Raw genomic sequence first — 115343 nt, forward strand, 5'->3', positions numbered from 1 at the left:
GCATCGCAGACCGACACGCATGGCGTGTGGGTGTGGAGGGCATCGACCGGAGGGCAGGACACACGAACCACACGAGCACGAAAGCACGACAGCAAGGCAGCAAGTCAGCAGGTGATCGAGCACGCTCGCGAGCGAGTGCGCGTGTGGGTGGTGTGGTGTCGCACCGCGGTCGGGCCTGTAGTGCCTGGACCGTTCAAGACAGCACATCCGGCCACCAGCGCAAGTGCAAGCGCGAGGGCGAGGGCGAGTTCGATCGGCGGGCACTACGGTGTCCTGCAACGCGAAGCGAAGCGAAGTGGACCGAGCACGGCGAAGCACCACGAAACGCCGGGCGAGGAAACCGAAGCGAAGCGAAGCAGAGCAGAGCAGGGCGGGGCAGGCGAAGCGAACTGGATCGGAGCGGGTACGGCGAAGCGGCACACCGTGGAGCAGTGCGGTCTTCACCGGGTGAGGCGAGGCAAGAAGCTTGCCGAGCAGGTTGAGGGCGGTATGCCGAAGTGGCACAGCGCGAAGCAGTGCGGCTTTCACCGGGTGAGGCGGGGTAAGAAGGTAGCCGAGCGGGGCGGGGGCAGCATAGCGAAGCGGAGCGGCTTCACTCAACGCGAGGTTGCGGATCGGCATTCGCCAGGCGAGGCAGGCGAGATGATGCCGAGCCAGGCGGGCGTCAAAGCGGCGCGAAGCTGGGCGCCGTGGCCTTCATTGGGCGCGGCGGATCGCAGCGGTTGTCGAGATGCGGGGCGAAGCGCGTTGACGCCAAGCGAGGCAGGCGAAGCCAATCTGGGGAGGCGGATCGGTCCTCACCATGCGCACCGGGGCGAGGCTGGACCAGGCTACGCGGTGCGCGACGGTGTGAAGCGGCGCAGGGCGAACAGGAAGGGGGAGCGACAACCAGTCCAGCGGCAAGACCAACCCCGGCCGCCCCGGACCGGGACAACCCGGCCACACGAACGCTCCGACACCAACCACCCAGCCCCTCGTCGCTGCCCGCTTTGAGGCCGGGCGAAACCGACCCGGCCCCGCGATCCGACCGCACGAACCACCCAGCTCATTGTCGCTGCCCGCCTTGACCTCGGGCTCCGGCCACCAGCCAAGCCGCTCACCGCGCGGCACGGCGCCCATACGCCACCCGTTGCAGCCCAACGGGTAAGGCGAAGACCAAGCCCGAGGCAGCACAGCCAGTCCAGCGGCAAGACGAACGCCCGCCGCCCCGGACTGAGACGGCCCGGCCACGAACACGCTCCGACACCGACCACCCAGCCCTTTGTCGCCGCCCGCTTTGAGGCCGGGCGAAACCGACCCGGCCCCGGCACTACGGCCGCACGAACCACCCAGCTCATTGTCGCTGCCCGCCTTAACCTCGGGTTCCGGCCACCAGACCCCGCCGCCACTGGCCCACCAGCCGAATCACCCGGAGCAAGACCGGCCCCAGGGCGTGGCCCGTTGTGGACCCGTTGGCAAGCCGAAAACCGGGCCGAAGCGGTGCAGCCAGCCCGGCAGCGAGATGAACCTCCCGCCGCCCCGGACCGAGGTGGCCCGGTCACCAGAGCGCTCCGGCGCAGGTCACTCGTGCTGATCGGGGGCAGGGCAGGCGGGCCCGGCAGGGGTGTTCACCGGTGCGGGGTCCCGGCCCGCCGGGGCCTCAGGCCTGGTGCTGGGGGAGCACCGAGACGAGGCGGGCGAGTTCGCTCTTGTTCACGCCGAACACGCTCACCTTCTTCTGCTGACCGCCCGGCAGCGCCCGCATGATCTTGCCCTGCGCCGGGTCGAAGTAGATCCGCTCGCCCTTGGGGGCGCCGTACGAGCGCACCTGGAAGCCCAGCGGCGAGTACAGGCCGAGCGCACCGGAGGCGGTGTCATAGGTGCAGTAAGGCCGCGAGAGGGAGAGAAGGCCCATCGCCAGGAACAGCGGGCCGAGGACGATCGGGATGTTGACGTCCCCCGTTAGCAGCTGGACGATGGCGAGCAGCAAGAAGAGCGCTCCGAGGACGATATAGAGCACGGAGAGGCCGGTGCCGATCTTGACGGTGACGACGTTGGGGTTCTGTTGTGCGGTCATGTTGTGGTCCTTGCCATCGGAATCTGGGCGGATGAGGACGCCAGGGTAGCCCGGGATCGCAACCGCCCCGGTTCGACCGGACGGGGGCTCACGGCGCGGGACGGTCCAGGAAGTCCAGGAGTTCACGGTGGAGGGTCGCGCCGGTGAGCATCGCGACATGCCCGCCAGGGCAGCGCTTGACCCGCGCGGGTCGACGCAGCCGGTCGAGGAGCGCGAGGCTCGCTTCGGGCGGCACGATGTGGTCGGTCGCGGCGACAGCGAGCATGATCGGGACGTTCAGGGCGTCGAACCGCGCCGGTCGCCCGAGCAGGTGCCGGTCGCCGCTGTTGCCGCCTCTCGCGTTGTCGACCAGGTCGAACAGCAGCGCGCCGGGAATGGGCGTCTGCTCCCAGACCCAACGGGAGAGCGGGCCCGCGACCGCCCGCCAGGTCGGTTTGCGCCGGCGCCGCCAGGTCTGGCGGGCCGCGCGGATCGCGACCGGTTGCAGCCAGTGGAAGCTCTCGCGCACGATCGGCGCGGGCACCAGGCCCCGATGGTCGAGCGCGAGCACCGGCGGCAGGCGAGGCGACCGAAGGACCCCGCTCATGCCGCCGGGGACCTCGGCGTCGACCGAGGGCGCGATCACGGTCAACGAGGCCAGTCCGGAGTCGCCAAGGGCCGCATGGGCGTTCAATGCGAGTGTGCCTCCGAGACAGTAGCCGACCACATGGATTTTTGATCGGCCGGTACGCTCACGGACCGCCCGCTCGGCCTCCATGAGAGTCTCGGCATAGGCGTCGAGCCCGCGCCCCGCCTCGGCCGGGCCGGGCACGCCCCAGTCGAGTAGGTACACCTCTCGGCCCGCATCACGAAGGGCCGCAACGAGGCTGCGGCCCAGCGCGAGGTCGAGCACCCAGGGGCGGGTGACCAGCGAGTGGACGATGAGGACAGGCAGGTCGGGGGAGAGGGGATAATCGCCTGCGCCTGCGCCTGCGCCTGCGCCTGCGCCTGCGCCTGCGCCTGCGCCTGCGCCTGCGCTGTTCGGGCCGCCGTAGCGCCGGAGCATGGCGGGGCCGGAGCGCCAGACCACCGTTGAGGGCGTCGCGGGAACGGCCGACCGGTGGAGACCGGCGGCGAGTTCCACAACATGGGGCCAGGCGAGCGCTGCGGCCAGCAGCCGCGCGCCGCCCGCCCGGAGCCACCGGCCCGAGCGGGCGACCGGGCCCGCGTCGAGGAGCTTCCGGTCGGTCGAGGTCAAGCGCCGCAGGGCGATCCGCGTCAGAGGGGTCAACGTGGCTCCATCGTGGGGGTCGGCGTTCAGGGTAATCGGCGCCGGTCCTGGATGGGAACATCGTTCCCACGAAAAGCCTTCTCTGGAGCACCGCCCCGGACCGATCTACCTTCGTGGCATGACCAAATCAGAAACCACCACCGCAGCCTCCACCGCAGTTCCCGCCGAGGCCGACACCGCTTCCGTCAGCGCTGCCATCACTGCTTCCGCCGCCGCATCCGCGAACCTCGGCCATGCCACCGTCAACCGGATCGGCTACGGGGCGATGCAGCTCGCCGGGCCCGGCGTCTTCGGGCCGCCCGCCGACCCCGAGAACGCCAAGGCCGTGCTGCGGCACGCCGTCGACTCCGGGGTCGACCACATCGACACTGCGCAGATCTACGGTCCCGACGTCGTCAACGACCTCATTCGCGAAGCGCTCCACCCGTACCCCGAAGGGTTGATCCTCGCCACGAAGGTCGGCGGTGCCCGCGACGCGAACGGCGGCTGGCTGCCCGCCGGGGACCCGGCCGACCTGAAACTCCAGGTGGAGGAGAATCTGCGCTCGCTGCGGGTCGAACGGCTCGGCCTCGTGAACCTGCGCCGGTTCGAGCGCGACCACGGCGCTTCGGACCAGCCGTCGGTCGAAGACCAGCTCGGGGCCCTCATCGAGCTCCGCGACGAAGGCAAGATCGACATGATCGGCATCTCCAACGCCCACTTGGCGAGTGTGCGGATCGCGATCGAGGCCGGGGCGGTCGGCGTCCAGAACGCCTACAGCCTCGTCAACCGCGCCGACGACGACATCGTGGAGCTGTGCCGGGAGCACGGGGCCGCGTTCGTGCCGTTCTTCCCGCTCGGTTCGGCCTTCGGCGGAGGCGGCCCGAAGCACCTCGCCGCCGACGCGCAGGTGAGCGCGGTCGCCCGGAAGCACGGCGCCACCGCCTCGCAGATCGCGCTGGCGTGGCTGCTCGCCCGGTACGAGAAGATGCTCCTCATCCCCGGGACCGCCTCGACCGCGCACCTTGACGAGAACCTCGCGGTCGGCGCGATCACGCTCGACGCCGAGGACCTGGACCGGCTCGACAAGGTCCAACCGTTCGCGCTCGGAGGCTGACCCCGGGCAAGCGGTGAGTGCGGCGCCGGGTGCGGCAGGGCAGAGGCCCGGCCGTTCGGGGGCGTGAGCCGTGCCCGGCGGTCCGCTCAGTCGGTCCTGTCGGTTCGGTTCGCCCTGGCGCGCAGGGCGTCGAGCTTGTCCGAGTCGGGGGTGCCCGGCGCGGCCGAGCAGAGGATGAGCCGGACGTTCGAGTCGGCGAATTTGAGCAGGTCGCAGTCGATGACCAGGTCTCCGACCACGGAGTTGTGGACGGTCTTGACCATGCTCATGTGCGGCGCCGCGCGGCCCTCGTCCCAGTAGGCGGCGAAGCGGGGGCTCTTGGCGCGCACCGTGGTCACGAGGTCCTGGAAGGTGGGGTCCTCGCCGAGCTCGGTCGCCGAGAGCCGCAGGTCGGCGACCAGCGCCCGTTCGAACATCTCGTCGCCCCCGGCGGGCGTGGCGATCTGCGCGGAGACCTCGTGCACGAAGGTGCGCACCACGAGGTTCTCGCCGATCGCCTCGGCCAGCGGCGGGAGGTCGAAGAGGTCGCAGAGGAGCCGGTTGGCGTGCAGGAGCGTCCAGTCGGCGGTGAAGACCGCCAGCGGATGGTCCGGCATTCGGGCGACGAGCCGCCGCGCGGCGGGGGAGACCCGGGCGTCGATCGTGGTCTGGCCCGGCGGCAGGTGGTTCGCGGCACGGAACAGCAGCTCGGTCTCGCTGTCCGACAACCGGAGCGCGCGGGCGAGCGCGGACACGACCTGCGCCGACGGCGTGCGGAACCGCCCCTGTTCGAGCCGCACCACATAGTCGGCGCTCACGCCCGCGAGCCCGGCGAGCTCCTCGCGGCGGAGCCCCTTGGTGCGGCGCCGGCCGCCCCCGGCGAGCCCGACCTCGCGCGGGTCGACCCGTTCGCGCCAGGTGCGGAGGAGACTGCCGAGCGTCTGGATCTCAGAGGGCATGGGGCGATGGTAGTCCGAGCCGGGCGCCCTGCGGTCAGGTCGGCGGGAGCGGAGTCGCTTCCCGCTTCGGCGTCGCCCGCTCAGGCGGCCGGGCTTCGATGGGTCGCCGACCGGCGCCTTGCTCGACGGGTGCGGTCGTCCGGGCCGGTCAGTAGTTCTTCCACTCCGATTCGACGCGGTCGAGGATGACCGGGTGCATGAGCGTCGAGGGCTCCATGTCCATCTCGTCGCGGTCGGGCGGGAAGACCTGCGCCGCTTCCAGCAGCTCGGGCGTGAGGGACTGGAACGGGCCGATCGAGGTGTCCAGGCTCAGAACCGGCGCCTCGCCGTCGGCCTGGACGAGGTGGAAGCCCCAGTCGCCGAAGCTCGGCACGCTCACCCAGTACGGGGTCGGCTCGTAGCCGGAGGCCTCCAGTGTGGAGTGAATGGTCCAGAACGTCTTGGGCGCGAAGTAAGGCGAGCCGCTCTGCACGACCATCCGGCCGGTCTCGTTCAGGTGGTCGGTGGCGAGGCCGTAGAACTCGACCGAGTACAGCTTCGCGGTCTCGGTCGCGTCCGGGTCGGGCATGTCGACGATGATCGTGTCCCAGGTGCCGGTCTGCTGCCGCAGCCAGGTGAACGCGTCCTCGTTGACGACCTCGACCTTCGGGTCGTTCATCGAGCCCTCGTTGAGGTCCACGAGGTCGCCGAACCCCTGCGCGAGGTCGGTGACCGCGCCGTCGAGGTCCACGAGGGTGACCGTCTCGACGTCCTCGTAGCGCAGGATCTCGCGGACCGCGAGGCCGTCGCCGCCGCCGAGGACCAGGACGTTCGCGTGCGGGCCGCTCATCGCCGGGTGCACGAGCGCCTCGTGGTACCGGTACTCGTCCACGGAGGAGAACTGGAGGTCGCCGTTGAGGTACAGCCGCAGGTCCCGCTCGCCGAACGGCGAGGCCGACTCGGTCATGACGATCTGCTGGTAGACGCTGTCCTCGGAGTAGACGATCGGCGCCGCGTACAGGGCCTGGCGCGCGTTCGTCTCGAACCGGTCGGTGTAGGCGAACGCCGCGATGAGCAGCACCGCCGTCCCGGCCGCCACGAGCGTGAGGAGCTGCTTCGCGAGCTTGGAGAGGTCCTCGCGGAACAGCACGTAGATGAGCGCCACGCCCGCGACCGCGTTCACCGCCCCGACCAGGAGCGCGCCCTGGATCTGCCCGAAGAACGGCAGCAGCACGAACGGGAACGCGAGACCCCCGATGAGGCCCCCGAGGTAGTCGGCGGCGTTGAGGTCGGCGACCGCCGCGCCCGCCGCCTGCTCGCGGATGCGTTGCAGCAGTTCCATGAGCAGGGGTATCTCGGCGCCGATGAGCAGGCCGATCGCGGCCGCGACGAGGACCAGCGGCAGCGAGTACAGGTCCGTCCACGCGAACGCCGCGTAGAGGAGCATGACGCTGAAGCCGCCGAGCAGCGCCAGCGCCAGCTCGACGACCGCGAACGACAGCGCGGGCCAGCGGCGCAGCGGCTTCGCCGCCAGCGCCCCCAGGCCCATCGCGAACACCATGACCGCCAAGACGATCGAGGCCTGCTTGGCGGTGTTCCCGACCAGGTAGGCGCCCAAGGTGATGAGCGCGAGTTCGTAGACGAGCCCGCACGCCGAGACCGCGAAGGCCGTGGCGAGCAGGCCGAAGCGCGAGAGGCGGACCCGCCGCGGCGAGAGCGTGGCTTGAGGGGCGCTCTCGGCGGTCAAGACAGCGCCATCGCGATGACCCCGCCCAAGGCGAGGTGCATCGCGGCGCTGACCCACACGGCCGGCTGGGTCCCCTCGGCGACGACGATCGCGCCGAGCTTGCCGGGGGTGAGCCAGTCGAGGACGAGGAACGCCAGGGACATGGCGCCGAGGCCGATGACGCCGTACACGAACGTCGAGACGACGCCGACGAGGACGTTGCCCTCGGAGGCCCAGATCGCGCCGACGACGATGAGGCCGACGCCGAGGACGTTGGAGGCGAGCAGGATCGCGGCGTTCATGTTGCGCTCGGTCCAGATCAGCTCGCCGAGCTTGCCGGGGGTGAGCCAGTCGGTCACGAGGTAGCCGAGCACCATGAGGACGATGCCCACGGCGCTGTAGGCGACGGCGCCGACGAGCGCGCCGAGCACGTCGTCCGACAGGAGGCCGCCGAGCGGGCCGTCGCCGGCCGCGAGGTCTTGGAACATTGGAGGCTGTGCCTTTCGAATCGCGGGTCTGGACCTATTTGCCGGAGCCGGGGCCGCCGCCCCGGAAGGGCGAGGGCGGCGAGGAGGACCATCCCCACAGGATGAACACCGAGGAGTAGTGGTTGTAGCCGCTGCGGTAGTCGTGCAGGAGGATCTTGGAGCCGCCGTTGTAGGGGGAGATGGCGACGATGTGCTTGGAGTACTGGAGGTAGTAGGTGCCTCCGGAGGAGCGTTCCTCCATGGCGTCGGCGTCGTCGTCGATCTGGTCGGCGACGGTCGCGGGGGACGAGCTGGAGGTGTAGGCCGTCCCGCCGCCCTCGTCGAGGTTCGCGGCCCGCGTGTAGTGGTCGCGGATGGTCCCGGTGGGGTTCGAGAAGTTCGAGTTCATCAGGAACACGCCGCCGCAGCACAGCGCGATCACGACGACGATCGCCGTCCAGTGCTTCCAGTTCATGCCGCGCGACGCCGGCGCGGCGGGGGACTGCTCGTGACTCATGGTGTCCTCGGTCGTCTGTCGGGGGGATCGGTCCAGCTTACGGTCGCGGTGCCGTTAGACGGGTACGACGGTGCCGGTGGTCGTGACGACCTCGCCGTACTGGGGATAGGTGTGCACGGTCCGCCAGGTCAGCGGGGCGGTGCCGGTGACCTCCAGGGCCGTCAGGGCGTCGGGGTCCTCGCCGAAGACGCCCACGAGCAGGTCGGGGGCGTCGCTGCGCATGAGCGCGCGGTCGCGCAGGGCCCGCACGCGCGAGCGCAGCTCGGGGACGGTGAGGCTCTCGACGGTGCACTCGTAGCGGTGCCGCCAGGAGCCGACGCGCTGGCTGAACGCCTCGGGCAGGTCGGGCGCGAAGTCTGACCGGTAGGCGAGGGTCTCGGCGATGAGGCCGTCGGGGGTTGCGACGACGGCCTGGTGGCTGGCGCCCAGGAGGCGCAGGGACAGCCGGAGGGGTCCGGCGTCGCGTTCCATGCGGTCGAGCACCGGCATCGACGGGGCGTCGGGCCGGAAGGTGAGCGAGGCGGCCGAGACGTCGATGAACGGCACCTCGATATGGGCTATCAGCGTGGGCTCCGGGGGATCGTCGTCGGTCAGGCGCCGTCGTCGGCGCCGCTCTGGTGGTAGATGGTGATCTGGTTGCGGTCCAAGGTGAGTCCCTTGGCGAGCTCCCAGCGGGCGCCGTCGCCGAACGCCTCGAAGGAGAGCTTCTGCCCGTCGGGGCCCGCGTAGTCGTGGTAGCGGACGGTGCCCCGCTCGGCGAGACCGGTGGTGGCCTCGCTCACGTACTTGGCGGTGCCCTTCTCGTCGGAGCGGTACGACACGCCGTCGTGGCTGAGCTCACGCGGACCGGGCTGGAGGTCGGCGTCGGTGATCTCCTCCCACATGACGACCTCGAGGTCGGGGTCGGCCTCGACCGAGAGCCAGCGCTTGACGCCGGTCCCGGTGTCCAGGAAGTGCTCCGACCATGCGTAGTCGCCCTCGGTCAGGCGCAGGGTGCCGCGCACGGCGAGGGTCTTGCCGTACAGCTCGACGAGGTCGGAGGCGCGCAGGCGGCGGGGGTCGCCGCGCAGGACGTCGGTGTCGGCGTCGGCGAACGGGTCGACGGGCCGGTGGGCGGGGGCCGCTTCGCTCTCGCTGCGGTTGCGGCGCCACAGCCACCAGCCGATGAGGGCGGCGGCTACGAGGAGGAGGAGGATCCAGATCATGGCGTTGCCTTCGCTTCGGGAGGTGAGGTGCTCGTACGGGACGGGTCCCTGCGACTCACTGTACCGCCGGGCCGCGGGCCGCGGTGTCACCCGTGCGACCCCTGTGAAACATAGGATCTAGCCTGGAGACGGCTCACGACGAGGTGAGCCGAAGCGATTCGGACTGGAGATCGAGACGTGTTGGCGTTCATCGGCGACGAAGAGTTCCGCGAGACCCTCCCCGACCGGGAGGAACTGCTGACCGAAGCGGCCGAACTGGCCGGATCCGACGAATCCCTGGCCCGGCTGGTCGACCTCTACTGGAGCCTGGTGTCCGACGACGATCTCGTCGGCCGCAGCGCCCAGCAGCTCCTGGAGACCACCGCGCACCACCGCCGCATGGCCGAGGTGCGCCGCCCGGGCGAGGTGCGTCTGGAGGTGGACTGCCCCGAGGACGCCGAGGGCCCCGACGCGGGCGCGTTCACCCGCGTGGACCTCGTCTGCGACGACTCCCCGTTCCTCGTGGACTCCCTCACCGGGCTGTTCAACCAGCACGGCATCGACATCACCGTGTTCGTCCACCCCATCGTCCCGGTCCGCCGCGATGATGAGGGGAATCTCACCGAGGCGCCCGCCGAGGCCGGCCGCGCCGAATCGTGGATGCACATCGAGACGCAGCGCGTCGCCGACCCCGGCGTCCTCGCGCTCCTCGAAGCCGAGATCCGCACCGTCCTGGCCGACGTGGGCGCCTGCGTCGCCGACTGGCAGGCCATGCGCGCCAAGGCCCTCGCGATCGCCGAGGACCTCGACGCCCGCGCCTCCGGCGCGAAGGGCCCCGGACTTCCCGTGCCGCCCAAGGACATCGACGACACCGTCGAGCTGCTGCGCTGGCTCGCCGACGACAAGTTCACGTTCCTGGGCTTCCGGCAGTACCGCCTCACCGGCGACGGCGCCGACCAGGCCCTCACCCCGCTCGCCGACACCGGCCTGGGGCTGCTGCGCCGCGCCCCGGCCCGCCCGCGGCCCATCAACTCGTTCAACGCCGACGCCCGCTCCCAGATCGGCACCAGGCGGCTCCTGGTCATCACCAAGTCGAACGCGCGCTCGACCGTCCACCGCACGTCCTTCATGGACTACATCGGCGTGAAGACCTTCGACGCCAACGGCGAACCCGACGGCGAACTGCGCTTCCTCGGCCTGTTCACCTCCGCGGCCTACCTCTCCAGCGTCACCGAACTGCCCGTGGTCAAGCGGAAGGTGCAGGACGTGCTCGCCCGCTCCGGCGTCACCCTCTCCTCCCACTCCGGCAAAGACCTCGTCACCGCCCTGGAGACCTACCCGCGCGACGAGCTGTTCCAGGCCCGCACCGACGACCTCTACTCGACCGCGATGGGCGTCCTGCGCCTCGCCGGACGCCGCCGCCTGCGCCTGTTCGCCCGCCGCGACGTCTACGGCCGCTTCTACTCCTGCCTCGTCTACCTGCCCCGCGACCGCTACAACACCGAGAACCGGCTCAAGATCCAGGAGATCCTGCGCCGCCGCCTCGGCGGCGAGGCCGTCGACTACGACGCGCGCGTCACCGAATCGGTGCTCGCCCGCCTCCACTTCGTCGTCCGCATCGACCCCTACGCCCCCGCCGGGCCCGTCGACGTCGAGTCCATCCAGGCCGAACTCGCCGACGCCACCCGATCCTGGGACGCCGACCTCGCCCTCCAGCTCGACCACCACATCGGCGAAGGCCAGGCCCGCACCCTCGCCAAGGCCTACGCGCACGCCTACCCGCCCGCGTACAAGGCCGAGCACTCGCCCATCGACGCCGCCAAGGACATCGCCAAACTGGAGATGCTCCGCGAGGCCGGCGACATGGAGCTCCAGCTGTTCCGCCGCGGCGGCGACGACGCCGACGTCCACTTCAAGGTCTACGCCTACGGCCGCCCCGTCGGCCTCTCCGAAGCGCTCCCCGTGCTCAAGAACCTCGGAGTGCGCGTCGCCGAGGAACGCCCCTACCACATCAAACGCCCCGACGCGACGATCCACTTGAGCGACTTCGGGATCGAACTGCCCGGCGAGGCCGCCGAATCGGTCCCGCAGCTGCGCATCCGCTTCGAGAACGCCTTCCGCGCCGCCTGGGCCGGCGAAGCCGAGTCCGACCGCTTCGACGAGCTCGTCATCACCGCCGAACTCACCTGGCGCCAGGTCGTCGTCCTGCGCGCCCTCGCCAAATACCTGCGCCAGTGCGGTTTCGTGTTCTCCCAGGAGTTCATCGCCGCCACCCTCGGCGCCCACCCCGACATCGCCGCCGACCTCGTGCACCTCTTCGAAGCCCGCTTCGACCCGCGCGTGGGCGCCGACCGCGACGCCGCCGTCGCCCGCATCGACCAGACCCTCGCCGAAGGCCTCGCCGCCGTCCCCAGCCTCGACGCCGACCGCATCCTGCGCGCCTTCCTCACCCTCATCCGCTCCACCCTGCGCACCTCCTACTTCCAGCGCGGCAACGCCGGGCGCCCCAAGGAGTACGTCGCCTTCAAATTCGACGCCAGGGCCATCGACTTCCTGCCCAAGCCCCGGCCGGTGTACGAAGTGTTCGTGTACTCCCCGCACTTCGAAGGCGTCCACATGCGCTACGGCAAGGTCGCCCGCGGCGGCCTGCGCTGGTCCGACCGCCGCGAGGACTTCCGCACCGAGATCCTCGGCCTCGTCAAAGCCCAAGAGGTCAAGAACACCGTCATCACGCCCGTCGGCGCCAAAGGCGGCTTCGTCCTCAAACGCGACGACCTCACCGACCGCGCCGCACTCCAGGCCGAAGGCGTCGCCCGCTACCGCGAGTTCATCTCCGCCCTCCTCGACATCACCGACAACCGCGACGCCGACAACAACGTCGTGCCCCCGCCGAACGTCGTCCGCCACGACGGCGACGACCCCTACCTCGTCGTCGCCGCCGACAAGGGCACCGCGACCTTCTCCGACATCGCCAACGGCGTCGCCGCCGAATACGGCTTCTGGCTCGGCGACGCCTTCGCCTCCGGCGGCTCGGTCGGCTACGACCACAAGAAGATGGGCATCACCGCCCGCGGCGCCTGGGAGTCCGTCAAACGTCACTTCAGAGCCGAAGGCCTCAACACGCAGGCGCAGGACTTCACCGCCGTCGGCATCGGCGACATGGCCGGCGACGTCTTCGGCAACGGCATGCTCCTGTCCGAGCACATCCGGCTCGTGGCCGCCTTCAACCACATGCACATCTTCATCGACCCCAACCCCGTCGCCGCCGCGTCCTTCGCCGAACGCCGCCGCCTGTTCGACCTGCCCCGCTCCACGTGGGCCGACTACGACCCGACCCTCATCTCCGCGGGCGGCGGCGTATGGGAACGCACCGCCAAATCCATCCCCGTCTCCGACGAGGTCCGCACCGCACTCGGCATCGACGCCGACGTCAAGGACATCACCCCGCCCGAACTCATCCGCGCGATCCTCACCGCGCCGGTCGACCTGCTGTGGAACGGCGGCATCGGCACCTACGTCAAATCCGCGACGCAGTCCCAGGCCGACGCGGGCGACAAGTCCAACGACGCCGTCCGCGTCGACGGCGCCGACCTGCGCTGCCGCGTCGTCGGCGAAGGCGGCAACCTCGGCTTCACCCAGCTCGGCCGCATCGAATACGCCCTGACCGGCGGCCCCGGCGCCGCGGGCGGGCGCATCAACACCGACTTCATCGACAACTCCGCGGGCGTCGACACCTCCGACCACGAGGTCAACATCAAGATCCTCCTGCGCTCGGCGACCCTCGGCGGCCGCATCGACCCCGCCAGCCGCGACAAGCTCTTCATGGACATGTCCGACGCCGTCGCCCACGCCGTCCTCGCCGACAACTACGGCCAGAACATGGCGCTGGCGAATGCCAGGAAGCTCAACGCGCGCCTCCTGCCCGTGCACGTGCGGCTCATGAAGCACCTGGAGAAGACCGTCGGCCTCGACCGCGAGATCGAGGGCCTGCCCAGCGACAAGCAGCTCAAGGAGCGCGCCGCCACCGGCGCCGCCCTCACCGAGCCCGAACTCGCCGTCCTCCTGTCGTACGTGAAGATCTGGGCCAAACGCGCCGTGCTCGACTCGGACCTGCCCGACGAGGAGTGGACCGCGCCGGTCCTGCGCGAGTACTTCCCGGCGCCGCTGCGCGAGACCTACGCCGACCTCATGGCCGACCACCCGCTGCGCCGCGAGATCGTGACCACCGCCGTCGTCGGCGAGGCCGTCAACCGCTGCGGCACCACGTTCCTGTTCCGCATCGCCGACGAGACCGGCGCGGCCGTCGCCGACGTCATCCGCGCCTTCGTCATCATCCGCGACTCATTCGGCCTGCCCGACCTGTGGCGGCGCATCGAAGCGCTCGACAACGAGGTCCCGCAGGAAGCCCAGGTCGCCTCCATGCTCGTCATCCGGCGGCTCCTCGACCGGGGCGTGCGCTGGCTCGTGCAGCACCGGCGCGGGACTCTCGACGTGGCCGCCGAGATCGGGCGCCTGCACCCGGGCCTGGCCGTGCTCCAGCCGCGCCTGCCGGAACTGCTCACCGACTCCGAGGCGGTCGGGTTCGAGCGGTTCTGCGACCAGCTGGAGGAGCAGGGGATGCCCGACGACGTCGCCCGCGAGGCCTCGGCCCCGATCTTCGGGTTCGGACTCGTGGACGTGGTCGAGTGCGCCCGCCTGCTGGAGACCGACCTCGACACGACCGCCGAGGTCTACTACGGCATCGCCGCCCGCGTGCACCTCGACGAGATCCTCAACCAGATCTCGGCCCTGCCGCGCACCAACCGCTGGCAGACCCTCGCCCGCTCGGCCCTGCGGTACGACCTGTACGGGGCGATGGCCGGTCTCACCTCCGGTGTGCTGCAAGCGAAGCCGGGCACCGACCCGGCCGAGGCGGTGGGCTCGTGGGCCGACCGCAACGCCGCCGAGATCGAACGCATCCACGAGGCCACGGCCGAGGCCGAGCGCTCGGACGAGAAGCTCGCCGTCCTCTCGGTCGCGCTGCGCCAGATCCGCAGCATGGACACCGACACCGACGAGTAACGCTCGCCGTACGACGTACGGTGTACGACGTGAAGGGCGGGGCGGTCGCAGGACCGCCCCGCCCCGCTGTGCCCGGCGACCGGCTCGCAGGCGTCCTCCGCCGCTTCCTCCGCGGGCCTTCCCGCACGCCTGCGCCGGCCTCGATCGCCGGTGGAAGCGTTCGCCTCGCGGGCCCGTGGATAATGTGTGCTCGGAGGAGAAGGAAGAGCCAATGCCGAAGAGCCATACCCCCGGGGTGCCCAAGCTGCTGCGCGTCCTCAACGACCAGGCCGCGCTGAAGCTCCTGCTTGAGGACGGCCCCCAGACCCGCGCGCAGCTCGCCGAGCGCACCTCGATGTCCAAGGTGACCGCCTCCCAGATGATGGAGCGCCTCCAAGGGCGCGGCCTGGTCGAGGTCGTCGGCTCCAAGTCCGGCGGGCGCGGCCCCAACGCCTCCCTGTACGCGGCCGTCCCGACCTTCACCTACGTCGTCGGCGTCGAAGTCGGGCCCGTGACCACCAAAGGCGCCTGCGCCGACTTCACCGGCCGCATCGTCGGCCGCGCCGAGATCGACGTGGAAGGCTCCACCGACCCCGTCGCCGTCGTCCGCCGCGTCGTCGCCGACGCCGTCGCCGACGCGGGCATCGAGATGTCCAAAGTGTCCCGCATCGTGCTCGGCACTCCCGGCGTCATCGACCCCGCCAGCGGCGAGATCGGCTTCTCCTGGAACCTCCCCGCCTGGCACCGCGGCCTGCGCACCGCCCTCAACCAGGAGTTCGCGCCCACCGTCGCCATCGAGAACGACGTCAACCTCGCCACCATCGCCGAACAGCGCTCCGGCGGCGCCGGCGGCGCCTCCGACTTCGTGTACGCCTGGTTCGGCGGCGGTCTCGGCCTCGGCGTCATCCTCGGCGGACGCCTCCACCGCGGCGCCAGCGGCGCCGCCGGTGAGATCGGCTTCCTGCCCGTCCCCGGCGGCGACCTGCCCACCGGCGGCGTCGTCACCCGCCTCTCCAAAGGCTCCTACCAGCGCGTCATCGGCGGCGACGCCGTCATCGACATCGGCGCCAAACACGGCGTCGAAGGCGCCGAACCCGAAGACGTCGTCGCCGCCGCGATCGCCGCCGGCCCCGACGGCACGGCCTGCCTCGAAGAGATCGCGCGCGGCATCGCCCTCGGCATCGTCGCCGTCTGCGTCCTCCTCGACCCCACCGTCGTCGTCCTCGGCGGCCCCGTCGGCTACGCCGGCGGCCTCGAACTCGCCGGGCGCGTCGCCGCCCAGACCGCCCAGCTCGCCCCCGTCAACCCCAGCGTCGTCGCCGGCGCCGTCGTCGACGAACCGGTCATGCGCGGCGCCATCCTCCACGCCCTCGACGGCGTGCGCGAAAGCCTCTTCGACTGACGCGAAACGCCGCCACCGCCGAAGCGGTGGCGGCGTTCTGCGACTCGGATCAGGCCACGTCCCGGCGCTGGAACGACCAGGTCGCCAGCACCGCGAACAGCAGCACCACCCCGCCGAGCAGCAGCCCCGCCTCAGACGAGGTGATCACCATGATGTCCGGCATCGAACTCGACGTCGTCGCCGACCAGTCGTACAGTTCGATCTTCCCGTTGATCCACGCCATCACCCACGTGTACAGCGAGAGCCGGTCGGGGAACGGGACCTTCAGCGCGCCGCCCGCGATCTGCACCAGCAGGTCGCCCACGACCAGGTAACCGGCGATGACGCCGCCCGCGATCGCCGTGTGCCGCCCCAGCATCGCCAGCGAAGCGCCCAGCACCGTCATGCCCAGCGTCAGCACCGCCGTGCGACCCAGGACCGCGAGGTTCTCGTCCCACCAGGGGCCGTCGAGCGTCCCGACCTCGCCGCGCACCGACGCCGTCAGGTACAGCAGGCCGAAGCCCACAGCCAGCAGGCCCACCACCGACGCCGCGCACACCAGCGACGCCGCCGCGAGCTTCGAGCCCCACACGCGCATCCGGTTCGGATGCCACACCAGCAGGTTCGACATGCCGCCGCTCGACCACTCGGCGCCGATCGCCGAAGAGGACAGCATCATCATGATCAGGCCCGCCACGATCGCGACCCCGATGAGCATGAACACGCCCTCCTCGGAGAAGTCGAAGGTGTACACCCACAGGAAGTCCGCGGCCGTGAACTGCTGGTTCCCGATGTACATGTCGCACAGTTCCGTGTGCGACATGTCCTCCGACATCGGGTCGTCGGTCACCCAGAGCCACTCGTCGGACTCGAAGAACTCCTCGTCCGCCAGGCAATCCTCGTACTGGCGGTTGAGCTCGTCGGCCTGCGCCTGCGCCTCGGCCAGATCGGACTCCGTGGGGCCCGTGCTGGAGTTGAACCACACCAGCGTGCACAGGACCAGCAGTCCCGCGACCGCCACGATCCCGAAGATCAGCGACAGGCGACGGCGCAGGATGCGCCGCAATTCCGCTTTGAACAGGTTCACCGCTCCGCACCTTCCGCCTCGCCGGACCCGGCCTCGACCGCCACCGGGGCGGGGGCGCCCACCGGCGCCGCCGCGGGCGGCACCACCGAACCGCCGATCTGGACGGTCTCGCCGGGCACCGGCGCCGTCCCCGTCAACTCCAGGAACACCATTTCCAGGTTCTTCGTCTCGGTCGTCAACTCCGACAGGTAGATGCCCGCGTCCGCCAGCGTCCGCGTGACCCACGCCGCCTCCGGCGCGCCCTGCACCACCAGGCGCTCGCGGTCGACCGCGGCCGTCACCGTCGCGTCCGCCGTCGTGAGCGCCTCCACGGCCTCCGGCAGCGAAGCCGCGTCCGGGAAGCGGACGCTCAGGCTCGTGCCCGAATGGCCCGCGATGATGTCCGCGACCTTCCCGTCCACGATCCGGCGGCCCCGCGAGACGATCGTCATCGCGTCGCACAACTGCTGCACCTCGGAGAGCAGGTGCGAACTGACCACCACGGTCACGCCCTGCGAATGCGCCAGCCACTGGAGGAGCTCGCGCATGTGGTGGATGCCGGCCGGGTCCAACCCGTTCGCCGGCTCGTCCAGGATCAGCAGGCGCGGCTGCTTCAGCAGCGCCTGCGCGACCGCGAGGCGCTGGCGCATCCCCAGCGAGTAGCCGCGGACGGCGCCCTTCGCGGCGTCGCGCAGGCCCACCTGCTCCAGGACCTCCTCGACCCGCGCCTTGGGGACCCCGGCGCTCTCGGCGAGCAGCTGGAGCGTCAGGCGCCCCGAATGGTGCTTGAAGAACTGCGGGGACTCCACGACCGCGCCGATCCGGCCGACGACCTGCGGCCGCTGCCGCGGCACCGTCTGGCCGAAGATCCGCATGGTGCCGCCGTCGACGCGGATGAGGCCCAGCAGGGCCCGCAGCGTCGTGGTCTTGCCCGAGCCGTTCGGGCCCAGGAAACCGTGCACCTGGCCTTCGGCGACCTCCAGGTCGAGGCCGTCCAATGCGTGGTGCGGCTGCCGGAAGGCCCTCGAATAGGTCTTCCGCAGCCCCGATATCTCGATGATGGGGGGCATGTGCTCAATCCAGGATCGCAGGAAGCGGACGGGGTCGCCCCGTCCGCGCGGGCATCGGCGCCGGCTGCGCTCCGAACCCACTGTTCAGACGCCGCGGGCGGCCGTTGCGTTGCTCCGGTCGGCGGGCGGGCCGCCGGACGGCGCGTTCGTGTGTCCTACCTTCCGTCGCCCGGGCCGCCCTCGTCCGAATGTCGCGGGCCCGTGGTTTCATTGACCCGTGGCTCAGTCTGAACGCGTCCTCGACCTGTCCGGCGTCACCGTGCGTCGCGGCGGCAACCAGCTCCTCGACGGCGTCGACTGGCACGTCGACGCCGACCAGCGCTGGGTCATCCTCGGCCCCAACGGCGCGGGCAAGACGACGCTGCTCAACCTAGCGGCCGCCCGCAACCACCCCACCTCCGGCGTGGTCGAGATCCTCGGCGAACGCCTCGGCCGCATCGACGTGTTCGAGCTGCGCCCCCGCATCGGCCTCTCCACCACCGCCGTCGCCGATTCGATCCCCAACGACGAGAAGGCCTTCGACGTCGTGCGCACCGCCGCCTGGGGCCGCATGGGCCGCTGGCGCGAGGAGTACGACCCGCAGGACGACGAGCGCGCCGCCTCGCTCCTGCGCTGGCTCGGCGTCGCCCAGCTCGCCGACCGCCTGTTCGGCACGCTCTCCGAAGGCGAGCGCAAGCGCGTCCTCATCGCCCGCGCGCTCATGACCGACCCCGAGCTCCTCCTCCTCGACGAGCCCGCCGCCGGCCTCGACCTCGGCGCCCGCGAAGCCCTCGTCGCGACCCTCGCCGGCCTCGCCCGCGACGCCGCCGCCCCCGCGCTCGTCCTCGTCACCCACCACGTCGAGGAGATCCCCCCGGGCTTCACCCACGCCCTCGTCCTCTCCGCAGGCGGCGTCATCGCCGCCGGCCCGATCGCCGAGGCCCTCACCTCCGAGACCCTCTCCAAAGCCTTCGGTCTCCCCCTCACCCTCACCGCCAACGGCAGCCGCTTCACCGCCACCGCCGCCTGAACGACCACCGCTCGGTCGCGGCGACCGCCGCCTGGTCTGGTGGCCCGCCCGACCGTCGCCCGGCGACCGCACGGCGTGAACCGCATCACGCCCGGTCCCGCATCGGCCCGGATCGTCGTACCCCCGCGTCAGGGTTTGCACCGGGGGACCGCGACACGAAGCCCGACGGCTCGGCCCCTGCCCGAAAACCGCCCGAATCCGGGCCGCGGGCCCGCATCGGCACGGCTTGTCGTACCCGCGCGTCACCCTCGGATCGGGGGCCCGTGAGACGGCTCCCTAAGGCTCGGCCCCTGCCCTCGTTCTCACCGGTCGGAGGCTGTGCTCACAGGTGCAGCGGTCGTCGGGTGCGGGGCGGCTCGGTTAGGCTGGGCCGGTGAGATTCCGGTGGTGGCGCGCGACGGTCCTGACGGCCGTCGGCGCATTGGCGCTCGTGTACCTCGCCGGCATCACTCGCATCGGCGGTGCCGAGGCCGAGCAGCTCCAAGACGTGCCCGCGCTCACCGCCGACCCCACCGCGGAGCTCGCCGCTATCCGCGACGGCGCGCCCGTCTCCGGCGCCGACCCCGCGACCGCGCTCGAAGCGGCCGCCGCCGACCCCGCCACCGCGGCCGCGCTCGCCGCCGCCGAGCCCAGCGCCGACACCGGCGAACTCGGCGCCGCGCTCGCCTCGCTCCAGTCCGCGGAAGGCGACCTCGACCCCGTCGAGGTCAACGCGTTCTTCACCGACCTCGGCGCCGAGCCGACCGCGTGGCTCGCCGTGCTCTACCCGTCGGTCGTCGCCGAGCTGCCCGGCGCGCCCTTCGACGCGCGCATCGCCGCGAACCGCCTCGTCCTCGAAGCGACCACCGCGGCCTCCACCGCCTACGCGAGCCCTGAGCGGCCCTGGACCGCCGACGCCGAGCGGCCCGCCCGCGCAGAGCTCACCGCGCTCATCGGCACCGACCGCCAGTTCCTCTACCTCGACCCGTACAACAACGCCGGGGACGGCTCCTGGATCGAGGTCGTGGGCGACCTCCACACCGCCGAGAACGTCGCCGTCCTCGTCCCCGGCGGGTCCGCCGTGCTCTCCAGCGAGAACTTCGAGCTGTACTACAACCGCGCGAAGTCGTTCGTCGACGCCGCCGACGGCGAGCTCGCGATCGTCGTGTGGGCCGCCGCCTCCTGGCCCTCGGGCTGGGTCGAGGAGTCCTGGGCGTCCTGGTCGCAGGTCGCCGCCGAGAGCCTCGCGTCCTTCACCTTCGACCTGCGCAACCAGATCGGCGAGGACACCCCGCTGACGCTCGCGGGCCACTCCTACGGCGGCGCGGTCATCGGCTACGCCGAGACCCACGAGGTCGAGGCCGACCAGATCCTCCACATCGCCTCGGCCGGGATGGGCAACGAGGTCTACAGCCCCGAGGACTACACCGAGCCATGCCGACCGCGCTACTCGATCACCGCGCCGGGCGACCCGATCTCCTACGTCCAGGGGATGCCGTACGTGCCGCTCCTGGGCCACGGCGCCGACCCCGACGACTTCCCCGGGGTGCAGAACCTCGCCACCGGGAAGCTCTCCGACGCGCCCGGCGCCGTCGACGACTACGGGCTCAGCCTCGCCGAACAGGGCCTCTCCGGCAAGACCGTCGAAGGCGTCCACTCGCACTCGGAGATCTTCTACCCCGAGTCCGACGCGTGGAACAACATCCTCAAGGTCCTCCTCAACGAGGCCCCCGGCCTCGCCGACGAGCAGCCCGAGGCCTACGCGCCCTGCGCGTGAGACGCGGAAGGGCCCGGCCGTCACCGGCCGGACCCGCGAAATCCTCTGAGACCCGCTAGTCGCGTTCGAGCAGCAGGCCCAGGTGCTTCTCGACCACCGGCAGGGCCTCCTCGACGGTGACCTCCCGGCCGAGCTCGCGCGACAGGCTCGTCACGTCGGCGTCGGTGATCGCGCACGGCGCGATCCGCTCCCAGTACGACATGTCGGGGTTGCAGTTGAGCGCGAAGCCGTGCATGGTCGTCGCCCACCGCACCCGCACCCCGATCGCGCAGATCTTGCGCTCGGGCCCCCGGTCGTCGGCGGGGAGCCACACGCCGGTGCGGTCGTGCATCCGCCCGCGCGCCGAGGTCACCCCGAACTCGTGGCACACCGCCGCGATCGCGTCCTCGACGCGCCGCACATAGCCGACGATGTCGGTCTTCTTGCGCAGCTTGATGATCGGGTAGCCGACGATCTGGCCGGGCCCGTGCCAGGTGATCTGACCGCCCCGGTCGACCGTGACGACCGGCGTGCCGTCCTGCGGCAGCGCCCACGTCTCGGTGCGCCGCCCCGCGGTGTACACGCTCGGATGCTGGAGCAGCAGCACGGTGTCGCCGATCTCGTCGTCGATCCGGCGCTGCTGGAGCTCCTTCTGGTAGTCCCAGGCCTCCTGGTAGTCCACCAGGCCCCGCCGCTCGACCGTTATCCCGTCGACCGGGACGGTGATGCTCCCTGCCGCGGTGTCCGCGGATTCCACTGGCGCAGTCATGCCTCGACACTAATCCCGCCGGGCCCTCCGCGGCCACCGGACGCCGCGCGCGTCACCCGTGTTCCGGGGAGGAGTCGTACCCGTTATGGGCGGGTCGTTCTTTATGGTGCCGTTACTTAATTGCAGACTAGTTGCGGCCCTCCAGCGCCCCAGTGACCGGGCGTGAGCTGTCACACTACTATGCCTAGGGTACTTAAAGCCCAATCCGCTCGCCCCGCGCCAGTCGAGGGTTGCACACGACCACAGGGATACGAATGGAATCAACGCCGAAGGCTCCGATGGTCACCATCTCCGGGGTCAACAAGCACTTCGGGGAGCTGCACGCGCTCAAGGACATCGAACTGTCCGTGGACGACGGCGAGGTCGTGGTCCTCATCGGACCGTCCGGCTCCGGCAAGTCCACGCTGTGCCGGACCATCAACCGCCTCGAGATCGTCGACTCCGGTTCGATCACCGTCAACGGCAGCCCCCTCCCCGCGGAGGGCCGCGCGCTCGCCAACCTGCGCGCCGACGTCGGCATGGTCTTCCAGCACTTCAACCTCTTCGCCCACCTGACGGTCCTCCAGAACATCACCCTGGGCCCGATCAAGGTGCGCCGCACCCCCCGCGCGCAGGCCAACGAGCGCGCCCGCCAGCTCCTGGAGCGCGTCGGCCTCGCCGACAAGGCCGACGCCTACCCCGCGCAGCTCTCCGGCGGCCAGCAGCAGCGCGTGGCCATCGCCCGCGGCCTGGCGATGGACCCCAAGCTCATGATGTTCGACGAGCCGACCTCCGCGCTCGACCCCGAGATGATCAACGAGGTCCTCGACGTCATGCAGGACCTCGCCCGCGAGGGCATGACGATGGTCGTGGTCACCCACGAGATGGGCTTCGCCCGCCGCGCGGCCAACCGGGTCGTGTTCATGGCCGACGGCCAGATCGTCGAGATCGCCCCGCCCGACGAGTTCTTCGACGACCCGAAGACCGCCCGGGCCCAGGACTTCCTCTCCAAGGTCATGTCCCACTGAGCATGACGCCCTGAACCAGAAGACCACCGCACCGTTCGCCCCATACGACTGTTCGCCCATAAGGAAAGGAAACAGCTATGCGCACTCTCAAGAAGGGCGCGGCCCGCAAGGCCGCGATCGCGGCCGTCGCCGCCGTGGCCATGTCCCTGGCCGCCTGCTCCGGCGAGGCAAGCCAGGAGCAGGAGAAGGACGACGAGCTTCAGGAGTCGGTCGGCGCCTACTCCCTCGAAGCCGCCGCCGAGCTTCCCGCGGGCCTCATCTCGGACATCAAGGAGCGCGGCGTCCTCGTCGTCGGCTCCAAGTTCGACCAGCCGCTCATCGGCCAGAAGGACACCGCGACCGGCAAGATCGAGGGCTTCGACGCCGAGATGGGCCGCCTCATCGCGCAGTACATCTTCGGCACCGTCGACGAGGAGGGCGACGACGCCAACCTCAAGTTCGTCGAGACCACCTCGCAGAACCGCGAGACGTACATCAACGACGGCACCGTCGACATGGTCATCGCCTCCTACTCGATGTACCCCGAGCGCCTGACCCAGTTCGAGTTCGGCGGCCCGTACTTCAACACCGGCCAGAACGTCATGGTCGCGGCCGACAACACCGACATCAACTCGGTGGCCGACCTCGCCGGCAAGGACGTCTGCATCGCCGAGGGCTCCGGCTCGATCGGGAACCTGGAGAAGGAGAACCCCGAGGCGAAGATCACGCCGCTGGTCGACTACGGCGCCTGCGCGCAGGCCCTCGAGAACGGCCAGACCGACGCGGTCAGCACCGACGAGACCATCCTCTACGGCTTCACCGTCGACAAGCCCGACGCGTTCCGCGTCCTCGACTCCGCCAACATCTTCACCGACGAGCCCTACGGCGTCGGCATGAAGCTCGGCGAGACCGACGCGCGCGAGTTCATCAACACCATGATCGACGAGATCACCGCCAACGGCGACTGGCAGAAGGCCTTCGACCTGACCTTCGGCGCCGCGGGCATGCCGACCCCGGCCGAGCTCCCGGTCCCGAACCGCTACTAGACCCGCGACCGTTCGGTAGGGCGGCGGCGGCCGATCGCCCGGCCGCCGCCGCCCGCCAAATGGAGGAGTCCGCTTGTTCGACAACTTCGATTCGATGTCCGAGGCCCTGCTCGAAGGCATGTGGACCACGGTGTGGGTCACCCTCGCCAGTTTCGTCATCGCCCTCGCCATCGGCATGGTCCTTCTGGTCATGCACGTCAGCCCCGCCCCTCCGGCCCGCTGGGCCGCCAACGCCTACACGCAGCTGTTCCGCAACGTGCCGCTCCTGGCGATCCTGATCATCATGTTCTTCGGCCTGCCGGCCATCGGGATCAGGGCCGACAACTGGGTCTGGGCCCTCGTCGGCCTCGGCATGTACACCGGCGCCCTCGTCGGCGAGACCCTGCGCTCGGGCATCAACTCGATCCCCCTGGGCCAGGCCGAGGCCGCCCGCTCGCTCGGGCTGACCTTCGGGCAGTCGCTCGGCTCGGTGATCCTGCCGCAGTCGATCCGCGTGGTCATCCCCCCGCTGGGCTCGCTCCTGATCGCGCTGGTCAAGAACAGCGCGCTCGTCTCGGCGATCGGCGTGGCGGAACTGACCGCCAGGTCGCGCCGCCTCATCGAGGACACCGAGAGCAGGTACGACCTGTGGGGCGTCATCATCGGCGTCACCGTCGGCTACCTGCTGATCGCCCTCGTCTTCAGCTACCTCGTGCGGATCGCTGAGAAGCGCACCGCGTTCGTCCGATGAAAGGGGCCGAGTCATGAGCAGACAAGGCGAGACCACGGTCCTGTTCGACGCGCTCGGTCCCAAGGGCCGACGCAACGCCAACATCGCCTCCGTCATCTCCGCGTTGGTCATCGTGGGCCTGCTCGCGCTGGCCGCCGTCGGGCTCGCCGGGCAGAACTTCTTCGAGGCCTCCCGCTGGATCAACCCGCTGGACGCGCTCGTCGTCGAGAACACCTGGGTCCCTTCGATCATCGCCACACTCCAGGCGTTCGCGCTCGGCTCGGTCCTGGCGCTGTTCCTCGGTGTGATCTTCGGGTTCGGCCGGATCTCCCAGTTCGGGCTGACCCGCTGGGTCTCCACCGGTTACGTGCAGTTCTTCCGCTCGCTGCCGCTGGTGCTCCTCATCTGGATCTCCTTCACCATCGACGGCCACTTCGGCTTCACGACCGGGACGCTCGGCTGGTCGGGGGAGGCGCGCCGCCTGACGTTCCTGGTGGTGGGCCTGGGCGTCTACAACGGCGCCGTCCTCGCCGAGATCCTCCGCGCGGGCGTGGCGGCGCTGCCGTCGGGCCAGGCGATGGCCGGGCACGCGATCGGCCTGCGCCACGGGCAGGTCCAGCGCCTGGTGGTGCTCCCGCAGGTGCTGCGGAACATGCTCCCGGCGGTGCTGGCGCAGCTGGTGATCCTCCTCAAGGACACCTCGCTGGGCTACGTGATCACCTACCCCGAGCTGCTGCACTCGGCCGACATCATCGGCAGCGACTACGGCAACTCCTATCTCCAGGCGCTCATCATCGCCGCGGCGATCTACTTCGTACTGGCCTACGCCCTGTCGAAGCTGGTGGTCCTCGCGGAGCGGCGCCTGCGCAAGAAGACCGCGGCGCCGCTGGCCCGCGTCAAGCAGATCGAGGCCTCCGCCGTCGCGGACTGACCTCGCCTCCGCAGAGGGGCCCCGCCGCATCGCGGCGGGGCCCCTCTGCGTCGTTCCCGGCCATGCGGCCCTTCGGGTATGAGGGACCGTCGCGACCGGGCCCTGCTACCCTCCTTTTGAAATCAACAACCATTTTCAATTGGTGGGGGAACGACGCGATGAAACTCGCCTTCGTCGGCAAGGGCGGCTCGGGCAAGACCACGATGGCCTCGCTGTTCGCCAGGCGCGCAGCGGCACTCGGGCATCCGGTCATGGCCGTGGACGCCGACATCAACCAGCACTTCGCGGCCGCGCTCGGCCTCGACGCCGAGGCCGCCGCCATGGGCCCCGTCCTCGGCGAGCACCTGGGGGACATCAAGGAGTACCTGCGGGGCGACAACCCCCTCATCCCCTCGGCCGACCTCATGCTCAAGACCACGCCGCCCGGGCCCGGCTCGCGCCTGCTCACCGTCGGCGAGTCCAACCCCGTCCTCGACCGACTCTTCACCCTCCACGAGGGCATCCGCTTCGCGGCCACCGGCGGCTTCGTGGACGACGACCTCGGCGTCTCCTGCTACCACTCCAAAGTGGGCGCCGTCGAGCTCCTCCTCAACCACCTCGTGGACGGGCCCGACGAGTTCGTCGTGGTCGACATGGTCGCGGGCGCCGAGGCGTTCGCCTCCGGGATGTTCACCCGCTTCGACCACACCTTCCTGGTGTGCGAGCCGACCCTGCGCAGCGTCGGCGTCTACAAGCAGTACCTCGGCTACGCCGAGGACTACGACGTCGACATCGCCGTGATCGGCAACAAGATCGACGACGAGGACGACGTGGCCTTCCTGCGCGAGCACGTCGGCGACGCACTCCTGGGCTGGTGCACCCGCTCCAAGTACGTCAAGGCCGCCGAGCGGGGCGCGGTGGGCCCCGTCGCCGACCTCGAACCCGAGAACCTCGCCGTGGTCGACGCCGCCCGCAGGCGGGCCGTCGCCGGCGGCAAGGACTGGCCCAAGTTCACCCGCCAGGCCCACGAGTTCCACCGCAGGGCCGCCCGCGCCTGGGGGAACGACCGCGCGGGCGTCGACCTGGCCGACCAGATCGTGCCCGGCTACGTCCTGGGGGAGCACCTGCTCCGCGCCCCGGCCGTCTGAGCCGTCCGCATCCGGGACGGGCGCGCCCAGCGCCGTGCGCGCCCGCCCCGGACCCGGCACCGCCCAACGGGACCCGTCTGCGTCGACTACCCGACAGCGGACGGTGACCGGACCGAGCACAATGAACCGATTCGAACCGAGAGGAGTACGCATGTCCCTTGACGTCTCTGAAGACCTGCTCGCCAAGGCCGAAACCGGGGAGGTCGGCGACGCCGACTTCATCGACTGCGTCAAGCAGTCGCTGCCGTTCGCCTGGGAGCTCATCGCGAAAGTCGTGAACGACCTGAAGAACGGGGTCGTCTCGTCGAGCGGCTCGACGCAGTTCGCCGACAACACCACGCCGCCGCCGGACGAGCAGTCGCGCGGGCAGCTGCTGCGGGTGCTCGCCTCCGACTCGATGCGCGGCGCCCTCGAACGCCACTACGGCGTCAAGCTCGCCTTCCAGAACTGCCACCGGATCGCGGCGTTCCCGGTCTCCGAGGTCGACTCGGACACCTACCGCAAGTTCATCTCGCCGCGCGGGCAGCTGCTCAACCAGTCGCCGGAACTGCGCGACTGCTGAGCCGGGCCTCCGCACGCGAAGGCCGGCGGGACCGGGCGGTCCCGCCGGCCTTCGGCGCGTTCAGGCCGGTCGGCGCGTGATGAGGAAGTCCCGCACCAGTTCCTCGCCCTGCTTCACCAGGGGCCGCAGTATCTTCAGCCGCGACAGGGCCACCACGCGGGCGGCCAGCGGCGCGGTGCGCCGAGCGAGCTCGCGTGACTTCTCCTGGTCGGGCGAGGCGTCGTAGACCCAGTACAGGACCACGACCATCTGGTGCAGCCACAGCATCTCGGGCAGGATGTCTGCCATGTCCTTGGGCACCTTGGTCTTCGAGCCCTCCAGGACCTCCCGGTAGAGCGCGATGTCCCGGTCGCGGCTCGCGGTCGAGTCCTCCGAGAACGGGCTCAGCGGGCTGGACGGGTCGGCCGCGTTGCGGAAGAACTGGCCCGCGAAGGCGTGGTAGGGCCCGGCGATGTCGAGCCAGGCCAGCAGCGCCGCCTCGATCCGCTCGGCGAGCGTCTCCTTGCCGGCGAGCAGTTCCGGCGTCAGTTCGGCGTGGCGGGTCGTGGCCTGCTCGTAGAAGCCCTGGATCAGGTGCTCCTTGGACTTGAAGTAGTAGTAGGCGTTGCCGACCGACACTCCGGCCTCGGCCGCGATCGCCCGCATCGTCGTCTTGTCGTAGCCGCGTTCGGCGAACATGTCGAGGGCGGTGTCGATGATGCGCTGCCGCGTCCGCTCGCCCTTCGACGAGGGGCGGGCGGACGCGGAGGCGTCTTCGGCGGCGCCGCCCTGAGCGGCGCCGCCTTCTGGATCCGGTGGTCTCGAAGCAGATGCGCTCACGCAGGCGATCCTACTTGGGTCAGGCCCCGTACGCCTGCGGCCGCTGCGGGGGACGGGGCGGTTCGAGCGTGGCGAGGGCGCGGGCGTCCACGTGGCCCCGCTTGCGGAAGCCGTTGAGCACGATGACGTTGAGGACGTGGAGGACCCCCAGCACCAGGAGCACGGCGCCGATCTTGACCGCGACGGTCTCGAACACGCCCCGGGCGTCGGCGATCGGGGCGGTGGTGCGCAGCCACAGCGCCACGAACCCGAAGTTGAGGAGGTAGAAGCCGACCTGGAGCAGTTTGTTGACCGCTTGCGCGAGCTGCTCGTCTCCGGCGAAGACGTCCTTGATGAAGTGGAACCCGTTGGCACCGAGGGTCCGGGCGACCCAGACGGTGAGCGGGATCGCGACCAGGAGGTAGGCGATGTAACCGACGACTGCCAAGTCCATGACAGTGCTCCGTTCTCTGCGGGGGCTCAATGAGTTGAACATGTTCAACTCCTGCTTCAAGCTATCCCATCGTCTTGAACATGTTCAAGTCCTCGCGGCGAAGTATCGCGCACGACACAGCCCCGGCGGTTTCTCAGAGCGCGAAACGAAGGCGTGCGCGGCGACCGGCGGCCTGTAGGCTGGCCGCGTGACTGTTGCGGTGCGTGTGATCCCCTGCCTGGACGTGGATGCCGGGCGGGTCGTCAAGGGCGTCAACTTCGAGAACCTGCGCGACGCCGGCGACCCCGTCGAACTGGCCGCCGCCTATGACGCGGCCGGGGCCGACGAGCTGACGTTCCTCGACGTGAGCGCCTCCTCGGGCGACCGGGCCACCATGTACGACGTGGTCGCGCGCACCGCGGAGCAGGTGTTCATCCCGCTCACCGTCGGCGGGGGCGTGCGGACGCCCGAGGACGTGGACCGGCTGCTGCGCGCCGGGGCCGACAAGGTCGGCATCAACACCGCCGCCATCGCCCGGCCCGAGGTCATCGCCGACATCGCCGAGCGGTTCGGGAACCAGGTGCTCGTGCTCTCCGCCGACGTGGCCGCCGGGCGCGACACCGCCTCGGGCTGGGAGGTCACCACCCACGGCGGGCAGAAGCGCCCGACCGGCCTCGACGCGGTCGAATGGTGCGCGCGGGCGGCCGAGCTCGGGGCGGGGGAGATCCTGCTCAACTCGATCGACTCCGACGGGATGCGCCAGGGCTTCGACCTCGACCTCATCGCCGCCGTGCGAGCGGTCGTGAACGTCCCGCTCATCGCCTCCGGCGGCGCGGGCGCCGCCGCGCACTTCCCGCCCGCGGTGGACGCGGGCGCCGACGCGGTCCTCGCCGCCTCGATCTTCCACTTCGGCGACGTCGCGATCAGCGAGGTCAAGCACGAACTGACCGCGGCGGGCCACCCCGTCCGCTGAAGCGCGCTTCAGACCGGGTCGCACCCGATCGGGTGACTCGGGCGCCGCGGGGCGCGGTTTTGTCGTACCCGCGCGCGAACCTGGGCGCTACGGTTTCCCCTCTGGGTGGGTGGGGGCTAGGGATGGTAGAAGCCGAACGCCGCGTTCACTATTGAGCATTCCCTGAGACCCACGGTCCCAGCGCCCCGGGAGGAACCGCGGCGCCGGGGAATGCCCGCGCTCCTCTCGCCGTTGCACCTTCGGCCAGCGCGATGCGGCCCTCCGGGTCCGGTGCCGCGGCGATCGGGAATGCGGTTGTCGTCTGTCGGGGGTCCGAGGCATCATTGCTAGCGGTTGCTTGCCGACCGGCTAGGAACCCGCCTGGCGCCACCCACCCGACCGGAGACCTGATGACGCTGCCCACCGGCGACGCCGCGACGACCGCAGAGGCACCCTCCACCGACACCCGCATCCTCCGCAGGGGACTGCGCAACATCGGCGACATGATCCGCCTCGAACCCCGCCCCTTCGCCGTCGGCGCGCTCGGGGCGATGGTCAACACCGCCATGACCCTGTTCCTCTCGTACATCGTCGGCTGGGTCGTCGCCGGGATCGCCGTGCCCGCCTACGAGAACGGCGAGGTCGCCCTCGGCACCGTCCTCCTCGGCGTGGCCGCGCTCCTGGGCACCTCGATCATCCGCTTCTCCTCGATGTGCGCGCGCCGCATCGGCGCGGGCGTCATGATGTTCGGCGTCCAGGCCCACTGGCGCCGCCGCATCACTCGCCGCTACCTCGCGCTCCCCGTCTCCTGGCACCAGAAGCACCCCACCGGCACCCTCCTGTCCAACGCGAACGCCGACGTCGAGGCCGCCACCCGCCCCCTCGCCCCGCTGCCCTTCGCCTGCGGCACCATCTTCATGGTCGCCATCGCGATGATCGCGTTCTTCTCCATCGACTGGGCCATCGCCCTGGTCGCTCTCGGCATGTTCCCGGCCCTGTTCGCGCTCAACGCGATCTTCGCCACCAAGATGGCCCCCCGCGCCAAGCGCGCCCAGGAACTGCGCGCCGAGGTCTCCGCGGTCGGCCACGAGTCCTTCGACGGCGCCCTCGTCGTCAAGGCCATGGGACGCGAAGCCGCCGAGACCGAGCGCTTCAGCGCCTCCGCCGACGAACTGCGGGACGCCATGATCGGCGTGGGCCGCCTCCGCGCCGCCTTCGAACCCGCCATCGCCGGACTCCCCGAGCTCGGCGTCCTCGTCGCGCTCCTCGTCGGCCTCGCCCGCTTCGAAGCCGGCGCGATCGACCTCGGCCAGCTCGTCACCGTCTCCTTCATGTTCTCCGTCCTCGCCTTCCCCGTCCGCGCCATCGGCTGGGTCCTCGGCGACCTCCCCGGTTCCGTCGTCGGCCGCGAGCGCGTCGACCACGTCCTCGCCGCCACCGGCGACATGGCCTACGGCGACAAGGAACTCCCCGAGACCCCCGCTCCGGCGACCCTCGCCTTCGACCGCGTCGCCTACGCCTACCCCGACGGCCACGAGGCTCTCGCCGAGGTCACCTTCACCGTCGAGCCCGGCACCACCGTCGCCCTCGTCGGCGCCACCGGCTCCGGCAAGTCCACCCTCGCCCACCTGGCCGCCCGCCTCATCGACCCCAGCGGCGGCGCCCTCCGCCTCGACGGCGAGGACCTGCGCGACCTCACCCACGCCTCCCTCGCCCGCAGCGCCGCGCTCGTCCAGCAGATCCCCTTCGTCTTCGACGACACCGTGCGCGCCAACATCTCCCTCGACCGCCCCGGCGTCGACGACGACCGCGTCTGGGACGCCCTCGTCGCCGCCGGCGCCGAGAAGTTCACCGCCTCCCTCGACAAGGGACTCGACACCGAGGTCGGCGAGCGCGGCACCACCCTCTCCGGCGGCCAGCGCCAGCGCCTCACCCTTGCCCGCGCCCTGGCCGGGCGCCCGCGGCTCCTCGTCCTCGACGACGCGACGAGCGCCGTCGACCCGAAGGTCGAGTCGCAGATCCTTGCGGGGCTCAAGGGCTCCTCGGAGTCCGCGAGCGTCCTCGTCGTCGCCTACCGGCGCGCCACCATCGCGCTCGCCGACCGGGTCGTGTTCCTCGAGAACGGCCGCATCACCGCCCAGGGCACCCATGTCGGGCTGCTCGAAACCCACCGCCCCTACGCCGAACTCGTCACCGCCTACGAGCGGGCCGAGGCCGAGCGCGAATTCGACGAGGAGAACGCGGCGTGAGCGATCAGCGCGACACCACCCGACCCGCGAAGACGAACGCCGAACCGGAAGCGGCCCAAACGGAATCGGCACTGTCTGAACCGGCACCGTCCCAACCCGCACCGTCCGAGCACGAGCAGCCCGGCCCCTGGCAGACGGTCAAGCGCGGCCTCCAGCTCTCCCCGGAGCTGCGCCGGGGCCTCGGCTTCACGGTGTTCCTCGCGGCCGTCACCGCCCTGGGCCGCCTCGTCGTGCCCATCGGCGCGCAGCAGATCCTCGACAAGGGGCTCCTAGGCGACGGCGGCCCCGACCTCGCCTACGTGATCGCGGTGGCCGCGATCGGCGTGGCCGTCCTCGTGCTCACCACCGGCGCGAACTACCTCATGAACCGGCGCCTGTTCGTCGTCTCCGAGCACGCACTGGCCTCGCTGCGGCGCAGGACGTTCCGGCACATCCACGACCTCTCGATGCTCCACCAGCAGTCGGAGCGGCGCGGGTCCCTGACGGCGCGGGTGACGACCGACATCGACCAGGTGAGCCAGTTCCTCCAGCAGGGCGGCATGGTCCTGGTGACCTCCACGGCGCAGATCATCGTCGCCACGGTCGTCATGGCGGTGTACTCCTGGCAGCTGGCGATCGCGGTGTGGATCGTGTTCATCCCGGTGACCTGGCTGATCAAATGGCTCCAAGGGCACCTGGCCTCGGCCTACACGCAGGTGCGCGGCAGCGTCTCGCGGATGCTCTCGGCCGTCGCCGAGTCGGTCGTGGGCGCGGGCACGGTCCGCGCCTACGGGGTCGGCTCGCGCACGAGCGAACGCCTGGACGCCTCGATCGACGAGCACCGCCGCGACCAGACCCGCGCGATCAGCCGCTCGGCGTTCTCCTTCGGCGCCGGAGAACTCGTCTACCTGGGCGTCAACGCGATCGTCGTGGTGCTCGGCGCGTTCCTGGTCGCCGACGGCTCGATGACCGTGGGCGCGCTGACCGCGTTCCTGTTCCTCGTCGTGCTGTTCACGCAGCCGATCGTGATCGGCACCGAGACGCTCAACGAGGCGCAGAACGCCGTCTCGGGCTGGCGGCGGGTGCTCGACATCATCGACACCGCCCCCGACGTGGCCGACCCGGCCGACGGCGTCGACCTGCCCGGCGGCCCGCTCGGCGTGCGCTTCGAAGGCGTCCGCTTCGCCTACCCGGGCGGCCCGGAGGTGCTGCACGGCATCGACGTCGAGATCCCCGCGCACGCGAAGGTCGCCGTCGTCGGCGAGACCGGCTCGGGCAAGACCACGTTCGCGAAGCTCCTGACCCGCCTGATGGACCCGACCTCCGGGCACGTGGTCCTCGGCGGCGTCCCGCTGACCGACGTGACCTTCGCGTCGCTGCGCGGACGCGTGACGATGGTGCCGCAGGAGGGCTTCCTGTTCAACGGCACGCTCGCCCGCAACGTCCGCTTCGCGCGCCCGGACCTGACGGAGGCCGAGATCTACGTGGCCTTCGCCGAACTCGGCCTCACCGACTGGGTCGACACGCTCCCCGCCGGGCTCGACACCGAGCTGGGCGAGGGCGGCGCGAACCTCTCGGTGGGGGAGCGCCAGCTCGTGTCGCTGGTGCGCGCGTACGTGGCCGACCCCGACCTGCTCGTCCTCGACGAGGCGACGAGCGCGGTCGACCCGGCGACGGAACTGCGGCTCTCCGCGGCGCTCGACGCCGTGACCCGCGGGCGCACCACCGTCATCATCGCCCACCGCCTGTCCACCGCGGAGACCTCGGACGAGGTCCTCGTCTTCGACGCGGGCGAACTGGTCCAGCAGGGCCCGCACGCGGTCCTCGCGGCCGAGTCCGGCTCGGTCTACGCGGGCCTGCACGGCTCCTGGGTCGAGCAGACCCGCTCGAACTGACGCGGTGGTGGAAGAGGCGATGGTGAAGAGGCGATAGCGGAGAGGCGGCGCGGCGCCGCCTCTCTCGCTCGCTCGCTCCGGAAGCGCGTCGCCGCCGAGAAGCCCTCGCGAACCGCCGTGATCAGCCGATCGCGGCGCGAACGCCTCGACCGTGCCGCCAAGCCCCTGAGAACCGCACCGATCAGTCGATCGTCGGCACGAACGCTCCAGCCAGGGCTCCGCCTCGAAGCCCCTGAAGACCGCTCCGGTCAGTCGATCGTCAGCACGATCTTCCCGGCCGTGCGGCCCACCTCCAGGAGCCGGTGCGCCTCGGCGGCCCGCTCCAGCGGGAGCGCCCGCGCGACCACCGGCGTCAGGCTTCCGTCCTCGACCAGCGCCGACAGGGCCCGCATCCCGGCCCCGTCCGGCGCGACGAGCATCGCCTCCGCGGTGATCCGCGTCCGCTCGGCCTCGGGCAGCTCCCCGCGCATGAGCGAGACGAGTGTCCCGCCGTCGCGCAGCACCGCCGCCGACCGCGCCTCGTAGTCCGGGCCGACCGTGTTGAAGGCGACGTCGAGACCGCTGAGGACCTCGGCGAAGTCCACCGACCGGTAGTCGAGGGCCTCGTCCACCCCGACCGCCTTCAAGAACATGTGCTTCTCGGCGCTGGCGGTCCCGATCACATACGCGCCCTTGGCTTTGGCGATCTGGACGGCGAGGTGGCCGACGCCGCCGGCCGCGGCGTGCACGAGCACACGCTGCCCCGCCCGAACGTCGGCGACGCCGACGAGCGCCTGGAGCGCGGTGAGCCCGGCGAGCGGCAGGGCCGCGGCCTCCTCGTGGCTGAGCCTGGCGGGCTTGGGTGCGAGTTCGCCTGCGGGCGCGGCGGCGTACTCGGCGTACGCGCCCCCGAAGCGCGGGAAGCGGGGCATCCCGTAGACCTCGTCGCCTTCGGCGAAGTCGCCGACGCCCTCGCCGAGTGCGGCGACGGTGCCCGAGAGGTCCCAGCCGAGGACGAACGGCGGCTCGCTGCCGTCCATCGAGCCGCGCTCGCGGGTCTTCCAGTCGACGGGGTTGGTCCCGGCGGCGCGCACCCGCACGAGGACCTCGCCGGGCCCGGGTTCGGGCCGCTCGGTCGCGGCGGTCTCCAGGACCTCGGGTCCGCCGAGCCGGTGCTGGATGACGGTGCGCATCGTCGCCATGTCGGTTCCTCTCCTCAGGTGCCCCGCCGCAGTCGCGGCCGCCTCCTCAGACGACTGTAGACCCGCGACGCAGGTGCGCCGAATCCGCTGGCGCGCAAGGCGTCTCGGTTAATCGCTGCGGCGTGCGCGGCGCGCCAGGGCGGCGCCCGCCGCGAGGGCGGCGGCCCCGGCGGCGAGGACGGCGGCCAGCGGCGCGCCGGTGACCGGCAGGCCCGGCCCCGCGGGACCGTCCGGGCCTTCGTTCGCGACCGGTGCGGCGGTGCCGTCGGCGGTGGGCTCCCCGGTGGCGGGGCCGCCGGTCGGCTCGCCGGTCGGGTCGTCCGTGGGCTCCTCGGTCGGGTCCTCGGTGGGGTCGGGGTCGGGGACTTCGAGTGTGGCGAACCAGGTCTGGTACACCGGGAGGCCGGCGAGGGCGCTGAAGGTGAACGTGAGGGTCGTGATCGGGACGGTGGGCCTGAACCAGCCGGTGCCGCCGGTCTCGTCGTTGCCGTCGCCCGCGAGCGTGGCCGTGGCCTCGGTCCAGGTGGGCTGGTGGAACACGGTCACGCCCGAGCACACGCCGGGCTTGGGCGAGGTGTCGCAGAAGTTGAAGGACCCTTGGTAGCCGAGCGCGGCGGGGGGCACGGGCTCGCCGTCGGCGCCGGTGGCCGAGACGGTGACGGTGTCGGCGTCGATGTCGCCCAGCGCGAAGCCCCACCCGCTCGCGGGCGTGGGGGCCGCGAAGGTGTAGGTCGTGGTCGAGGGGTTGCCGGGGGCGTCGGCGTAGGGCCTGATGAGGGCGTAGCCGAGGTCGCGGCTGGACCCGTAGACCTCCCCGAAGGGCGTGTTCGGTCCGAGCCAGGTGTTGGCGCCGGTCTGGACGCCCGAGGGCGCGCGGCCGTCCGAGGTGAAGTCCGCGGCGGGGAAGCCGCCGGGGAGCGTCATGGTGCCGGTGTAGTCGCGGCCCGTGCCCGCGATCGTCCACGCGCCGTATCCGGTGTCCTGGGCGTGCGCGGGGACGGCGACCGCCAGCGCCGCGCAGGCGGCGCCGACGACGCAGGCGGCTTTCGTGGCGAGGGTGCGGCGGTGCTCGTGGCTGTTCACGGTCGGAGTCCTCCTGCGGCGGTGCGGCGAATGCCTCCGCATCCTATGGCCGGCACCGCCTCGCACCGTGCATTTCGGACCCGGGCCCTGCTACGGGATGAGCAGGAGCTTTCCGGTGGTCTTGCGCGACTCCAGGAGCTGGTGGGCTTCGGGGGCCTCTTCGAGCCGGAAGGTCTCGCCGACGCGCACGAGGAGGTTGTCGTCCTCGATCATCTGGAACACGTCGTTCGCCCGCTGGAGGTACTCCTCGCGGGTGGCGGTGAAGTCGGCGAGGGTCGGGCGCGTCAGGATCAGCGACCCTCCCCTGTGGAGGTCTTGCGGGTCGACGGGCGGGACGGGCCCGCTCGCCTGGCCGAACAGGGCCATGACGCCGCGGCGGCGCAGCGCGCCGAGGCCCTCGGTGAAGGTGGTCTTGCCGACGCCGTCGTAGACGGCCGCGACCCCGGCGCCGCCGGTGAGCTCGCGGGCCTTCGCGCCGAAGCCCTCGTAGCGCATGACGTGGTCGGCGCCGTTCTGGCGGGCCAGCTCCGCCTTCGCGTCGGTGGAGACGGTGGCGATGACCTTGCCGCCCTTGTACTTCACCATCTGCGTCAGCAGCAGACCCATGCCGCCCGCGGCGGCGTGCACGATGACGGTGTCGCCCTCCTGCACGTCGTAGACGGTGTTGCACAGGTAGTGCGCGGTGAGCCCCTGGAGCATGACGGCCGCGGCGGTCTCGACGGCAACCTTCTCGGGGACGAGCACGAACTCGTCGGCGTCGCCGACGACGAGGTCCGCATAGGACCCGGGGACGCTCTTCCAGGCGACCTCGTCGCCGACCGCGAAGCCCTCGACGCCCTCGCCGAGGGCCGCGACGTACCCGCCGCCCTCAAGGCCCGGGGTGAACGGCAGCGGCAGCCCGTAGGCGCCGGTGCGGTGGTAGACGTCGATGAAGTTGACGCCCGCGGCGGCCACCCGGACCGAGATCTGGCCGGGCCGCGGACCGGGGTCCTCGCCCTCCAGCAGCCGCATGACGCCGGGTCCGCCGGTCGCCGAGACCACGATCGCCTTCATGAGGTTTCCTTCCGCCGCAGGTTCACCCCGTAATGTAGCGGTCCCCGTCCCTATTCCTCGCCGCCGGTCCGGCGCCCGCCGCCCACGCCCGGGCGCATCCGCCCCCGGCCCCACGGGTTCTTCGGCCCGCCGCGCGTCTGGAACTCCTCGCCCACGAGTTTGCGGATCGCCTCGCGGAAGCCCTTCTGCCGCATGTGGTGGCGCAGCGGGTTCGCGGCCGGGTCGGCCGTCAGCTCCTTCATGAGGGCCACGCACAGCGCGAGCATGACCACCACGAACGGCAGCGCCACGATGATCGTCGCGTTCTTGAGGCCCTCCAGGCCGCCCGAGAGCAGCAGCACCGCCGCGACCGCGCCGATCGTGACCCCCCAGAACACCACGAGGGGCTTCTTCGGCGCGAGCGAGCCGCGGCTCGACAGCGAGCCCAGCACCAGCGAGGCCGAGTCGGCGCCGGTCACGAAGTAGATCGCGACCAGGATCATCGACAGTCCCGACAGGAGACCGTACAGCGGCAGCGAGTCCAGCAGCGCGAACAGCGCGTACTCCTCGCCCTTGGCGAGCGAGTCGCCGTAGTCGGTCCCGTTGGACTGCTTCCACAGCGCCGTCCCGCCCAGGATCGCGAACCACAGCGTCGAGGCCGCCGAGGGGATGAGCAGGACGCCGACGATGAACTGGCGGATCGTGCGCCCGCGCGAGATCCGCGCGATGAAGGTGCCCACGAACGGCGCCCACGACAGCCACCACGCCCAGTAGAAGATCGTCCAGGCCGCCATCCAGTCGGCGCCGCCGAACGCGCCGGTCACGCTGGAGAGGTTCGTCAGCTGCGAGAGGTACCCGCCGACCGCGTTCGGCCAGGCGTCGAGGATGAACAGGGTCGGGCCCGCGAAGAACACGAAGACCACCAGGATCAGCGCCAGGACCACGTTCGTCGTCGACAGCCACTTGACGCCCCGGTGCACGCCCGAGAACGCCGAGGCCACGAACGCCGCCGTCAGAGCCGCGATGACGATGACCTCCAAGAGCTTCGAGTCGGACACGCCCACCACGATGTTGAGCCCGACCGCGACCTGGAGCGCGCCCAGACCCAGGCTCGCCGCCGTCCCGAAGACCGTCGCGAAGACCGCGAGCAGGTCGATCGTGCGGCCCGTCGCCGGGCCCCAGCGCTTCCCGGCCGTCAGCGGCTCGAACGCGTCGCTCATGTTGTTGCCCCGGCCTTTGCGGAACGTCGAGTAGCCCAGCGCCAGGCCCGCGACCGCGTAGATCGCCCACGGGTGCAGTCCCCAGTGGAAGTACGTGTAGACCAGCGCGCCCTCTTGGAGCTGGTCGGCGTAGTAGGGCGAGGCCGGGTTCAGCTGGAGCGGCGGCGGCGCGTCGAAGTAGTGCGAGAGCGGCTCGGCCACGCCGTAGAACATGAGGCCGATGCCCATGCCCGCGGCGAACATCATCGAGATCCACGGCAGGGTCGAGAACTCGGGCTCCTCGTCGGCCGAGGCCGCCAGCTTGATGTTCCCGTACCGGCTCGCCGCGATGTACACCGCCAGCACCAGGAAGATGTTCCCGGCGATGATGAACAGCCACCCGAAGTTCGCGATCACCCAGTCCAGGGCCGCCGTCGAGCCGCGCTCGAACTCGTCGGGGAACACCGCGCCGACGACGATCACCGCCACGATCACCACGGCGCTGATCCAGAACACCGGCCGGTCCACCGGCAGCGTCGCCTGCCGCTCCTCGTCCTCGATCGGCGGGATCTCCGGCACGCTGCCGACGTGCTCGGGCTCCGGTTCGGCGGGCGTCTCGGTCGTTGCCATCGGGCGGGCTCCGTTCCTCGGCAGTGGCGCTCCAGCCACCATAGGTGACGAAACGGTCGCCACCTGCCAGTTTTGGACAGAGCGGCCGGACAGTGCGGCCGGACCGTGCGCTTGAACAGCGCGGCCGGAACGCTCGGCCGAACCGCTCCGCGTCAGCGCACCGCGCGGCGCAGCGCCGCGGTTTGAGGGTGCGGTCCGGCCGCTCGGTCAGGAGTCACGGCCCGGCCGTTCTCACCCCCGCCGGTACACCAGCAGCGCCACCTCGCCGATCGCCCGCGCCTCCACGAGCCGCAGCGGCCGCCGCGGCGACTGCGGGAACGGCGCCTCGTACACGAACCGCGCCCCGCCGCGCTCGCCGAGCAGGAACGGCGCCACCGCCACATGCGCCTCGTCCACCAGGTCCGCCGAGAAGAACGCCGTGTGCACCACCCCGCCGCCCTCCACGAGCAGCCGTTCGACCCCCCGGCCCGCCAGGTCCGCCAGCGCCGCCGCCAAGTCCACCTCGCCGTCCCCGACCGCGACCGCCTCGGCGGCCTCCGGGCCCACCGGCAGCGCCCGCAGCCCCTCGGCGCTGGTGTACACCACCACCCGCTCGCCCAGGGACGGGTCGAACAGCCGCGCGCCCGGGTCGAGCTCCCCGGAGGGGGAGAACACCACCCGCAGCGGCGAGGCCGGCCTCCCGGCCGCGACCCGCGCCGCCCGCCGCTCCTCGGAACGCACCAGCAGCCGCGGGTCGTCGGCGCGCACGGTGCCCGCGCCGACCGCGATCGCGTCCACCGACGCGCGCACCGCGTCGACCCGGTCGAAATCGGCCGGGTTCGACAGGACCAGCCGTTCGGGCGTGTCGTCGTCGAGGAAGCCGTCGAGACTCATCGCGGCCGAAACGATCACATAAGGGCGCTCCATGACGCCGAGCATCCCACGATTCACCCCGGCCGGGCCCCGGTGGACGCGCCCCGCGAGCGGGCGACCACAATCGGTAGACGTGGAAGGCCAACAGAGCAGCGACGACGCCATCGCGAACCTGACGTTCAACGCCGACGGGCTCGTCCCGGCGATCGCGCAGCAGCACGACACGGGCGAGGTCCTCATGCTCGCGTGGATGGACGCCGAGGCGCTGCGCCGCACCATCGCCTCCAAGGAGGCCACGTACTGGTCGCGCAGCAGGGGCGAGTACTGGGTCAAGGGGGCGACCTCCGGGCACCGCCAGGCGGTCGTCGCGGTCGCCGTCGACTGCGACGGCGACACCGTCCTCCTCCAGGTCGACCAGACCGGCCCGGCCTGCCACACCGGCACCCGCACCTGCTTTACCGGAAGGCAGATCGCATGACGGCAGCCGCCGAGCACGGCCCCGCAGACGCCCCGCCCGCGCCCGACCGGCGCGGCGCCGAACGCACCCGCGTCCTCCTCGCCGGCGTCGCCGGCGCGGGCCTGGCCGCCCTCGCGGCCTCCCGCGAATGGACCGCCGCCACCGCGACCGGCCCCACCGGGCTCACCTCCGCGGCCGGGCAGACCGGGACCGACCTCGCCGCCTGGGCCGTCCCGTGCGCTCTCGCGGGCGGCGCGGCCTTCCTGGCGATGCTCGCCACCGGCCCGCGCGCGCGCCGCGCCCTCGGCGTCGTGGCCGCCCTCGCGGGCCTGGCCGCCGCGCTCGCCGGCGCCCTCCACCTCGACGCCGGTGCCTGGCCGTGGACGCTCGCCGCCGCCGGGCTCGTCCTGGCCGCCGCGGGCGCCGCGACCACCGTCCGGGCGGGCCGCTGGCCCTCCTCGGCCGACCGGTACGACAACGGGCCCGCGGACGCGGACGCCATAGCAGAGGACCCCGTGTCGCTGTGGAACGCCCTCGACTCGGGGCAGGACCCCTCGTCGCCTAATATCACGGCATCGGCGCAGGAGAAGGGACGATCTTAGGTGAACGTGCTGGAACAGATCATCACCGAAGTCCGCGCCGATCTCGAACGGCGCCAGGCCCTGATCCCCATCGAGCGCATCCGCGAGGCGGCCGCGGCCGCCCGGCCCGCGTTCGACGGCTACGCGGCCCTCTCCGGCGGCGGCGTGAGCGTCATCGCCGAGGTCAAGCGGGCCTCCCCGTCCAAGGGCGCCCTCGCCGACATTCCCGACCCCGCCGTCCTCGCCGCCGAGTACGCCTCCGGCGGCGCCAGCGTCATCTCGGTGCTCACCGAGGCGAACTACTTCAAGGGCAGCCTCGACGACCTCGACGCCGTCCGCGCCAAGGTCAACATCCCGGTGCTGCGCAAGGACTTCGTGGTCTCCCCCTACCAGGTGCTGGAGGCCCGCGCCCACGGCGCCGACCTCGTGCTCCTCATCGTCGCCGCGCTCGACCAGGACACCCTCGTGTCCCTGCACGAGCGCATCGAGGGCCTGGGCATGACCGCGCTGGTCGAGGTCCACACCGAGGGCGAGGCCGACCGGGCGCTGCGGGCCGGGGCGAAAGTCATTGGCGTCAACGCCCGCGACCTGACTACCCTCCAGGTGGACCGCTCGGTGTTCGAGCGGATCGCGCCGGGACTGCCCCGCGACGTCGTCAAGGTCGCCGAGTCCGGCGTCCGCGGCACCCGCGACCTCATCCGCTACGCCAGCGCCGGAGCCGACGCCGTGCTCGTCGGCGAGGGCGTCGTCAAGCACAAGAGCCCGCGCGAAGCGGTCGCCGAGCTGGTCACGGCCGGGTCCCACCCGGCCACGCCCCGGCCCATCTAGGGCCGGCGCCGGACCGACCGACTTCCAGCGGCAACGCCGTGACCGGTCCGCGGACCGGACGAGTCAGAGAAGGGAAGCGACAACCGTGCCCGATCCAGATCCCAGCGGCCACTGGGGCGAATTCGGGGGCCGGTTCGTCCCCGAGGCGCTCATCAGCGCGCTCGAAGAGCTCGAAGCCGCCCACGCCGAGTCCCAGGGCGACCCCGCGTTCCTGGCCGAGCTCGACCGGCTCGGCCGCGAGTACGGGAACCTGCCCTCGCCGCTGTACCTCGCCGAGCGCCTCTCCGAGGAGACCGGCGTGGAGGTCTGGCTCAAGCGCGAGGACCTCAACCACACCGGCGCGCACAAGATCCGCAACGTCCTGGGCCAGGCCCTGCTGACCAAGCGCATGGGCAAGACCCGGATCATCGCCGAGACCGGCGCGGGCCAGCACGGCGTCGCCTCGGCGACCGCCGCGGCGTACTTCGGGCTCGAATGCACCGTGTACATGGGCGAGGAGGACACGCGCCGCCAGGCGCTCAACGTCGCCCGGATGCGCCTCCTGGGCGCCGAGGTCGTCCCGGTGACCACCGGTTCGCGCACCCTCAAGGACGCGATGAACGAGGCCCTGCGCGAATGGGTCGCCTCGGTCGACCACACGCACTACCTCATCGGCTCGGTCGGCGGCCCGCACCCGTTCCCGATGCTCGTGCGCGACTACTGCCGCGGCATCGGCGACGAGGCCCGCGCGCAGTTCCTCGAACGCACGGGAACGCTCCCGGACGTCGTCGCCGCGTGCGTCGGCGGCGGCTCGAACGCGATGGGGATCTTCACCGCGTTCCTCGGCGACGAGGACGTCAGGCTGTACGGCTTCGAGGCCGGCGGCGACGGCTACGACACCGGCCGCCACGCCGCGACGATCACCGCCGGGCAGGTCGGCGTCCTCCACGGCGCCCGCACCTTCGTCCTCCAGGACGAGGACGGGCAGACGATCGAGTCGCACTCGATCTCGGCGGGCCTGGACTACCCGGGCGTCGGCCCCGAGCACGCCCACCTCGCGGCCACCGGCCGCGCCGCCTACGAGCCGGTCGACGACGCCGAGGCGATGGCCGCCTTGGAGAAGCTCGCCCGCACCGAGGGCATCATCTGCGCGATCGAGTCGGCGCACGGCCTCGCCGGGGCGCTGCGCCTCGCGAAGTCCCTGGAGCCCGGCTCGCGCGTCCTGGTCAACCTGTCGGGCCGCGGCGACAAGGACATGGGCAACGTCGTGGAGTACTTCGGCTTCGAGGGCGAGCCGAACGCGAAGGGGGAGGACGCATGAGGGTCGAGACGGCGTTCGCGCGCAGCAGGGCCGAGGACAGGGCCGCACTGGTCGGGTACCTCCCGGCCGGGTTCCCCACCCTCGCAGACTCGATCAAGGCCGTCGACATCATGATCGACCACGGCGCCGACGTCATCGAGCTGGGCCTGCCCTACTCCGACCCGGTCATGGACGGGCCCGCGATCCAGAAGGCCGCCGACCGGGCGCTCGCGGCCGGGTTCCGCACCCGGCAGGTCTTCGAGGTCACCGAGGCCGTCGCCGGCCGCGTCCCGATCCTCGTCATGACCTACTGGAACCTCGTGGAGCGCTACGGGGTCGACCGGTTCGCGCGCGACTTCGCCGCCGCCGGCGGGGCCGGGCTCATCACGCCCGACCTCATCCCCGACGAGGCCGGGGAGTGGATCGCCGCCTCCGACGCGCACGACCTCGACCGGGTCTTCCTCGTCGCCCCCTCCTCGACCGAGGAGCGGATCGCCTCCACCGTCGCGGCCTGCCGCGGCTTCGTGTACGCGCAGTCGGTCATGGGCGTCACCGGCGCCCGCGCAGCGACCTCCGCGGCCGCCCCCGAGCTTGTGCGGCGCACCCGCGCCCACACCGACCTGCCGATCGGCGTCGGACTGGGCGTCCGCAGCGGCGACCAGGCCGCCGAGATCGGCGCCTACGGCGACGCGGTCATCGTCGGCTCGGCCATCGTCAACTGCTACCTCGACACCGAGGACATCCCCTCGGGCCACCAGCGCCTCGCCGAACTCACCGCGGACCTCGCGGCGGGCGTGCGCCGCTGAGCGGCATTCCCGAACACCCCCTAACACAACGATTCGGCCCCGGTCCGCGCTCGCGCGCAGGCCGGGGCCGCGTGCCGTCCGCCCAACCGATAGGTTTACGCGTTGTGGACCTCGCATACATCCCGAGCCCGTCGGAGTCCGTCTGGCAGCTCGGCCCCATCCCGATCCGCGCGTACGCCCTGTGCCTCCTCGCCGGGATCGTCGTCGCCTGCTGGATCGCGGAGGCGCGCATGCGCCGCCGCGGCGCCCCGAAGTGGGCCGTGCTCGACCTCGCCGTCTGGGCGGTGCCGTTCGGCATCGTCGGCGGCCGCCTCTACCACGTGTTCACCAGCCCCGACGCGTACTTCGGAGCCGACGGCGACCCGTGGAAGATCATCGCGGTCTGGGAGGGCGGCCTGGGCATCCCCGGCGCGGTCCTCCTCGGCGCCCTCGGCGTGTGGTTCGGCTGCCGCCAGCTGAAGCTCCCCTTCGGCATGGTCGCCGACGCGATCGTCCCCGGCATCCCCGTCGCCCAGGCGATCGGGCGCCTCGGCAACTGGTTCAACCAGGAGCTGTACGGCAAGCCCCTCGACGCCTGGTGGGCCGTCGCCATCGACACCGAGCACCGCGTGGCCGGGTACCGCGAGTTCGAGGCGTTCCACCCGACGTTCGCGTACGAGGCGATCTGGAACCTCGGCGTCGCCCTCGTCGTGTGGCTCGCCGACCGCAAGTGGAAGTTCGGCGCCGGACGCGCCGTCGCCCTCTACGTCGCCCTCTACGGCATCGGCCGCTTCTGGATCGAGGGCCTGCGCATCGACCCGGCTGGCGACCTCGCCGGGCTGCGGCTCAACCAGTGGATGAGCATCATCGTCGTCATCGCCGCCGTCGCCTACCTGCTGCTGGCCCGCGGCCGGCGCCAGGTGCTCGTCCTCGACGGCGACGCCCTCGTGCCCGTCCCCTGGGACTCCGAGGCCGCCGCGAAGGCCGGCTACGTGAACGGCGCGCTCCCCAAGGGCGCCGAGCCGACCGCGAGCACGCCCGAGCCGGACGAGGACGCCGAGAGCGACGCCGAACCCGGTGACGGCGAGGCCGAAGCCGCCTCGGACAACGACGGCAGCGCCGAATCCACCGCCGACGAGGCCGTGGAAGACGGCGCCTCCGACAGCGAAGCCACCGAGGACGACGCCCCCGCCGCCGCCTCTGACGACAACGCTTCCGACGAGGACGGTCCGGCCGCGGACGACGCGGGCCGCGCCCGCGACGGCGCCTGACCGCCACCCCTCCCCCCGGGCAGGTGCAGATGCAGAACCGAAGAGCCGTGGTCGTCGGCGCCGGCGTCGCCGGACTGGCCAGCGCCATCGTCCTGTCCCGACTCGGGTGGCGCGTGGCGCTCCTGGAACGCCGCGAGCGCCTCAAGGGCGACGACCTCGGCATGCTCCTGTGGGCCTCGGGCGTGCGCGCACTGCGCGCGCTCGGGGTCGACGCCACCCTCGACGCCTCCGGCACCCCCGTGGACCGCTTCGAGATCCGCAACGAGGACCGGTTGTCGAGCTCGTTCCCGGGCGCGGCTCCCGGTGCGGCGGACGGCACGCCGTCCGTCATGGTCCACAACGCGATGCTCTACGAGGCGCTCGTCTCGCGCCTGGGCGACAGCGTCGAGGTCTTCCCGGCCACCCAGGTCGACCGGATCGACCTGGTCGACCTCGCCGCCGGGGACTCCTCGCGCCGCTGGGACGCCGACCTCGTGGTCGCCGCCGACGGCATCGACTCCCCGACCCGGCCGCTCCTCGCGCCCTCCTCGCCCACGACCGACGCGGGCGCCGTGGTCTTCCGCGGCATCATCCCCGCCCACCGCGCCCCCGAGCGCACCGCCGACGCCGTCGAGATCTACGGCCCCGACCGCCGCCGCTTCGGCTACGGCGACCTCGGCCACGCCGGGGCCTGCTGGTGGGCCACCGTCCCCGGCGGGATGCGCCCGGAGTCCCCGCAGATCCAGCACGAGCTCATCAACCGCTGGTTCGCCGACTGGCCCGCGCCCGTCGGGAAGTTCATCGCCGCCACGCGGCCCTCCGAACTCACCCAGCAGCCGGTCCGGTTCGTGTGGCCCCCGCCCGCCAAGCTCCACCAGACCGTCGGCAACGGCGGCGTCGTCCTCGCAGGGGACGCCGCCCACGGCGTCGCCCCGATCCTCGCGCAGGGCGCGAGCCTCGCGCTCGAAGACGCCGTCACCTTCGCCTGGGCGCTGCGCCGCAGCCCCGAATCGGTGCCCGACGCACTCGCCGCCTACGAGCGGGCCCGCGTGCCCCGCATCAAGCGCGTCGCCCGCCTCTCCCGGCGCGTCCACACCATCGCCTCCGGCGGCCGCGGCGTCACCCGCGGCCTCCTCCGCGCCGTCCCCGACTCGTGGATCCAAAACCAGGCCGCAGCCCTCGCCGACTGGCAGCCCCCGAACTGAACCACCCTCGGATTCCGCCCCTCGCAAGGAATGTCGCACCCCCAAGGCACCCTTGCAAACCGGGGGCCCAATACCCGAACCGCCGAGCCGCACGCCCCTGCCCGAAATCCGGCGGCTCTCCGCTCCCGACCTGAAACAGCCTCCGATTCCGCTCCCCACGCGGAATGTCGTACCCCGCAGGCACCCTTGCAGACCGGGGGCCCAACTCCCGGGCTCCCTCCTCGCACGCCCCTGCCCACGGCACGCCAGCCCTGCACCGCTCCGAACCGCGCCGACCGGTCCCGGCGGTCCCCGGCAGGACCCGCGCCCCACGACCACTGGCGTCACCGGCGGGCCTCCGTTACGATGTCGCCCCATGCAGATCCGTGACGCCCGCCCCGAGGACTGGCCCGCCATGTGGGCCTTCATGCGACCGATCATCCAGGCCGCCGAGACCTACCCGTGGCCGCCGGACACCACCGAGTCCTGGGCCCGCACCTACTGGATCGAACGGCCCGCCCCCGCCGCGGCGCTCGTCGCCGTCCTCGACGGGCGCGTCGCCGGGACCGTCGAGATCCACCCCAACCTCCCCGGCCAGGGCTCCCACGTCGCCAACGCCGGCTTCATGGTCGACCCCGCCTTCGGCCGCCGCGGCGTCGGCCGCGCGCTCGGCGAAGCCGCCCTCACCCGCGCCGCCGCCGACGGCTTCACCGCCATGCAGTTCAACGCCGTCGTCGCCACCAACACCGGCGCCGTCGCCCTCTGGCACTCCCTCGGCTTCGAGACCCTCGCGCTCCTGCCCGGCGCCTTCCGCCACCCCAAGGAAGGCCCCGTCGGGCTCCACGTGATGTTCCGCGAACTCGCCCCGGCTGTGTAACATCGCATCCGCTATGAACGAACTGCGCGATTCCATACTCTCCCTGGGCGTCGCCGACCCCGAGACGGCCGTCGCCATCCACGCCGCCCTCGGCGGCGACCCCGCCGACGTCTCACGCGCCGGCGCCCTGCCGCAGCGCCTCGACGACATGGACGAATGGGTCAAGGACAACTTCCTCAAACCCGACAGCCCCTTCTTCGAGGCCGCCGCCTCCGCCGTCGCCGACGCGCTCGGCGAGGCCCCCGACGACGCCGTCGACAAGATCCTCGCCGACGTCAACATCCGGCCCCGCACCGTCCACGACCTCCGCCTCTCCACCGGCCTCGCCGAAGCCGACCTCGACGCGATCCTCCCCGGCCTCGCCGAAGCCGGACTCCTCCGGGCCGAGACCAACCCCCTCGACCTCGACCATCCCTTCTGGACGATGAACAGCCGCCTCGCGCGCTTCTCCTACGCGATGATCGACGAGCACCTGCCGCGCTGGCGGCGCGGCTACATCACCGACACGCTGTGGCGCATGACCCGCGCCCGCTACGACCGGTACGTCAGCCGCCCCGAGTTCCAGCGGCTCGCCCGCGAATGGGCGCTCAACGACCCGGCCGCGATCGCGACCACGCGCATCACCGTCCCCGACCCGCGCTTCCGCCAGATGCGCACCCTCGAACTCGCCGTGTGGGGCGAGGAGGACCGCCTGCTGGCCCTCGGCACCGTCCGCTGGAAGTTCAAGATGGTCGAACGCCAGCTCAAACGGCTGCGCCACGTCCAGCGGCTGCTAGGCGACCCGCCCTCGCGGCTCTACTGCATCGCGCCGCGCTTCGAGGCGGCCATCGCCGGCGACCCCGACCCGCGACAGTTCGCGATCACCCCCGCGCAACTCCTGCGCGTCCCGAGACCGCGCCCCGAAACGGCCGCCGCGGAGGCCCCGGCGACCGCGCCGGACGGTGACTGACGCCCCATTTCCCGGCTGGTGGGCGCCGCGGACCGGCGGGTAGGCTGAGGCTCTTCCCCGTACCCGGAGCAAGAGGAGTGACGATGGCGGCAAGCGTGGACGCGGTAGTGGCCGGAGCCGGTGGATTCATCGGCGGGCACCTGGTGGCGAGCCTCCTCGCCGAGGGCAAGACCGTACGCGCCGTCGACGTCAAGCCCCTCGACGAGTGGTACCAGGTCCACGACGGGACCGAGAACCTCCAGCGGGACCTCGCCGACCTGGCCGCCTGCACCGAGGCCGTCGGGGACGGCGCGGGCGAGGTCTACAACCTCGCGTGCAACATGGGCGGCATGGGCTTCATCGAGAACAACAAGGCCCTGTGCATGCTCTCGGTCCTGCCCTCCACCCACATGCTCATGGCCGCCAAGGAATCCGAGGTCGGCCGCTTCTTCTACTCCTCCTCCGCGTGCGTCTACGCCGGTTACAAGCAGACCGAGGCCGACATCGCCCCGCTGAAGGAGGAGGACGCCTACCCGGCCGACGCCGAGGACGGCTACGGCTGGGAGAAGCTGTTCTCCGAGCGCATGTGCCGCCACTTCCGCGAGGACTTCGGCCTCCAGACGCGCATCGCCCGCTACCACAACATCTACGGGCCCGAGGGCACCTGGGACGGCGGCCGCGAGAAGGCCCCCGCCGCGACCTGCCGCAAGATCGCGCTCGCCGCGCTCACCGGCGAGAAGACCGTGGAGATCTGGGGCGACGGCGAGCAGACCCGCTCGTTCACCTACATCGACGACTGCGTCCAGGGCACCAAGATGTTCACCCGCGGCGACGTCACCGAGCCGCTCAACCTCGGCTCCTCCGAGCTGACGACGATCAACAACCTCTACTACCTCGTCGCCGACATCGCCGGGATCGAGATCGAGCTCAAGCACATCGAGGGCCCCCTGGGCGTGCGCGGACGCAACTCCGACAACACGCTCATCCAGAAGTACTACGGCTGGGAGCCGTCGATCAGCCTCCGCGAGGGCATGTCGAAGACCTACGAGTGGGTCTACGACCAGGTCAAGGCCAAGCACAGCCTGTAATGAGCGATTCGAAGCTCCGCCGCGTCGACGTCCTCGGCGTCGGCGTCTCCACCGTCAACCAGGCGATGGCGCTCGACGAGGTCACCCGCTGGGTCGACGACGCCGAGCGCCACTACGTGTGCGTCACCGGCGTTCACGGCGTCATGGAGTCGCAGCGCGACCCCGAACTGCTGGCCATCCACAACGCCTCGGGGCTCACCACGCCCGACGGCATGCCGATGGTGTGGGCCGGGCGCAAGGCCGGGGCCGAGTGGATGGACCGCGTCTACGGGCCCGACCTCATGCTCAACGTGCTCGGCCGTGCCGCCGAACGCGGCTGGTCCTCGTTCCTCTACGGCGGCAAGGACGGCGTGCCCGAGCTCCTCGCCGAGAAGCTCATCGCCCGCATCCCCGGCCTCAAGATCGCCGGCACCTACTCGCCGCCGTTCCGCCCCCTCACCGAGGACGAGGACGACGCGATCGTCAAGCGCATCAACGACTCCGGCGCCCAACTGGTGTGGGTCGGCCTCTCCACCCCCAAACAGGAACGATGGATGGCCGCCCACCGCGACCGCCTCACGGCCCCCGCCCTCTTCGGCGTCGGCGCCGCATTCGACTTCCACGCCGGCCTCGTTCCCCAGGCCCCGCCCTGGATGCAGCGCAACGGCCTCGAATGGTTCTACCGCCTCACCAAGGAACCCAAACGCCTCTGGCGCCGCTACCTCGTCAACAACCCGGCCTACCTCCGCCAGATCCGAACCCGCCCCCCCTTCCTCCGCGACTAGGACCTGTCAGACCATCCCCGGCAGTCGCCACCCGGCCCAACCGCACGGTCGACCTGCGAGCGAGCGGACGCGAACACTGCCTCGCCGCGGACCCCCGAACCCGCCCGGTCTCCGGTCTCCGAGGGCCCACCAGCATCCTCACTACATGGCCTCGCCGCCGGTGTTCGAACACCGGCGGCGAGGCCATGTCGCACCCGAGTGCCAGGGTTTGAACCGGGGGCCCATCGATGTCCGTTTCGCCCCGAACCCTCCGCTCACATCGCGCCCATTCCGGGCGCGTCGCCCCTGCGCGTAAGCCGCTCCTTCCCCTGCATCGAGGTCCTGCCCGCCCTCGTCACTCGCGGGCCCGAACGGCGCTAGGCTGTGGCGCATGGTCGACATTCCCAAAGCGAGCGCTCAGAAGACGCACCACCCTCGCATCGCCGTGGTGTGGTCGGTCCTGTCGGCCGAGATCGAGCGCTTCGCCGGGGGAACGGGGGCGACGCTCCGCATCCTCGACGTCGGCGGCGGCTCCGGCGGCTTCGCCGTTCCGCTCGCCGAACTCGGCCACGACGTCACCGTGGTCGAGCCGAGTGCCAACGCGCTCGCCTCCCTGCGCCAGCGCGCCTCCGACGCCGGCGTCACCGACCGGGTCGAGGCCGTCCAGGCCGACGCCGACGAACTCCTCGACTTCGTCGAACCCGCCAGCGCCGACCTCGTGCTCTGCCACTCGGTGCTCGAAATGGTCGACTACCCCGACTCAGCCCTCGACGCCCTCGCGGCCGTCTGCGCGTCCGGCGGCGCGGTCAGCATCCTCGTCGCCAACCGCATCGCAGCCGTCCTCGGCAAGGCCCTCTCGGGCCAGTTCACCACCGCGCTCGACCTCCTCGTGCACCTCGACGGCATCGCCGAAGGCCGCGACACCATCAAGCGCCGATTCGAAACCGCCACCCTCACCGCCCTCGTCGGCGGCTCGGGCCTGGTCACCGAGCAGGTCCACGGCGTCGGCGTGGTCGGCGACCTCCTCCCGGCCTCCACCCCGCAGTCGGAGAACGGCACCGGCGAAGCCCTGCGCGAGTTCGAACTCGCCACCGCCTCCCGAGTTCCCTTCCGTGACATGGCGACCAACATCCACCTTCTCGCCCGCAAACCCATGCGCTGACCGGCTTCTTCGTACGCTGAACGGTGCTCGGCGGCGTTCATCGGCGAGCTGCGATGCGTCGCGTCGATGTACGCCGTACGGAGAGCGTTAGCGTCCGCGGCTCGATGTCGTAGTCCGTACGTTGTACGTTGTACGTTGTACGTTGTACGTTGTACGTTGTACAATGCTCGCTCGAACCCTCGTCTACGTCGGTGAACGTAGACGCCGTTACGCTCCGCCGCCGAGGCCAACGCAGGTGCCGGGACCGTAGCCTGAAACCGTGAACGCGCCAGCACCCGCCCGGAGCAGACTCCCGGCCCCCGTCTTCGATATCGGCCTCGCCGCCCTGCTCGGCCTGGTCACCTCCTTCACCACCGTGGGCGCCGACCCCAACCACGACCCGGGGCCGCTCGCGTTCGCGCTCATCTGGCTCACCGCCGCCTTCCTCACCCTCAGGCGCCGCTGGCCCGAGATCGCGCTGGCCGGCTCCATCGCAGTGCTCTACACCTACCTCTACCTCGGCCTCCCCGAAGGCCCCGTCTACATGCTCCCGGCCGTCGCCGTCTTCTTCTACGCCTTCGCAAGACCGCTCAAGACCCTCCTGGCGGTCCTCGGCGTCCTGTTCGTCGTCAACACCGCCTACCAGACCTTCGTCCTCGGCGAATCCGCCGACCTCCTCGTCAACGCGAGCATCACCGTCGTGTGGCTCGGCATCGCCGCCGCCGGCGGGCGGATCGTCCGTGAGGCCCGCCGCGCCAGGGCGCGCGAACGCGAGGCCGAACATGAGCGCTACCGAGCCGACGAACGCGTCCAGATGGCCCGCGAGATCCACGACGTCGTCGGCCACAGCCTCGCCGTGGTGAGCATGAACGCCGGTGTGGCACTGCACGTCCTAGACAAGCACCCCGGCACCCCGCCCGAGGCCGTCGAGAACCTCCAGGCCATCCGCGACGCCTCCAACCGGGCCCTGCGCGACCTCCGCGCCACCCTCGCGCCCCTGCGCAAAGGCCTCCAGCCCGAACTGCGCCCGACCGGCGCCATCGCCGACATACCCTCCCTCGTGGACGGCGTGCGCAAAGGCGGCCTCGACGTCGAGTACACCGTCACCGGCGACCCCGAGACCGTGCCCGCGAGCACCGCAGCCACCGCCTACCGCGTCGTCCAGGAGTCCCTGACCAACGTCATCCGCCACGCCGAAGCCACGACTGCCCGCGTCCGGATCGACTGCGGCGCCGAAAACCTGCGCGTGCGCGTCGAAGACGACGGCCGCGGCGGACCGGTCGACCTCGACCGCCTCGGCCAGGGCATCACCGGGATGATGGAACGGGTCCAGGCCGGCGGCGGCACCTTCAGCGCCGCGCCCCGGCCCGGGGGCGGCTTCGCCGTCGAAGCAGACCTGCCCCGCGGCCCCGGCACCGACTGACCACCGCACCGCCTTGGCGCGCAAGCGACACCGAGCAAGGGAGCACCGACCATGATCGACCTCGTGATCGCCGACGACCAGAGCCTCATCCGCATGGCGCTGCGCAACCTCTTCAAGAACGAGGACGACTTCCGCCTCGCCGCCGAAGCCGAGGACGGCGATCAGGCCTGGGAGTTCATCCAGCGCCTCAAACCCGACGTCGCCCTGCTCGACGTGCGCATGCCCGGCATCGACGGCCTCGAAGTCCTCCGGCGCATCAGCCGCGACCAGAACCTCGCCGCCACCCGCGTCGTCATGATCACCACCTTCGAGATCGACGACTACATCTTCGACGCCCTCTCCAGCGGCGCCGCAGGCTTCGTCATGAAGGACGCCCCGCCCGAGGACCTCCTGCGCGCCGTACGCCTCGCCGCCGCCGGCGACTCCCTCCTCAGCCCCGACGTCACCCGCAAAGTCATCCGCGCCTACGCCGAACGCGGCACCGGCGGCGCCAAACCCCACCCCAACCTCCCCGAACTCACCGACCGCGAACTGGAGATCCTCCGCTGGGTCGCCACCGGCCTCCCCAACGACGAGATCGGCCGCCGCCTGTTCATCAGCCCCGCCACCGTCCGCACCCACGTCGGCAAACTCCTCTCCAAACTCGCCGCCCGCGACCGCGCCGGACTCGTCGCCATCGCCTACCGCTCCGGCCTCGACATCCCCGAGCCCTGAACCGCCAGGCGGCACCCGATGTGGCCGAACCGATACCGAACCGGCTAGCCTCGCCCCATGCCTTCGAGCCCGCACCTCGCACCGCTCCGGCCCGCATACGGCACCGGCACCCTCGCCGACGTCATGCCGACCGCGCTCGCGGCGCTCGGCGTCCCCGGCCCCGCCGGCGCCGCCCTCCTGCGCGAAGGCGAACTCGACGGCGTCCGCCGCGTCGCCGTCCTCCTCCTCGACGGCTTCGGCTATCACCTCCTCGGCCAGGCCGCCCAGGCCAGCGCCACCATCGGCGCCCTCCATCACGGCGAACTCGGCACCCTCACCCCGATCACCGCGACCGTCCCCTCCTCCACCCCGATCAGCCTCGCCTCCCTGTCCTGCGACGTCCCGCCCGGACTCCACGGCATCATCGGCTTCACCCTCCGCGTCCCGACTCCGGCGACCTTGTCACCCACATCCGCTGGGAGGGCGCGCCCGACCCCGAGACCTGGCAGCCCGAACCCACCGTGTTCGAACGCGCCGCCGCCGAGGGCGTCGCCTGCACCGTCGTCTCCAACGGCGTCTTCCGCGCCACCGGCCTGACCCGCGCGATCTACCGCGGCGCCCAGTGGCTCCCGGCGATCGCCCCGCACGAGGTCGCCGAGGGGACCGTGGCGGCGCTGGCGCGCGGGGACCGGAGCCTCGTCTACGCGTACCTGCCGGACGTGGACACGGCCGGGCATTTCCACGGCATCGGCTCGCCCGAGTGGCTGGAGGCGGTCGCCGAGGTGAGCGAGGCGATCGACGGGATCCTGTCGGGCCTGCCGCGCGACGCGGCGCTGTTCGTGACCGCCGACCACGGCATGGTGAACGTGACCGACCGCCTGCACGTCGACCAGCGGCCCGACCTGCTGCACGGCGTCGAGGCGATCGGCGGCGACGGCCGGATGCGTTACCTGTACACCGCGCCCGGCGCGGTCGAGGAGGTGCGGCAGGCGTGGGCCGACGCGGTCGGCGAGCGGGCCGAGCTGCTCGACCGCGACGAGGCGGTCGACCGCGGCTGGTTCGGCCCGAAGGTCGCCGACCGCAACCGCGAACGCATCGGCGACCTCGTGGTGGCGTGCAAGGACACCTTCGCGGTCGTCGGCATCGAGGGCGAGCCGCCCCACGTGGCGCGCCTCATCGGCCACCACGGCGGCCTCACGGCGGCCGAAATGGCCGTCCCGTTGTGGACCTACCGCACGGCCTGAAGGTCCTGAGACGAGGTCTGGCGGGCGCTGGTTCCGGACGGATCGCGTCGCATTTCGCGTTTCGGACCGCCCGCCGCCCGCACTCTTTCGGGTGACAGGAGGGCCTGCGGGGGCGGTTTTTGTCGGACCCGCGCGCGAAGCTGGGCGGTACGGTCTTTCCCCTCTGGGTGGGTGGGGGCTAGGGACGGTAGATGCTGTAAGGCCGAGTACGGGGCTGCTTTGATGGGTCGTGGGTTGTGGGTCGTGGGTCGCGGGCGGCGGTGGTTGTCGGTGGCGGTCGCTACGCTTCCGGGGTGGCCGGGGATCAGCGTTTCATCGGTCCGGAATTGTCCGATTCCGGGCTGGGCATCATGCACGTCGACATGGACGCCTTTTTCGCGTCGGTCGAGGTCGCCCGGGACCCCTCGCTGCGTGGGAAGCCGGTGATCGTCGCGGGGCTCGGGGCGCGCGGAGTGGTCGCCGCCGCCTCGTACGAGGCCCGCGAGTACGGGGTGCACTCGGCGCTGCCCACCGCGATCGCGCGCAGGCGCTGCCCGCACGGCGTGTTCATGCAGCCCACCACCTCCTACGGGGAGGTCTCGCGGGCGGTCATGGCGATCTTCCGCGAGTACACGCCCCACGTGCAGCCCATCTCGGTCGACGAGGCGTTCCTCGACGTCGCGGGGGCCCGCCGGCTCATCGGCACGCCCACCGAGATCGCCCGCGCCATCCGCGCCCGCGTGCGCGAGGAGCACGGCATCACCTGCACCGTCGGCATCGCCTCCACGAAGTTCCTCTCCAAGCTCGCCAGCGAGGCCTCAAAGCCCGACGGGCTCGGCGTCGTCCCCGCCGCCACCGAACTCGACTTCCTGCACCCGCTGCCCATCCGCGCCGTGTGGGGCATCGGCGAGAAGACCGCCGAGAAGCTCACCCGGCTCGGGATGCGCAACGTCGGCGACCTCGCCCGGCTCGACGTCGACAGCCTAGCCGCGTCCGTCGGCACCGCCAGCGCCGAACACCTGTACGCGCTCGCGCGGAACATCGACCCCAGGCCGGTGCGCCCCGAGCGGGTCGAGAAGTCGATCAGCAACGAGACCACGTTCGACCGGGACGCCCCCGACGCCGCCGTGTGGGGTCCGGTACTCCTCGAACTGTCGCGGAAGGTCGCCTCCAGGGCGCGGGCGGCGGGCTGGGCCGGGCGCGGGGTCACCGTGAAGATCCGCTTCGGCGACTTCCGCACCATCACCCGCTCGCGGATGCTCGCCGCGCACACCGACGTCGGCCGCGACATCTACGAGGCCGCAAGGGAACTGGCCGACGCGGCGGCGACCGCGCCGGTGCGGCTCATCGGCGTGAAGCTCGACCACCTCGTCGAGGCGGCCGCGGTCGGCCGCCAGGTGGCCCTCGGCGAGCCCGAGCACGGCTGGCGCGACATCGAGACCGTCATGGACCTCGCGAGCGCGAAATTCGGGAAAGGGGCGGTCCGATCGGCCGGGCGACTGGCACCCCGGGACTCGCGTGTAGACACCCGCGAATCGGGGAACCCCGACCGTTGAGCGAAAGGCTTCGCACCCCGCGTCCGCAGGGGCCTTACCACGGCCAGAACGGACTGATTCAAGGACGAACTGCCTTCCGCCTCGGGCGAAAGCCTCGTAGACTTGAATGCAAGAAGCAGCGGGGCCGCGCAGGGGCTCCGCCGAGACTAGCGCAGGAGGAGTGTCGTGCCGCTCTCCGATCACGAGCAACGGCTGTTCGAGCAAATCGAGCAGTCCTTGTCCGAAGACCCGCAGTTCGCCTCCGCTGTGCGCGCCCACGATCCGGCCCACGTGACTCGGCGCAGGTTCATCCTGGCCGGCGTGGTCACCGTCATCGGCATAGCCGTCGTCATCGGCACCGTGATCGTCGGCGATGACGTCGCCAAATGGGGCGCCCCGATCGGCGCGGTGCTCATGTTCGGCGGCCTCATCCTGGGCCTGTGGGCGCAGCGGCGCGGCTCGAACGTGAAACTCAAGGCCGTCGACGGCAAGGCCAGCCGCACCACCGGCGGCGCGAAAGGCCCCAAACCCGGCGGGTTCACCTCCCGCATGGAAGAGCGGTGGCGCCGCCGCCGCGACAACGGTGACATCTTCTGACCTGTAAGCACTGAAGCGCCTGCGACGAGACGGGCCGAGCCGAAGGGCCGGCCCGTCTCGGCACGCCCGGGCACGGACGGGGCGGCGTTCGGGGGACGACGAAGGACCGGCCCGGCGGGGGAGTACCCCCGCCGGGCCGGTTCGCGTTGCGCGCCTTGGGTTTCCGGTGTCCTAGCGGCCGCGGAGGGCCGCGCGGCGGGCGGCCTTGCCCGCGTTCGCGCTGGTCGGCATCGGGCCCTTGGGGATCGCCATGCCGATGCCGAGCGCGTCGAGGCGCTTGGCGATGTGGTTGGCGTCCTTGGACTCGATGTTCTTCGGCAGCTGCGTGAGGCGCTTGCGGACCTCGGTCACCGAGAAGTCGTCGCCGGCGCTCTCGCCGACGAGGAACGTGTACACGGGGGTCGAGCCGACCACCCGCGAGATCCGCTTCTTCTCCTGGCCGAGGAGCTTGCGGACCTTGCCGCCGCCCTCGCCGAGGAGGACCACGCCGGCCTTGCCGACCGCGCGGTGGACCATCTGCGTCTCCGAGAGGGCCGCGACGCCGGGGGTGACCTGCCAGCCGCGGATGCCGTCGATGAGCGCGTACGCCGCGCCCGGCTTGCCGATGGCCTCCTCGTTCACGACCTTGCTGGTGCGCATGTTCAGCACGATGAGCCCGGCCAGCAGGGCCACGAACAGCGAGCTGACGTACCACAGGAGCGGGAACCGGGCGAACACCACCAGGGCGGTGACGATCACGAACGGCAGCAGGATCGCGGCGGCCTCAAGAGGCAGGAACCACTTGTCCCGCTGGTTCGTGAACTTGATGGCCATGCCGATGGTCTTCAGGCGTGACCCGAACGTCTCTTTCTCCTGCTGCTTTGCCATGTGCTCGATTCTAGTGTGCGGTCCGCGCCCTTAAGCGGGGGTGGCGGCGCGGGCGTCGATCGCCTGTCGGTACAAGCGCCCGGCGCGGTACGAGGAGCGCACGAGCGGGCCGCTCATGACGCCGGCGAAGCCGATCTCCTCGGCCTCGGCGGTGAGCTCCACGAACTCCTCGGGCTTGACCCACCGGTCCACCGGGTGGTGGCGCTTGGTCGGGCGCAGGTACTGGGTGATCGTGATGAGTTCGCACCCGGCCGCGTGCAGGTCCTTCAGCGCCTGCGAGACCTCCTCGCGGGTCTCGCCCATGCCGAGGATGAGGTTCGACTTGGTGACCAGGCCGTCCTCGCGGGCCTTCGTGATCACTTCGAGGGACCGCTCGTAGCGGAACGCGGGGCGGATGCGCTTGAAGATCCGCGGCACCGTCTCGACGTTGTGCGCGAGCACCTCGGGGCGCGAGGAGAACACCTCGGCGAGCTGCTCGGGGACGGCGTTGAAGTCGGGGATGAGCAGCTCCACACCGCACCCGGGGACGGCCGCGTGGATGCGGCGGACGGTCTCGGCGTACAGCCAGGCCCCGCCGTCGTCGAGGTCGTCGCGGGCGACGCCGGTGATCGTGGCGTACTTCAGGCCCATCGTCTCGACCGACTCGGCCACGCGCCGCGGCTCGTCCCGGTCGAGCGCGTCGGGCTTGCCGGTGTCGATCTGGCAGAAGTCGCACCGCCGCGTGCACTGCGAGCCGCCGATGAGGAACGTCGCCTCGCGGTCCTCCCAGCATTCGAAGATGTTGGGGCACCCGGCTTCTTGGCAGACCGTGTGCAGGCCCTCGCTCTTGACGAGTCCCCGCAGCTCGGTGTACTCCGGGCCGGTCTTGGCCTTGACCTTGATCCAGGGGGGTTTCCTCTCGATCGGGGTCTGGGCGTTGCGCACTTCGAGGCGCAGCATCCGGCGTCCTTCAGGCTGTACGGAAGTCACCGGCCCAGCCTACGCCGCGCGCGTGCCGGACGGCAGGTGTCGCTGGGCACAGCCGCGGCGCGCGGTATTCATGGGATGACGTTCGCGCTGGTGTAATTGCCGCGGGTGCAATGGGCGCGGGCCGACGGTCGGCGCGGTTCTAGCGGGCGCAGCGCACGAGCAGAGGAGCAGCAGTGGAACTCGTTCACCAGGGCAAGGTCCGAGACGTGTACGCCGACGGCGGCGACCTCGTCCTCGTCGCCTCCGACCGCGTCAGCGTCTACGACGTCGTGCTCCCCACCCCGATCCCCGGCAAGGGCGCCCTCCTCACCGCCCTCAGCCTGTGGTGGTTCGAGCGGCTCGCCGACATCGTCCCCAGCCACGTGATCTCCGCCGAGGACGTGCCCGCCGAGTTCGCCGGGCGCGCCGTCCGCGTCAAACGCCTCGACATGGTCCCCGTCGAAGCGGTCGTGCGCGGCTACCTCACCGGCTCGGGCCTCGCCGAGTACGACAAGTCCGGCACCGTCTGCGGCACCGCCCTCCCCGCGGGCCTGGTCGACGGCTCGCGGCTGGACGCCCCGCTCTACACCCCGACCTCCAAGGCCGCCGTCGGCGACCACGACCTGCCCATGACCTACGAGGAGACCGCCGGGCTCCTCGGCGCCGGCCTCGCCGCCCGCGTCCGCGACCTCACCCTCGACCTCTACCGCCGCGGCGCCGAGATCGCCCTCGCCTCGGGCATCATCATCGCCGACACCAAGTTCGAGTTCGGCCTCGACGCCGAGGGCGCGCTCCTCCTCGCCGACGAGGCCCTCACCTCCGACTCCTCCCGGTTCTGGGACGCCGCCGCCTGGAAGCCCGGCCAGACCCAGCCGTCCTTCGACAAGCAGTACGTTCGCGACTGGGCCAAGTCCACCGGCTGGACCCCCGACGACGCCGAAGCGCCCGAGATCCCCCAGGACGTCGCCGAAGCCACCCTCGCCCGCTACATCGAGGCCTACGAGCTCCTCACCGGCCGCACCTGGCGGTAGCGCCGGACGACGAGGGCGGGCCGCCACGCCCGCCCCCGTCGCACTCCGCGCGGGGCCTCAGCGCCCGAACAGGCCCTGGCCGACGAAGCCGCCCTCGGGCGCGCCCGGCGGCACCGCGAACACCGCGCCGCCCTCGGCGACGATGAACGCCGTCAACCGGTCCGAGGCCGCCATCTTCTCCTGCGCGTCCACGAACACCTGCGGATCGGCCTGGAACGACACGAACAGCAGTCCCGCGTCGTACGGGTGCTCGGCGTGCATGTGCCCGTCCACGTGGCCGTCCCCGGCCGCGTCCGAGGACACCTCCGCCTGCGTCAGGAACCCGTAGTCGTAGTTGAACCCGCGCCGCACCATCGCCGCGTCGTGCACCACCGCGATGTGCGAGTCGGCCGGGACCGCCGGCAGGCCCGAGGCGTCGAGCGCCGCGAAGTCCGGGTGGTCGAACTCGCCGCCGCCGCTCAACGGCACCCCCGAGTCCCGCTCGCGCCCGAACGTGAGGTCCTGCTCCTCAGCCGAGAGCATCGACCAGTCCGGCAGACGCATCCGGATCTTGCGGAACACCAGGTACGTGCCGCCCTCGAACCAGTCCGGCTCGGCGTCCACCGCCCACACCCGCTCGTCGAACGCCGCCGAACCCGCCGCCGGGTTCGCGCTGCCGTCCTTGAACCCCATGAGGTTCCGCGGCGTACCGCCCTCCGGCGCCGAGGAGAACCCCTGCTGCACCCACGACAGCGACGCCGCGCCCACCGCGCGCTTGCGCAGCTCCAGGAACGCGTTGCTCACCACCTGCCGGTCGTCGCCGCACACCTGCACCAGCAGGTCGCCTCCCGACCAGGCCGGGTTCAAGCGATCCCCGCCGAACTCCGGCAGCGCCACGAGCTTCGACGGCTGCGCCGCCTCCAGGCCCGCCTTCGCGAACACCGCCGGGCCGATCCCGAACGTCACCGTCAACCGCGCCGGCGCCAGGCCCGCCGCCACCGCCTCCGCGTCGAACTGGTCCGCGCCGTCCACCGCGGCCTTCGGCGGCGTCTCACCCGAGGCCAGCGCCGCTGCGACGGCCGACCAGTCCTCAAGCAGCCGTTCGAGGTTCGCCGCCACTGCCGCGGCGTCGAGCGCCGCTCCGGAAAGGTCCGCCGCGGCAAGGTCGAACGCGGCGAACAGGGCGTGGTCCTGCGCCGGGGTCGCGATCCCCGACTGCCGGTTCCCGTAGAACGGCTCCACGCCCGACCCGGTGTCCTCAGCGGCCTCGCCGCCGCGCATACCCGACGCGACCGCCATGCCCGCGCCCGCGCCGACCGCGGCCGTGATCGTGGCCGCGGCGAGGGCGGTCCGCCGCGTCACCGTCGCCTCGCCGCCCTCCGGGACCGGACGGCCCGGGCGGCGCCGCCACAGCCCGGCGAGCACGTCGACGGCGACGAAGGCCGCCAGCGAGATCCCCAGCAGCGGGAAGAACCAGCCGAGGCCCGCCGCGACCAGCACGACCGCCGCGACCGCCGGCCACGGCAGGTCCCGCAGCGACCCGCGCGGGTACGGGCGGCCCAGCAGGCGCCCCTGCGGCCGGCGCTGCCACCACATCCGGTAGCCCCACACGATCACGCACACCAGCGCGGCCATCGCCGCCGCCAGGACCAGCTGGTTCGCGAGCCCGAACAGCACGCCCATGTGCGCGGCGATGAGCACGTTCGTCGCCTGCGCCATGAACGGCCGGTCCGCGAACCGCAGCTCCTCGGCCACCGCCGGGGCGCCCGCGGCCACCTCGACCACGACCTGGTCCTGCCGCACCGGGAACGACCGATCCGTCTCGGCCACCAGGTACCGCGTGCCCGCGCCGGTCGGCAGCGTGATCTGGAGCGGACCCTCCAGGCCCGCGTCCAGTGCCGCGCCGTTGACGCCGTCGAGGAGCGTCACGGCGAACGCCGACGTGCCCGAAGCGCCCGAATGGTCATGGGCCGCATGGTCGCCGGTGGCCGCACCCTCCTCTACCGCGATCGCCGGGGTGCTCCAGTCCAGCGCCGACCGCAGCTCCGCGACGTGCTCGCCCGCGTACCGCGACCAGGTGACGCCCGTGGCCGACAGGAACACCAGGACCGCGACCAGCCACAGGCCGACCGGCCCGTGCCACGCGAGCGTGCGCGCCCGTCCCGGGCCCGAGCGGACCCGCCGCGGGCGCCACAGGCCCGCGCGGCGCCGCGAGACCCACAGGACGAGGCCGCCGAGGGCCACGACCCACAGCCACGAGGCCGCGAGTTCGCTGTACAGGCGGCCCGGCTCGCCCAGGTGCAGGTTCCGGTGCAGCGTCGAGACCCACTCGCGCACCGGCCCGGCCTGCGAGGACCCGTACGTGGTCGAATCGCCCAGGACCTCCCCGGTGTACGGGTCGACGTAGACGACGGCGCTCGCGCCGGACTCGCGGACGACCCCGTCGTCCACGAGCACGGCGGTCGTGTCCTCGGGGCCGGCCGCGGGGCGCACCGCGGTCACCGGCCAGTCGGGGTGCGCCTCGGTGACGGCGCCGACCTGGTGCGCGAGGGTCAGCGGCTCGCCGCCGGTCTCGACGGTCCGCAGGTCGGAGTACAACGCGTCCTCGACGGGGTACGAGAGCGCGTAAGCCAGCCCGGTCAGGGCCGACACGAGTAGGAACGGGGCGATGAGGATGCCGGCGTAGAAATGCAGCCGGAGGAGCGGCCGCCTGAGGGCGGCCGGAAACGATGATCTGGACATGGCTCGCTTTCTGAGCGGCCCGAAGACGCGCACGGCACGGCCGCGGCGGTGTGCTTCGGGCAGGGTTCAGCGCCGAACGCGCTGGGGGACTAGGGGACTCAGGAGAAAGCGAGCCGCGGCGGTCCGCGGCGCGAGATGGCGGTGCGCACCGCCGGAAGCGGACGCGGCAGCCGCGTCCGGGCGAGGAAACGGCGCGGCCGGACGACCGCACGCATGCCCGCGCCGAGGACCCGCAGGACGCGGGCGCAGGCGACGGTGAGCAGCGCGAGCAGGACCGCGAACGCGGCGTCGCCGCGCGCCAGCCACGCCGCCTGCGCGAGCGCGGCGGCGACGTGGACGAGCCACATGGCGGCCCCCGCGGCGTGCGCGTGGACCGGCGCGGTGCTCCCGGCCTCGAACAGTTCGTGCAGGCCCCATTGGGACAGCAGGCACAGGGGAGCGAGGAAGAGGAAGCCGCGCCGGCGTCCGCCCGCGGCGTACGCGGCGGCGAAGGCGAGTGCGGCCCCGGCGGCGGTCGGGAGCGGGCCGGGGGCGTGGCCGCCGCCCCACAGGTGGAGCAGGAGGGAGGCGGGCACCGCGACGGCGGCGAACACGGCGGCCCGCAGCAGTCGGAAGGGCGTCTGCCTCACATCCACGCGCGTATTGTGTCACGCGCGCGGGAGCCGCCCCCGCGTCGGGCGCGGGGGCGGCTTCGCGTCAGGACCGCTTGGGCCCGTAGGTGAGGCGTCGCAGCAGGACTTCGAACGGGCCGCGTTTCCCGGCCCGGTCGAGCAGGACCGCGACGAGGATCGTGAACAGCCAGGTGGCGAAGGCGACGCCGAAGGCCGCGAGGTAGCCCATGTCCTCGCCGAGGCCGAAGCCCCAGGCGGTGAGGAGCGGGGCCATGATGATCGACTGGAGCAGGTAGCTCGTCAGCGACCGCTCGCCGACCGCGGCGAGCGCCCCGGGGACGCCGCGGCGGCCGAAGCCGCGCAGCCGGTGCGCGAGGAGCGCGAAGCCGCAGATGTAGCCGAGCCCGGCGTACATGCCGCCCAGGAGCGTCAGTGCGCTCGCGCCGACCCACAGGTTCTTCGACGGCTCCCACGCGCCGATGGCGATGAGCGCCACGGGGAGCGCACTGAGGACGTTCACGGCCATGCCGGTGGCGAAGACCTTCTTGAGCTGCGGCAGATGTTCTTCCGGGTGGTCGATCCAGCCCGCGCGCTGGACCCTCATGCCGAGGGCGACGAGCGGCAGGAACATCGCGAGGAAGACGCTCACGAGCATGACCACGATCGAGGCGGAGGCGCCCATGAGCATCTGGTCGAGGTACGGCGGCAGGTCGCCGAAGGACGGCGGCGCGGCGCTCTCGGTGTAGCTGATCGCCAGGAACGGGAGCCCGACGAGGATGAAGTAGGCCGCGGAGCCCCACATCCACCGCTTCAGCGCCTTGTCGGAGAGGTGCACGAAGAACAGGGCGATGAGGCCGGTGGCGCCGTAGGGGGCGAGGATGTCGCCGTAGAAGAGGAACACGGCGTGGAGGAAGCCGAAGGCGATGAGCCACCACGAGCGGCGGCGCAGGACCTTGCGGACGGCTTTGGCGTCCATGCCGCGCGCGAACATGCGCGAGGCCATGACGGCGATGCCGAAGCCGTAGAGGATCGCGAACATCGGCCGCGAGCGGTCGGCGATGACGAGCTGCTCGATGAACAGCGCGACGTGGTCGGCGGCCGACTGGCCGGTGTTGTGGTTGTACTGGTCGAGGCCCATGCCCCACAGGTGGATCGGGACGTTCGCGAGGGCGATGAACAGGAGCATCCCGCCGCGGGCGATGTCGGGGGCGAGGGAGCGCTCGGCCTTGGTGATCGAGCCGGGCGGGCCCGCGGGGGCGTAGGGGGTGTAGGTCACGACTGACTCCTCTGTGGTCGGTGACGGGTGATTCCGGTTTCCGATGTCAGTCTAAGGAATTCGAGGCCGCTTCACGGTAGTGCGGGCACTACCGGGACGTTCGGGCCTCCGGTACCGGGCGTCACCTATGCGAGGGGTCGTCGTGTTCGTGGATTGTCGTACCCTGCGGGTATTTTTGACCCAGGGATCCCTTCTCGTGTCCGAATTGTCATAGACCCTCCGAGGCGCTCCGAGACACTCCCGAATCCGAGCGCGCCGAAGGGCCCCACCGCTGTGCGGTGGGGCCCTTCGGATGTCGCGTCTTAGGCCCTTGTGCAGGGCTGCCGGTTCACTCCGGGCTACGCCCTCGTGCTGCGCTTCCGGTTCACTCCGGGCTACGCCCTCGTGAACAGCAACGCCGCATTGTGGCCGCCGAAGCCGAAGGCAGTGTTCATCGCGGCGTTGAGCTCGACCTTGCGGGCCTCGTTCGCGGCCACGTCGAGTTCGAGCAGCGGGTCGGGCGTGTCCAGGTTGATCGTCGGCGGGATGATCCCGTCGACGATCGCCATGATCGAGGCGATCGACTCGACCGCGCCGGCGCCGCCGAGCAGGTGCCCGGTCATCGACTTGGTGGCCGTGAGGACCACCGAGTCGCCGAGGACCCGCTTGATGCCCCTGGTCTCCGGGATGTCCCCGGTGGGCGTCGACGTCGCGTGGGCGTTGACGTGGCCGACCTCCGAGGCGTCGATCCCGGCCTGCTTGAGCGCGAGCTGCATCGCGCGCCCGCCGCCGGCGCAGTCCGGGTGGGGCTGGACGATGTCGTAGCCGTCCGAGGTGAGGCCCGCCCCGGCGACGACCGCGTAGATCCTCGCCCCGCGCGCCTCGGCGTGGTCGCGGCGTTCGAGCACCAGCGACCCGCCGCCCTCGCCCATGACGAAGCCGTCGCGGTCGACGTCCCACGGGCGCGAGGCCCGAGTCGGGTCGTCGTTGCGGGTGGACAGGGCCTTCATCGACGCGAAGCCGGCGATCGGCAGCGGCGCGATGACCGCCTCCGCTCCGCCGGCGATCACGACGTCGGCCCGGCCCGCGCGGATCATGTCCGCGGCCCAGGAGATCGCCTCGGCTGAGGTGGCGCACGCGCTGGTGGGGGCGTGCACGCCGGCCTGGGCGCCGAACTCCAGGCCGACCACGGCCGCGGGCCCGTTGGGCATGAGCATGGGCACGGTGAACGGGGAGACCAGGCGGGCGCCCTTCTGCTCCAGGATGTCGTCCTGGTCGAGCAGGGTGGTCGCGCCGCCGATGCCGGAGCCGAACACGACGCCGAGGCGCTCCTTGTCGAGGTCGTCGCTCAGCCCCGCGTCGTCCCAGGCCTGCTGGGCGGCGATGAGCGCGATCTGCTCGGACCGGTCGAGGCGCCGCAGCCGAACCCGGGGCAGCACCTCGGCGGGCTCGACGGCCAACTGCGCGGCGATCCGCACAGGGAGCTGCTCGGCCCAGTCCTTGGTGATGGGACTGACTCCCGACCTACCAGCGGTGAGTGCTTCCCAGGTCGACGCCACGTCCCCGCCGAGGGGGGTGGTCGCGCCGAGTCCGGTCACGACTACCTCAGTCACATTTAGCCCTTTTCGATGTAGGAGACGGCGTCGCCGACGGTCTTCAGGTTGGCGACCTCGTCATCGGGGATCTTGACGCCGAACTTCTCCTCGGCGGCGACGACGACCTCGACCATGGCGAGCGAGTCGACGTCCAGGTCGTCCGTGAAGGACTTGCCGTCGGCGACGTCGTCGGGGTTGACGCCCGCGACCTCTTCGAGAATGTCGGACAGGCCTTCGCGGATCTCGTCACGGGACAGAGCCATGATGTATTTCCTCTCGATAGTTACGGGCAGCGGATGACCTGCCCGGCGTAGGTGAGCCCGCCGCCGAATCCGAACAGGAGGATCGGGGCGCCGGAGGCCACCTTGCCACTTTGGACCAACTTCGACAGCGCCAGCGGCACCGATGCCGCCGACGTGTTGCCGGAGTAGACGATGTCCTCGGCGACGATGCAGTCGTCGCTGAAGTCGAGGCGCTTGGCGATGCCCTGGATGATCCGCAGGTTCGCCTGGTGCGGCACGAAGGCCGCCAGTTCCGAGATCTTGACGTCGGCCCGCTCGGCGACCTTCTCGATGAGCGGGGCCAGCTGGGTCGTCGCCCAGCGGAAGACCGTCTGACCGGCCTGTTTGATGAAGGGGACGTCCTCCTCGATGCGGATGACGTCGCTCATCGACGGCTCCGAGCCCCACACGACCGGGCTGATCGCCAGCTTCGGGTCGTCGGTGCCCTCCACGACCACCGCGCCCGCGCCGTCGCCGAAGAGCACGCACGAGGTGCGGTCCTCCCAGTCGGTGACGGCCGTGAGCTTCTCGGCGCCGATCACGATGGCGCGCTTGGCGGAGCCGATGCGGATCGCCATGTCGGCCTGGGCGAGGGCGTATTCGAAGCCCGAGCAGGCGGTGTTGACGTCGATGGCCGCGGGCACGGAGAGGCCGAGGGCGTCGGCGACGCGGCAGGCGGTGTTGGGGCACATGTCCTTGGCCGAGACGGTGGCGACGATGACCATGTCGATGTCCTCGGGCCCGTAGCCGGAGTTCGCGAGGGCCTGCCGGGCGGCGTGGATCGCCATGTCGGCGACCTTCTCGTCGTCGGCGGCGATGCGCCGCTCCTTGATGCCGACGCGCGAGACGATCCACTCGTCGTTCGTGTCGACGATCTTGGCGAGGTCGTCGTTGGTGAGTACCTTCTCCGGCTGGTAGTGGCCGACGCTGACGACGCGTGATCCGTTGACGCTCACTCGACTCCTTCGTTCTTCTCGGCCTCGGCGGCCATACCGTACTCGGCCGCGAGCGCGAGCTCGTCGGGAGTGTTCACGTTGAGTCGGTCGACGCCTTTGAGCGCGCGCTTGGCGAGCCCTGTGAGCGTGCCCGCGGGGGGCAGCTCGATGACGGTCGTGACGCCCAGTTCTCCAAGCGTACTCATGCAGGCGTCCCACCTGACCGGTGAGGTGACCTGCGCCACCAGTTGCCGCAAGGCGGCGGCGCCGCCGGTCACGGGCCTGCCGTCGCGGTTGGACAGGAGCGTCCGCTCGGGGTCGGCGACGGCGATGTCCGCGGCGACGGCTTCGAGGGCCTCCTGGGCGGGGGCCATGTGCGGGGTGTGGAACGCGCCGGCGACCTTGAGCGGGATGATCCGGGCCTTCGCGGGCGGGTTCCCGGTGAGCTTCTCGATCGCGGCCACCGGTCCGGCGGCGACGATCTGGCCCGCGCCGTTGCGGTTGGCGGGCCACGCGCCGGCCGACTCGATCGCGGCGAGGACCTCGTCCTCGGCCCCGCCGAGGACGGCGGCCATCGTGGTCGGCTCGATGTCGCAGGCCGCGGCCATCTCGCGGCCGCGCACGGCGGCGAGGCGGACGGCGGCGTCGGGGGTGAGGACCCCGGCGAGCGCGAGCGCGGTGAGCTCGCCGACGGAGTGCCCGGCGACGACGGCGGCGGCCGAGACCGGCAGGTACTCGGCGGCGAGCAGGCCGGCGGCGACGAGCAGCGGCTGCGTGTTGGCGGTGTCGGTGATCTCGTCCTGGCCGGCCTCGGTGCCGAGGCGGACGAGGTCGAGGCCGATGAGTTCGGACCAGCCGCGGAGGCGGGCCTCGGCGGCGGGGTCGTGTTCGATCCACGGCGTCAGGAACCCGGGCTTCTGGGAGCCCTGCCCGGGAGCGAGAATGGCAAGCACACTATGACTTTCGCATCGGCGACACGGGATACGGGAGCAGTCAGGGGACTGAATGCCCGCGCAGTTCTTGTAGGGAATCTACAACACTCATTGTCAACTGCGAGAACGCCGGGTTGCCGGGGCGTTCTCCAGGCGCCCTATGGTCAACCCCACACGGAGGACGAAGGCCTCATGTGGATCGGTGGGGGAGAAACCGGTCACCTCTTGGATGCGGCGGAGGCGGTAGCGGACCGTGTTCGGGTGGACGTACAGCTCGCGGGCGGTGCCCTCCAGGACGCCGCCGGAGGCGATGAACGCGTCCATGGTCTCCAGCAGCTCCCCGCCGGCGCGGCGCAGCGTCATGAACACGCCCTCGCGCAGGCCCTGGCGGGCCGCCTCGTCCCCGGCGATGGCCCGCTCGGGCAGCAGCTGGGTCGCGGTGGTGGGGCGTGGGGCGTCCGGCCACGCGGGCGCGGCCCGGTGCCCGGCCACGGCCGCCAGCGCCGAGGAGGACGCCTCGGCGAGTCCGGTCACGGTGGGGCCCACGACGATCGGGCCGTCGCCGAACTGGCCGGTGAGCTTCTCGACGATCTCGACCGGTTCTTTGACGCCGCCGAGGAGGAGCACGAGGCGGGCGCCGTGGACGCCGGCGAGGATGTCCAGGCCCAGGCGCCGGGCGGCGCGCTGGACCGAGTGCAGGACCAGGGTCGCCTCGCCGCCGGGGGTGGCGCCGCAGACGACGGTGATGGTCTGCGTCTCGGACCAGCCGAGGGCGGCGGCGCGGCTGATGAGCTCGTCGGAGTTGTCGCCGCGCAGGAGCGCGTCGACGAGCATCGCCTGGAGGCGGGCGTCCCAGGCGCCGCGGGTCTCGGCGGCGCGGGCGTAGACGCGGGCGGCGGCGAAGGCGATCTCGCGGCTGAAGCGCAGGACCGATTCGCGCAGCTGGTCCACTTCGCCGTCGGCGGCGAGCTGGGGGACCTGCTCTTCGACGACGTCGATGACGACCTGGATGAGGGCGACGGTGTGCTGGAGGCTGATGGCGCGGGCGAGTTCGACGGGGGCGGCCTCGAAGACCATGTCGGAGGAGCCGAGGTCGTCGCCGGAGTTGCGCAGCCATTCGACGAACTGGCGCACCCCGGCCTGCGCGACGAGGGTCACCATCGAGCGCTGCTCGGCGGGCAGGTCGCGGAACCAGGTGAGGCGTTCGTCCATCCGGGTGAGCGACTGGGTCGTCAGCGCCGACGAGGAGCGTTCGATGTTCTGAATGGTCGTGGCCAGGTCCATGCCCTATAGCCTGCCAGACGTGGCGCGCGCCGCGCACCGACGTCGGACGGAATAGCGGTGCCGCCACTACTGTTGCCCGGAAGAGGACCGAGAAGCGACGACAGAGAGGCGGCCCCATGGCCACGGTTGAGCTGACCAAGGACAACTTCGAGGAGACCGTCACCGGGAACGGCATCGTCCTGGTGGACTGGTGGGCCGACTGGTGCGGACCGTGCAAGATGTTCGCGCCGACCTTCGAGAAGGCCAGCGAGGAGCACACCGACGTCGTCTTCGGGAAGATCGACACCGAGGACCAGCGGGAGCTGTCGGCCGAGGCGGGGATCCAGTCGATCCCGACCCTCATGGCCTTCCGCGACGGCATCCTCCTGTACAGCCAGCCCGGGGCGCTCCCGCCGGCCGCGCTGGCGGAGGTCATCGGGAAGGTGAAGGAGCTCGACATGGACGAGGTCCGCAAGCAGATCGAGGCCGAAGAGGCCGAAGAGGCCTAGTGCCGAGACTTCGAGGGGCCGGGCGCGTTTTGGACGCGCCCGGCCTCTTTTGTCCTGTCTCGAACCGTGTTAGGTTGCTTTTCGGGTTGGGAGCCGAGTAGCCGCACGTCGAGGAGGTCCGCTGTGCCGGCCGACCGCGTCCCCCCGCTCCGCGGACCTGGTCCGCGCCCCGACCTGCCGGTCGCGGCCCGCAGGGCCCTCGCCGGGGTCCACGTCCTCTCCTCGGTCCTGTGGCTCGCCTACATGGCGTTCGTGCTGACGCTGTGCCTGTGGGTCCGCTTCAGCGCCGATCCGGACGCCGCCGCGGCGGCCTGGACCGTCCTGGGGCTCTTCAACGACCTCGGCGTGGGCGCGGTGTCGTTCGCGGCGCTGGCGACCGGCGTGGCGCTCGGGGCGACCGGTCCGCTCGGGGTGGTGCGCCACCGGTGGGTGGCCGCGAAGCTCGCCGTCACCGCCGCCGTGATCACCGGCGGCCTCGTCTTCCTGCGCCCCAGCGTGATCGCCTTGACCTCCAGTCCGCACCCGGGCGGCGCGTACGCGGTGCTCGGCGTGGGGACCGCGCTCGGCACGGCGCTGCTGGTGTTCGCCGCGGTCCTGTCGTACGCCCGGCCGTGGGGCCCGTTCCGGCGGGTCGCCGAGCGGCCGGTGGCCGACGACCGCTTCGCGGTGCGGGTGCGGCGGGTCGTGCCGGTCGCCGAAGGCGTGCACTCGATCGACCTCGTCGGCGTCCACGGTCGCCTCCTGCCGCCGTTCGAGGCCGGCGCCCACATCGAGATCGAGCTGCCCTCGGGCCTGGTGCGCCACTACTCGCTGTGCTCGCGCCCGACCGACCGGCTCGGGTACCGGATCGCGGTGCGGCGCGACGACGCCGGGCGCGGGGGCTCGCGCGAGGTGCACCGGCTGCGCCCCGGCGACCTGGTGCGGATCTCCCGGCCGCGCAACATGTTCCCGCTGAGCCTGCACCCGACGTACCTGTTCGTCGCCGGCGGCATCGGCATCACCCCGATCGTGGCGATGGTCCTCCAGGTCGACCACGCCGGGATGCCGTGGCGCCTGGTCTACACCGGGCGCGACCGCGCCACGATGGCCTTCGCCGACCAGCTCGCCACCACTTGGCCGGCGAACGTCGTGCTCTACCCGACCGCGGCGTTCGGGCGCCCCAACCTCGTCGCCGAGGTCGCCGACCTGTCCGACGGCACCGGGATCTACGCGTGCGGGCCCGCGCCGCTGCTGGACGCGCTCGCCGACACCGTCCACCGCGTCGCCCCGCACCTGGAGTTGCACACCGAGCGGTTCGCCCCCGGCACCGTCCGCGAGCCCTTCGAGCTGCACGCCAAGCGCAGCGCCGCCGCCGTGACCGTGGGCGCCGACCGCAGCGCCCTCGCCGCGCTGGCCGACGCGGGCGTGGAGGTTCCCTCGGACTGCGAGATCGGGGTGTGCGGGACCTGCCGCCTGCGCGTGGTCGAGGGTCGCCCCGAGAACCCCTCGCACGTGCCGCTCGCGGTGGCACCGGACGGCTCGCCCCTGTTCTACCCGTGCGTCGGCCGCGCGGCGGGACGCCTCGTCGTCGACGCGTGAGGGACGGCGAAGGGGCCGGAGAGCATCGCTCCCCGGCCCCTGATCGCTCTGCGGTGTTTAGGAGTCGCCGCCGGCCTCGCCCGCCTCGGCGGCGGTCGGGTCGGTGATCTGGTACTTCGCGGCGGCCTGGGCCGCGAGCTCGGGCTTGATCTCGCCGCGGGCGGCGAGCTGCTGGAGCGCGGCGACGGCGATGGACTCGGCGTCGACGTTGAAGTGGCGGCGCAGCGCCCCGCGGGTGTCGGAGTGGCCGAAGCCGTCCGTGCCCAGCGAGGTGTAGTCGCCCGGCACCCAGCGGCTGATGAGGTCGGGTACCGACCGCATGTAGTCGCTGACGGCCACGAACGGGCCCTCGGCGCCCGAGAGCTTCTGCGTCACGTACGGGACGCGCGCCTCGGCCTCGGGGTGGCGCAGGTTCTCGCGCTCGGCCGCGATCGCGTCGCGGTTGAGCTCGGACCAGGAGGTCACCGACCACACGTCGGCGGCCACGCCCCAGTCGGAGGCGAGGAGTTCGACGGCCTTCTGCGCCCACGGCATGCCCGAACCGGAGGCGAGCAGCTGTACTCGCGGGCCTTGGCCCTCGGCTACGGAGACGCGGTGGATGCCCTTGAGGATGCCCTCGACGTCCACGTCCGCCGGCTCGGCGGGCTGGACCATCGGCTCGTTGTAGACCGTCAGGTAGTAGAAGACGTGCTCGCCGTCCTCGTACATGCGCTTGAGGCCGTCCTGGACCAGGTGGCCGATCTCGTAGCCGAACGCCGGGTCGTAGGAGAGGACCGCGGGGTTGGTGTGGGCCAGGAGGATCGAGTGCCCGTCCTCGTGCTGGAGGCCCTCGCCGTTGAGCGTGGTCCGCCCGGCCGTGGCGCCGACGAGGAAGCCGTTCGCGAGCTGGTCCGTGGCGGCCCAGATCGCGTCGGCGGTCCGCTGGAATCCGAACATCGAGTAGAAGATGTAGAACGGGATCATCGGCACCCCGAGGGTGTCGCCCGAGGTGCCCGCGGCGGTGAACGCGGCCATCGAACCGGCCTCGTTGATGCCCACGTGCATGAGCTGGCCCTGCTCGGACTCCTTGTAGGAGAGGAACAGGTCCCGGTCCACCGACAGGTACTGCTGGCCGTGCGGGGACCAGATCTTCGCCGTCGGGAACATCGCGTCCATGCCGAAGGTGCGCGCCTCGTCGGGGATGATCGGCACCCAGCGCTTGCCGATCTCCTTGTCCCGCATGAGGTCCTTGAGCAGGCGCACGAGCGCCTGGGTGGTGGCGACCTTCTGCTTGCCCGAACCGCGCTTGGTGGACTTGTACGCGTCCGTGTCCGGAAGTGCGACCGGCACCACCGAGTTGCGGCGCGAGGGGATCGCGCCGCCGAGCGCCCGGCGGCGCTCCTGGAGGTACTCGTGCTCAGGCGAGTCCTCGGCCGGCTTGACGTACGGCGGCAGGTACGGGCTCGCCTCCAGCTGCTCGTCGGTGACCGGCATGTCGAGGGCGTCGCGGAAGCCCTTGAGGTCGTCGAGCGAGAGCTTCTTCATCTGGTGGGTCGCGTTGCGGCCCTCGAAGGTCGAACCGAGCTTGTAGCCCTTGACGGTGTGCGCGAGGATGACCGTCGGCTGGCCCTCGTGCGCCATCGCGGCCCGGTAGGCGGCGTAGATCTTGCGGTCGTCGTGGCCGCCGCGCCGCAGGTCCCAGATCTGGTCGTCGGTGAGGTGCTGCGCGAGCGCCTTCGTGCGCGTGTCGCGCCCGAAGAAGTGCTCGCGGACGAACGCGCCCGACTCGGCCTTGAAGGTCTGGTAGTCGCCGTCGGGCGTGGTGTTCATGAGGTTCACCAGCGCGCCGTCGGCGTCCGCCGCCAGCAGCGGGTCCCACTCGCGGCCCCACATGACCTTGATGACGTTCCAGCCCGCGCCGCGGAAGTACGACTCCAGCTCCTGCACGATCTTGCCGTTGCCGCGCACCGGCCCGTCGAGGCGCTGGAGGTTGCAGTTGACCACGAACGTGAGGTTGTCGAGCTCGGCGCCGGCCGCGAACTGGAGCGCGCCCCGCGACTCGACCTCGTCCATCTCGCCGTCGCCCAGGAACGCCCACACCTGCTGCTGCTTGGTGTCGGCCAGGCCGCGGTCGTCCATGTAGCGGTTGAACAGCGCCTGGTAGATCGCGTTGATCGGGCCCAGGCCCATCGACACGGTCGGGAACTGCCAGTAGTCGGGCATCAGGCGCGGGTGCGGGTAGGACGGCAGGCCGCCCTGCGGCCGCGAGACCTCCTGGCGGAAGCCGTCGAGGTCGTCCTCGGTCAGCCGGCCCTCCACGAAGGAGCGGGCGTACATGCCGGGGGAGGCGTGGCCCTGGAAGAAGATCTGGTCGCCGCCGCCGGCGTGACCGCGGCCGCGGAAGAAGTGGTTGTAGCCCACCTCGTACAGGTTCGCCGCGGAGGCGTACGTGGAGATGTGGCCGCCGACGCCGATGCCGGGACGCTGCGCGCGGTGGACGGTCATCGCCGCGTTCCAGCGCACGAACGCGCGGATGCGGTGCTCGACGGCCTCGTCACCGGGGTAGTGCGGCTCGGCCTCGACGGGAATGGTGTTCACGTAGTCGGTGCTCGTGGACGCCGGAACGCCGATCTGGCGCTTGCGGGCGTGCTCGACCAGCCGCTGCATGACATAGCGGGCGCGCGTGCGCCCGCCCGCGTCGAGGAGGCCGTCGAGGGAGTCCAGCCATTCGCTGGTCTCCCCGGGGTCAGTGTCCGGTACTTGGGTCGGCAATCCGTCACTGATGGGCGGCCGGTTCTGTTCCGTGGTCACGGGCGATCCCTCGTTCTAAGACTGCGGCTTTGCAGGGTTGCTCTTGGCAGCAGAGTGTCATCGTTCTCTACCATCCTCCCCTGAATCTACCGCGAGCCTCCCCCGCCCACCCGGGTTGATGCGACCGCGCCCACACTCCCCGCCGCCGCGAACCTCCCCGACCTGCGCCGCTGCGTAGAGCACCCGTCCCGGTGAGATCACGGGCACGTGAACGAACCCGCACCGCACGGGCCCCGCGCCGTGCGACCGCTTGCCGCGACCCGCGCCCGGCGGGCGCGCGAGTGCCGAATATGCCGCACCTCATATGCTCTAGTTCATATCCTGTGGACAGCAGAGCGCCACGCTCTGGCAGCCGACCCATGGAGGGGACGAAGTGAACGCTCCGAGCAGCCCGGTGGACGTCCCGAGCGTCGTGCAGCGACTCGGTCTCGACGGCGTCGAAGCCGTCATGGAGATCGGGTTCGACACCGATGTCGACGCAGCACTGCGCACCGCCGTCATCGAAGCAGTCGGGGAACTGCTCGACGAGGACTCCGACGAGATCGTCGGTGCCGTCCTCCTGTGGTGCCGCAGCGAGGACGGCGACCTCGTCGACGTCCTCCTCGACGCCCGCGACCCGCTCGCCGACGACGGCGTCGTCTGGCTCCTCACCCCCAAGGCGGGGCGCCGCGGCCACATCGAGCCGGCCGACATCGAGGAGTCGGCCGCGCTGGCGGGCCTGAAGTCCACCAAGACCCTGAACGCCTCGCCCGACTGGGTCGCCTCCCGCATGGTCGTCGCCCGCCACTAGGGCTTGTCGCCGAGGTCCCGTCCCCGGCGGGTCCGGTGCCGTGCGCGCGCCCCTGGGGCTAACGTCGAGCGCGTCAGACCACCGAAGGCCCTCGCCGCGAGGGCCGCTGTGCAAGGAGCGCCCATGCCGATCGAGACCGGAACCCAGGCCCCCGGCTTCACCTTGAAGGACCAGAACAACCAGGAGGTCTCGCTCGCTGACTTCGTCGGCGAGAAGCACGTCCTGCTGGTCTTCTACCCGTTCGCGTTCACCGGTACGTGCGAGGGCGAGCTGTGCGGCATCCGCGACAACCTCGACTCGTTCCAGACCGACGACGTGCAGGTCCTCAGCGTCTCCGTCGACTCCCCGTTCGCCCACAAGGTCTGGGCCCAGCGCGAGGGCTTCGAGTTCCCGCTGCTGAGCGACTTCTGGCCGCACGGCGCCGTCGCCCAGGCCTACGGCGTGTTCAACGACGAGAAGGGCATGGCGAACCGCGGCACCTTCGTCATCGACAAGTCCGGCGTCGTGCGCTTCGCCGAGATGAACTTCCCCGGCGAGGGCCGCGATCTCGCCGCCTGGCAGAAGGCCCTGGACGAGGTCCAGGCCTAGCGACACCGCCGAGGGCCGCCGGGGGACCGGCGGCCCTTTCGCGTCCCCGGACGCTCCATGCGCGACAATGGGGTCACCCCAAGTGATCGGACCCCTCATGCCGCTCAAGCGCATCGCCTCCCTGGCCGTTCTGATCCTCGCCGCCTCCGGATGTTCCTGGTTCGCCTCGGAACCGGAGGACCTCTCGGAGCACGAGGTGCGGCTGAGTGACATGTTCAACGAGAGTGCGCGCCTGATCGAAGAACTCAACGCGGCCGAAGCCCGGATCATTCGCGACTGCCTTGAGGACCAGGGGTTCGCCGTCCACTTGGAGGCGGAACTGGCAATGCAGGGCGGCGGTGTCATGGACGGGAGCCTCCTCGACGGGGCGCCGCATGAGCGGTTCCTGGTCGGCGAGGACCAGGCCGCGTCCGGCGCGTACTGGCAGTGGACGAACCTGCCCGACGCGCAGGCGTCGGCCGACCCCGAACTCTGGGAGGCGAGCGAGGCGGACTCGATGGGATTGTTCGACTCCGAGGCCGAATCGGCGGTCAGGGTGTTCCTCGAACTCGACGCCGAGGACCAGTACGCCTGGTACGTCGCCTACATGGGCGAGGAGCGGGCCTCCGTGATACACGCCGACCTGATCGGCGCCGATCCCGACCCGGACGGCGACGGCGTCGTGCAATACGACGAGACCCCGCCTGGCGGCTGCTGGGGCGAGATGATCGAGGCGGTCTACGGCGGCGCGGAGGCCCATGAGGTCGAAGGCGAGGACTTCACCGACTGGACCTGGGAGCCCGAACCGCCCGTTGGGGACGGCTCCGAAATCGAGCCTTACTACCTCGAAGCCGTGGCCGAATACGAAGGTGACTTCCTCGACTGCCTCTACGACTCCGGTTGGGGCGTTTGGGAATTCCGTAAGGGCTATCTGGCGGTGAATGAGTACCTGGTCGAGGCCGGCGAGGGCGACCAGGCCAGGTGGGCCTACGAGGGCTCGCCGGGCTCGTGGCCCGAGCCGCCCGAGGACGTGCCGGACGAGGGCGACTTCGAAGGCTGGCTCGAGTTCGAGCGCGGGTTCGCGCTCGACGTGGTCGCCTGCGGGGAGTCCTCGGGCTACCGGGAGGCCGCCGAGGAGGCGTGGAAGCAGGCGCAGCTCGCGTACTACCTCCAGATCGAGGAGGAGACCTACGCCTGGCAGGAGACCATGCAGGGCCTCCTTGAGCGGGCCCAGGAGGTCATCGCGGCGTGAGGTCCGGCGGCGTCGCGGCCGCGCCCCAGGGGCTCAGGAACACGTACTGGATCATCGGATAGCGCTCGCGCAGGCGCGCCTCAGCGTCCCGGCAGGTCCGCTCGATCGCCTCGCCGGTGGCGCTGTCGCGGAAGTCGACCCTGGCCGCGACCAGGACCGACGTCGGTCCCAGTTGGAGTGTCAATAGCTCCTGGACCGATGCTATGTCCTCGGCGGTCTCCAGTTCGGCCCGGACCTCGCGGCGGAAGCGCGGCGGCAGGCTCCGTCCGACCAGGAGCGAGACGTTGGCGTGCCCGAGCAGGACCGCGACGACCAGGAGCAGCACGCCGATGAGGACCGAGGCGGTGCCGTCGTAGACCGGGTCCCCGGTGATCTCGGTGAACATGAGCCCGAGCGCGGCCAGGAGGAGGCCGATGAGCGCCGCGAGGTCTTCGAGGAACACGGCCTTGAGCGTCGTGTCCGGGGTGTGGCGCAGGAACAGCGTCGGGCGGACCTCCCAGTGGCGGGACTCGTCGCGCAGTTGCACGATGGTGCGCCCGAACGAGACGCCCTCAAGGACGAACGAGATCGCCAGGACGATGTAGGAGACCAGGAAGTCCGCCTCGCCGCCGCTGTTCATCGAGTGCACGCCGTGCGTGATGGAGAACAGGCCGCCGGCCACGAACGTGAACGCGGCCGCCAGCGCAGCCCACAGGTACGCGGTGTTGCCGTACCCGAAGGGGTGCGCCTCGTCGGCGGGCTTGGCGCTGTTGCGCAGCGCGACGTAGAGCATGAGTTCGGTGACGGTGTCGGCGGCGGAGTGGGCGGCCTCGGAGACCATCGCGGCCGAGCCGGAGACGACGCCGGCGACGAGTTTGGCGGCGGCGATGGCGAAGTTCATCAGTGCCGCCACGAGCACCGTCAGGACGCTCTCCGACTTGACCTCGACCGCTTCGTTCACTCTGCGAGCCTATGCGAGCGTGGGCCTTCGGGCGGGCGGGTTCGAGCAGCACCCGCCGCCCGGATCGCGGGCGGCGGGCGCTGCGGCGGTCAGGACCCTTCGAGGAATCCCCACTCGCCGACGTTGGAGAAGACCCGCATGGTGGTTGCCCAGTTGTCGCGGACGTTCACCACGTCCTCATCGACCATGACCAGCGCGGGTGTCCACGCGAGCGGCAGCTGCACGGCCTCGTCGAGGGAGATCTGCGCGGCCTGGTTGTTGAGTTCGGCGGCCCGGTCGCGGTCGAGGGTGGTGGCGAGTTCGGCGGCGATGGCGTCGACTTCGTCGTTCTGGAACCCGGTGTGGTTGCCCTCGCCCCAGTAGTCGGCGGCGGAGGAGGCGAAGAGCGGGGTCTCGATCCAGGAGAACTGGATGAGGTCCCAGTCCTTCTCCTCCAGGACGGTGTTGAGCTCGCCGGCGGGGATCGGGTCGGTGTTCACCTCGATGCCGAGTTCGCCCAGGTAGGTGATGACGAGGTCCTGGATGATCGGCGTGAACGCGTTGCCTTCGATGCCGGTGCGGTAGCGCAGCGAGACGGCCTCGCCTTCGGGGGTGAGGAGCTGGTCGCCGTCCCAGGTGTACCCCGCCTCTTCGAGGAGGGCGCGGGCGGCGTCGAGGTCGCCCGAGCCGAGTCCCGAGTCGCCGATCTGGTCGGTGAAGTACTCCGAGTCGGGTCGGAAGAGGACGTTCCGCATGGTCTCGACGTCCTCGTAGGCGGTGCCGTAGGCGCGCTGGTTGATCTCGTCGGCGTCGAGGGCGGTGAAGACGGCGCGGCGCAGGGCCTCGTCGGACAGGAACGGGTTGTCGAGGTTCGCGTCGATGTGGGACCAGCCCGACTGCGGGGCGACGGTGAACTTGAGGCCTTCCTCTCCCGCGAGGAGGTCGAGCACCTCGGGGTCGAAGCTGGAGGGCGCGGCCCCGTCGACGGTGCCCTGGCGCAGTTCGGTGACCATCGCGTCGGCGCCCTCGATGTACTTGAGGGTCAGGGAGTCGAGCGTGGACTGCTGGGAGCCGGTCCACTCCTCGTTGGGCACGTACTTGGCGTAGTCGCCGAGGACGCCCTCGACCATGCGGAACGGTCCGGCGCTGTAGTCGAGCGGCGGGTTCTCGGAGAAGTCGCGCACGGAGGCGGCCATCTCCTCGGGGTCGGTGCGCCAGTTCGGGTAGCCGCGGGCCTCGGCGATGTGGGCGGGGTGGGTGATGACGCCGGCGGCGTACCACTCGGCGTCGAGGTAGCCGTCCTCGTAGGTCACGACGATGGCGCCGTCCTCGGCCGTCTCGATGGAGGCGACGTTCGAGCCCCAGTCGGTGGCGGGCACGCACGCGGCGCACTGGGCGTCGTCGGTGGAGGTGGCCCGCTGCTGCCACAGGAAGTCGTCGATGCCGATCGGGGTGCCCTCGCCCCAGGTCGCGCCGTCTTTGAGGTGGTAGGCGACGGTGAGGGGCGCTTCGGAGAGGAGTTCGGGGCCTTCGGCGTAGATGCCGTCGTTGTAGTGGATCTCGCCGGCCTGGTCGAAGGTGAACACCGAGGGGCGCAGGGGCTGGTTGATGATCGAGGTGGCGAGGCTGGAGCCGTAGATGTCGGCCTGTCCCCAGGCCTCCCACCTGCCGTCGACGGCCCACACGAGGTCGCCGCCGTCCTTGCGGGGGCCGGAGTTGCAGGTGGTGGGCTCGGTCTGGCAGTCCTCGAAACCGACGCCGGTCTCGGTCCCCTCCTCGCCGCCGCCGCACGCGGTGACCGCCAGGGTGAGGGCGGCCGCGATCGCGACGAGGGTCTTCGTCAGGGCGCCGTGGTGGGGCGCCTTGGTCTCGGGCATGGCTCGTGCCTTTCGCAATGGTTTGGGGGGTGCCTGATGGGCACGAACCAGACGGTAGCCCTCTCGCACAGGAAAGTCAATTAAATCTATAGGAGTACTCGGATACATCACATGCGCCGTCGCCGGTGCCTCCCGACGGCCTCCGGTCAGGCCGAGCCCGCCCCGCGAAACAGGCGATTTCAGGTGAAAAGCATACGGACTCAAGCCGATCCGAGCCACCCTCACTTGCTCGCCCGCGGTAACCTGGACGCATGATGTTCAACGAAACGAGCACCTCAGGTTCATGACGGCGGCCGACGAGCGCAGTGCGCTCGAAGCCCGAACCGTCCCCGTCCATCACCGCGTCCGCGAACTTCTCGCACGCTTCCCCAAAGGCCCGCTTCCCGACGGCGAAGTCAAGGCCCTCGGCGAATCCCTCGCTTCGAAGGCTCAACGCCCGAACCGCGGCCCGCTTCCCGAAGGCGTCCCGGACCGCGAGCGCCGGTCGCTGAGCGGCGCGGCCCGCCAACGGGCCTTCGCTGAATCCCAGGCCGAACTCGCCGCGATCATCCATGCCGCCGCCCCCTTCGCGCCCGACGACCTGCGCCGCCTCGGCGAGCGCCTGCGCGAGGCCACACCTTTCCCGGGCGTCCCTCGCGCCCTCGGCGACCTCGACCTCACCTCCGACGAACGCGACACGATCGCGGAGTACCTGGTGCGCAACGGTGTCGGTCTCACCGAGGTCCAGGTCGGACTCGGCCTTACCACCCCGGCCGCGCGCCACGCCGAGGCGATCCGGGAGGTGGCCCTCGTCGGCATGAATCTCCAAGGCGAGGCGGTCACCGCCCTCTCCCGGCTCCCCAATGCCGCCATCCACCTCTACTGGGCCTCGAAGCGGGCAGCAGGCTCACGCGGCCGCTGGTTCTGCCACGTCCTGGGCGACCTGCCGATCGAGGCGATCGAAGACCTCCTCGACACACTCGTGCCCGTCGAGACCGCCCTCCTCGCACTCGACCTCACCGAGCACACCCGGCGCCCGTCCTGGTTCCCCGGGCACCGGCGCTTCGCCGCCGCCCTCGCCGAAGTCGCGCGCCGCGTCCCCGACATGGCGGCGCGGCGCGGGGCCCTGATCCGCACCGTCAAGGCGCTCGACGCGATCCGGTATGGACCGTGCGCCCTGCTCGGCTTCGCGCCCGGCGAGCGCGAGGCGACCGTGGCGCGGCTGCGGTCGGCGCTCGCCTCGGACGCGGCGCTGGCCGCCGTCCGCGAGGGCCTGGCGGCCGACCCGGACGACGCCGAACTCATCTGGCTCCACCGCGAGATCGAGACCGCGCGCCGGACCGACCTCCCCGACTTCGTCCCCGGCTTCGCGCTCCGAGTCACCGTCGCGGGGCCGAACGGCTTCGACGGCGTGCGCCTCCATGCGCTCGTGGACGGCGTCCCGGTCGCCGCACAGCGCTTCCGCCGCGGCGGCGCCGAGGAGCCCGAACGGCTGTTGGGCGAGGACACCGGACTGGCCGCCGCGGTCGAGTCCCACGAAGTCCGCCTGGCCGTGGCCGACTGCGACGAGGCCTGCTGCGGCTCCCTGCGGGCCCGCATCCGCCGCGACGACGCCTCAGGCCTGGTCGAATGGGAGGTCTGGAACACCAACAACCCGGAGGGGACCCTCGAACTCCTCGCCTTCCCGGCCGCCGCGTACGACGCCGAGGTCGCACGCGCACAGGCTGATCGCTCGTGGGAATGGCCCGCCCGCCGCGCCGCCCGGGTGCTGCGCGAACGCCTGCGGTCCGAACCGGACCTGCTGACCCGGTGGGACGACCGAGCCGGATGGATCGGGGCGTGGAACCGGGAGCGCTCGACGCTCCGGGTCACTTTCACCCACCCCGACCGGCCCTACACCTCCACCGAGCCGTGGCTCCAGTTCGTCAAGGAGTTCACGGTCCCCGACGACGTCGACACCGACGACGAATCGATCGACGCGTTCGTGGACGGCCTCACCGATCGCCTGCGCACCACCGATCCGAAGACGTTCTTCCGCGTCGCGGGCGGCAGCCGCGAGCACGCCGAAGCGCTCGGCTACACCTGGCCCGAACGACGCTGACCGGTTGGCCCCCGCCGCGCGGTGGGGGCCAACCGCCTACGGCGCCAGTCGGAACGCCGGCACGAGCAGCTTCTCGGCGTCGACCCCGCCGACCGGGGGCACGCCCTCGACGGTGAACCCGAAGCAGCTCGCCAGGGCCTCGTTGCCGAGGTCGAGCGGATGGAACGGCAGCGGGTACTCGGGGGCGTGGTCCATCGCGCGGTACCCGGCCCAGAACGGCGCCTCGAACGGGAAGTGCTCGCCGAGGTCGTCCATGACCCCCGAGTCCGGGGACAGGCTCAGCGACCGCCGCAGCTCCCCGCCCTCCCACACCGCGAACGCGCCGAAGTCGACCACGCTGTGCATGAACACCCCGTACGCGTCGCCGCTCGGCGAGAGGTCCGCGATCCACGCCGACAGGTCGGACGGCCGGTCCAGCGCGAGGTCCTGGTGGGCGACCAGGTCGAACCCGGGGAAGCACCCCGCGACGACCGTTCCCCTCTCGGGCCAGACCGCCTCGCTCAGCGGGCGCGGTTCGAGCGCGGCCACCGGGCCGCCGAGAAGCTCGGCGGCCAGCAGCGTCGACCGCTCCATGTCGGGCTCGGGCAGTGCCCGCAGCGCGTCGGCGGGCAGGCCCTCGCCGAGGTAGACGACGGCGGACTTCGATCCCATGACTGACCTTCCGGGTGGTTCGTGCTTCGCCGGAACGGTACGCCCCGCCACCGACATGCCGTCCCCCTCGCCGCAGACCGCCGCCGCGGCCCACCGAAGCCGGTAATGTCCGGTTCATGCAGATATCGAGGCTTCGGTTCGGTGTGCCGGTCGTGCTCCTCGCCGCGTTCGCGGCACTCGGTCCGCCGCCCGCGCCGGTCGCCGCCCAAGCGGCCGGGGGCGGGACGCTCCTGGTCGCCGAACCGTTCACCGGCGCCGCCGCCGATCCGCGCTTCCAGGGGTTCGGGTCGGCGTGCCTCACGGGCGCGCCCGCCGCCGGAGGCCTCGGCGACGGGCTGCACCCGCTGGCGGCCTGCGGGGCCGACCGGGTCGGCCCCGTCCCGCCCGCAGGCGGCGCGCCGTTCGGGTTCCTCGAACTCACCGACGCCGCGAACGACCAGGCGGGCGCCGTCCTCTTCGACCAGGCCCTCCCGGCCGTCGAGGGGCTGGAGGTCACCTTCGACCAGTACCAGTACGGCTCCACCACGCCCGACGCGCCCGCCGACGGGATCTCGTTCTTCCTCGTCGACGGCGCCGGCGGCCTCTCCGCGCCCGGCGCGTTCGGCGGCAGCCTCGGCTACGCCCAGAAGGAACCCGGCTTCACCGCCGACCCGCCCTTCATCCCCGGCGTCGACAACGGCTACCTCGGCATCGGCCTCGACGTGCTCGGCAACTACTTCGGCGACTGGGAGCGGCGCGGCGACGGCTGCGCGACGCCCTCCCCCTCCGGCACCGCCTTTTACGTGCCCGCCCCCGGCGAGAACATGGTGACCGTCCGCGGCCCCGGCGACGGCACCGAAGGCTACTGCTTCCTCACCGCCACCACCGACAACCTCACGAGCACCGGCCCGTGGAACTCCACGCTCCCCGGCGAGCTCCACGGCCCGCTCACCGCCCTCCCGCCCGGCGCCGACGCCGAGGAGGCCGCGGCGCTGCTGGAGCCCTCCAAGCGGACCGTGACCGTGCGCATCAGCCCCGCGCCCGCACCGCACGTGACCGTCGACGTCGACTTCCACGACGGCGCCGGGCCCGTCCAGGTCATCGACTTCCCCGCGCCCGAACCGGTGCCCGAGACCTACAAGTTCGGGTTCGCGGCCTCCACCGGCCTCTTCACCGATGTGCACCTCATCGGCGGCCTCACCGTCCGCTCCGAGCGGCCCCTGCCGATGCTCGAACTCGTCAAGGAGGCCGGCGCCGAACGCGCCTACGCGCCCGGCGAGACCGTCGAGTACACGTACACGCTCCGCAACACCACCGGCGTCACCGTGCCCGACGTCGCAGTCGTCGACGACCGCATCGCCGACCTCGACTGCGAGGCGACGACCCTCGCCCCGGCCGGCGCCGAAGGCGACACCGTCACCTGCACCGGCGCCTACCCGGTGACCGACGCCGACGCCGAGGCGGGCGAGGTCACCAACACCGCCGAGGCGACCGGCGACGGCGGCCGCGTCGTCTCCAACGCCGCGAGCGTGACCGTCGCCGTCGCGCCCGGAGGCGAACCGGGCGAACCGGGGGAGGAGCCGGGCCTGGCCGAGACGGGCCCCTCGCCCGCCGCCGCGGCCCTGCTCGCCCTCGCGCTCGCCGCCGCGGGCCTCGCGCTGCTCCGCTCCACCCGCCGCGCCGCCTGAGAATCCGAGGGCGCCGCCCACCGCGGCGGCGCCCTCGCCCTCGGGCCCGAAAACGTGCCCTGAACCACCGAAAGCGCTCGTCAGCGCCCCTGCGACAGGACCCTCCGACCGGCTCCGGAATCCGAACGAACGTCGCCTCCGACCGACCGTTCGGAGTGAAACTCGCCGGAGTCACGCGTCGCACGGTCCGGGCGTTGCGGCTTCGCCCTTCCGGAGGGATACCGTTCAAGGATGAACTACCGCTATCTCTCCACCGACGACGCCGACGCCGTCCTCGAATCGAAGCACCCCCAGGCGCGGCGACTGCCCGCCCTGTCGGACCTGCTCGAGGGCGACCTGCTGTGGGACCAGCCGGCCCGGACGCTGGTGTACGTCGTCGACTCGTGGATCGACGGCATGGGCTACGGCCGGCGCCTGCACACCTGCGCCGCCTGGAACGTCACCGGTGACAAGGACCTCGCCTTCGGCTTCTCCAAGGCCGCCAAGACCGCCGATCCCGACCTCGTGACCGCCGCCGCCGACGAGATCCTCGACATCGTCGCGGCCGGCGTCGCCGCCGCCGACGACGCCGCCGCCTCGGCCGCGATCACCGCCGTCCTGCACAGCGGCCTCGCCGAATCGCCTTCCCGCAAGCCGATGTTCGCCGCGCTCCGGGCCCAGCAGGCCGCGCGCACCGTCGCCGGCTGACCCGACGCCGCCGAGGCGCCCCGGGGACCGCACCGGTCCCCGGGACGCCGCCGGGCTACCATCGAAGGCGGGTCCCCGCGATCGGGACCGCGGACGAGGGAGCAGTACCCGCACCACGACAAGACTGCCAACGGAATCGAGGCAGTCGTCATGGCATGGGTCGTACTCGTCGCCGCGGGAGCGTTGGAGGCCGTCTGGGCCGCCGCGCTGTCCGCCTCCAAGGGCTTCAAACGCCCCAAGCCCACCATCATCTTCTTCGCCGCCATGGCCCTGAGCATGGCCGGCCTCGCCTGGGCCATGTCCGACCTGCCCACCGGCACCGCCTACGCGGTGTGGGTGGGCGTCGGCGCCTCCCTCACCCTCCTGTGGGGCTTCGCCACCGGCGAGGAGCGCCCCACCGTCGCCCGCTCCCTCCTCCTGATCCTCCTCATCGGCTCGGTCATCGGCCTCAAGGCGGTGAGCTGACATGCCGTGGATCGTCCTGCTCGCCAGCGCCGTCCTCGAAGCGGTCTGGGCCACCGCCCTCGGCGCCTCCGAGGGCCTCACGCGCCCCCTGCCGACCGCCGTGTTCCTCCTCGCGCTGGCCGCGAGCATGGCCGGGCTCGGCTGGGTCGTCAAGCACCTGCCGATCGGCACCGCGTACGCGGTGTGGGTCGGCGTCGGGGCGGCGCTCACCGTCGTCTACGCGATGGCGACGGGCGCCGAGGAGGTCTCGGCGGGCAAGGCCGTGTTCCTCGCGGGGATCGTCGCGGCCGTGATCGGACTCAAGCTCGTGTCGCACGACAAGGGTGAGGTTCAGCGCCGCTCCGAGCGCTCCTGACCGGGCCCGCGGCGCGGGCGCTCCGGCCGAAGGGGACGGTCCGCGAGGCCCCGTTCGGGGTTTCGCGAACCGGAAGAACAAATGCGAAATGGACTTCCGGTATTGCCTTCACGACGTGCGCTGTATATACTTCTACTCACAATTGAATCGATTCATTTCGATCTGTCAATGCCAGCGCACCGTGTCGACCCGGCATGCTCACGGTGCCGCCCTCCGCCGGCCCCGGCGGACTCCACCCTCACGATCCACACCAGCGGAGCGATCATGCGCACTACCCGAAACCGGCGGCTGCGAAGCCTGTCGGTCCTCACGGCGGCATGCCTCACGGCCGTCGCCGTCCCCCTCGCGGCCAACGTCGCCGCCCAGGCGGCCACCGGCTGCGAAGTCGCCTACACCGTCGTGAACGAATGGCCCGGCGGCTACACCGCGAGCGTCAAGGCCACCAACCTCGGCGACGCCCTCTCCTCGTGGGAGGTCGACTGGCAGTTCGCGACCGGACAGCAGGTCACCAACTACTGGAACGCCGAGATCGACCAGTCAGGCACCTCGGTCACCGCCTCCAACGTCAGCTACAACGCGAGCCTCGCCTCCGGCGCCTCCGTCGAGTTCGGGTTCAACGGCACCTTCACCGCCTCGAACCCGGTCCCGGGCGCCTTCAGCCTCAACGGCGTCGCCTGCGACGGCTCCTCCGGCGAGCCCAGCTCCGACGACCCGACCTCCGACGAGCCCACCGACGACCCGACAGGCGAACCCGGCCAGGGCGGCGACGGACGCTACGAGGTCGAGGCGCTCACGCGCGGCGTCACCGTCGTCCCCTCCGGCTCGGGCCGCCTCGTCTCCTGGCGCCTGCTCGGCACCGACCCCGAGAACGTCGCCTTCAACGTCTACCGCGACGGCACGAAGCTCAACTCCTCGCCGATCACCGGCGCCACCAACTACCTCGACACCGGCGGCAACGGCACCTACACGGTGCGGTCGGTCGTCAACGGCACCGAGGGCGCCGCCTCGGGCGTCGAGGCGACCTTCAACTCCAGCGGCTACCTCGACGTCCCGATCCAGCGGCCCGCGGGCGGCACCACGCCCTCGGGCGAGGCCTACACCTACTCGGCCAACGACATGAGCACCGCCGACCTCGACGGCGACGGCGACTACGAGCTCATCGTCAAGTGGGACCCCTCGAACGCGAAGGACAACTCGCAGTCCGGCTACACCGGGAACGTGTACGTCGACGCCTACCGGCTCGACGGCACACGTCTGTGGCGGATCGACCTGGGCCGCAACATCAGGGCCGGCGCGCACTACACCCAGTTCCAGGCCTTCGACTACGACGGCGACGGCGAGGCGGAGATCGCCATGAAGACCGCCGACGGCACCCGCGACGGCCAGAACACCGTCATCGGCTCCTCCAGCGCCGACTACCGCAACTCCTCGGGCTACATCCTCTCCGGACCCGAGTACCTGACGATCTTCAACGGCCGCACCGGCGCCGCGATGGACACCGTCAACTACAACCCGGCCCGCGGCACGGTCTCCTCGTGGGGCGACAGCTACGGCAACCGCGTGGACCGCTTCCTCGCCGGAACGGCCTACCTCGACGGCGCTACGCCGTCGATGATCTTCGCGCGCGGCTACTACACGCGCTCGGTGATCTGGGCCGTCGACTGGAACGGCTCCGACCTCACCTCGCGGTGGACCTTCGACTCCAACAGCGCCGGTTCGCAGTACACCGGACAGGGCGCGCACAGCCTCTCGATCGCCGACCTCAACGGCGACGGCAACCAGGACGTCGTCTACGGTGCGATGGCGGTCGGCTCCAACGGCCAGGCGCTGTGGAACACCGGCTTCGGCCACGGCGACGCCCTGCACGTCTCGGACTTCGTGCCCAGTCGCGCCGGGCAGGAGGTGTTCATGGTCCACGAGGACGGCAGCAAGCCCTCGTCGAGCCTGAACGGCTCCAACGGATCGATCCTGTTCCAGACGAGCCCCAGCGGCGACAACGGGCGCGGCGTGGCCGCGAACGTCCTGGCGAGCAACCCCGGCGCGGAGTACTGGTCCTCGGCCGTCTCGGGCCTGCTCAACGCCTCCGGCGCCAACGTCGGCTCCAAGCCCGCCTCGGCGAACTTCCTCTCCTGGTGGGACGGCGACGGCGAGCGCGAGCTGCTCGACGGCACGCAGATCACCAACTACCCGTCCGGGACGCTGCTCTCGGGCTCCGGCGTCGCCTCGAACAACGGCACGAAATCCACGCCGGGCCTGTCGGCCGACCTGTTCGGCGACTGGCGCGAAGAGGTCGTCTGGCGCACCAGCGACAGCTCCGCGCTCAGGATCTACGCCACCCCGCACCAGACGAACCTGCGCATCCCGACCCTGATGCACGACATCCAGTACCGGGTCGCCATCGCCTGGCAGAACACCGCTTACAACCAGCCGCCGCACCCGAGCTTCTACATCGGCTCGGACGTCACGGCCTACCCCTGGCCCGACATCCACACCCCGTAGCGACCGGTCGGGGCGGGCCGAGGGGCCCGCCCCGCTCCGGCGGGCCGGATAGGGTGGGGCCGATGGGACCACGAGCAGCCGACGGTTCCGCCGGCGACGCCGACTACGGACGCATCGGCGCGGGCTACCGCGACCACCGCCTCCCCGAACCCGAGTTCGCGCGGGCGATCCTCACCGCGCTCGGCCCCGCGCGCACCGTCGTCAACGTCGGCGCGGGCGCCGGCTCCTACGAGCCCGCCGACCGCGAGGTCACCCCCGTCGAGCCCTCCGCGTCGATGCGCGCCCAACGGCCCGCGCACCTCGCGCCCGCGGTCGACGCGACCGCCGAGGCCCTGCCGTTCCCCGACGACGCCTTCGACGCCGCGATGACCTCCTTCTCGGCCCACCAGTGGCGCGACCTCGAAGCGGGCCTCGCCGAACTGCGGCGTGTAGCCCGCGGCCCCGTCGTCGTCCTCACCTGCGACCCCGAGCTCATGGAGCGGTACTGGCTCGCCGAGTACGCGCCCGAAGTCCTCGCCGGCGGCGCCCGCCGCTACCCCTCGGTCGACCGCCTCGCCGCGGGCCTGGGCGGCACCGTCGACGTCACGCCCCTGCCGATCCCCCTCGCCTGCACCGACGGCTTCGGCGAGGCCTACTACGGCCGCCCCGAGAAGTTCCTCGACCCCGCGGTGCGAAAAGCCATGTCCTCGTGGAGCTTCATCACCGAACCCGCCGCCGACCGCGCCGTGGCCCGCCTCCGCGCCGACCTCGCCGACGGCACCTGGGACGACCGCCACGGCCACCTGCGCACCACCCCCCACTACAAGGGCTCCCTGATCCTCCTGACCGCGACCCCCTGACGGCGATCTCTTAACGGCTCAGCCGCGCGGGATGTCCTTGCCGGTGGGGCGGTACTCGGCGAGGACGATGCGGCCGTCCAGGACGCGGTGGTCGACCAGTTCGAGGTCGGCGGCGGCGACGTCGGCGAAGGCGCGGTCGCGCCCCGCGTCGCCCGCGAAGAGCGGGAAGGTGAGGACGCGGAGGCGGTCGACCAGGCCCGCGCCGAGGAGCTGGCCGACGAGCGAGAGGCTGCCCCAGGTGCGGATCGGGGCGCCGCCGTCGGCCTTCATCGCCGCGACGTCGGCCACCAGGTCGGCGGCGATCGCCGTGTTCGGCCAGGGGACCTCGGTGAGGGTCGTGGAGACGACGGTCTTGTCCAAGGCCATCGTCGACTCGTAGGTGTCGCCCCAGGCCGCGGCGGGCAGCGCCGCGAAGGCCTCGTAGGTGCGCCGGCCCATGACGACGCGCTGGGGGAGCGCGCCCTCGGCCTCGGTCCATGCGCCGAGGTCGGGGCCGAAATAGCCGAAGTACCCGGGCAGTCCGTCGCTCCCGGCCCAGCCGTCGACGGAGATGAAGAGATCGGCGCTCAGCGTGGTCGCCATGATGCGGTCCTCTCGTGGTAGTTGGACTTCACTCACTGAACCATACTTCAAAATATGAAGTCAAGTGGTAGGGTCGACGACATGGCGAATCGGGAGTACCACCAGTACTGCGGCCTCGCGCGCGCCGCCGAAGTGGTCGGCCAGCGCTGGACGCTCCTCATCCTCCGCGACCTCATGGTCGGCCCGCGCCGGTTCTCCGACCTGGCCGCGGGTCTGCCGGGCATCCCGTCGAGCCTGCTGACGACGCGGCTGAAGGAACTCGAAGCCGACGGCCTGGCCGTGCGCGAGGCCCGCCGCGGCGCCGACCGCTCGGTCGTCTACGCCCTCACCGTCCGCGGCACCGCCCTCATGCCCGCCCTAGACGCGCTCTCGCTCTGGGGCGCAGGGGAACTGCGCGAACCCCGCGAAGGCGAGACCGTCACCGAGGCCTCCCTCGTCACCGCCCTGCGCGTCGCCGCCGGAGCGGGCGCCCCGCCCTCCCGGGACGCGGTCGTCACCGTCCACATCGGCGACGCCACCGCCCACGTCCTCCTCCGCGGCGGCACCGTCACCGCCGCCCCCGGCGACCACCCCGCCCCCGACCTCCGCCTCACCGACGGCCCCGGCTTCCGCGACCTCCTCGCCGGCACCCTCACCCCGGCCCGCGCCCTCGCCGAAGGCGTCGTCGCCCTCGAAGGCGACCCCGCCCTCCTCGACGACTTCGCCGCCGTCTTCACGGTCCCCTACGCGGACCAGGCCCCCGCCTGAGCCGCGGGGCGACAACACCGCTTCGGCGACCGCCGCCGACCCGATCGGTGGAGGTCCACAAAGCTCCGAGCCGCTAACCTCGATCGATGGACGAACAGCAGCTCCTCGCCGACCTCACCCCGCACCTCATGCCGGACGAGCGCGTCGACACGCACGTCCGCGGCAGCTACCTCGTCGGCATCTTCACGAACACCGGCCCCCGCAAGGGCATCCTCGTCGCCACCACCCACCGGATGCTGTTCTACGGCCAGAGCGTCCTCAACGGCCAGACCCTCGACGTCCACGCCTACGCGACGATGGGCGCCTTCGAGGCGCTCTCGCAGATCGGCACACGGCACTTCAAGTGGCTCACCGCCGGGCGCCGGTACCACCTGCGCTATGCGAGCGGCAACGTCGACCATTTCGCCCGGGTCGTACACCCCCGTGTCGGCCAGGCGCCGCCGGGCGCGGCCGCCGGCGCCGTCGCGGTGCCCACCCTCGATCAGCAGATCGCGAACCTCGTCGGCCTGCGCGACCGCGGCGCTCTCAGCGCCGACCAGTACGAGGCCGCGCTGGCCCGGCTGATCGGGTCCTGAGGTCAGGCGCGCGGCGCGATGAGTCCGTCGAGGACTCGCAGCACGATGCGCTCGAATCGGTCTTCGGGGGTCTGGTCGGGGGAGCGGTCGGTCAGGGCCGCGGCCAGGTGCGGGTGGGCGCCGTCGGCGGCGGCCTCGGCGAAGCGGGCGTGCAGCAGGGCGGTCGCGGCGTCGGAGGCGGTGGCGGTCTCGGACCTGGTGAGCATCACGACGAGGGCGTTGAGGACGCCGATCGCCTCGAACTTGGCGGTCGGGTCGGCGTCCACGACGGACAGCGCCCCGAGGGCGCGTTCGAGGTACGCGATGGCGTTGGGGCCCGAGTGCGTCGCCGACTCGACCGTGTCCAGCAGCCACGGGTGCCGGAGGTACAGGACCCGGTTCCCGCGGGCGAGGGCGAGCATGTCGGCCCTCCAGTCGCCGCTGGGGACGCCGCGGTGGTCGAGCTCGCCGTGGACCCGGTCGATCATGGCCTCGACGAGCTCGTCGCGGTTCCCGACGTAGCGGTAGAGCGAGGCGGGGCCCGTGCCGAGGTCGGCGGCGACCGCCCGCATCGTCACCGCCCCGAGGCCCTCGGCGTCGGCCAGCGCGACCGCGGCGTCCGCGATCCGCGCGAGGCTGTACTCAGGCGCGGGGCCCCGGCGCCGGGCTCCGCTCGGGCTGTCGGCTCGGTCCACGGTGCCCCCTTTTCTGCGAACGACGTTTGCAGTATAGTTGCCCTCCTCAACTGCGAACAATGATCGCAATAACAGGAGGGAACCGCCATGGACCAGCTGAAATGGTCGGCGACCGAGTACGCCCGCAACGGCGACGCCGACCTGGCCTTCGACCGTCTCGACGGCTCGCGCGGCGAACCGCTGCTGCTCGTCATGGGTCTCGGGGCCTCGCGCCTCTGGTGGCCCGACGGCCTGTGCGAGGCCTTCGCCCGGGAGGGCTTCGCGGTGGCCCGCTTCGACAACCGCGACTCCGGCGAGTCGACCCGGATGCCGGAGACGCCCGTCGGCAACCCGTTCCGGGCGCTCTTCGCCCGGAGCGGCTCGCCCTACACCGCCGAGGACCTGGCCGACGACGCCGCCGCGGTCCTCGACGCCCTCGGCTGGGAACGCGCGCACGTCTTCGGCCACTCCATGGGCGGCACCGTCGCCCAGCGCCTCGCGCTGCGCCACCCCGAGCGGGTCCTCAGCCTCACCTCCTCGGGCGCGGGCCCGAGCGACGTGGCGGGCCTGGGCGTGCTGCGGTTCATGCGCTTCGGGCTGCTCGCGCGGCTCGCGCGCATGAAGTTCCCCGAGGGCCGCGAAGGCGACATCGCGGCCTCGATGGCCGTCGCGCGCGGCGTCGCCTCCCCGGGCTACCCGTTCGACGAAGCGGCCGTGCGCAAGTGGGTCGAAGCGGATGTCGACACCGGCCCGCGCGACGCGAAGGCGCAGAGCCGCCAGATCGGGGCGCAGTGGAGCGGGGCGCGCCTGAGCGAACTGCGCCGCCCCACGCTCGTGCTGCACGGCGAGGAGGACCCGATCCTGCGGGTGAGCGCCGCGAAGGCGACCGCCGCCGCGATCGCCGGGGCGCGCCTGGTGACGTTCCCGGGGGTCGGCCACGACCTCCCGGCGCCCCTGTGGCCGGTCGTCGCCGAGAAGGTGCGTGCCAACGCCGACCGTGCCGCGGGGGACGTACCGGAGTGAGCCGCGCACCGCTACCCTGGATGCGCGACGAGCAGGGAACGAGGTGACCCGGACATGGGCGTGCGATTCGATCACGTCGGCATCGTGGTGGAGGACCTGGCCGCGGCCGTCGCGTTCTTCATCGACATCGGCCTGGAGCTCGAGGGCGAGACCGAGGTCGGCGGCGAATGGGTCGACCAGCTCATCGGCCTCGCGGACGTCCGCGCCGACGTCGCCTTCGTGCGGACCCCGGACGGCAGCGGCCGGGTCGAGCTCTCCACCTTCCGCAACCCGGTGTCGGAGGTCCCCGCGCCGAGCGCGCCGCTGAACGTCCCGGGCATCCCGCGACTCACCTTCGTCGTCGACGACGTCCGCGCGCTCATCGCACACCTGCGCGCCGTCCACGGCACCGAACCCGTCGGCGAGGTCGCACAGTACGAGGACATCTACCTGTACTGCAACGTCAGAGGCCCCGCCGGGGTCATCATCGGCCTGGTGCAGGAACTGCGCTGAACCTCCGGGTCAGCGCGCGTGCGCGGCCCGGAGCTCGCGGATGAGCGTGCGGACCGGCAGCGTCTGGGCGAGCGCGGGCGTCGTCACGTAGCCGAGGTGCCGGGTCGGCGCGGTCGGGCCGAGGTCGGTGACCCGCACGCCCTCGGGCGGTGCGGCGAGCGTCAGGTGCGGCATCACGGCCACGCCGACACCGGCGGCCACCATGGACAGCACGACGCTGTCGTCCTCGACCATGATGCGGCGCTCGGGAAGCCAGTCCTGCTCCTCCCACCACCGCCGGGTGTAGCTTGAGCAGTTCTCGGACCAGTCCAGCAGCGGCAGCCGGTGCGGGTCGGGCGCCCCGGCGGGCGCGGCGAGCAGGTACCGCTCCTCGTAGAGCCGGTTGAAGATGAGGCCGTCCGGCACCGGCGAGGTCGGCGGGACGGTGGTGATCCCCAAGTCCGCCTTGGCGTCGAGCACCTCCCCGGCACTGCCGCGGCCGACGTCGCGGACGATGCTCACCTGCGGGTGGAGCCCCGGGTGCGCCGCGGCGAGCCGGTCCAGGACCGCGGGCAGCAGCCCGGCCGCGGCGGAGCGGAACGCGGCGATCCGCACCGGCCCGGCGACGATCCCCTCGGCGGCGCCGCGGGTCTCCGACCCCATCGAGTCGAGGAGGCGCAGGATGTGCCGCGCCTGCGTCACTGCCCTCGTCCCGGCCTCGGTGGCGCGGGCGCCCCGGCGGCCGCGATCGAACAGCACCGCCCCGAGCTTGCGCTCGACGGTGCGGACGGCGTGCGACACCGCCGACTGGGTCATGCCCAGACTCGCGGCCGCGCCGGTGAAGCTTCGCTCCTCGGCCACGGCGACCAGGACGCGCAGTTCGCTGGGGGAAAGGTCGCTCACCGAGCGAACCTAGCCCCGCCCGCCCCGCCGCGGCAACCCGCCGCTTCCATGAACAGCATTCATGGAAGTGCTGGTTCCATCCGCGCGAGCCCCTGTATACAGGCCGGAACCGCAGGTAGACATGCCACATGACCGAACGCATGACCTACGTCCACCTCGTCGGCCGGCCCGACGGCTTCCCCTCGGCCGACGACTTCGCCTTCGCGGACGCCCCCATGCCCGTGCCCGAACCGGGCACCGCCCTCGTGGAGAACCTCTACCTCTCCGTCGACCCGTACATGCGCCAGCTCATGGACGAGTTCTGGGACCTGCACGCGCCCTTGGAAGGCCGAGCCCTCGGCCGGGTCGTCGCCTCCGCCGACGACCGCCTGGCGCCCGGCGACGTCGTCCGGCACCGCCACGCCTGGCGCACCCACGCACTGGTCCGCCCCGACGAAGTCCAACTCGTGCCCTCCCACCCGGGCGTCCCGCTCAGCGCCCACCTCGCCCTGCTCGGCAACGGCACCGGCCTGACCGCGTACGTCGGCCTCACCCGCATCGCGAACCTGCGGCCCGGCGAGACCGTGTACGTCTCGGCCGCCGCGGGCGGCGTCGGCACCGCCGCAGGCCAGATCGCCCGCCTCCTCGGCGCCGGCCGCGTCATCGGCTCCACCGGCACCCCCGAGAAGGCCCGCCACCTCGTCGAGGACCTCGGCTTCGACGCCGCCTTCGACTACCACGACGGGCCGGTCGCCGAGCAGCTGGCGAAGGCCGCCCCTGACGGCGTCGACGTCCACCTCGACAACGTCGGCGGCGACCACCTCGAAGGCGCGATCGCGAACATGCGCGAATTCGGCCGCATCGCCTGGTGCGGCGCCATCTCCGGCTACCACGGCGCACCCCCGCCCGTGCGCAACGTCGAGGAGGTCATGGGCATGAGCCTGCGCCTCCAGGGCTTCATGGTCCGCCACCACCTCGACGCCCGCGACGAGATGGAGTCCTTCCTGGTGCCCCGCCTCCAACGCGGCGAGATCGTCAGCGACGAGACGATCGCCGACGGTTTCGAGCACACCGTCTCGGCCTTCCTCGGCATGCTCCGCGGCGAGAACACCGGCAAGATGCTGGTGCGCCTCAACGGAACCGACTGACCCGCGCCCCGGGCGCCTCGCTACCGCAGGCGGATCCGCGAGGACCGCCACCGCGAAACGTGATGCTCCCGGGCAACGTCGACTGAGGACGTTTCGCTCGATTCGTCGCGCCACGCCTCGATGTGTGCGTGAATGAGGCGGCGGTCCTTGCCTGGTCCGCGCCGCGGTGCGGAGGTGGCGGATGTCTGAGCGGGGAGCGGTCGCGGAGCCCGACTGGCGCGCGGACTGGGTGCCGGTGGACCGGAGGCTCCTCGGCGTCGACCGGCGGACCCTGGTGCCCGCCGGGCTGGTCGTGCTGCTGTTCCTGGTCGCCAACTGGGCGCTGCCGCAGATCGACCGGGCGGTCGCCGTCGACGACCCGATCCGGGCCGGCGACGTGGTCCAGGTCGGCGAGCACGTGGTCTTCACCCCCGCGGTCGGCGCGAACCTCGTCGCGGGTGCCCGCCAAGGGCAGTCCGACGCGAGCGGCTCCTATCCCGACACGGCCGCGGTCACCTACCGCGGCACCGTCTTCGAGGTGATCACCGACGACTACCGGGGCACGCCCGCCGAGCTGCTGGCCCAGATCGACAAGACCAGCAGGGGCCTGCGCGGGCCCGGCTCGGGCTTCCAGGTCACGGGCCCGCAGGAGACCGTCGCCAACGCGGCCGGCGACCAGGGCGTGGCCGCGCACTACGACAGCGTGGACCAGACCGGCCTCGTCGCGGCCTTCGTCTTCGGCGGCACCGGTGTGGAGATCCAGGTCCTCGGGCCGGCTCAGGGATCACCGGACGTGACGCGCGAGGTCGCCGCGATGCTGCGGTCGGTGCAGCCGGTCGAGGGGAGCGGATCATGACGGAGGCGACGGCAACGGCGCTGGCCGCCCGGCGCGACGCGATCGAGCAGACCGGTTGGGGGAGGACGGCCCGGCTGTGGCAGCCGCGGAACGCCTGCTTCTGGGTCTACGTGCTCGGCGTCGGCTACGGGGTCTGGATCCTGTTCGGCACCGTCAACCAGGGCATCCGCCTCTACGCGCCGGCCCTGGCCGTCAGCGCCGTGATCTTCTCGCTCTACTGCGTCCTGTTCTGGTGGTTCACCGCCCGGATCGACCGGTACGCCCGCCAGCCGCTCGTCCTGGTCGTCGCGGCCTTCGTCTGGGGCGGGTTCGCGGCGGCCTGGGGGATCGCCCTGTCCGCCAACGACGCCGTGCTGAACCTGTACGGCAAACTGTTCGGCAGCGCCTTCCAGTCCGACTTCGGCGCCGGTCTGACCGCGCCGTTCACCGAGGAACTGGCGAAGGGCTCGGGAGTGCTGCTCCTGCTGTTCATCGCCCCGCGCGTGGTCCGGACCGCCTACGACGGGTTCATCCTCGGCGCGTTCGTCGGCCTGGGCTTCGAGATCATCGAGGACATCTCCTACGGACTGAACGCCGCCGCGCAGCAGTTCGGCTCCGACCAGCTCCACGCCAGCCTGAGCACCGTCGCCCTGCGACTGCTCACCGGCTTCTCCTCCCACATCCTCTACTCCGCCCTCTTCGGCGCCGGCATCCTCTACCTCGTCGGCACCCCCGCCCAGCGCCGCCGGGCCGGCCTGGGACTGGGGCTCATGGCCACCGCGATGCTCCTCCACGGCGTGTGGGACGCCAACGGCGGACTCTCCGGCGGCAACGAGACCCTCATGATCGTGCTGCTCATCGGCGAGGTACTCATCTCGTTGGCGATCGTGATCGGCGTCTTCCACCTGACCGTCAGGGCCGAGCGGGACGCGATGCGCGCGGTCATGACCCCCGAGGCCGAAACCGGCGTGATCACCGCCGAGGAACTCGACGCCGTCTCCGGCGGCTGGCGCCGACGCCGCGCCTACCGCCGGTCAGGCAAGGGCCGAGCCGAAAAACGCGCCCGCCGCCACCGCCTCGAAGCCGCCCACGACCTCGCCGACCAACTCGCCACCGCCGACGGCGCCGACACCGACCGCGTCCGCTTCGCCCGAACCGAACTCGCCCGCCTCGAATCCGCGTGACCCCGGCGCCAACGCCGAGATTCGCACCGTGAGCGCGGCGGCACGCCGAGGCGGACGGGACCCTGCTCGGCGTCAAGTGACGGCTCCGGTCGACGCACCGGCCGCGCGTCGGAATCTCGCCGCGAGGCGCTCGAACGCCTCCGTGAGCTCCTCGCCCTCGACCACCTCGATGTCGGCGCCGAGCTGCGTCAGCCACAGCGCGAGCCGGTCGGGGTCCTCGGCGCCCAGCTCGACGCGGCACGAGGACTCGTCGACCGCCTCGACGTCGACCGGGAGTCGGAGCTTCGCGGCCACCTCGTCGGCCGGCGCCCGCACGAGCACACGGGCCCGGTACCGCCAGGACGCCTTGACGATGCGTTCGACGACGAACCGCACCGCCTCGTCGTCCCCGATCGCGTGCGGCCGGAACCGCGCGCCGGTCGGCGCTCGGGGGACCATGCGGTCGACGCGGAAGACCCGCCAGTCCTCGCGTTCGAGGTCCCATCCGAGGAGGTACCACAGCGGCCCCCAGCTCACCAGCCGTTGTGGTTCGACATGTCGCGGCACCTCGCCGCCCTCGGGCTTGACGTACCCGAAGCGGAGCCGCTCGCGGCCGCGGATCGCCGCGGCCACCGCGCCGAGCATCGCCGGATCGGGTGCCGGTCCCGCACCCGGAACGACGCTCGTCGCCTCCCGGATCGCGTCGACGCGCCGCCGCAGGCGCGAGGGCAGCACCTGCTCCAGCTTCGCGAGCGCGGTCAGCGAGGTCGCTTCGACGCCGAGCCTCCACGTCGCGACCGCGCCCAGCCCGACCGCGACGGCGACCGCCTCGTCGTCGTCCAGCAGCAGCGGCGGCATCGCCGACCCTGCCGCCAGCCGGTACCCGCCCGCCACACCGGGCCTCGCGGTCACCGGATAGCCCAGCGACCGCAGCCTGCCGATGTCGGCGCGCACCGTCCGCGCGCTCACCCCCAGGCGCCCCGCGAGCTCAGCGCTCGTCCAGTCGCGTTTGAGCTGCAACAACGACAGCATTTCGAGCAGGCGGGCCGAAGTTCCCAACATGGTCTCGATCATTCCAGCAATCGCGGAAGCGAACCTGCCGCATTCCCTGAAACCGTGGGAGCCATGAACGAGAACAACGCACTCATCCCGTTTCGCATCCACGTCCCGCAGGCCGACCTCGACGACCTTCGCGGCCGACTGGCGCACACGCGCTGGCCGGACCCCGTGCCGGGCCGCGACGACCCCGCCGACTTCAGTCGAGGCATCCCGCTCGCGTACCTGAAGGACCTCGCCGAACACTGGCGCGACGGTTTCGACTGGCGCGCGCAGGAAGCCGAACTCAACCGGCACGAGCAGTTCACCACGGTCGTCGACGGCCAGACCTTCCACGGCGTCCACGCGCGATCGGCGAGGCCGGCAGCCGTCCCGCTGCTGCTGAACCACGGCTGGCCGGGCTCCTTCGTCGAGTACCAGCGGCTCATCCCGCTGCTGACCGACGATTTCCACGTGGTCGTGCTCTCGCCGCCCGGATTCGGGTTCTCCACCCCGCTGTCGGGGACCGGCTGGGAGTTCGCGCGGACCGCGGCGGCCTTCGCCGAGATCATGACCCGCCTGGGCTACGAGCGGTTCGCGTCCCACGGCACCGACATCGGCACCGCCACGGTCGGCCGCCTCGCCGCGGACCACCCCGAACGGGTCATCGCCACCCACCTTGGCGCCGAACGCCGATGGCTCGGACTGATCGGCGACGTGTTCCCCTACCCCGAAGGGCTGTCCGACGACGAGACCGCCCAGATCGCGGCGATCCGTGCCGATGCCGCGGCCGAGCGCGGGTACCTGGAGATGCAGCACCACCGGCCCGACACGATCGGTGCCGCACTCGCCGATTCACCGGTCGGCCAGCTCGCGTGGATCGCCGAGAAGTACAAGACCGGGACCGAAGGCGCCCACCGGACGCCGGACGAGACGGTCGACCGCGACCACCTCCTCGCGAACGTCAGCCTGTACTGGTTCACCCGCAGCGGCCCTTCGAGCGCGCAGTTCTACTACGAGACCGCGCACGCCGGCCCCCCGCCGTCGACGGAATCCGAAGTGCCCACCGGATGGGCCGTGTTCGACACCCACCCGCTCATGCGCCGCGCGTTCGATCCCCACGGCGCGGTCGGCCACTGGAGCGAATTCGCCGCAGGAGGCCACTACCCTGCGATGGAAGAGCCGAAACTGCTCGCCGACGACCTCCGCGCCTTCTTCCTCGGACGCGTCTGACGACCGGTTCGGGTCCGGTGCGACACGACCGGACCCGACGGCCTGTCGGAGCCCACAGCGAAAACGGCGTCGCCGAGGGGATCATGGCCTGTGGAAGCGGTGTGGCACCATCGCCCGGTAGCCGATTCCCCTTGCTGGAGTGCCGATGCGAAACGCGACCCCTCCCGACGCCGCGGAGCTGCTGGCGGCGGCCGACAGCCGGTCCTACCAGGACCGGACGCGCGAGCTGTACAGGATCGCCCAGGACTGCCGCGGCCACGAGCGTTTCCCCGCGCTCCTGACCGATCTCGCCCGCCACAGCGTCTTCGGCTCCCGGCTGTCCCTGCATCTCGCCTCCTTCTCGGGGCACACGGGACATCTGCGGACCCTTCTCGACCATCCCGACGCCGCCACCGCGGCGGCCGCGATCACCGCCGCGGTCGAGCACCCGGCGATGGCCGCGGCGGTCGAGGCCGCGATCCCGTCCCAGTCCCGCACCGCCCGCCTCGCCGCCTACCGGGCCCTGCGCAAACACCGCAACGAACCGCTCGCCGACCGGCTCCTCCCGGTCGTGGTCGAGCACTGCGGGCCGGCCGAGGCCGCCCGGCTCCTCCCTGCGTGCTCTGCCGCGGTCGTCGCCGCGCACCTCGACGAGTTCGCCCCGTACGACCTCGCCTGGTCGCAACTCGCGAAGCACCACACCGCGGTCTTCACCCAGTACGCGACCGCGGCGCTCGCCGCACGTTCCCCCGAGCTGCACGCGAACTGGTGGCGTCACCACCTCCGCGGGCTCACCGCGGCCCTCGAACGCGCCCCGCACGCCTGGATCGACCTGCTCGAACGCCACCCGGCCGAGACGACCGACGAGGCCGTCCGAGCGGCGCTGCCGACGCTGCTCGCCGCCGACGCCGACCGCACCTGGAACTATCTCCTCGACCCTCGCCGCGGCAGCCTCCTCGCCGCGGCCGTGCGGCGCCGAGCAGTCATGCGACGGCTGGTCGCCGAGCCGCCCGCCAGGATCGCGCTCGTCGTCGGCCGCAGCCGCGCCGACCTGCGGAGCCTGCTCAAGCATGTGGCCCCGTCACGCCGGATCGAAGTGCTCGACGCCGTCCGCCGGGCCGGAGTCGCCGTTGACGAGGCGGCCGTGCTCGCGCGCCTTCCCGCCGAAGCCCGCACGGCGACCGCCCGGCGGCTGCTGACCGACCGCCACGTCGCCGCCGACCCTTCACGTCGCGAAGTCGTGCGGTCGCACCTCCCCTACGAGGAGGTCCGCGACGACCTCACCGCCGGGACCCGCCGCTCCGACGTCCACGAACGAGCCCGGTCCTACCAGGGGCTCGTGCACGCCGCGGCGTTCAGCGGGGACGCCGCGCTCACGGACCTCCTCGGGCGCCTCGACCGCGCCGTCAAGGACCAGGGCCTGATCCACGACAAGATCCTCACCGGACTCCTCGCCGTACGCCCGCACGACTGGACCGCCGCGAACCTCGCCGCACTCGAAGCGCTCGCCGCCGGTTTCCTGAGCGCACCCGCGCGGTCCTCGAACACCGTGGGCCGCTTGACGGCCCTCGCCGCCCGCCTGGTCCGGACCGCGCAGGGCCGTCCCGAGCCGACCGAAGCGGGCCGACGCCTGCTCACCCGCCTCCTCGCCGAACCGGTGAACTGGGAGCTCACCGTCGCACTGCGGTCGCTCCCGCAGCGCTTCGTCGCCGACCTCGCGCAGCGGGCCGCGCCCGACCTCGCGGAACGCGCCGCCGCCAACGAGTACGCCGCCGCGCTGGCGCTCGCCGCCGTCCTCGGCCGACGACTCGGGCGGGCGCCCGCGCTCGAACCGGTCCTGCGCCGGGCCCTCGACTCGAAGAACACCGGCAACCGCCACCAAGCGGCGCAATGCCTCCTGCGCATCGGGAACGGCGCGCACGCCCGCATCGCCGAACTCACCGATGCCTTTCCGGGCCGGTCCGGATGGTTCCAGGCCCTCGCCGCGCACCGGTGCGACCTCCTGCCGGCCTGGTTCGCGACGATCCGCGAAGACTCCCCGACCGCGGTCCTGCACCAGCTCACCGGCCACATGAGCGAGTCCGTCCTCGAACAGTGGCCGCCCGCGGTCCGCGCCGCCTACCAGAAGACGCTGCGCGCCAACGCCACCGACCACCGCCGCAACCCGCGCCTCCGACAGGCCGCGGCCCGCGCCCTCGCGCGCGTCCCCGGTGTCGCCCTCGCCGATCTCGCGCCGCTGCTCGAAGGCGAGGACCCGGCGCTCCGCGCCGTCGCCGTGAGCGAACTGCACCGCGTCGCGCCCGTCGAGGACGCCTGGGCGGCGCTGCCGCCGTTCCTCGCCTCACCGGACGCGGCCCTCGCGGCCGCGGCCATGGACCGCCTCGCGCAACGCTCCCGCCCCGCCGTCATCGCCGCCGCCGTCGCACCGCTGCTGCACTCGCCCAAGGTCACCGCCCGGAAGCAGGCCGTCCGGGTCCTGGCCCGGTTCCGCGTCCCCGAAGCAGGAGCGCTCCTCACAGGACTGTGGCACGACCCGGCCCTCCACGGGAGCGTCCGCGAGGCCGTCGCGGCCTCCGCGGCCGAACGCCTCGCCGAACCCTGGGCGCGGGCGGTGGTCGAAGGCGTCGACGCCTTCGGTCCCGACGTCCAGATCGCAGTGCTTGCGCTCGCCCCCGAACTGATCCCCGCCGACTTCCGCAGCCGCTACATCGAACTGCTGGTCACGGCCGCGGGCAAGGACGACGACCGGCTCCAGGTCGCCGGAGCGGACGGCCTCGCCCGCTGGGCCGGCCAGGCTCCCGAGGCCGCCGACGCCCTGGTGGCGCTCGCGACCGACCTCGACGCGACCGACGTCTGGGCCGCCGCGATGAACGCCCTCTGCTCGATCGCCGCCGCCGGGGGCGACCCCGCGCCGCTCCTGCGCGCCGCCGACCTCCTCAACGACAAGACCGACGCGCCGAACGCCGAAGCGGACCGCGACCTTCCCGTGCGCCAACGTTTCCAACGGATCCTCGGCAACCTGGCCCCGGACTACGCGTTCGCGACCGCCCCGCCCGGCGTCATCGCCGCCGTGGCGCAGCGGCTCCCGACCGACCTGGGCACGCGCCTCCTGGCCCGCACGATCGCCTGGGACGCGGCGCCCGAGACCGTGCAGACCCTGATCGACCGCCTCCAGGACCAGGTGGAGGCCAGGCTCGTCGGCGAAGCCATCGACGACCGGATGCTCTACGACAACCCGCCGGACGCCCTGCCCTTCCTGACGGCCCTGGTCGACTCGACCGACACCAACGCCGCCATCGTCGCCGCCTCGATCATCGACAGCGCCGCGACCGCCAGCGAATGGGACGAACCCTGGCGCCACCTGCTCCAGCGCCTGCGCGCCCACGAGTCCTCAGCGGTCCGCGTGCTCGCCTTCAGCGTCTACACCGCCGAGGAATACGTAGGAGCCACCTGGAGCAACCGCTCAGCGTGAGCGTTGCGAGTGCCTGAGCCGGCGCATGTTTGCGGAGTGCCGCACGGCCCCGACCGCCAGCCACAGCACCATCCAAAACAGGCACACGGCGGCGAACGTCACCACTGCGTAGCGGACATCGCTGAAGGACAATCCGACTGTGAAGCCCGCTGAGAACCCGAGCGAGAGCACACCCAGCAGCACACCTTTCGCGGAGTCCTTGAAGTACCTGGCGAAGGAGGCCGACCGCTGTCGCAAAGGGAGTTCGATGGCGGCCTCCACGTGGTGGGTTGAATGATGTCCACCAGCATGGCATTGGCGCCCCACCTCGTTGGCAGGTGGCCTGTTGCCGCAAGGCGTCAGGCCGGTCTGGCCGTAGCGGGGACCGGGGCGCGTTTCCTCCTCCGTGGGGATTCGTTCAGTGCGGTCCGCCCTGCCAGGCGTTCCAGAGTCGCATGTAGAGACCTCGTCTGCGAAGAAGCTCTTCGTGATTCCCGAGTTCGCGTATGCGGCCGCCGTCGATCACGGCGATGCGATCCGCTACGCGCGCGGTGGCCAGGCGGTGCGCGATCGTGATCACTGTGCGGTCTTCCAGCACCGACCACAGGGACCGTTCCACGGTGCTCGCTGATCCGGGTGTGAGGAGCGACGTCGCCTCGTCGAGGACGACGGTCTGCGGGTCGCTGAGCAGGACGCGTGCGAGCGCGATCTGTTGGGCGTGGGCGCCGGAGAGACTGTCGTGCTGGCTGACGATCGTGTCGAGGCCGGCCGGAAGGCCGTCGAGCCAGTGCGCGCCGACGGCGCTCATCGCCGCGTGGAGTTCGCCGTCTTCGGCATCCGGGCGGGCCAGGAGAAGGTTGGTGCGGATCGTGTCGTGGAACAGGTGCTGTTCCTGGGTGACGAGTGCGATATGCGATCGGCGCACTTCCAATGGCAGTGCGGACACCTCGACTCCGCCGAGCGTGATGGACCCGGAGGTCGGCGCTTCGATGCCGACCAGGAGGCGGGCGAGCGTGGATTTCCCGGCGCCCGAGGCGCCGACGATCACCAGGTTCTCGCCGGGGCGGATCTCGAGGTCGATGCCGTGGAGGACGGTCGGGCCCTGCTCGTAGGCGAAGGACACGTCGGCGACGGCGAGGCGCGGCCCGGAAGGGGTCGCGGTCGACGGCGTCGGGTTCGCGACGTCGGCGCCTGCGAGACCTTCGACTCGCGCGAACGACGCGATGGCGCTTTGCAGGGATTCGAGCCATAGGAGGACGACGTCGAGCGGGCCGCTCATCTGCCGCACGTAGAGGAGGATCGCGATGAGCGAGCCGAGCGCGACCGCGTTCGCCTGATACATCCACGCGCCGGCGAGCAGGACTAGCACCAGGGCGAGGGCGTAGGAGGAGTCCACCGCGGGGAACAGGACGCTGCGAAGGCGCAGCGTGGCGAACTGCGCGGCGCGCGCGGTCGCAGCGCGGCGCACGATGTCGTCCTGCCTTCGGCGCTGGAGGCCGTAGAGTTCGACGGCTCGGGCCCCGTTGACGGTCCCCGAGAGGCTCTCGGCGAGCCGGCCGTGTCCGTCGGCCTCGGCGAGGTACCCGGCTGCCGCGCGGCGCAGGTACCAGCGGGTGACCAAGGGAATGCCGAGCATGCCGATGATCGTGACGATGGCGAGCGGGACGCTGAGGACCGCGACGAAGACGAAGGTCAGGACGACCTGCACGATCGAGACCAGCATCTCCGGGGCCGCGCTGCTGAAGATCCCCGTGACGCGGCGCGTGTCGCCGGTGGTCCGGACCATCAGGTCGCCGGTGTCCGCCTTGTCGACGATCCTGGCCGGAAGATTGAGGACACGATCGACGATCGAGCGGCGGAGCCGTTGCGACAGGCGTAGGCCGAACCGCGCCGTCACCAGGAACGAGTACCGCGAGATCAGCAGTTGCAGGACCGCGAGCAGGACGAGCACGGCACCGTATCGATCGACCTCGGCGAGGCTCGCTCCGCCCGTGATCTCGTCGATCACGACGCCGGCCAGCCACGGCGGCGCCAGCGCCAGGGCGGCGGTGACGGTCCCGAACCCGATGGTGAAGACGAACATCCACGGATCGGCGCGGACCAGGCGCCCTGCGGCACGGCCCAGCTCGCTTCGTGAGGCGATGGGGAATCCCGACTCCGACTGGTGGCTCATCGGCTCGTCTCGTCTTCTTCGCTCGTATTGCGCGACACCAGCTTTCGATAGCGACCGTTCGACGCGACGAGACTCGCGTGGGTCCCCGATGCCACCGTGCGTCCTTCCTCGACCAGATGGACGACGTCGGCCGCGGCGAGAACGGTGGCCGAGCTGCTGAAGACGAGTGTCGTCAGCCCGCGCCTCGCGTCTCTCACACGTTCGACGACCTGGCTCTCGGTGACGGCGTCGACGGCGGAGAGCGGGTCCAGGGCCAGCAGCACGGCCGGCCCGGCCGCGAGTGCGCGAGCGAGTCGCAGTCGCTGTCGTTGGCCGGCGGACAGGTTGACGCCTCGTTCGGCGATCGGGGTGGCCCATCCGTCGTCGAAGCCGCGCAGCATCTCGTCGATGCCGCTCGCGTAGGCGACGCGCTCCCGCTCGGCGTCGCCTTGATCCCCGTTCGTGAAGACGACGTCTCGCAGCGGGCCGGCGAACAGGTAATCGCCGTCGTCCAGGGGAAGGACCGCCCGCCGCAGCACCGTCGGATCGATCTCGGCGAGAGGCTGGTCGCCCCAGCGGGCATCGGACGTCTCGATCCCGGCGAGTCGTTCCATGATCGCTTTCGCTTGGTGGCGGTCGTCGGTCGCGACGACGGCGAACGCTCCGATCTCGAGGCGAAGCCCCGACCCGGGATCGGACAGGGCCGCGGTCGCGTCGTTCACCGGTGCGGTACCGCGCGCCAGGGGCTCGATCGAGAGGAAGCGGCTGGTCCGCTGCGCGGAGACGAGCGCCCGGTTGATGTCGATCGCGGCCTCGATGAAGAAGGAGACCGGCACGACGACGACCGCCACGTACCCGAACACCGCGACGAATTCGCCCACGGACATGTCGCCCTGCACGGTCATGCGGGCGGTGAGCCACATGACGATCGCGAGGAAGAGCGCCGGCAGGCCGACTGCGACTCCCCTGATCCAGCTTTCGGTCCTCGCCAGGCGGTACCCGGTGCGTCGAACGAGGTCGGACTCGACTTCCCATCGTTCGGCGAACAGCGACTTTCCTCCCAGCGTGGTCAGCACGCGCAGGCCCGAGACGATGTCCACGATGCGGCCGGAAAGCTCCCCTTCCGCCTTTCGGTACGCCGTGCCGTGGATGCGGAAGCGGTTCAGGACGGGCCCGAGCAGTAGGAGGAGCGCGGGTGCTCCGATCAGGATGACGACCGCGAGCAGCGGCGAGATGCGCAGCAGCGCCGCCGCGATGACGACGTACGCGACGACTGCGCCCACGCCCGGTCCCGTCACCGTGAGGCTCCGCGCCATGGTCCAAGCGTCGCTGACGCCGATGGCCGCGACCTCGCCGGCCGCGGCCTGGCGTTGCAGCGACGAGCCCAACCCGATCGACTGCGTCGCCACGGCGCGAATGGTCTGCTGCGCGGCGTAGATCCGGACCTTCGTCATCGTCCGATGGCGGAGTATCGCCAGGACCGCGATTCCGATCCCGACCCCGCCCAGGATGCCCGCCCACCCCCACACCTTCGCCCCGAGGCCGTACTCAAGTCCCTCGTCGATGGCGAGCGACAGCACCAGCGGAGGAACGGTCAGCCCGACCATCCACGTACTTCCGAGAAGCGCGCCCAGCAGCACCCGCCTCCACTGACTGCGGACGAGCCACCACAGGTAGTGCCACGGTCCCGTCGAGTAGCGATCACGCCGCTCCATCTGCACTCCGATCGCCTGCGACCCATCGGAACGCCGCCGCGTACGAGTCACCGTCAGATGAGCGCATGGAGCCAGTCTGCCGAACGCGTCGACCCTCACGCCGCCGGGGCGTCGGCCGCCAACGGACCCACGGCAATCGATATGCGGTGGGTGCTACAGGGATCGAACCTGTGACCACCTCCTTGTAAGGGAGGTGCTCTACCGCTGAGCTAAGCACCCGGGGTGGGCTCGGGTGGGGGCCGGGCCTGAGACAGGGTACCTGAACGGGGGTTTGGGCGCGAGTGAGGGGGCGCGGGGGTCTCGGGGGGCGGGAGGCGTGGGGCACAGGGCGGAATTCAGATGAAGGTTCAAGTGTTAGGGACGGTGTGACTGAACTTCGCGTGGACATCTGGTCTGATATCGCCTGCCCGTGGTGCTATGTCGGGAAGGCCCGGTTCGATAAGGCCGTGCAGCTGCTCGACGGGAAGGTGGCGGTGAGCGTGCGCCACCGGTCCTTCGAGCTCGACCCGGACCGGGAGGTCGGGGACGTGGCCGCCGTGGTGCCCATGATCGCGAAGAAGTACGGGATCAGCCCGGCGCAGGCGCAGGCCAACGAGTACAAGCTCGGCGACCTCGCCAAGGCCGAGGGCCTGGAGTACCGGACCGAGGGAAGGGATCACGGCAACACCTTCGATCTCCACCGCCTGCTGCACCTGGCCTCGGACCGGGGCCTGGAGGCCGAGGTCTGGAGTGCGTTCTACGCCGCGAACTTCGCCGACGAGGCCTCGGTCTTCGAGCGCGACCGGGTGGTCGAGGTCGCGGTGGGCGCCGGGCTCGACAGGGACGAGGTCGTCGGGGTGCTCGACGACCCGGAGGCGTACCGGGAGGCCGTGCGCGCCGACGAGGCCGAGGCCGCCGCGCTCGGGGCGACGGGCGTGCCGTTCTTCGTGATCGACGAGAAGTACGGGATCTCGGGCGCCCAGCCCACCGAGCTGTTCGCCGAGGTCCTCGAAAAGGCTTGGGGCGAAAAGCGACCGGTGATCACCACGATCACCGGCGCGGAGGACGCGGAGGCGTGCGGGCCCGACGGTTGCCCGATCTGACCGAGCCCTCGGGCATAAGTGGCCAAACCTTCACGAACGGACACCTCCGGGAATATCCTGAGGCGAATTCCGCTCAACGAGGAGGCGATAGCCATGCCGATGGACCGCGAGACGCAACTGAAGCTGGTGAACCTGCGCGACGACACCGGCGTGCTCTCGCTCTACGTCAACGCCGACCCCAGGCAGGAAGGTTCCACCCCGCCCTGGAAGACCCGCCTCGAACTGGGGGTCAAGCAGCTGCTGGAGGCCGTCGACAACGGCACCCGCTCGCTGCTCGGCCGCCGCGTCGAGGAGATGAAGCTCGACATCGAGCAACTCGTCCGGCCCGGTGAGCCCGGCGTCGGGCGCGCCCTGTTCGTGGCGCTCGAAAGCGGCCGGTCCTACCGCGTCGCCATGCAGACGCCCCTGGTCGACCGCGTCGCCCTCGCCCCCCGCTCGCACATCTCGCCGATGTTCGGCGCGTGGGCCGAGGGCTCGCCCGTCGGCATCGCCGTCGTCGACCGCAAGGGGATGCGCCTGCTCGACAGCCGCTTCGGCCGCTGCGAGGAGATCTCCGGGCTCGCCTTCGAGCTCGACACCTCCGAATGGCGCGTCATGAAGGGCCCCGGCAGCCACGGCGGCGCGAACTCCTACACCCAGCACGACCTGTTCGACTTCCGCGTCGCCGAGCACCTCCAGAAGTTCCTCGCCGCCGCGCACACCACCCTGACCGACCACGTGTCGACGTTCGGGTGGGAGCTGCTGGTCGTCACCGGCGACCCCGACCTGGTCGAGGCCGCCACCAAGGAGCTGCGCAACGGGTTCAAGGCCGAGGTCGTGGCCTCGAAGCTGGTGCTGAGCCAGGCCACGCCCGCGCAGATCGAGGAGGCGCTGGCCCCCGAGATCGGCGCCGCCAGGGCGCAGCGGGACGGGAAGCTCGCCGCCGAGTTCGCCGAAGGCAGGCCCCGGACCGCGCTCGGTTCGGAGGAGGTGCTCGACGCGCTCCAAGAGGGGCGGGTCGACCGCCTGCTCATCGAGCGCGACTCGGTGTGGAGCGGCAGGCTGATCCCGGAGGGCTCGGTGCTCGCCGACGCGATGGCGCCGGGGGAGCCGGAGCTCGCGACCGCGATCGCCGACGCCCAGCTGGGCGAGGCGATGATCGAGATGGCGCTGTCCTCGGACGCGCGGGTCTCGATCCTCAGCGGCGGACTCGGAGAGAAGATCGGGGGCGTCGGCGCGATGCTGCGCTGGTGACCGCTTGACAAGAAGTTAGGTTATGCTAACCTATCTTCGGCAGCACGACACCAGGGCCGCGGGCACTCACCTCCCGCGGCCCTGTTGGCCGTCCGGGCACCGGATTGAGGTGCGTCACATCCACTTGCGAAAGTCTTCCCTCCGAGGGGTTCCGGGTCTATTTTTAATTCATCAGTCGATGAATTACAGATTCGCCGACACACCCCAAGGGAGACAGCCATGTCCGACCCACAGCACGCCGAGGTCATCGTCGTCGGCGCCGGCCCCACCGGCCTCCTGCTCGCGGGCGACCTCGCCGAGGCCGGCGTCCAGGTGACCGTCCTGGAACGCCGCGGCGCCGAACTCTCCAACCTCTCCCGCGCCTTCGGCGTCCACGCCCGCACCCTCGAAGAGTTCGACGCCCGCGGCCTCGCCGAGGAACTCCTCTCGCACGGCGGCGCGCAACTGCCCGGCATCCGACTGTTCAACCGCGTCACCCTCCACCTCGCCGACCTCGAAACCCGCTTCCCGTTCCTGCTCATGACCCCGCAGTACACGGTCGAAGAGGTCCTGCGCCGCCGCGCGGTCGCCGCCGGAGCCGCGATCCTCTACGACCACAAGGTCACCGGAATCGACCAGGCCGACGGCACCGTCACCGTCCGCACCGACCGCGGCGACTGGACCGCCCCCTACGTCGTGGGCGCCGACGGCGTCGGCAGCGCCGTCCGCCGCGCCATCGGCATGCCCTACCCGGGCGAATCGGTCCTCAAATCGATCATGCTCGCCGACGTCAAACTCGCCGAACCGCCCGCCGAGAGCCCCGCCATCCAAGGCGTCAACGGCGCCTTCTGCTTCGTCGCCACCTTCGGCGACGGCTACTGGCGCGTCTTCGCCTGGAACGCCGCCGAACAGAAGAGCGACGACGAACCCATCGAACTCGACGAGGTCAAAGCCGCCGCCAAGCTCGCCTTCGGCACCGACTTCGGCATGCACGACCCCCGCTGGATCTCCCGCTTCCACTCCGACGAGCGCCAGGTCCCCGCCTACCGCGACGGCGGCGTGTTCCTCGCCGGCGACGCCGCCCACTGCCACTCGCCCGCCGGCGGCCAGGGCATGAACACCGGCCTCCAGGACGCGGCCAACCTCTCCTGGAAACTCGCCGCCGTCCTCCGCGGCGCCGACCCCGCCCTGCTCGACACCTACCACTCCGAACGCCACCCCGTCGGCAAGGCCGTGCTCCGCTCCAGCGGCGCCATCATCCGACTCGCCGCCGAACGCTCCAAGCTCAAGGCCGCCATCGGCGGCATGGCCGCCGCCACCGCCCTCCACATCAAGCCGATCGAGGCCAAGGCCATGGGCATGATCTCCGGCGTCGGCATCCACTACGGGCACGAGAAGGGCGAGGACGCACTGGTCGGCCACCGCGCCAACGACATCGCGCTGGCCGACGGAACCCGCCTGTACGAGGCGCTGCGCGGCGGCCGCTTCGTCGTCCTCGACAGCGAGGAGGCCTACGAGGGCCGCTTCACCGCGAACGCCGCCTCGGCCGCGCCCGACGGCGAGGTCAAGATCGTGCGGCCCGACGCCTACATCGGCTGGGCCGGGGCCGACGACCCGGACGCGATCCGGGCCTACCTCGCGAGCCACGCGGGCCGAAGCTGAACCGGGAAACCGCGGCGGCGGGCCGAAGGCCCGCCGCCGCACTCGTGCCGCCGTCCCCAATGGGCGCACCCGCAGGCAGCGTCCGACCTGGCATAAGTGATCGTCTATTTCTTTAAGCGAAACGCTGAAGATCATCGATGAATTGCATTGTGGCGCTTGGCATATTGACCGAGAAATTTACCGCGGGTTGTTGTGCAAGAATCATGGGAGCGCTACCGTTCTCGTAGTGTCCGCGTCGGAACCGGGGGGTCGGCGAGTCGGACGCGACCCTCGCCTGCCGATCCTTGGAGTCGACCCTCGCCATGGCCGCATATGATGAACTTCCTTCTCCACCAACGGATGCAGAGCTCTACGGCTACTTCGGCCCCCAGCGCCGCTGGGTCATGGCGGTCATGTTCGCCTCCTGCCTATTCCCCGCCGGCGCGACGGTGGCACTGGCGATCACCAACCCTCTCTTGTGGCCTTTCGGAGTGGTGCTGATCCTCAACACGGTGATGGTGGGGCTCTCCGCCGTCGACGGACTGCGCGAAAGGCGTTTCACGGCAGCCGGACACCGCCTATTGCGGAGCGCGTACAAGCCGGAAACACCGCCCACAGTGGATGTCTTCCTGCCGACCTGCGGCGAGACCCTCGACGTGCTCGCCAACACCTACCGGCATGTGGCGGCCCTCGAATGGGACGGCCCGCTCGGCGTCCTCGTCCTCGACGAGACCGGCCGCGAGGAGGTCCGCGAACTCGCCGAACGGCACGGCTTCGCCTACAGCCACCGCGCCGACCCCGGCGCCGGCAAGAAGGCCGGGAACCTCAACCACGGCCTGAGCCTGTCGGCCGCCGAGTACGTGACCGTCTTCGACGCCGACTTCTGCCCGCGCCCGGACTTCCTGCGCCACCTCATGCCCTACACCGCCGACGCGAGCGTCGCGATCGTGCAGTCCCCGCAGGTCTTCGACACCGCGCGCTCCATGAACTGGCTCCAGCGCACCGGCGCCGCCGCCCAGGAGCAGTTCTACCGCTGGCTCCAGCCCGCCCGCGACGCCGACGACGTCGCCGTCTGCTGCGGCTCCAACGCCGTCTACCGCCGCGCCGCCCTCGACCGCATCGGCGGCTTCGTCGTGCGCGACCACTCCGAGGACCTCTACACCGGCCTCGCCCTCTACCGCCTGGGCCTGCGCACCGTCTACGTGCCCGTCGCCGTCGCCAAGGGCCTCAGCCCCGACACCCTGGAGGCCTTCCTCAACCAGCAGTACCGCTGGTGCCTGGGCAACCTCGAACTCGCCCGGCCCCGCGCCCTGCCGAGCATGGGCCTGCCCGCGCGCGGCCAGATCGGCTTCTGGGCGGGCATCGGCGGCTACCTCATGGGCGTGGTCAACATCGTCGCGGTGCCGCTGCCGATGCTCATCGTCCTCGCCTGGCAGCCCGACCGGATCAGCCCGGTCCACCTCCTGCCGTTCCTGGTCCCCATCTGGACCTGGGCGGTCCTGCTGCCGCTGCTCCACCGCTCCCGCACCCGCCTGGAGACCCTCCGCGCGAGCATGCTCGCCAGCTTCGCCCACCTCGTCGCCCTCCGGGACCTCCTGCGCGGCCGGGCCGCCGAATGGGTCCCCACCGGTGCCCGCCGCCGCGCGAACCCGCTGGTGCGGACCGCCGTCGCCTGGATCATCGGCTGGACGGGGACCACGCTCGCGGCCATGTGGGCGCTTCTCGCCTACGACGTCGCCGTGCACGGCTGGGAGCGCCTGTGGGGCGCCGCCGTGCTCATCGGCGTCCACACCTACCTGGCGGCGCCCGTGGTGGCCGCCGCCTGGGGCTCGCTGCGTCGACGCGGCCGCGCGCGCCCCGAACCCGCACCGAACGAAGGAGAAGGCCATGCGCCCCAAGATCAGCCCGTCACCGAACCGTTTGCCGTGGTCGGCGGCCCTGGCATGGACCGGTCTGCTCGCCGCGACCGCGATCCTCGCCTCGGGAGCGCTGCCGCTTTAGCGTTGCGGCGGTAGCGCATCCGGCGCCCTTCCCGGCACCGCCGGGGAGGGCGCCTCCGCGCGCAAAGTCGGTGAACGGACCGCCGGGGACCGCCCGGAAAGATATCGTCGCGAATGTGAACGACGCACCGGCCGCGCGCACCGATCCGCCGGCCGAAGCCCCGCTGCGAGGCTCGCCGCTGATCGGTCCGGTCGAGCCGCCGCTCCTCCACGTCATGACCTACAACCTCAAGTCGGCCTCCGGCCGCGCCCCGCGCTCCTGGTGGCGCCGCCGCCCGCTGGTCGCCCGGATCGTGCGCGACGAGCGCCCCGCGGTCCTGTGCACCCAGGAGGGCCGGTTCCGCCAGCTCCTCGAACTGCGCGACGACCTCCCCGGCTACGACTGGATCCACCTCGGCCGCGAAGGCGGCTCGCGCTCGGAGGCGACCGCGGTGTTCTGGGACGCCTCGCGCCTGCTCCCGGTCGAGTACGACCACCTCTGGCTCTCCCGGCGCCCGCGCGCGATCGGCTCCAAGAGCTGGGGCTCGGCCGTGGTCCGGATGCTCACCTGGGTCCGCTTCCAGGACAGGGCCACCGGCCGCGACTTCCACGTGGCGAACGTGCACCTCGACCACCGCTCCGAGCGGGCCCGCGTCAAGGGCGCGCGCATGTGCCTCGACGTGATGCGCCGCTTCCCGGGCGCGGCGGTCCTGGCCGGGGACTTCAACTGCGACCCGGGCACGCCCGCGCACCGCGTCCTCACCGGCGGCGGCCTGGTCGACGCCTGGGACGTGGCCGAGCGGCACCTGACCCCGGACTGGGCCACGTTCAACGCCTGGCGCACCGAACCGGTGGTCGGCGGCAGGCGCATCGACTGGATCTTCGTCAAGCCCGGCGGCGACGGCGACCGCGTCCGCGTGACCGCCGCGGGCGTCAACCCGCGCTCGGGAGACGGCCTGGCGCCCTCCGACCACTGGCCCGTCCAGGCGGTGCTCGCCGTCGGCGAGGACCGCTGACTCAGGCGCCGATGAGGTCCCGGATCTCGCGCACGGCCGCGCGCCCGGCGCGGTTCGCGCCGACCGTGCTCGCCGAGGGCCCGTAGCCGACGAGGTGGACGCGCGGGTCCGCGGCGACTCTGGTGCCGTCCATCGCGATCCCGCCGCCGGGCCCGCGGAGCCCGAGTGGCGCGAGGTGGTCGAGCGCGGCGCGGAACCCGGTGGCCCACAGGATGACGTCGGCGGGCGTGAACCGGCCGCCGGGGAACGCCGGGCCCGGGTCGTGGACGACCCCGCCGGGCTCGATCCGGTCGAATATCGGGGCCCGGTCGAGGACGCCGGCCTCGCGCGCGGCCCGGACCTGCGGGGTCAGCGGCACGCCGGTGACGCTGATGACCGACTGCGGGCGCAGCCCCATGCGGACGCGCTCCTCGACCATCGCGACGGCCTCGCGGCCGCGGTCGGGGTTGAAGTCGCCCGAGCGCCACTGCGGCTCGCGCCGCGTGAACCACGCGGTCGAGGCCGCGTGCGGGTGGATCTCCATGAGGTGCTGGATCGCCGAGATGCCGCCGCCGACGACGAGGACGCGCTCGCCCGCGAACTCCCCGGGCCCGCGGTACTGCGCGGTGTGGAGTTGGCGGCCCGCGAACGACTCCTGGCCCCGGTAGCGCGGCCAGAACGGGCGCTCCCAGGTGCCGGTGGCGTTGATCAGGGCCTTCGCGATCCAAGTGCCCCGGTCGGTGGCGACTTCGAGCCGCTTGTCCGGCAGCGACCGGACCGAGCGGACCGAGACGGGGCGGCGCACCCGCAGGTCGAACTCGCGCTCGTAGTCGGCGAAGTACTCCGCGATGACCCCGGCGACCGGAGTGGACGGGTCGGGGGTCGGCACGGTCGTGCCGGGGAGCTGGTAGACGCCGTTGACGGTGGCGAACGTGAGGGTCGGCCAGCGGAACTGCCACGCGCCGCCCGCGTGCGGGGCGTGGTCGAGGACCGCGAAGCCGGTCTCCGGTTCGAAGTGCCTGCGCAGGAAGTACGCGCTCGACAGCCCGGCCTGCCCTGCCCCGATGACGACGACTTCCACTTCGCGGATCACACCAGGTGGAACGGCCCCGCGGGGGCGCCGATTCCGCCCGGTGAGGGCCCTCACCCGGCCGCGCGCGCCTCCGGCTCGGCGAACCCGCCCTTCAGCGTGAACGCCTCGGGCGTCGGCCCCTGCTCGCGCAGGATCGTCAGGCGCGCCTCGGCCTCGGCCACGGTGGGCCGCGTCCCGGCGGGCACCCACCACAGGGCGGTGACCGCCTCGGCCAGGTGCTCGAACCACTCGCGGCGACGCTGGAGGAACGGCCGGTGGTCCGAGCCGTACACGTACGCCCGGAGCGCCTCGGGCGAGGCCCACACCGACATGTTCACGATGAGCCACTCGTCGCCGTAGAACCGCAGTCCGGTGGCGTTGTCGCCCTCCGTGTCGACCAGTCGCCAGACGAAGCCCTCGGAGGCCTCGGCCGCCGCGTTGACCTCGTCGAGGCCGCCGACGAAGTCCTTCATCACCGGGGAGTCCAGGGGCGCGCGCATCCGCGCGATGTTCACTTGGGCCAGTTCATAAGCGCCTGTCATGTCCTGAGCCTGCCAAGGCGCGCCCGGGTAGTCAACGGCCGCGGGCGAATCCCAGTCGACTGGGATTCGCCCGGTCACGCGGGGGAGAGGAACTCCAGGCGGTTGCCGAACGGGTCGCGGGCGTAGCAGCGGCGGAACCCGATGAACAGGCCGTCCCATTCGACGGCGTGCCCGGCCGCTTCGAGCGCGGCGGCGAGACCGTCGAGGTCGGCGACGAGGATGCCCGGGTGGGCCTTCTTCGAGGGCACGAGGCCGGGTTCGACGCCGAGGTGGATCTCCAGCGCGTCGGTGCGCAGCCACAGGCCGCCGCGCTTGGCGAGCTCGGGCGGCTTGGGCACCTCCGTCATGCCGAGGACATCGACGTAGAACTCGCGCGCGGTGTCCTCCGATTCGGGCCGGATGGCGAGCTGCACGTGGTGCAGGCCGTAGCCGAACGGCGAGGCGCCGCGCGGGTCGCGGTAGTCGGCGGCATCGGTCATGGTTCGCTCCCTTGCGATCGGATCAGGCGACGGCGAGCGCGCGCGTGAGCACCGAGACGGAGCTGACGACGAGCAGTGCGAGGACGACGCGGCGGAACCGGGCGGCGTCGAGGAACTTGAAGAGGCGCTCGCCCGCGACCACGCCGATGACGAGGCCCGGGACGCCGACGAGCAGCGCCCGCCCGACCTCGGCGGTGAGCTCCCCGGCCACGGCGTACCCGGCGACGGCGGCGATGCTCGTGGACGCGAAGGACACGGCGAGGGTGGCGCGCTGGACGCGGGGTTCGAGCCCGAGGCCCTGCGCGGCGGCGACCATCGGCGGGCCGTCGACGCCGGTGGCGCCGTAGGAGGCCCCGGCGAAGAAGCTCACTCCGGCGAGCGTGGCGGTGCCGCCGGGCAGCGCGATCCTGCACCACACCAGGACGGTGCCGAGCACGATCACGCCGGCGATGACGAACATGAGCGCCGTCTCTGGCAGGGCCGTCAGCGCCCACACGCCGAGCGGCACGGCGGGCACGCCGAAGCCGAGGATCACCGCGAGGAGCCGCCGGTCGATGTGCGCGCGGTCGCGGACGGCGATCGAGACGCTGACGGGCGCGGCGATGACGCTGGCGACCACGACCGCGGTGACCGGGTCGAGGAGGAACGCCAGCGGCGGGACGGCGACGAGGGAGAAGCCGAATCCGGCGGTGGTCCGGATCGTGGAGGCGAGGGCGAGGACGGCGAAGACGCCGAGGAGGGCGAGCACGGGGGTCCTTCGGGACGGGGGAGAGAGAAGGGGGCGGGCAGACGCCCGCCCCCTCGGTGTTCGTACGCCTTATCCGGCGAGCAGGCCCCGCAGCACGTACTGGAGGATGCCGCCGTTGCGGTAGTACTCGGCCTCGCCCGGGGTGTCCAGGCGGACCACGGCCTCGAAGGTCTTCTCGGACCCGTCGGGGGCGACGGCGGTCACGGTGACCGTGGCGGGGATGCCCTCGTTGATCGCGGTGACGCCCGTGATCGAGACGGTCTCCTCGCCGGTGAGCCCGAGGCTCTGGTGCGACTCGCCCTCGGGGTACTGGAGCGGCAGGACGCCCATGCCGATGAGGTTCGAGCGGTGGATGCGCTCGTAGGACTCGGCGACGACGGCCTTGACGCCCAGCAGGCGCGTGCCCTTGGCGGCCCAGTCGCGGCTGGAGCCGGTGCCGTACTCCTT

Annotated in this window: 101 protein-coding genes, 1 tRNA gene, 1 pseudogene and 1 riboswitch (1 of these 104 only partly in view); of the genes and pseudogenes, 59 read left to right on the forward strand and 44 right to left on the reverse strand. The window is 71.6% G+C overall.

Going from position 1 to position 115343, the window contains the following annotated elements:
* Positions 1–1639 precede the first annotated feature (1639 nt).
* Complete coding sequence (locus E9998_RS12290) at positions 1640–2056, reverse strand: hypothetical protein (protein WP_136529992.1); 417 nt, start codon at positions 2054–2056, stop codon at positions 1640–1642.
* Between the two features lie 88 nt (positions 2057–2144).
* Complete coding sequence (locus E9998_RS12295) at positions 2145–3326, reverse strand: alpha/beta fold hydrolase (protein ID WP_136529993.1); 1182 nt, start codon at positions 3324–3326, stop codon at positions 2145–2147.
* A gap of 118 nt (positions 3327–3444) precedes the next feature.
* On the opposite strand from E9998_RS12295, the gene E9998_RS12300 reads away from it, so the two are divergent.
* Positions 3445–4422 carry an oxidoreductase gene (locus E9998_RS12300; RefSeq protein ID WP_136529994.1) on the forward strand — a complete coding sequence of 326 codons (978 nt, stop codon included), beginning with the start codon at positions 3445–3447 and terminating at the stop codon, positions 4420–4422.
* Positions 4423–4508: 86 nt separating this feature from the next.
* Here E9998_RS12300 and E9998_RS12305 read toward each other — a convergent pair whose 3' ends face one another.
* From E9998_RS12305 to E9998_RS12330, 6 genes are all read right to left on the reverse strand, one after another.
* Positions 4509–5360, reverse strand: coding sequence for a helix-turn-helix domain-containing protein (locus E9998_RS12305; RefSeq protein ID WP_136529995.1), 852 nt, complete (start codon positions 5358–5360; stop codon positions 4509–4511).
* A gap of 148 nt (positions 5361–5508) precedes the next feature.
* Complete coding sequence (locus E9998_RS12310; protein ID WP_136529996.1) at positions 5509–7086, reverse strand: polyamine aminopropyltransferase; 1578 nt, start codon at positions 7084–7086, stop codon at positions 5509–5511.
* Positions 7083–7553 carry a DUF350 domain-containing protein gene (locus tag E9998_RS12315; protein ID WP_136529997.1) on the reverse strand — a complete coding sequence of 157 codons (471 nt, stop codon included), beginning with the start codon at positions 7551–7553 and terminating at the stop codon, positions 7083–7085. Before E9998_RS12315 ends, E9998_RS12310 begins: the two co-directional genes overlap by 4 nt.
* 34 nt (positions 7554–7587) lie before the next feature.
* A complete protein-coding gene (locus E9998_RS12320) occupies positions 7588–8049 on the reverse strand; it encodes a DUF4247 domain-containing protein (protein WP_136529998.1) in 462 nt (153 codons plus the stop codon).
* 54 nt (positions 8050–8103) lie between these two features.
* Complete coding sequence (locus E9998_RS12325) at positions 8104–8595, reverse strand: DUF2617 family protein (protein WP_158299789.1); 492 nt, start codon at positions 8593–8595, stop codon at positions 8104–8106.
* 44 nt (positions 8596–8639) lie between these two features.
* Positions 8640–9254, reverse strand: a complete 615-nt coding sequence (locus E9998_RS12330; RefSeq protein WP_136530000.1) for a DUF4178 domain-containing protein — start codon at positions 9252–9254, stop codon at positions 8640–8642.
* A gap of 177 nt (positions 9255–9431) precedes the next feature.
* Between E9998_RS12330 and E9998_RS12335 the strand changes: the two genes are divergently transcribed.
* Entirely contained in the window at positions 9432–14294 is a 4863-nt protein-coding gene (locus E9998_RS12335; protein ID WP_136530001.1) for an NAD-glutamate dehydrogenase, read from the forward strand.
* Between the two features lie 211 nt (positions 14295–14505).
* Positions 14506–15675: an ROK family transcriptional regulator gene (locus E9998_RS12340; protein WP_136530002.1), complete on the forward strand. Its 1170-nt coding sequence runs from the start codon at positions 14506–14508 to the stop codon at positions 15673–15675.
* A 49-nt stretch (positions 15676–15724) separates the two neighbouring features.
* Here E9998_RS12340 and E9998_RS12345 read toward each other — a convergent pair whose 3' ends face one another.
* Together E9998_RS12345 and E9998_RS12350 are read right to left on the reverse strand one after the other, a co-directional pair.
* Positions 15725–16741: an ABC transporter permease subunit gene (locus E9998_RS12345; protein WP_136530003.1), complete on the reverse strand. Its 1017-nt coding sequence runs from the start codon at positions 16739–16741 to the stop codon at positions 15725–15727.
* Positions 16738–17790, reverse strand: coding sequence for an ABC transporter ATP-binding protein (locus E9998_RS12350; protein WP_136530004.1), 1053 nt, complete (start codon positions 17788–17790; stop codon positions 16738–16740). The genes E9998_RS12345 and E9998_RS12350 overlap by 4 nt, the downstream gene beginning before the upstream one ends.
* 217 nt (positions 17791–18007) lie before the next feature.
* Between E9998_RS12350 and E9998_RS12355 the strand changes: the two genes are divergently transcribed.
* Both E9998_RS12355 and E9998_RS12360 read left to right on the forward strand, forming a co-directional pair.
* Positions 18008–18799 (forward strand): ABC transporter ATP-binding protein, encoded by a 792-nt coding sequence (locus E9998_RS12355; protein WP_136530005.1) that lies wholly within the window; start codon positions 18008–18010, stop codon positions 18797–18799.
* A 373-nt stretch (positions 18800–19172) separates the two neighbouring features.
* The gene (locus E9998_RS12360; protein ID WP_136530006.1) at positions 19173–20555 is read left to right on the forward strand and encodes an alpha/beta hydrolase; all 1383 of its coding nucleotides are present in this window, start codon (positions 19173–19175) and stop codon (positions 20553–20555) included.
* A 55-nt stretch (positions 20556–20610) separates the two neighbouring features.
* Here the strand turns inward: E9998_RS12360 and lipB are convergent, their stop codons facing one another.
* On the reverse strand, positions 20611–21261 hold the full coding sequence (gene lipB, locus E9998_RS12365) for a lipoyl(octanoyl) transferase LipB (protein ID WP_420842433.1): 651 nt from the start codon (positions 21259–21261) through the stop codon (positions 20611–20613).
* 296 nt (positions 21262–21557) lie between these two features.
* On the opposite strand from lipB, the gene E9998_RS12370 reads away from it, so the two are divergent.
* The 6 genes from E9998_RS12370 to E9998_RS12395 all read left to right on the forward strand — a co-directional run bounded on the left by E9998_RS12370 (position 21558) and on the right by E9998_RS12395 (position 26664).
* Positions 21558–22310, forward strand: a complete 753-nt coding sequence (locus E9998_RS12370; protein ID WP_275669509.1) for an amino acid ABC transporter ATP-binding protein — start codon at positions 21558–21560, stop codon at positions 22308–22310.
* 77 nt (positions 22311–22387) lie between these two features.
* Entirely contained in the window at positions 22388–23335 is a 948-nt protein-coding gene (locus E9998_RS12375; RefSeq protein WP_136530008.1) for a glutamate ABC transporter substrate-binding protein, read from the forward strand.
* Positions 23336–23408: 73 nt separating this feature from the next.
* Entirely contained in the window at positions 23409–24065 is a 657-nt protein-coding gene (locus E9998_RS12380; RefSeq protein WP_136530009.1) for an amino acid ABC transporter permease, read from the forward strand.
* Between the two features lie 13 nt (positions 24066–24078).
* Positions 24079–24975, forward strand: a complete 897-nt coding sequence (locus tag E9998_RS12385) for an amino acid ABC transporter permease (RefSeq protein ID WP_136530010.1) — start codon at positions 24079–24081, stop codon at positions 24973–24975.
* A 158-nt stretch (positions 24976–25133) separates the two neighbouring features.
* Positions 25134–26102 (forward strand): ATP-binding protein, encoded by a 969-nt coding sequence (locus E9998_RS12390; protein ID WP_136530011.1) that lies wholly within the window; start codon positions 25134–25136, stop codon positions 26100–26102.
* A gap of 151 nt (positions 26103–26253) precedes the next feature.
* Positions 26254–26664, forward strand: a complete 411-nt coding sequence (locus tag E9998_RS12395) for an SCO5389 family protein (protein ID WP_136530012.1) — start codon at positions 26254–26256, stop codon at positions 26662–26664.
* Positions 26665–26724: 60 nt separating this feature from the next.
* On the opposite strand, the gene E9998_RS12400 is transcribed toward E9998_RS12395, so the two are convergent.
* On the reverse strand, positions 26725–27483 hold the full coding sequence (locus tag E9998_RS12400) for a TetR/AcrR family transcriptional regulator (protein ID WP_136530013.1): 759 nt from the start codon (positions 27481–27483) through the stop codon (positions 26725–26727).
* 19 nt (positions 27484–27502) lie between these two features.
* Positions 27503–27916: a hypothetical protein gene (locus E9998_RS12405; protein ID WP_204745409.1), complete on the reverse strand. Its 414-nt coding sequence runs from the start codon at positions 27914–27916 to the stop codon at positions 27503–27505.
* Positions 27917–28103: 187 nt separating this feature from the next.
* Between E9998_RS12405 and hisF the strand changes: the two genes are divergently transcribed.
* The 3 genes from hisF to E9998_RS12420 all read left to right on the forward strand — a co-directional run bounded on the left by hisF (position 28104) and on the right by E9998_RS12420 (position 32970).
* The gene (gene hisF / locus E9998_RS12410; RefSeq protein ID WP_136530014.1) at positions 28104–28868 is read left to right on the forward strand and encodes an imidazole glycerol phosphate synthase subunit HisF; all 765 of its coding nucleotides are present in this window, start codon (positions 28104–28106) and stop codon (positions 28866–28868) included.
* 389 nt (positions 28869–29257) lie between these two features.
* Positions 29258–31096 (forward strand): ABC transporter ATP-binding protein, encoded by a 1839-nt coding sequence (locus E9998_RS12415; protein ID WP_204745410.1) that lies wholly within the window; start codon positions 29258–29260, stop codon positions 31094–31096.
* A gap of 71 nt (positions 31097–31167) precedes the next feature.
* Positions 31168–32970: an ABC transporter ATP-binding protein gene (locus E9998_RS12420; protein ID WP_136530116.1), complete on the forward strand. Its 1803-nt coding sequence runs from the start codon at positions 31168–31170 to the stop codon at positions 32968–32970.
* 248 nt (positions 32971–33218) lie between these two features.
* On the opposite strand, the gene E9998_RS12425 is transcribed toward E9998_RS12420, so the two are convergent.
* From E9998_RS12425 to E9998_RS12445, 5 genes are all read right to left on the reverse strand, one after another.
* A complete protein-coding gene (locus E9998_RS12425; protein ID WP_136530015.1) occupies positions 33219–34151 on the reverse strand; it encodes an NADP-dependent oxidoreductase in 933 nt (310 codons plus the stop codon).
* Positions 34152–34259: 108 nt separating this feature from the next.
* The gene (locus tag E9998_RS12430; RefSeq protein ID WP_136530016.1) at positions 34260–35234 is read right to left on the reverse strand and encodes a hypothetical protein; all 975 of its coding nucleotides are present in this window, start codon (positions 35232–35234) and stop codon (positions 34260–34262) included.
* Positions 35235–35324: 90 nt separating this feature from the next.
* Complete coding sequence (locus tag E9998_RS12435) at positions 35325–36287, reverse strand: quinone oxidoreductase family protein (protein ID WP_136530017.1); 963 nt, start codon at positions 36285–36287, stop codon at positions 35325–35327.
* A 50-nt stretch (positions 36288–36337) separates the two neighbouring features.
* Positions 36338–38095, reverse strand: a complete 1758-nt coding sequence (locus E9998_RS12440) for a BCCT family transporter (protein WP_136530018.1) — start codon at positions 38093–38095, stop codon at positions 36338–36340.
* A gap of 231 nt (positions 38096–38326) precedes the next feature.
* Positions 38327–39001 carry a RibD family protein gene (locus tag E9998_RS12445; protein ID WP_136530019.1) on the reverse strand — a complete coding sequence of 225 codons (675 nt, stop codon included), beginning with the start codon at positions 38999–39001 and terminating at the stop codon, positions 38327–38329.
* Here E9998_RS12445 and hisI point away from each other — a divergent pair.
* The 18 genes from hisI to E9998_RS12535 all read left to right on the forward strand — a co-directional run bounded on the left by hisI (position 39000) and on the right by E9998_RS12535 (position 55559).
* Entirely contained in the window at positions 39000–39425 is a 426-nt protein-coding gene (gene hisI / locus E9998_RS12450; protein WP_136530020.1) for a phosphoribosyl-AMP cyclohydrolase, read from the forward strand. The two genes, E9998_RS12445 and hisI, sit on opposite strands and share 2 nt — an antisense overlap.
* Positions 39422–40006: a Trp biosynthesis-associated membrane protein gene (locus tag E9998_RS12455; RefSeq protein WP_136530021.1), complete on the forward strand. Its 585-nt coding sequence runs from the start codon at positions 39422–39424 to the stop codon at positions 40004–40006. The genes hisI and E9998_RS12455 overlap by 4 nt, the downstream gene beginning before the upstream one ends.
* On the forward strand, positions 40007–40813 hold the full coding sequence (gene trpC, locus E9998_RS12460) for an indole-3-glycerol phosphate synthase TrpC (RefSeq protein ID WP_204745411.1): 807 nt from the start codon (positions 40007–40009) through the stop codon (positions 40811–40813). It begins immediately after the preceding gene.
* A gap of 85 nt (positions 40814–40898) precedes the next feature.
* Positions 40899–42113, forward strand: coding sequence for a tryptophan synthase subunit beta (trpB, locus tag E9998_RS12465; protein WP_136530022.1), 1215 nt, complete (start codon positions 40899–40901; stop codon positions 42111–42113).
* Entirely contained in the window at positions 42110–42898 is a 789-nt protein-coding gene (gene trpA, locus E9998_RS12470) for a tryptophan synthase subunit alpha (protein WP_136530023.1), read from the forward strand. Before trpB ends, trpA begins: the two co-directional genes overlap by 4 nt.
* A 104-nt stretch (positions 42899–43002) precedes the next feature.
* On the forward strand, positions 43003–44148 hold the full coding sequence (gene lgt / locus E9998_RS12475; protein WP_136530024.1) for a prolipoprotein diacylglyceryl transferase: 1146 nt from the start codon (positions 43003–43005) through the stop codon (positions 44146–44148).
* 29 nt (positions 44149–44177) lie between these two features.
* Positions 44178–45332 carry an FAD-dependent oxidoreductase gene (locus E9998_RS12480; RefSeq protein WP_136530025.1) on the forward strand — a complete coding sequence of 385 codons (1155 nt, stop codon included), beginning with the start codon at positions 44178–44180 and terminating at the stop codon, positions 45330–45332.
* 355 nt (positions 45333–45687) lie between these two features.
* Positions 45688–46188 carry a GNAT family N-acetyltransferase gene (locus E9998_RS12485; RefSeq protein ID WP_136530026.1) on the forward strand — a complete coding sequence of 167 codons (501 nt, stop codon included), beginning with the start codon at positions 45688–45690 and terminating at the stop codon, positions 46186–46188.
* Between the two features lie 13 nt (positions 46189–46201).
* The gene (locus tag E9998_RS12490) at positions 46202–47137 is read left to right on the forward strand and encodes a hypothetical protein (RefSeq protein ID WP_136530027.1); all 936 of its coding nucleotides are present in this window, start codon (positions 46202–46204) and stop codon (positions 47135–47137) included.
* An 83-nt stretch (positions 47138–47220) separates the two neighbouring features.
* Positions 47221–48204: an NAD-dependent epimerase/dehydratase family protein gene (locus tag E9998_RS12495; protein ID WP_136530028.1), complete on the forward strand. Its 984-nt coding sequence runs from the start codon at positions 47221–47223 to the stop codon at positions 48202–48204.
* On the forward strand, positions 48204–48968 hold the full coding sequence (locus E9998_RS12500) for a WecB/TagA/CpsF family glycosyltransferase (protein ID WP_136530029.1): 765 nt from the start codon (positions 48204–48206) through the stop codon (positions 48966–48968). The genes E9998_RS12495 and E9998_RS12500 overlap by 1 nt, the downstream gene beginning before the upstream one ends.
* Positions 48969–49338: 370 nt before the next feature.
* Positions 49339–50109 carry a methyltransferase domain-containing protein gene (locus E9998_RS12505; RefSeq protein WP_136530030.1) on the forward strand — a complete coding sequence of 257 codons (771 nt, stop codon included), beginning with the start codon at positions 49339–49341 and terminating at the stop codon, positions 50107–50109.
* 259 nt (positions 50110–50368) lie between these two features.
* Positions 50369–51511: a sensor histidine kinase gene (locus E9998_RS12510; RefSeq protein WP_136530031.1), complete on the forward strand. Its 1143-nt coding sequence runs from the start codon at positions 50369–50371 to the stop codon at positions 51509–51511.
* A gap of 51 nt (positions 51512–51562) precedes the next feature.
* Positions 51563–52225 carry a response regulator gene (locus E9998_RS12515; RefSeq protein ID WP_136530032.1) on the forward strand — a complete coding sequence of 221 codons (663 nt, stop codon included), beginning with the start codon at positions 51563–51565 and terminating at the stop codon, positions 52223–52225.
* A gap of 57 nt (positions 52226–52282) precedes the next feature.
* The gene (locus tag E9998_RS12520; protein WP_136530033.1) at positions 52283–52801 is read left to right on the forward strand and encodes an alkaline phosphatase family protein; all 519 of its coding nucleotides are present in this window, start codon (positions 52283–52285) and stop codon (positions 52799–52801) included.
* Positions 52726–53448, forward strand: coding sequence for an alkaline phosphatase family protein (locus tag E9998_RS12525; RefSeq protein ID WP_136530034.1), 723 nt, complete (start codon positions 52726–52728; stop codon positions 53446–53448). Before E9998_RS12520 ends, E9998_RS12525 begins: the two co-directional genes overlap by 76 nt.
* A 350-nt stretch (positions 53449–53798) precedes the next feature.
* Complete coding sequence (dinB, locus tag E9998_RS12530; RefSeq protein WP_136530118.1) at positions 53799–54983, forward strand: DNA polymerase IV; 1185 nt, start codon at positions 53799–53801, stop codon at positions 54981–54983.
* Between the two features lie 165 nt (positions 54984–55148).
* Positions 55149–55559 carry a DUF3040 domain-containing protein gene (locus E9998_RS12535; protein WP_136530035.1) on the forward strand — a complete coding sequence of 137 codons (411 nt, stop codon included), beginning with the start codon at positions 55149–55151 and terminating at the stop codon, positions 55557–55559.
* A 171-nt stretch (positions 55560–55730) separates the two neighbouring features.
* On the opposite strand, the gene E9998_RS12540 is transcribed toward E9998_RS12535, so the two are convergent.
* Complete coding sequence (locus E9998_RS12540; protein WP_136530036.1) at positions 55731–56426, reverse strand: DUF4191 family protein; 696 nt, start codon at positions 56424–56426, stop codon at positions 55731–55733.
* 30 nt (positions 56427–56456) lie between these two features.
* The gene (gene lipA / locus E9998_RS12545; RefSeq protein ID WP_420842434.1) at positions 56457–57365 is read right to left on the reverse strand and encodes a lipoyl synthase; all 909 of its coding nucleotides are present in this window, start codon (positions 57363–57365) and stop codon (positions 56457–56459) included.
* 203 nt (positions 57366–57568) lie between these two features.
* Between lipA and E9998_RS12550 the strand changes: the two genes are divergently transcribed.
* Positions 57569–58405, forward strand: coding sequence for a phosphoribosylaminoimidazolesuccinocarboxamide synthase (locus tag E9998_RS12550; protein WP_136530038.1), 837 nt, complete (start codon positions 57569–57571; stop codon positions 58403–58405).
* A gap of 57 nt (positions 58406–58462) precedes the next feature.
* Here E9998_RS12550 and E9998_RS12555 read toward each other — a convergent pair whose 3' ends face one another.
* From E9998_RS12555 to E9998_RS12590, 8 genes and pseudogenes are all read right to left on the reverse strand, one after another.
* The gene (locus E9998_RS12555) at positions 58463–61126 is read right to left on the reverse strand and encodes a Dyp-type peroxidase (protein WP_136530039.1); all 2664 of its coding nucleotides are present in this window, start codon (positions 61124–61126) and stop codon (positions 58463–58465) included.
* Positions 61127–61224: 98 nt separating this feature from the next.
* Positions 61225–61761 carry a hypothetical protein gene (locus E9998_RS12560; protein ID WP_136530040.1) on the reverse strand — a complete coding sequence of 179 codons (537 nt, stop codon included), beginning with the start codon at positions 61759–61761 and terminating at the stop codon, positions 61225–61227.
* A gap of 61 nt (positions 61762–61822) precedes the next feature.
* A complete protein-coding gene (locus E9998_RS12565) occupies positions 61823–63013 on the reverse strand; it encodes a DUF418 domain-containing protein (protein WP_136530041.1) in 1191 nt (396 codons plus the stop codon).
* A gap of 374 nt (positions 63014–63387) precedes the next feature.
* Positions 63388–64605 (reverse strand): beta-ketoacyl-ACP synthase II, encoded by a 1218-nt coding sequence (fabF, locus tag E9998_RS12570; protein ID WP_136530042.1) that lies wholly within the window; start codon positions 64603–64605, stop codon positions 63388–63390.
* A gap of 2 nt (positions 64606–64607) precedes the next feature.
* Positions 64608–64844 carry an acyl carrier protein gene (locus E9998_RS12575; RefSeq protein WP_030159099.1) on the reverse strand — a complete coding sequence of 79 codons (237 nt, stop codon included), beginning with the start codon at positions 64842–64844 and terminating at the stop codon, positions 64608–64610.
* A gap of 26 nt (positions 64845–64870) precedes the next feature.
* Positions 64871–65824: a beta-ketoacyl-ACP synthase III gene (locus E9998_RS12580; protein ID WP_136530043.1), complete on the reverse strand. Its 954-nt coding sequence runs from the start codon at positions 65822–65824 to the stop codon at positions 64871–64873.
* A gap of 41 nt (positions 65825–65865) precedes the next feature.
* Positions 65866–66756, reverse strand: a pseudogene (locus E9998_RS12585) (ACP S-malonyltransferase); the annotation flags it as partial.
* 93 nt (positions 66757–66849) lie between these two features.
* Positions 66850–68019, reverse strand: a complete 1170-nt coding sequence (locus E9998_RS12590; RefSeq protein WP_136530045.1) for a PucR family transcriptional regulator — start codon at positions 68017–68019, stop codon at positions 66850–66852.
* Between the two features lie 116 nt (positions 68020–68135).
* Here E9998_RS12590 and trxA point away from each other — a divergent pair, with 116 nt between their 5' ends.
* Positions 68136–68507 (forward strand): thioredoxin, encoded by a 372-nt coding sequence (gene trxA, locus E9998_RS12595; protein WP_136530046.1) that lies wholly within the window; start codon positions 68136–68138, stop codon positions 68505–68507.
* A gap of 123 nt (positions 68508–68630) precedes the next feature.
* Positions 68631–70085, forward strand: a complete 1455-nt coding sequence (locus E9998_RS12600) for a PDR/VanB family oxidoreductase (RefSeq protein ID WP_204745412.1) — start codon at positions 68631–68633, stop codon at positions 70083–70085.
* 57 nt (positions 70086–70142) lie between these two features.
* On the opposite strand, the gene aceE is transcribed toward E9998_RS12600, so the two are convergent.
* Positions 70143–72875 (reverse strand): pyruvate dehydrogenase (acetyl-transferring), homodimeric type, encoded by a 2733-nt coding sequence (gene aceE / locus E9998_RS12605; RefSeq protein ID WP_136530047.1) that lies wholly within the window; start codon positions 72873–72875, stop codon positions 70143–70145.
* 373 nt (positions 72876–73248) lie between these two features.
* On the opposite strand from aceE, the gene E9998_RS12610 reads away from it, so the two are divergent.
* The 3 genes from E9998_RS12610 to E9998_RS12620 all read left to right on the forward strand — a co-directional run bounded on the left by E9998_RS12610 (position 73249) and on the right by E9998_RS12620 (position 75484).
* Entirely contained in the window at positions 73249–73665 is a 417-nt protein-coding gene (locus E9998_RS12610) for a DUF3052 domain-containing protein (protein ID WP_136530048.1), read from the forward strand.
* Positions 73666–73788: 123 nt separating this feature from the next.
* Positions 73789–74253 carry a peroxiredoxin gene (locus E9998_RS12615; protein ID WP_136530049.1) on the forward strand — a complete coding sequence of 155 codons (465 nt, stop codon included), beginning with the start codon at positions 73789–73791 and terminating at the stop codon, positions 74251–74253.
* 82 nt (positions 74254–74335) lie between these two features.
* Entirely contained in the window at positions 74336–75484 is a 1149-nt protein-coding gene (locus E9998_RS12620; RefSeq protein WP_136530050.1) for a hypothetical protein, read from the forward strand.
* On the opposite strand, the gene E9998_RS12625 is transcribed toward E9998_RS12620, so the two are convergent.
* Positions 75471–76424 (reverse strand): cation diffusion facilitator family transporter, encoded by a 954-nt coding sequence (locus tag E9998_RS12625; RefSeq protein ID WP_204745413.1) that lies wholly within the window; start codon positions 76422–76424, stop codon positions 75471–75473. The genes E9998_RS12620 and E9998_RS12625 overlap by 14 nt on opposite strands.
* Positions 76425–76513: 89 nt before the next feature.
* Positions 76514–78280, reverse strand: coding sequence for an ABC transporter substrate-binding protein (locus E9998_RS12630; protein ID WP_158299790.1), 1767 nt, complete (start codon positions 78278–78280; stop codon positions 76514–76516).
* Between the two features lie 283 nt (positions 78281–78563).
* On the opposite strand from E9998_RS12630, the gene E9998_RS12635 reads away from it, so the two are divergent.
* Positions 78564–80360, forward strand: a complete 1797-nt coding sequence (locus tag E9998_RS12635) for a hypothetical protein (protein ID WP_136530052.1) — start codon at positions 78564–78566, stop codon at positions 80358–80360.
* A gap of 36 nt (positions 80361–80396) precedes the next feature.
* Here the strand turns inward: E9998_RS12635 and E9998_RS12640 are convergent, their stop codons facing one another.
* Positions 80397–81011 carry a DUF6928 family protein gene (locus tag E9998_RS12640; protein ID WP_136530053.1) on the reverse strand — a complete coding sequence of 205 codons (615 nt, stop codon included), beginning with the start codon at positions 81009–81011 and terminating at the stop codon, positions 80397–80399.
* A 116-nt stretch (positions 81012–81127) separates the two neighbouring features.
* Between E9998_RS12640 and E9998_RS12645 the strand changes: the two genes are divergently transcribed.
* From E9998_RS12645 to E9998_RS12670, 6 genes are all read left to right on the forward strand, one after another.
* On the forward strand, positions 81128–82678 hold the full coding sequence (locus E9998_RS12645) for a DUF7507 domain-containing protein (RefSeq protein WP_136530054.1): 1551 nt from the start codon (positions 81128–81130) through the stop codon (positions 82676–82678).
* A 231-nt stretch (positions 82679–82909) separates the two neighbouring features.
* Positions 82910–83365: a hypothetical protein gene (locus E9998_RS12650; protein ID WP_136530055.1), complete on the forward strand. Its 456-nt coding sequence runs from the start codon at positions 82910–82912 to the stop codon at positions 83363–83365.
* Between the two features lie 66 nt (positions 83366–83431).
* Positions 83432–83497: riboswitch (guanidine-III (ykkC-III) riboswitch) on the forward strand.
* A gap of 18 nt (positions 83498–83515) precedes the next feature.
* Positions 83516–83830, forward strand: coding sequence for a DMT family transporter (locus E9998_RS12655; protein WP_136530056.1), 315 nt, complete (start codon positions 83516–83518; stop codon positions 83828–83830).
* Position 83831: 1 nt separating this feature from the next.
* Entirely contained in the window at positions 83832–84185 is a 354-nt protein-coding gene (locus E9998_RS12660; protein WP_136530057.1) for a DMT family transporter, read from the forward strand.
* Between the two features lie 264 nt (positions 84186–84449).
* The gene (locus E9998_RS12665) at positions 84450–86684 is read left to right on the forward strand and encodes a rhamnogalacturonan lyase family protein (RefSeq protein ID WP_136530058.1); all 2235 of its coding nucleotides are present in this window, start codon (positions 84450–84452) and stop codon (positions 86682–86684) included.
* A 62-nt stretch (positions 86685–86746) separates the two neighbouring features.
* The gene (locus tag E9998_RS12670; RefSeq protein ID WP_136530059.1) at positions 86747–87523 is read left to right on the forward strand and encodes a class I SAM-dependent methyltransferase; all 777 of its coding nucleotides are present in this window, start codon (positions 86747–86749) and stop codon (positions 87521–87523) included.
* An 18-nt stretch (positions 87524–87541) separates the two neighbouring features.
* Here E9998_RS12670 and E9998_RS12675 read toward each other — a convergent pair whose 3' ends face one another.
* On the reverse strand, positions 87542–88105 hold the full coding sequence (locus E9998_RS12675; RefSeq protein WP_136530060.1) for a dihydrofolate reductase family protein: 564 nt from the start codon (positions 88103–88105) through the stop codon (positions 87542–87544).
* Between the two features lie 81 nt (positions 88106–88186).
* Here E9998_RS12675 and E9998_RS12680 point away from each other — a divergent pair, with 81 nt between their 5' ends.
* Positions 88187–88852 (forward strand): winged helix-turn-helix transcriptional regulator, encoded by a 666-nt coding sequence (locus E9998_RS12680; protein WP_136530061.1) that lies wholly within the window; start codon positions 88187–88189, stop codon positions 88850–88852.
* 86 nt (positions 88853–88938) lie between these two features.
* Complete coding sequence (locus E9998_RS12685; protein ID WP_136530062.1) at positions 88939–89427, forward strand: hypothetical protein; 489 nt, start codon at positions 88939–88941, stop codon at positions 89425–89427.
* Positions 89428–89429: 2 nt separating this feature from the next.
* Here the strand turns inward: E9998_RS12685 and E9998_RS12690 are convergent, their stop codons facing one another.
* Positions 89430–90101 carry a TetR/AcrR family transcriptional regulator gene (locus tag E9998_RS12690; protein ID WP_136530063.1) on the reverse strand — a complete coding sequence of 224 codons (672 nt, stop codon included), beginning with the start codon at positions 90099–90101 and terminating at the stop codon, positions 89430–89432.
* A gap of 87 nt (positions 90102–90188) precedes the next feature.
* On the opposite strand from E9998_RS12690, the gene E9998_RS12695 reads away from it, so the two are divergent.
* Together E9998_RS12695 and E9998_RS12700 are read left to right on the forward strand one after the other, a co-directional pair.
* The gene (locus E9998_RS12695; protein ID WP_136530064.1) at positions 90189–91103 is read left to right on the forward strand and encodes an alpha/beta fold hydrolase; all 915 of its coding nucleotides are present in this window, start codon (positions 90189–90191) and stop codon (positions 91101–91103) included.
* A gap of 54 nt (positions 91104–91157) precedes the next feature.
* Positions 91158–91595, forward strand: coding sequence for a VOC family protein (locus tag E9998_RS12700; RefSeq protein WP_136530065.1), 438 nt, complete (start codon positions 91158–91160; stop codon positions 91593–91595).
* A gap of 9 nt (positions 91596–91604) precedes the next feature.
* Here E9998_RS12700 and E9998_RS12705 read toward each other — a convergent pair whose 3' ends face one another.
* Positions 91605–92477: a LysR family transcriptional regulator gene (locus tag E9998_RS12705; RefSeq protein ID WP_136530066.1), complete on the reverse strand. Its 873-nt coding sequence runs from the start codon at positions 92475–92477 to the stop codon at positions 91605–91607.
* 128 nt (positions 92478–92605) lie between these two features.
* On the opposite strand from E9998_RS12705, the gene E9998_RS12710 reads away from it, so the two are divergent.
* The 3 genes from E9998_RS12710 to E9998_RS12720 all read left to right on the forward strand — a co-directional run bounded on the left by E9998_RS12710 (position 92606) and on the right by E9998_RS12720 (position 95602).
* Positions 92606–93604 (forward strand): NADP-dependent oxidoreductase, encoded by a 999-nt coding sequence (locus tag E9998_RS12710; RefSeq protein WP_204745414.1) that lies wholly within the window; start codon positions 92606–92608, stop codon positions 93602–93604.
* A gap of 181 nt (positions 93605–93785) precedes the next feature.
* The gene (locus E9998_RS25320) at positions 93786–94439 is read left to right on the forward strand and encodes a hypothetical protein (RefSeq protein ID WP_158299791.1); all 654 of its coding nucleotides are present in this window, start codon (positions 93786–93788) and stop codon (positions 94437–94439) included.
* A complete protein-coding gene (locus E9998_RS12720) occupies positions 94436–95602 on the forward strand; it encodes a PrsW family intramembrane metalloprotease (protein ID WP_136530067.1) in 1167 nt (388 codons plus the stop codon). The genes E9998_RS25320 and E9998_RS12720 overlap by 4 nt, the downstream gene beginning before the upstream one ends.
* A 72-nt stretch (positions 95603–95674) precedes the next feature.
* Here E9998_RS12720 and E9998_RS12725 read toward each other — a convergent pair whose 3' ends face one another.
* Positions 95675–96643 carry a helix-turn-helix transcriptional regulator gene (locus E9998_RS12725; protein WP_136530068.1) on the reverse strand — a complete coding sequence of 323 codons (969 nt, stop codon included), beginning with the start codon at positions 96641–96643 and terminating at the stop codon, positions 95675–95677.
* A gap of 63 nt (positions 96644–96706) precedes the next feature.
* On the opposite strand from E9998_RS12725, the gene E9998_RS12730 reads away from it, so the two are divergent.
* The gene (locus E9998_RS12730) at positions 96707–97849 is read left to right on the forward strand and encodes an epoxide hydrolase family protein (protein ID WP_136530069.1); all 1143 of its coding nucleotides are present in this window, start codon (positions 96707–96709) and stop codon (positions 97847–97849) included.
* A 145-nt stretch (positions 97850–97994) separates the two neighbouring features.
* On the forward strand, positions 97995–101300 hold the full coding sequence (locus tag E9998_RS25325) for a hypothetical protein (protein ID WP_158299792.1): 3306 nt from the start codon (positions 97995–97997) through the stop codon (positions 101298–101300).
* 397 nt (positions 101301–101697) lie between these two features.
* On the opposite strand, the gene E9998_RS12745 is transcribed toward E9998_RS25325, so the two are convergent.
* The 3 genes from E9998_RS12745 to E9998_RS12755 all read right to left on the reverse strand — a co-directional run bounded on the left by E9998_RS12745 (position 101698) and on the right by E9998_RS12755 (position 105365).
* The gene (locus E9998_RS12745) at positions 101698–103452 is read right to left on the reverse strand and encodes an ABC transporter ATP-binding protein (RefSeq protein WP_158299793.1); all 1755 of its coding nucleotides are present in this window, start codon (positions 103450–103452) and stop codon (positions 101698–101700) included.
* Positions 103449–105146: an ABC transporter transmembrane domain-containing protein gene (locus E9998_RS12750; protein ID WP_136530072.1), complete on the reverse strand. Its 1698-nt coding sequence runs from the start codon at positions 105144–105146 to the stop codon at positions 103449–103451. The genes E9998_RS12745 and E9998_RS12750 overlap by 4 nt, the downstream gene beginning before the upstream one ends.
* Positions 105147–105293: 147 nt before the next feature.
* A tRNA-Val gene (locus E9998_RS12755) sits at positions 105294–105365 on the reverse strand.
* Between the two features lie 146 nt (positions 105366–105511).
* On the opposite strand from E9998_RS12755, the gene E9998_RS12760 reads away from it, so the two are divergent.
* The 5 genes from E9998_RS12760 to E9998_RS12780 all read left to right on the forward strand — a co-directional run bounded on the left by E9998_RS12760 (position 105512) and on the right by E9998_RS12780 (position 112076).
* Entirely contained in the window at positions 105512–106228 is a 717-nt protein-coding gene (locus E9998_RS12760; RefSeq protein ID WP_136530073.1) for a DsbA family oxidoreductase, read from the forward strand.
* A gap of 93 nt (positions 106229–106321) precedes the next feature.
* Complete coding sequence (locus tag E9998_RS12765) at positions 106322–107461, forward strand: VLRF1 family aeRF1-type release factor (protein ID WP_136530074.1); 1140 nt, start codon at positions 106322–106324, stop codon at positions 107459–107461.
* Positions 107462–107680: 219 nt separating this feature from the next.
* On the forward strand, positions 107681–109102 hold the full coding sequence (locus E9998_RS12770; protein WP_136530075.1) for an FAD-dependent monooxygenase: 1422 nt from the start codon (positions 107681–107683) through the stop codon (positions 109100–109102).
* A gap of 302 nt (positions 109103–109404) precedes the next feature.
* Positions 109405–111096, forward strand: a complete 1692-nt coding sequence (locus E9998_RS12775) for a glycosyltransferase family 2 protein (RefSeq protein WP_136530076.1) — start codon at positions 109405–109407, stop codon at positions 111094–111096.
* A gap of 101 nt (positions 111097–111197) precedes the next feature.
* Positions 111198–112076 carry an endonuclease/exonuclease/phosphatase family protein gene (locus E9998_RS12780; RefSeq protein WP_136530077.1) on the forward strand — a complete coding sequence of 293 codons (879 nt, stop codon included), beginning with the start codon at positions 111198–111200 and terminating at the stop codon, positions 112074–112076.
* Position 112077: 1 nt separating this feature from the next.
* On the opposite strand, the gene E9998_RS12785 is transcribed toward E9998_RS12780, so the two are convergent.
* The 5 genes from E9998_RS12785 to acnA all read right to left on the reverse strand — a co-directional run.
* Complete coding sequence (locus E9998_RS12785; RefSeq protein ID WP_136530122.1) at positions 112078–113145, reverse strand: NAD(P)-binding domain-containing protein; 1068 nt, start codon at positions 113143–113145, stop codon at positions 112078–112080.
* 53 nt (positions 113146–113198) lie between these two features.
* On the reverse strand, positions 113199–113669 hold the full coding sequence (locus E9998_RS12790) for a DUF3291 domain-containing protein (protein WP_136530078.1): 471 nt from the start codon (positions 113667–113669) through the stop codon (positions 113199–113201).
* Between the two features lie 74 nt (positions 113670–113743).
* The gene (locus tag E9998_RS12795; protein ID WP_136530079.1) at positions 113744–114148 is read right to left on the reverse strand and encodes a VOC family protein; all 405 of its coding nucleotides are present in this window, start codon (positions 114146–114148) and stop codon (positions 113744–113746) included.
* Positions 114149–114170: 22 nt separating this feature from the next.
* On the reverse strand, positions 114171–114896 hold the full coding sequence (locus E9998_RS12800; protein WP_136530080.1) for a sulfite exporter TauE/SafE family protein: 726 nt from the start codon (positions 114894–114896) through the stop codon (positions 114171–114173).
* A 69-nt stretch (positions 114897–114965) separates the two neighbouring features.
* On the reverse strand, positions 114966–115343 hold the 3' end of the coding sequence (acnA, locus tag E9998_RS12805; protein WP_136530123.1) for an aconitate hydratase AcnA. 2343 nt of this gene lie beyond the right edge of the window; 378 of the gene's 2721 nt are visible here — the last part of the coding sequence; the start codon falls outside the window, past its right edge; its stop codon occupies positions 114966–114968.

The sequence above is a fragment of the Glycomyces paridis genome, from assembly GCF_004912155.1.
GTDB lineage: Bacteria > Actinomycetota > Actinomycetes > Mycobacteriales > Micromonosporaceae > Glycomyces > Glycomyces paridis.

Coding starts and splice junctions, on each gene's coding strand:
- E9998_RS12290 (WP_136529992.1), bottom strand. CDS start 2,056: ATGACCGCACAACAGAACCCCAACGTCGTCACCGTCAAGATCGGCACC.
- E9998_RS12300 (WP_136529994.1), top strand. CDS start 3,445: ATGACCAAATCAGAAACCACCACCGCAGCCTCCACCGCAGTTCCCGCC.
- E9998_RS12305 (WP_136529995.1), bottom strand. CDS start 5,360: ATGCCCTCTGAGATCCAGACGCTCGGCAGTCTCCTCCGCACCTGGCGC.
- E9998_RS12315 (WP_136529997.1), bottom strand. CDS start 7,553: ATGTTCCAAGACCTCGCGGCCGGCGACGGCCCGCTCGGCGGCCTCCTG.
- E9998_RS12320 (WP_136529998.1), bottom strand. CDS start 8,049: ATGAGTCACGAGCAGTCCCCCGCCGCGCCGGCGTCGCGCGGCATGAAC.
- E9998_RS12330 (WP_136530000.1), bottom strand. CDS start 9,254: ATGATCTGGATCCTCCTCCTCCTCGTAGCCGCCGCCCTCATCGGCTGG.
- E9998_RS12340 (WP_136530002.1), top strand. CDS start 14,506: ATGCCGAAGAGCCATACCCCCGGGGTGCCCAAGCTGCTGCGCGTCCTC.
- E9998_RS12350 (WP_136530004.1), bottom strand. CDS start 17,790: ATGCCCCCCATCATCGAGATATCGGGGCTGCGGAAGACCTATTCGAGG.
- E9998_RS12370 (WP_275669509.1), top strand. CDS start 21,558: ATGGAATCAACGCCGAAGGCTCCGATGGTCACCATCTCCGGGGTCAAC.
- E9998_RS12375 (WP_136530008.1), top strand. CDS start 22,388: ATGCGCACTCTCAAGAAGGGCGCGGCCCGCAAGGCCGCGATCGCGGCC.
- E9998_RS12385 (WP_136530010.1), top strand. CDS start 24,079: ATGAGCAGACAAGGCGAGACCACGGTCCTGTTCGACGCGCTCGGTCCC.
- E9998_RS12390 (WP_136530011.1), top strand. CDS start 25,134: ATGAAACTCGCCTTCGTCGGCAAGGGCGGCTCGGGCAAGACCACGATG.
- E9998_RS12395 (WP_136530012.1), top strand. CDS start 26,254: ATGTCCCTTGACGTCTCTGAAGACCTGCTCGCCAAGGCCGAAACCGGG.
- E9998_RS12405 (WP_204745409.1), bottom strand. CDS start 27,916: ATGGACTTGGCAGTCGTCGGTTACATCGCCTACCTCCTGGTCGCGATC.
- E9998_RS12415 (WP_204745410.1), top strand. CDS start 29,258: ATGACGCTGCCCACCGGCGACGCCGCGACGACCGCAGAGGCACCCTCC.
- E9998_RS12425 (WP_136530015.1), bottom strand. CDS start 34,151: ATGGCGACGATGCGCACCGTCATCCAGCACCGGCTCGGCGGACCCGAG.
- E9998_RS12435 (WP_136530017.1), bottom strand. CDS start 36,287: ATGAAGGCGATCGTGGTCTCGGCGACCGGCGGACCCGGCGTCATGCGG.
- E9998_RS12440 (WP_136530018.1), bottom strand. CDS start 38,095: ATGGCAACGACCGAGACGCCCGCCGAACCGGAGCCCGAGCACGTCGGC.
- hisI (WP_136530020.1), top strand. CDS start 39,000: ATGACGCCGAGCATCCCACGATTCACCCCGGCCGGGCCCCGGTGGACG.
- E9998_RS12445 (WP_136530019.1), bottom strand. CDS start 39,001: ATGGAGCGCCCTTATGTGATCGTTTCGGCCGCGATGAGTCTCGACGGC.
- E9998_RS12455 (WP_136530021.1), top strand. CDS start 39,422: ATGACGGCAGCCGCCGAGCACGGCCCCGCAGACGCCCCGCCCGCGCCC.
- trpA (WP_136530023.1), top strand. CDS start 42,110: ATGAGGGTCGAGACGGCGTTCGCGCGCAGCAGGGCCGAGGACAGGGCC.
- E9998_RS12480 (WP_136530025.1), top strand. CDS start 44,178: ATGCAGAACCGAAGAGCCGTGGTCGTCGGCGCCGGCGTCGCCGGACTG.
- E9998_RS12485 (WP_136530026.1), top strand. CDS start 45,688: ATGCAGATCCGTGACGCCCGCCCCGAGGACTGGCCCGCCATGTGGGCC.
- E9998_RS12490 (WP_136530027.1), top strand. CDS start 46,202: ATGAACGAACTGCGCGATTCCATACTCTCCCTGGGCGTCGCCGACCCC.
- E9998_RS12495 (WP_136530028.1), top strand. CDS start 47,221: ATGGCGGCAAGCGTGGACGCGGTAGTGGCCGGAGCCGGTGGATTCATC.
- E9998_RS12500 (WP_136530029.1), top strand. CDS start 48,204: ATGAGCGATTCGAAGCTCCGCCGCGTCGACGTCCTCGGCGTCGGCGTC.
- E9998_RS12505 (WP_136530030.1), top strand. CDS start 49,339: ATGGTCGACATTCCCAAAGCGAGCGCTCAGAAGACGCACCACCCTCGC.
- E9998_RS12515 (WP_136530032.1), top strand. CDS start 51,563: ATGATCGACCTCGTGATCGCCGACGACCAGAGCCTCATCCGCATGGCG.
- E9998_RS12520 (WP_136530033.1), top strand. CDS start 52,283: ATGCCTTCGAGCCCGCACCTCGCACCGCTCCGGCCCGCATACGGCACC.
- dinB (WP_136530118.1), top strand. CDS start 53,799: ATGCACGTCGACATGGACGCCTTTTTCGCGTCGGTCGAGGTCGCCCGG.
- E9998_RS12540 (WP_136530036.1), bottom strand. CDS start 56,426: ATGGCAAAGCAGCAGGAGAAAGAGACGTTCGGGTCACGCCTGAAGACC.
- lipA (WP_420842434.1), bottom strand. CDS start 57,365: ATGCTGCGCCTCGAAGTGCGCAACGCCCAGACCCCGATCGAGAGGAAA.
- E9998_RS12555 (WP_136530039.1), bottom strand. CDS start 61,126: ATGTCCAGATCATCGTTTCCGGCCGCCCTCAGGCGGCCGCTCCTCCGG.
- E9998_RS12590 (WP_136530045.1), bottom strand. CDS start 68,019: ATGGACCTGGCCACGACCATTCAGAACATCGAACGCTCCTCGTCGGCG.
- trxA (WP_136530046.1), top strand. CDS start 68,136: ATGGCCACGGTTGAGCTGACCAAGGACAACTTCGAGGAGACCGTCACC.
- E9998_RS12615 (WP_136530049.1), top strand. CDS start 73,789: ATGCCGATCGAGACCGGAACCCAGGCCCCCGGCTTCACCTTGAAGGAC.
- E9998_RS12630 (WP_158299790.1), bottom strand. CDS start 78,280: ATGCCCGAGACCAAGGCGCCCCACCACGGCGCCCTGACGAAGACCCTC.
- E9998_RS12635 (WP_136530052.1), top strand. CDS start 78,564: ATGACGGCGGCCGACGAGCGCAGTGCGCTCGAAGCCCGAACCGTCCCC.
- E9998_RS12640 (WP_136530053.1), bottom strand. CDS start 81,011: ATGGGATCGAAGTCCGCCGTCGTCTACCTCGGCGAGGGCCTGCCCGCC.
- E9998_RS12645 (WP_136530054.1), top strand. CDS start 81,128: ATGCAGATATCGAGGCTTCGGTTCGGTGTGCCGGTCGTGCTCCTCGCC.
- E9998_RS12650 (WP_136530055.1), top strand. CDS start 82,910: ATGAACTACCGCTATCTCTCCACCGACGACGCCGACGCCGTCCTCGAA.
- E9998_RS12655 (WP_136530056.1), top strand. CDS start 83,516: ATGGCATGGGTCGTACTCGTCGCCGCGGGAGCGTTGGAGGCCGTCTGG.
- E9998_RS12660 (WP_136530057.1), top strand. CDS start 83,832: ATGCCGTGGATCGTCCTGCTCGCCAGCGCCGTCCTCGAAGCGGTCTGG.
- E9998_RS12665 (WP_136530058.1), top strand. CDS start 84,450: ATGCGCACTACCCGAAACCGGCGGCTGCGAAGCCTGTCGGTCCTCACG.
- E9998_RS12670 (WP_136530059.1), top strand. CDS start 86,747: ATGGGACCACGAGCAGCCGACGGTTCCGCCGGCGACGCCGACTACGGA.
- E9998_RS12675 (WP_136530060.1), bottom strand. CDS start 88,105: ATGGCGACCACGCTGAGCGCCGATCTCTTCATCTCCGTCGACGGCTGG.
- E9998_RS12680 (WP_136530061.1), top strand. CDS start 88,187: ATGGCGAATCGGGAGTACCACCAGTACTGCGGCCTCGCGCGCGCCGCC.
- E9998_RS12685 (WP_136530062.1), top strand. CDS start 88,939: ATGGACGAACAGCAGCTCCTCGCCGACCTCACCCCGCACCTCATGCCG.
- E9998_RS12695 (WP_136530064.1), top strand. CDS start 90,189: ATGGACCAGCTGAAATGGTCGGCGACCGAGTACGCCCGCAACGGCGAC.
- E9998_RS12700 (WP_136530065.1), top strand. CDS start 91,158: ATGGGCGTGCGATTCGATCACGTCGGCATCGTGGTGGAGGACCTGGCC.
- E9998_RS12710 (WP_204745414.1), top strand. CDS start 92,606: ATGACCGAACGCATGACCTACGTCCACCTCGTCGGCCGGCCCGACGGC.
- E9998_RS25320 (WP_158299791.1), top strand. CDS start 93,786: ATGTCTGAGCGGGGAGCGGTCGCGGAGCCCGACTGGCGCGCGGACTGG.
- E9998_RS12720 (WP_136530067.1), top strand. CDS start 94,436: ATGACGGAGGCGACGGCAACGGCGCTGGCCGCCCGGCGCGACGCGATC.
- E9998_RS12725 (WP_136530068.1), bottom strand. CDS start 96,643: ATGTTGGGAACTTCGGCCCGCCTGCTCGAAATGCTGTCGTTGTTGCAG.
- E9998_RS12730 (WP_136530069.1), top strand. CDS start 96,707: ATGAACGAGAACAACGCACTCATCCCGTTTCGCATCCACGTCCCGCAG.
- E9998_RS25325 (WP_158299792.1), top strand. CDS start 97,995: ATGCGAAACGCGACCCCTCCCGACGCCGCGGAGCTGCTGGCGGCGGCC.
- E9998_RS12745 (WP_158299793.1), bottom strand. CDS start 103,452: ATGAGCCACCAGTCGGAGTCGGGATTCCCCATCGCCTCACGAAGCGAG.
- E9998_RS12750 (WP_136530072.1), bottom strand. CDS start 105,146: ATGGAGCGGCGTGATCGCTACTCGACGGGACCGTGGCACTACCTGTGG.
- E9998_RS12765 (WP_136530074.1), top strand. CDS start 106,322: ATGCCGATGGACCGCGAGACGCAACTGAAGCTGGTGAACCTGCGCGAC.
- E9998_RS12770 (WP_136530075.1), top strand. CDS start 107,681: ATGTCCGACCCACAGCACGCCGAGGTCATCGTCGTCGGCGCCGGCCCC.
- E9998_RS12775 (WP_136530076.1), top strand. CDS start 109,405: ATGGCCGCATATGATGAACTTCCTTCTCCACCAACGGATGCAGAGCTC.
- E9998_RS12790 (WP_136530078.1), bottom strand. CDS start 113,669: ATGACAGGCGCTTATGAACTGGCCCAAGTGAACATCGCGCGGATGCGC.
- E9998_RS12795 (WP_136530079.1), bottom strand. CDS start 114,148: ATGACCGATGCCGCCGACTACCGCGACCCGCGCGGCGCCTCGCCGTTC.